General features: G+C 67.7%; 100 protein-coding genes and 1 pseudogene (1 of these 101 only partly in view). 48 read left to right on the forward strand and 53 right to left on the reverse strand.

Translation table 11 applies throughout. The annotated features are described in order from the left end of the window. Positions 1–253: 253 nt before the first annotated feature. Genes ACZ6YV_RS08490 through ACZ6YV_RS08500 form a run of 3 tightly spaced genes read right to left on the reverse strand, consistent with a single transcriptional unit; the run spans position 254 to position 2,735 of the window. The gene (locus ACZ6YV_RS08490) at positions 254–646 is read right to left on the reverse strand and encodes a (deoxy)nucleoside triphosphate pyrophosphohydrolase (protein WP_465509001.1); all 393 of its coding nucleotides are present in this window, start codon (positions 644–646) and stop codon (positions 254–256) included. Positions 647–681: 35 nt separating this feature from the next. Further along, positions 682–2,010, reverse strand: coding sequence for an ATP-binding protein (locus ACZ6YV_RS08495; protein ID WP_465509002.1), 1,329 nt, complete (start codon positions 2,008–2,010; stop codon positions 682–684). Beyond that, positions 2,007–2,735 (reverse strand): response regulator transcription factor, encoded by a 729-nt coding sequence (locus tag ACZ6YV_RS08500; protein WP_465509003.1) that lies wholly within the window; start codon positions 2,733–2,735, stop codon positions 2,007–2,009. The genes ACZ6YV_RS08495 and ACZ6YV_RS08500 overlap by 4 nt, the downstream gene beginning before the upstream one ends. 144 nt (positions 2,736–2,879) lie before the next feature. Here ACZ6YV_RS08500 and ACZ6YV_RS08505 point away from each other — a divergent pair, with 144 nt between their 5' ends. From ACZ6YV_RS08505 to ACZ6YV_RS08515, 3 genes are read left to right on the forward strand one after another with little or no spacing between them, the layout of a single operon-like run. Further along, a complete protein-coding gene (locus ACZ6YV_RS08505; protein ID WP_465509004.1) occupies positions 2,880–3,971 on the forward strand; it encodes a LolA family protein in 1,092 nt (363 codons plus the stop codon). Further along, on the forward strand, positions 3,968–4,963 hold the full coding sequence (locus ACZ6YV_RS08510; protein WP_465509005.1) for an ABC transporter ATP-binding protein: 996 nt from the start codon (positions 3,968–3,970) through the stop codon (positions 4,961–4,963). Before ACZ6YV_RS08505 ends, ACZ6YV_RS08510 begins: the two co-directional genes overlap by 4 nt. Further along, positions 4,960–5,838: an ABC transporter permease gene (locus tag ACZ6YV_RS08515; RefSeq protein ID WP_465509006.1), complete on the forward strand. Its 879-nt coding sequence runs from the start codon at positions 4,960–4,962 to the stop codon at positions 5,836–5,838. Before ACZ6YV_RS08510 ends, ACZ6YV_RS08515 begins: the two co-directional genes overlap by 4 nt. Positions 5,839–5,897: 59 nt before the next feature. On the opposite strand, the gene ACZ6YV_RS08520 is transcribed toward ACZ6YV_RS08515, so the two are convergent. The 4 genes from ACZ6YV_RS08520 to ACZ6YV_RS08535 form a co-directional block, all read right to left on the reverse strand. Continuing rightward, positions 5,898–7,001, reverse strand: a complete 1,104-nt coding sequence (locus ACZ6YV_RS08520; protein WP_465509007.1) for a serine hydrolase domain-containing protein — start codon at positions 6,999–7,001, stop codon at positions 5,898–5,900. A gap of 100 nt (positions 7,002–7,101) precedes the next feature. After that, complete coding sequence (locus ACZ6YV_RS08525) at positions 7,102–8,118, reverse strand: ABC transporter ATP-binding protein (protein ID WP_465509008.1); 1,017 nt, start codon at positions 8,116–8,118, stop codon at positions 7,102–7,104. Beyond that, positions 8,118–9,695, reverse strand: coding sequence for an ABC transporter permease (locus ACZ6YV_RS08530; RefSeq protein ID WP_465509296.1), 1,578 nt, complete (start codon positions 9,693–9,695; stop codon positions 8,118–8,120). Before ACZ6YV_RS08530 ends, ACZ6YV_RS08525 begins: the two co-directional genes overlap by 1 nt. Before the next feature lie 47 nt (positions 9,696–9,742). Further along, complete coding sequence (locus tag ACZ6YV_RS08535; protein WP_378239825.1) at positions 9,743–10,795, reverse strand: thiamine ABC transporter substrate-binding protein; 1,053 nt, start codon at positions 10,793–10,795, stop codon at positions 9,743–9,745. 75 nt (positions 10,796–10,870) lie between these two features. On the opposite strand from ACZ6YV_RS08535, the gene ACZ6YV_RS08540 reads away from it, so the two are divergent. After that, complete coding sequence (locus ACZ6YV_RS08540; RefSeq protein WP_465509009.1) at positions 10,871–11,161, forward strand: 4a-hydroxytetrahydrobiopterin dehydratase; 291 nt, start codon at positions 10,871–10,873, stop codon at positions 11,159–11,161. A 376-nt stretch (positions 11,162–11,537) separates the two neighbouring features. On the opposite strand, the gene ACZ6YV_RS08545 is transcribed toward ACZ6YV_RS08540, so the two are convergent. The 3 genes from ACZ6YV_RS08545 to ACZ6YV_RS08555 are packed head-to-tail and all read right to left on the reverse strand — an operon-like array spanning position 11,538 to position 12,474. Next, positions 11,538–11,876: a winged helix-turn-helix transcriptional regulator gene (locus ACZ6YV_RS08545; protein WP_465509010.1), complete on the reverse strand. Its 339-nt coding sequence runs from the start codon at positions 11,874–11,876 to the stop codon at positions 11,538–11,540. Positions 11,877–11,893: 17 nt separating this feature from the next. Beyond that, positions 11,894–12,274, reverse strand: a complete 381-nt coding sequence (locus tag ACZ6YV_RS08550; protein WP_465509011.1) for a type II toxin-antitoxin system death-on-curing family toxin — start codon at positions 12,272–12,274, stop codon at positions 11,894–11,896. After that, on the reverse strand, positions 12,271–12,474 hold the full coding sequence (locus ACZ6YV_RS08555) for a CopG family transcriptional regulator (protein ID WP_465509012.1): 204 nt from the start codon (positions 12,472–12,474) through the stop codon (positions 12,271–12,273). The genes ACZ6YV_RS08550 and ACZ6YV_RS08555 overlap by 4 nt, the downstream gene beginning before the upstream one ends. A 52-nt stretch (positions 12,475–12,526) precedes the next feature. On the opposite strand from ACZ6YV_RS08555, the gene ACZ6YV_RS08560 reads away from it, so the two are divergent. From ACZ6YV_RS08560 to ACZ6YV_RS08570, 3 genes are all read left to right on the forward strand, one after another. Next, entirely contained in the window at positions 12,527–12,991 is a 465-nt protein-coding gene (locus ACZ6YV_RS08560) for a DUF2716 domain-containing protein (protein WP_465509013.1), read from the forward strand. 86 nt (positions 12,992–13,077) lie between these two features. After that, positions 13,078–13,452 (forward strand): hypothetical protein, encoded by a 375-nt coding sequence (locus ACZ6YV_RS08565; protein ID WP_465509014.1) that lies wholly within the window; start codon positions 13,078–13,080, stop codon positions 13,450–13,452. A gap of 91 nt (positions 13,453–13,543) precedes the next feature. Next, positions 13,544–14,905 (forward strand): M20/M25/M40 family metallo-hydrolase, encoded by a 1,362-nt coding sequence (locus ACZ6YV_RS08570; RefSeq protein WP_465509015.1) that lies wholly within the window; start codon positions 13,544–13,546, stop codon positions 14,903–14,905. A gap of 1,047 nt (positions 14,906–15,952) precedes the next feature. On the opposite strand, the gene ACZ6YV_RS08575 is transcribed toward ACZ6YV_RS08570, so the two are convergent. From ACZ6YV_RS08575 to ychF, 10 genes are all read right to left on the reverse strand, one after another. Beyond that, complete coding sequence (locus tag ACZ6YV_RS08575; RefSeq protein WP_465509016.1) at positions 15,953–18,055, reverse strand: DEAD/DEAH box helicase; 2,103 nt, start codon at positions 18,053–18,055, stop codon at positions 15,953–15,955. Then, entirely contained in the window at positions 18,052–19,371 is a 1,320-nt protein-coding gene (gene brxD / locus ACZ6YV_RS08580) for a BREX system ATP-binding protein BrxD (RefSeq protein WP_465509017.1), read from the reverse strand. Before brxD ends, ACZ6YV_RS08575 begins: the two co-directional genes overlap by 4 nt. Beyond that, positions 19,368–22,034: a BREX-2 system phosphatase PglZ gene (gene pglZ, locus ACZ6YV_RS08585; RefSeq protein ID WP_465509018.1), complete on the reverse strand. Its 2,667-nt coding sequence runs from the start codon at positions 22,032–22,034 to the stop codon at positions 19,368–19,370. Before pglZ ends, brxD begins: the two co-directional genes overlap by 4 nt. Continuing rightward, a complete protein-coding gene (locus tag ACZ6YV_RS08590) occupies positions 22,031–25,771 on the reverse strand; it encodes a DUF6079 family protein (protein ID WP_465509019.1) in 3,741 nt (1,246 codons plus the stop codon). The genes pglZ and ACZ6YV_RS08590 overlap by 4 nt, the downstream gene beginning before the upstream one ends. Further along, on the reverse strand, positions 25,768–29,406 hold the full coding sequence (gene pglX, locus ACZ6YV_RS08595) for a BREX-2 system adenine-specific DNA-methyltransferase PglX (RefSeq protein WP_465509020.1): 3,639 nt from the start codon (positions 29,404–29,406) through the stop codon (positions 25,768–25,770). The genes ACZ6YV_RS08590 and pglX overlap by 4 nt, the downstream gene beginning before the upstream one ends. Before the next feature lie 106 nt (positions 29,407–29,512). Further along, positions 29,513–30,010, reverse strand: a complete 498-nt coding sequence (locus ACZ6YV_RS08600; protein ID WP_465509021.1) for a HEPN domain-containing protein — start codon at positions 30,008–30,010, stop codon at positions 29,513–29,515. Positions 30,011–30,012: 2 nt separating this feature from the next. Next, a complete protein-coding gene (locus ACZ6YV_RS08605; protein WP_465509022.1) occupies positions 30,013–31,128 on the reverse strand; it encodes a DUF262 domain-containing protein in 1,116 nt (371 codons plus the stop codon). A gap of 138 nt (positions 31,129–31,266) precedes the next feature. After that, positions 31,267–32,949 carry a DUF262 domain-containing protein gene (locus ACZ6YV_RS08610; RefSeq protein ID WP_465509023.1) on the reverse strand — a complete coding sequence of 561 codons (1,683 nt, stop codon included), beginning with the start codon at positions 32,947–32,949 and terminating at the stop codon, positions 31,267–31,269. A 45-nt stretch (positions 32,950–32,994) separates the two neighbouring features. After that, positions 32,995–37,377, reverse strand: coding sequence for a BREX system serine/threonine kinase PglW (pglW, locus tag ACZ6YV_RS08615; RefSeq protein ID WP_465509024.1), 4,383 nt, complete (start codon positions 37,375–37,377; stop codon positions 32,995–32,997). 364 nt (positions 37,378–37,741) lie between these two features. Next, complete coding sequence (gene ychF / locus ACZ6YV_RS08620; protein ID WP_378239815.1) at positions 37,742–38,824, reverse strand: redox-regulated ATPase YchF; 1,083 nt, start codon at positions 38,822–38,824, stop codon at positions 37,742–37,744. 105 nt (positions 38,825–38,929) lie between these two features. On the opposite strand from ychF, the gene ACZ6YV_RS08625 reads away from it, so the two are divergent. Further along, positions 38,930–40,396, forward strand: a complete 1,467-nt coding sequence (locus ACZ6YV_RS08625; protein ID WP_465509025.1) for a DNA-3-methyladenine glycosylase 2 family protein — start codon at positions 38,930–38,932, stop codon at positions 40,394–40,396. 10 nt (positions 40,397–40,406) lie between these two features. Further along, complete coding sequence (locus ACZ6YV_RS08630) at positions 40,407–40,907, forward strand: methylated-DNA--[protein]-cysteine S-methyltransferase (RefSeq protein ID WP_465509026.1); 501 nt, start codon at positions 40,407–40,409, stop codon at positions 40,905–40,907. Between the two features lie 52 nt (positions 40,908–40,959). Here ACZ6YV_RS08630 and ACZ6YV_RS08635 read toward each other — a convergent pair whose 3' ends face one another. After that, positions 40,960–43,911 (reverse strand): AAA family ATPase, encoded by a 2,952-nt coding sequence (locus ACZ6YV_RS08635; RefSeq protein WP_465509027.1) that lies wholly within the window; start codon positions 43,909–43,911, stop codon positions 40,960–40,962. After that, positions 43,908–45,059 (reverse strand): exonuclease SbcCD subunit D, encoded by a 1,152-nt coding sequence (locus ACZ6YV_RS08640; RefSeq protein ID WP_465509028.1) that lies wholly within the window; start codon positions 45,057–45,059, stop codon positions 43,908–43,910. The genes ACZ6YV_RS08635 and ACZ6YV_RS08640 overlap by 4 nt, the downstream gene beginning before the upstream one ends. A gap of 177 nt (positions 45,060–45,236) precedes the next feature. Here ACZ6YV_RS08640 and rmuC point away from each other — a divergent pair, with 177 nt between their 5' ends. Together rmuC and ACZ6YV_RS08650 are read left to right on the forward strand one after the other, a co-directional pair. After that, a complete protein-coding gene (gene rmuC, locus ACZ6YV_RS08645) occupies positions 45,237–46,151 on the forward strand; it encodes a DNA recombination protein RmuC (RefSeq protein ID WP_465509029.1) in 915 nt (304 codons plus the stop codon). A gap of 281 nt (positions 46,152–46,432) precedes the next feature. Next, complete coding sequence (locus ACZ6YV_RS08650; protein ID WP_465509030.1) at positions 46,433–47,323, forward strand: DUF6542 domain-containing protein; 891 nt, start codon at positions 46,433–46,435, stop codon at positions 47,321–47,323. Between the two features lie 90 nt (positions 47,324–47,413). On the opposite strand, the gene ACZ6YV_RS08655 is transcribed toward ACZ6YV_RS08650, so the two are convergent. Further along, the gene (locus tag ACZ6YV_RS08655) at positions 47,414–48,427 is read right to left on the reverse strand and encodes a 4-hydroxy-3-methylbut-2-enyl diphosphate reductase (RefSeq protein WP_378239808.1); all 1,014 of its coding nucleotides are present in this window, start codon (positions 48,425–48,427) and stop codon (positions 47,414–47,416) included. 152 nt (positions 48,428–48,579) lie between these two features. On the opposite strand from ACZ6YV_RS08655, the gene ACZ6YV_RS08660 reads away from it, so the two are divergent. From ACZ6YV_RS08660 to ACZ6YV_RS08685, 6 genes are all read left to right on the forward strand, one after another. Further along, a complete protein-coding gene (locus ACZ6YV_RS08660) occupies positions 48,580–49,260 on the forward strand; it encodes a lipid droplet-associated protein (protein WP_465509031.1) in 681 nt (226 codons plus the stop codon). After that, positions 49,257–50,522, forward strand: coding sequence for an exodeoxyribonuclease VII large subunit (gene xseA, locus ACZ6YV_RS08665; protein ID WP_465509032.1), 1,266 nt, complete (start codon positions 49,257–49,259; stop codon positions 50,520–50,522). Before ACZ6YV_RS08660 ends, xseA begins: the two co-directional genes overlap by 4 nt. Beyond that, a complete protein-coding gene (locus ACZ6YV_RS08670; protein ID WP_465509033.1) occupies positions 50,519–50,920 on the forward strand; it encodes a hypothetical protein in 402 nt (133 codons plus the stop codon). The genes xseA and ACZ6YV_RS08670 overlap by 4 nt, the downstream gene beginning before the upstream one ends. Further along, on the forward strand, positions 50,917–51,150 hold the full coding sequence (locus ACZ6YV_RS08675; RefSeq protein ID WP_465509034.1) for an exodeoxyribonuclease VII small subunit: 234 nt from the start codon (positions 50,917–50,919) through the stop codon (positions 51,148–51,150). The genes ACZ6YV_RS08670 and ACZ6YV_RS08675 overlap by 4 nt, the downstream gene beginning before the upstream one ends. 85 nt (positions 51,151–51,235) lie before the next feature. Continuing rightward, the gene (gene glpX / locus ACZ6YV_RS08680; RefSeq protein WP_378239803.1) at positions 51,236–52,306 is read left to right on the forward strand and encodes a class II fructose-bisphosphatase; all 1,071 of its coding nucleotides are present in this window, start codon (positions 51,236–51,238) and stop codon (positions 52,304–52,306) included. Positions 52,307–52,315: 9 nt separating this feature from the next. Continuing rightward, a complete protein-coding gene (locus ACZ6YV_RS08685; protein ID WP_465509035.1) occupies positions 52,316–53,089 on the forward strand; it encodes a S1 family peptidase in 774 nt (257 codons plus the stop codon). Positions 53,090–53,150: 61 nt separating this feature from the next. Here ACZ6YV_RS08685 and ACZ6YV_RS08690 read toward each other — a convergent pair whose 3' ends face one another. After that, positions 53,151–54,140: an NAD(P)/FAD-dependent oxidoreductase gene (locus tag ACZ6YV_RS08690; protein ID WP_465509036.1), complete on the reverse strand. Its 990-nt coding sequence runs from the start codon at positions 54,138–54,140 to the stop codon at positions 53,151–53,153. 113 nt (positions 54,141–54,253) lie between these two features. On the opposite strand from ACZ6YV_RS08690, the gene ACZ6YV_RS08695 reads away from it, so the two are divergent. Continuing rightward, on the forward strand, positions 54,254–55,651 hold the full coding sequence (locus ACZ6YV_RS08695; protein ID WP_465509037.1) for a class II fumarate hydratase: 1,398 nt from the start codon (positions 54,254–54,256) through the stop codon (positions 55,649–55,651). On the opposite strand, the gene ACZ6YV_RS08700 is transcribed toward ACZ6YV_RS08695, so the two are convergent. Beyond that, positions 55,648–56,229, reverse strand: coding sequence for a TetR/AcrR family transcriptional regulator (locus tag ACZ6YV_RS08700; protein WP_465509038.1), 582 nt, complete (start codon positions 56,227–56,229; stop codon positions 55,648–55,650). The genes ACZ6YV_RS08695 and ACZ6YV_RS08700 overlap by 4 nt on opposite strands. A gap of 44 nt (positions 56,230–56,273) precedes the next feature. Here ACZ6YV_RS08700 and ACZ6YV_RS08705 point away from each other — a divergent pair, with 44 nt between their 5' ends. Further along, complete coding sequence (locus tag ACZ6YV_RS08705) at positions 56,274–56,732, forward strand: SRPBCC family protein (RefSeq protein WP_465509039.1); 459 nt, start codon at positions 56,274–56,276, stop codon at positions 56,730–56,732. On the opposite strand, the pseudogene ACZ6YV_RS08710 reads toward ACZ6YV_RS08705, so the two are convergent. Beyond that, positions 56,730–57,626 (reverse strand): annotated as a pseudogene (locus tag ACZ6YV_RS08710) (DMT family transporter); the annotation flags it as partial. The gene ACZ6YV_RS08705 and the pseudogene ACZ6YV_RS08710 sit on opposite strands and share 3 nt — an antisense overlap. Before the next feature lie 169 nt (positions 57,627–57,795). Here ACZ6YV_RS08710 and ACZ6YV_RS08715 point away from each other — a divergent pair. Continuing rightward, positions 57,796–58,638 (forward strand): helix-turn-helix transcriptional regulator, encoded by an 843-nt coding sequence (locus ACZ6YV_RS08715; protein ID WP_378239796.1) that lies wholly within the window; start codon positions 57,796–57,798, stop codon positions 58,636–58,638. A gap of 46 nt (positions 58,639–58,684) precedes the next feature. Further along, complete coding sequence (locus tag ACZ6YV_RS08720; RefSeq protein WP_465509040.1) at positions 58,685–60,196, forward strand: ATP-dependent DNA ligase; 1,512 nt, start codon at positions 58,685–58,687, stop codon at positions 60,194–60,196. Positions 60,197–60,220: 24 nt separating this feature from the next. Here ACZ6YV_RS08720 and ACZ6YV_RS08725 read toward each other — a convergent pair whose 3' ends face one another. From ACZ6YV_RS08725 to ACZ6YV_RS08735, 3 genes are all read right to left on the reverse strand, one after another. Further along, positions 60,221–60,598 (reverse strand): hypothetical protein, encoded by a 378-nt coding sequence (locus ACZ6YV_RS08725; RefSeq protein WP_465509041.1) that lies wholly within the window; start codon positions 60,596–60,598, stop codon positions 60,221–60,223. After that, on the reverse strand, positions 60,595–61,029 hold the full coding sequence (locus tag ACZ6YV_RS08730) for a hypothetical protein (RefSeq protein WP_465509042.1): 435 nt from the start codon (positions 61,027–61,029) through the stop codon (positions 60,595–60,597). Before ACZ6YV_RS08730 ends, ACZ6YV_RS08725 begins: the two co-directional genes overlap by 4 nt. Before the next feature lie 87 nt (positions 61,030–61,116). Next, positions 61,117–61,932: an NBR1-Ig-like domain-containing protein gene (locus tag ACZ6YV_RS08735; protein ID WP_465509043.1), complete on the reverse strand. Its 816-nt coding sequence runs from the start codon at positions 61,930–61,932 to the stop codon at positions 61,117–61,119. Between the two features lie 117 nt (positions 61,933–62,049). Between ACZ6YV_RS08735 and ACZ6YV_RS08740 the strand changes: the two genes are divergently transcribed. Next, positions 62,050–62,766, forward strand: a complete 717-nt coding sequence (locus ACZ6YV_RS08740; protein WP_465509044.1) for a Pr6Pr family membrane protein — start codon at positions 62,050–62,052, stop codon at positions 62,764–62,766. On the opposite strand, the gene ACZ6YV_RS08745 is transcribed toward ACZ6YV_RS08740, so the two are convergent. Both ACZ6YV_RS08745 and ACZ6YV_RS08750 read right to left on the reverse strand, forming a co-directional pair. Beyond that, positions 62,710–63,939: an NADH:flavin oxidoreductase/NADH oxidase family protein gene (locus ACZ6YV_RS08745; protein WP_465509045.1), complete on the reverse strand. Its 1,230-nt coding sequence runs from the start codon at positions 63,937–63,939 to the stop codon at positions 62,710–62,712. The two genes, ACZ6YV_RS08740 and ACZ6YV_RS08745, sit on opposite strands and share 57 nt — an antisense overlap. A 73-nt stretch (positions 63,940–64,012) precedes the next feature. Next, the gene (locus ACZ6YV_RS08750) at positions 64,013–64,156 is read right to left on the reverse strand and encodes a hypothetical protein (protein WP_465509046.1); all 144 of its coding nucleotides are present in this window, start codon (positions 64,154–64,156) and stop codon (positions 64,013–64,015) included. An 11-nt stretch (positions 64,157–64,167) separates the two neighbouring features. Here ACZ6YV_RS08750 and ACZ6YV_RS08755 point away from each other — a divergent pair, with 11 nt between their 5' ends. Then, the gene (locus ACZ6YV_RS08755; RefSeq protein ID WP_465509047.1) at positions 64,168–64,467 is read left to right on the forward strand and encodes a winged helix-turn-helix transcriptional regulator; all 300 of its coding nucleotides are present in this window, start codon (positions 64,168–64,170) and stop codon (positions 64,465–64,467) included. Here ACZ6YV_RS08755 and ACZ6YV_RS08760 read toward each other — a convergent pair. Continuing rightward, positions 64,453–64,923 carry a DUF309 domain-containing protein gene (locus ACZ6YV_RS08760; protein ID WP_465509048.1) on the reverse strand — a complete coding sequence of 157 codons (471 nt, stop codon included), beginning with the start codon at positions 64,921–64,923 and terminating at the stop codon, positions 64,453–64,455. The two genes, ACZ6YV_RS08755 and ACZ6YV_RS08760, sit on opposite strands and share 15 nt — an antisense overlap. Before the next feature lie 35 nt (positions 64,924–64,958). Here ACZ6YV_RS08760 and guaB1 point away from each other — a divergent pair, with 35 nt between their 5' ends. Both guaB1 and ACZ6YV_RS08770 read left to right on the forward strand, forming a co-directional pair. Beyond that, entirely contained in the window at positions 64,959–66,398 is a 1,440-nt protein-coding gene (guaB1, locus tag ACZ6YV_RS08765; protein WP_465509049.1) for a GMP reductase, read from the forward strand. 32 nt (positions 66,399–66,430) lie between these two features. Continuing rightward, a complete protein-coding gene (locus ACZ6YV_RS08770; RefSeq protein ID WP_465509050.1) occupies positions 66,431–67,462 on the forward strand; it encodes a glycosyltransferase family 2 protein in 1,032 nt (343 codons plus the stop codon). 28 nt (positions 67,463–67,490) lie between these two features. Here ACZ6YV_RS08770 and ACZ6YV_RS08775 read toward each other — a convergent pair whose 3' ends face one another. Then, positions 67,491–68,777 (reverse strand): PhoH family protein, encoded by a 1,287-nt coding sequence (locus ACZ6YV_RS08775; protein ID WP_465509297.1) that lies wholly within the window; start codon positions 68,775–68,777, stop codon positions 67,491–67,493. A gap of 727 nt (positions 68,778–69,504) precedes the next feature. Between ACZ6YV_RS08775 and ACZ6YV_RS08780 the strand changes: the two genes are divergently transcribed. Beyond that, positions 69,505–69,750, forward strand: coding sequence for a hypothetical protein (locus tag ACZ6YV_RS08780; RefSeq protein WP_465509051.1), 246 nt, complete (start codon positions 69,505–69,507; stop codon positions 69,748–69,750). Between the two features lie 60 nt (positions 69,751–69,810). Here the strand turns inward: ACZ6YV_RS08780 and ACZ6YV_RS08785 are convergent, their stop codons facing one another. Beyond that, on the reverse strand, positions 69,811–70,587 hold the full coding sequence (locus ACZ6YV_RS08785) for an isoprenyl transferase (RefSeq protein WP_414939890.1): 777 nt from the start codon (positions 70,585–70,587) through the stop codon (positions 69,811–69,813). A 131-nt stretch (positions 70,588–70,718) separates the two neighbouring features. On the opposite strand from ACZ6YV_RS08785, the gene trhA reads away from it, so the two are divergent. Beyond that, on the forward strand, positions 70,719–71,360 hold the full coding sequence (trhA, locus tag ACZ6YV_RS08790) for a PAQR family membrane homeostasis protein TrhA (RefSeq protein ID WP_465509298.1): 642 nt from the start codon (positions 70,719–70,721) through the stop codon (positions 71,358–71,360). On the opposite strand, the gene ACZ6YV_RS08795 is transcribed toward trhA, so the two are convergent. After that, positions 71,357–71,602: a hypothetical protein gene (locus ACZ6YV_RS08795; RefSeq protein ID WP_465509052.1), complete on the reverse strand. Its 246-nt coding sequence runs from the start codon at positions 71,600–71,602 to the stop codon at positions 71,357–71,359. The two genes, trhA and ACZ6YV_RS08795, sit on opposite strands and share 4 nt — an antisense overlap. 324 nt (positions 71,603–71,926) lie before the next feature. Here ACZ6YV_RS08795 and ACZ6YV_RS08800 point away from each other — a divergent pair, with 324 nt between their 5' ends. Together ACZ6YV_RS08800 and ACZ6YV_RS08805 are read left to right on the forward strand one after the other, a co-directional pair. Next, positions 71,927–72,298 (forward strand): pyridoxamine 5'-phosphate oxidase family protein, encoded by a 372-nt coding sequence (locus ACZ6YV_RS08800; RefSeq protein ID WP_465509053.1) that lies wholly within the window; start codon positions 71,927–71,929, stop codon positions 72,296–72,298. Positions 72,299–72,336: 38 nt separating this feature from the next. Further along, the gene (locus ACZ6YV_RS08805; protein ID WP_465509054.1) at positions 72,337–73,083 is read left to right on the forward strand and encodes a potassium channel family protein; all 747 of its coding nucleotides are present in this window, start codon (positions 72,337–72,339) and stop codon (positions 73,081–73,083) included. On the opposite strand, the gene ACZ6YV_RS08810 is transcribed toward ACZ6YV_RS08805, so the two are convergent. The 3 genes from ACZ6YV_RS08810 to ACZ6YV_RS08820 form a co-directional block, all read right to left on the reverse strand. Beyond that, positions 73,040–74,926, reverse strand: coding sequence for an acyl-CoA dehydrogenase family protein (locus ACZ6YV_RS08810; RefSeq protein WP_465509055.1), 1,887 nt, complete (start codon positions 74,924–74,926; stop codon positions 73,040–73,042). The two genes, ACZ6YV_RS08805 and ACZ6YV_RS08810, sit on opposite strands and share 44 nt — an antisense overlap. 65 nt (positions 74,927–74,991) lie before the next feature. Then, a complete protein-coding gene (locus ACZ6YV_RS08815; protein ID WP_465509056.1) occupies positions 74,992–76,353 on the reverse strand; it encodes a glycoside hydrolase family 28 protein in 1,362 nt (453 codons plus the stop codon). A 69-nt stretch (positions 76,354–76,422) separates the two neighbouring features. Continuing rightward, positions 76,423–76,983 (reverse strand): hypothetical protein, encoded by a 561-nt coding sequence (locus tag ACZ6YV_RS08820; protein WP_465509299.1) that lies wholly within the window; start codon positions 76,981–76,983, stop codon positions 76,423–76,425. A 183-nt stretch (positions 76,984–77,166) separates the two neighbouring features. Between ACZ6YV_RS08820 and ACZ6YV_RS08825 the strand changes: the two genes are divergently transcribed. Next, positions 77,167–77,673: a hypothetical protein gene (locus tag ACZ6YV_RS08825; RefSeq protein WP_465509057.1), complete on the forward strand. Its 507-nt coding sequence runs from the start codon at positions 77,167–77,169 to the stop codon at positions 77,671–77,673. Here the strand turns inward: ACZ6YV_RS08825 and ACZ6YV_RS08830 are convergent. Beyond that, entirely contained in the window at positions 77,654–79,672 is a 2,019-nt protein-coding gene (locus tag ACZ6YV_RS08830; RefSeq protein WP_465509058.1) for a thioredoxin domain-containing protein, read from the reverse strand. The genes ACZ6YV_RS08825 and ACZ6YV_RS08830 overlap by 20 nt on opposite strands. Before the next feature lie 64 nt (positions 79,673–79,736). Here ACZ6YV_RS08830 and ACZ6YV_RS08835 point away from each other — a divergent pair, with 64 nt between their 5' ends. Together ACZ6YV_RS08835 and ACZ6YV_RS08840 are read left to right on the forward strand one after the other, a co-directional pair. Next, positions 79,737–81,104 carry a 3' terminal RNA ribose 2'-O-methyltransferase Hen1 gene (locus tag ACZ6YV_RS08835; protein WP_465509059.1) on the forward strand — a complete coding sequence of 456 codons (1,368 nt, stop codon included), beginning with the start codon at positions 79,737–79,739 and terminating at the stop codon, positions 81,102–81,104. Beyond that, on the forward strand, positions 81,101–83,593 hold the full coding sequence (locus tag ACZ6YV_RS08840; protein ID WP_465509060.1) for a polynucleotide kinase-phosphatase: 2,493 nt from the start codon (positions 81,101–81,103) through the stop codon (positions 83,591–83,593). Before ACZ6YV_RS08835 ends, ACZ6YV_RS08840 begins: the two co-directional genes overlap by 4 nt. A 100-nt stretch (positions 83,594–83,693) precedes the next feature. On the opposite strand, the gene ACZ6YV_RS08845 is transcribed toward ACZ6YV_RS08840, so the two are convergent. Next, positions 83,694–84,041, reverse strand: a complete 348-nt coding sequence (locus tag ACZ6YV_RS08845; RefSeq protein WP_465509300.1) for a hypothetical protein — start codon at positions 84,039–84,041, stop codon at positions 83,694–83,696. 38 nt (positions 84,042–84,079) lie between these two features. Then, positions 84,080–84,973 carry a mycothiol conjugate amidase Mca gene (mca, locus tag ACZ6YV_RS08850; RefSeq protein WP_465509061.1) on the reverse strand — a complete coding sequence of 298 codons (894 nt, stop codon included), beginning with the start codon at positions 84,971–84,973 and terminating at the stop codon, positions 84,080–84,082. Between the two features lie 145 nt (positions 84,974–85,118). Between mca and ACZ6YV_RS08855 the strand changes: the two genes are divergently transcribed. The 3 genes from ACZ6YV_RS08855 (at position 85,119) to ACZ6YV_RS08865 (ending at position 87,168) form a co-directional block, all read left to right on the forward strand. Next, positions 85,119–85,574: a DUF4307 domain-containing protein gene (locus ACZ6YV_RS08855; protein ID WP_465509062.1), complete on the forward strand. Its 456-nt coding sequence runs from the start codon at positions 85,119–85,121 to the stop codon at positions 85,572–85,574. Between the two features lie 199 nt (positions 85,575–85,773). Further along, the gene (gene greA, locus ACZ6YV_RS08860) at positions 85,774–86,274 is read left to right on the forward strand and encodes a transcription elongation factor GreA (protein ID WP_465509063.1); all 501 of its coding nucleotides are present in this window, start codon (positions 85,774–85,776) and stop codon (positions 86,272–86,274) included. 90 nt (positions 86,275–86,364) lie between these two features. Then, positions 86,365–87,168: an MBL fold metallo-hydrolase gene (locus tag ACZ6YV_RS08865; RefSeq protein ID WP_465509064.1), complete on the forward strand. Its 804-nt coding sequence runs from the start codon at positions 86,365–86,367 to the stop codon at positions 87,166–87,168. On the opposite strand, the gene ACZ6YV_RS08870 is transcribed toward ACZ6YV_RS08865, so the two are convergent. Then, positions 87,165–87,638 carry an Lrp/AsnC family transcriptional regulator gene (locus ACZ6YV_RS08870; protein ID WP_465509065.1) on the reverse strand — a complete coding sequence of 158 codons (474 nt, stop codon included), beginning with the start codon at positions 87,636–87,638 and terminating at the stop codon, positions 87,165–87,167. The two genes, ACZ6YV_RS08865 and ACZ6YV_RS08870, sit on opposite strands and share 4 nt — an antisense overlap. A 122-nt stretch (positions 87,639–87,760) precedes the next feature. Between ACZ6YV_RS08870 and hppD the strand changes: the two genes are divergently transcribed. The 8 genes from hppD (at position 87,761) to ACZ6YV_RS08910 (ending at position 96,346) form a co-directional block, all read left to right on the forward strand. Further along, a complete protein-coding gene (gene hppD, locus ACZ6YV_RS08875) occupies positions 87,761–88,960 on the forward strand; it encodes a 4-hydroxyphenylpyruvate dioxygenase (protein WP_465509066.1) in 1,200 nt (399 codons plus the stop codon). Between the two features lie 241 nt (positions 88,961–89,201). Further along, positions 89,202–89,750: a YbaB/EbfC family nucleoid-associated protein gene (locus tag ACZ6YV_RS08880; RefSeq protein ID WP_465509067.1), complete on the forward strand. Its 549-nt coding sequence runs from the start codon at positions 89,202–89,204 to the stop codon at positions 89,748–89,750. A gap of 33 nt (positions 89,751–89,783) precedes the next feature. Continuing rightward, on the forward strand, positions 89,784–90,098 hold the full coding sequence (locus tag ACZ6YV_RS08885; RefSeq protein ID WP_378239759.1) for a type VII secretion target: 315 nt from the start codon (positions 89,784–89,786) through the stop codon (positions 90,096–90,098). Further along, positions 90,098–94,123 (forward strand): hypothetical protein, encoded by a 4,026-nt coding sequence (locus ACZ6YV_RS08890; RefSeq protein ID WP_465509068.1) that lies wholly within the window; start codon positions 90,098–90,100, stop codon positions 94,121–94,123. The genes ACZ6YV_RS08885 and ACZ6YV_RS08890 overlap by 1 nt, the downstream gene beginning before the upstream one ends. Continuing rightward, on the forward strand, positions 94,120–94,560 hold the full coding sequence (locus tag ACZ6YV_RS08895; protein ID WP_465509069.1) for a hypothetical protein: 441 nt from the start codon (positions 94,120–94,122) through the stop codon (positions 94,558–94,560). The genes ACZ6YV_RS08890 and ACZ6YV_RS08895 overlap by 4 nt, the downstream gene beginning before the upstream one ends. A 64-nt stretch (positions 94,561–94,624) precedes the next feature. After that, entirely contained in the window at positions 94,625–95,077 is a 453-nt protein-coding gene (locus tag ACZ6YV_RS08900) for a hypothetical protein (protein WP_465509070.1), read from the forward strand. 8 nt (positions 95,078–95,085) lie between these two features. Continuing rightward, positions 95,086–95,937: a ferredoxin gene (locus tag ACZ6YV_RS08905; RefSeq protein WP_465509071.1), complete on the forward strand. Its 852-nt coding sequence runs from the start codon at positions 95,086–95,088 to the stop codon at positions 95,935–95,937. A gap of 130 nt (positions 95,938–96,067) precedes the next feature. Further along, positions 96,068–96,346 carry a hypothetical protein gene (locus ACZ6YV_RS08910; protein ID WP_378239753.1) on the forward strand — a complete coding sequence of 93 codons (279 nt, stop codon included), beginning with the start codon at positions 96,068–96,070 and terminating at the stop codon, positions 96,344–96,346. A 129-nt stretch (positions 96,347–96,475) separates the two neighbouring features. Here the strand turns inward: ACZ6YV_RS08910 and ACZ6YV_RS08915 are convergent, their stop codons facing one another. The 5 genes from ACZ6YV_RS08915 to ACZ6YV_RS08935 form a co-directional block, all read right to left on the reverse strand. Next, complete coding sequence (locus ACZ6YV_RS08915; protein ID WP_465509072.1) at positions 96,476–97,633, reverse strand: cystathionine gamma-synthase; 1,158 nt, start codon at positions 97,631–97,633, stop codon at positions 96,476–96,478. Positions 97,634–97,684: 51 nt separating this feature from the next. Then, entirely contained in the window at positions 97,685–98,302 is a 618-nt protein-coding gene (locus tag ACZ6YV_RS08920) for a hypothetical protein (RefSeq protein ID WP_465509073.1), read from the reverse strand. 41 nt (positions 98,303–98,343) lie between these two features. Then, positions 98,344–98,883 (reverse strand): hypothetical protein, encoded by a 540-nt coding sequence (locus tag ACZ6YV_RS08925; protein WP_465509074.1) that lies wholly within the window; start codon positions 98,881–98,883, stop codon positions 98,344–98,346. Positions 98,884–99,035: 152 nt separating this feature from the next. Further along, on the reverse strand, positions 99,036–100,445 hold the full coding sequence (locus ACZ6YV_RS08930; protein WP_465509075.1) for a hypothetical protein: 1,410 nt from the start codon (positions 100,443–100,445) through the stop codon (positions 99,036–99,038). Positions 100,446–100,678: 233 nt separating this feature from the next. Continuing rightward, positions 100,679–102,049: a cystathionine beta-synthase gene (locus tag ACZ6YV_RS08935; RefSeq protein WP_465509076.1), complete on the reverse strand. Its 1,371-nt coding sequence runs from the start codon at positions 102,047–102,049 to the stop codon at positions 100,679–100,681. A 181-nt stretch (positions 102,050–102,230) separates the two neighbouring features. Here ACZ6YV_RS08935 and ACZ6YV_RS08940 point away from each other — a divergent pair, with 181 nt between their 5' ends. Further along, complete coding sequence (locus ACZ6YV_RS08940) at positions 102,231–103,451, forward strand: acetyl-CoA C-acetyltransferase (protein ID WP_378239746.1); 1,221 nt, start codon at positions 102,231–102,233, stop codon at positions 103,449–103,451. Positions 103,452–103,545: 94 nt separating this feature from the next. Here ACZ6YV_RS08940 and ACZ6YV_RS08945 read toward each other — a convergent pair whose 3' ends face one another. From ACZ6YV_RS08945 to ACZ6YV_RS08965, 5 genes are all read right to left on the reverse strand, one after another. Then, positions 103,546–105,078, reverse strand: coding sequence for a DHA2 family efflux MFS transporter permease subunit (locus tag ACZ6YV_RS08945; RefSeq protein WP_465509077.1), 1,533 nt, complete (start codon positions 105,076–105,078; stop codon positions 103,546–103,548). Positions 105,079–105,303: 225 nt separating this feature from the next. Beyond that, positions 105,304–106,572: a YeeE/YedE family protein gene (locus ACZ6YV_RS08950; RefSeq protein ID WP_465509078.1), complete on the reverse strand. Its 1,269-nt coding sequence runs from the start codon at positions 106,570–106,572 to the stop codon at positions 105,304–105,306. Positions 106,573–106,801: 229 nt separating this feature from the next. Further along, on the reverse strand, positions 106,802–107,365 hold the full coding sequence (locus tag ACZ6YV_RS08955; RefSeq protein ID WP_465509079.1) for an LppU/SCO3897 family protein: 564 nt from the start codon (positions 107,363–107,365) through the stop codon (positions 106,802–106,804). A gap of 144 nt (positions 107,366–107,509) precedes the next feature. Next, positions 107,510–108,043, reverse strand: coding sequence for an LppU/SCO3897 family protein (locus ACZ6YV_RS08960; RefSeq protein ID WP_465509080.1), 534 nt, complete (start codon positions 108,041–108,043; stop codon positions 107,510–107,512). Positions 108,044–108,119: 76 nt separating this feature from the next. Continuing rightward, positions 108,120–108,959: a Bax inhibitor-1/YccA family protein gene (locus tag ACZ6YV_RS08965; RefSeq protein WP_465509081.1), complete on the reverse strand. Its 840-nt coding sequence runs from the start codon at positions 108,957–108,959 to the stop codon at positions 108,120–108,122. A gap of 313 nt (positions 108,960–109,272) precedes the next feature. Between ACZ6YV_RS08965 and ACZ6YV_RS08970 the strand changes: the two genes are divergently transcribed. The 4 genes from ACZ6YV_RS08970 (at position 109,273) to ACZ6YV_RS08985 (ending at position 114,771) form a co-directional block, all read left to right on the forward strand. After that, the gene (locus tag ACZ6YV_RS08970; protein ID WP_465509082.1) at positions 109,273–110,742 is read left to right on the forward strand and encodes a SpaA isopeptide-forming pilin-related protein; all 1,470 of its coding nucleotides are present in this window, start codon (positions 109,273–109,275) and stop codon (positions 110,740–110,742) included. Between the two features lie 13 nt (positions 110,743–110,755). Next, entirely contained in the window at positions 110,756–111,439 is a 684-nt protein-coding gene (locus ACZ6YV_RS08975) for a class F sortase (RefSeq protein WP_465509083.1), read from the forward strand. A 100-nt stretch (positions 111,440–111,539) separates the two neighbouring features. Beyond that, entirely contained in the window at positions 111,540–113,531 is a 1,992-nt protein-coding gene (locus tag ACZ6YV_RS08980; protein WP_465509084.1) for an SDR family oxidoreductase, read from the forward strand. A 118-nt stretch (positions 113,532–113,649) separates the two neighbouring features. Next, on the forward strand, positions 113,650–114,771 hold the full coding sequence (locus ACZ6YV_RS08985) for a cell division protein DivIVA (RefSeq protein ID WP_465509085.1): 1,122 nt from the start codon (positions 113,650–113,652) through the stop codon (positions 114,769–114,771). A gap of 84 nt (positions 114,772–114,855) precedes the next feature. Here the strand turns inward: ACZ6YV_RS08985 and ACZ6YV_RS08990 are convergent, their stop codons facing one another. Next, positions 114,856–115,343: the 3' end of an amidase gene (locus ACZ6YV_RS08990; RefSeq protein ID WP_465509086.1), read on the reverse strand. Its footprint extends 838 nt past the window's final position; only the last 488 of its 1,326 coding nucleotides appear in the window; its start codon lies beyond the right edge, outside the window; its stop codon occupies positions 114,856–114,858.

A 115,343-nucleotide genomic window follows, 5' to 3' on the forward strand; every position in this document is an offset into this window, starting at 1 on the left:
CCCCGTCCCCGCGGGGCCCGGCGGCTGGGCGGTGTTTGCCTGGGGGGCTTCACACAACCCATGTTTGCCCGGACCTATCTTCATAATCGGGCCCCCCCCCGACACCTGAAGTGGCGGTGAGGCGTCGGCCGGGGTGGGCTTTCGCAACACGCCCCGGAGCAGGTGCGAGGCAGGCGTCGGCCGGGGGCGCCCTTCGTGTGGCTGGAGCGTGCCGGTGGCGAGGTGTGCGATCGCCGACCCCTTCAATCGCCACTCACGACCGACTCGCGAGCAGGGTGTGCAGGGCGGGCAGGAGCACGCGGTCGGCGGGCAGCCAGTCGAGATCGTCGAGGTCGCCCGGGGAGATCCACCGGACGTCCTTGTGCTCCACCGCCCGCGGCTCGTCCCCCGCGCTGACCAGCGAAGCGGCGTAGATCCGCAGCACCTTCCCCTTCGGCAGCGGGACGTCTTCGCCGACCCGGCTCTCGACCGTCACGGCGACGTCCAGCTCCTCCAGGCATTCACGCGCCAAAGCGGCCTCGTCGCTTTCGCCGTCTTCGACCCGCCCGCCCGGCAGCTCCCATTGCCCGGCGTGGTCGGCGGGCCAAGCTCGCTGCTGCGCCAGCATCTGTCCGTTCCGCACGATGGCGGCACCCACGATCACCACGCGGACACCCTAGCCAGACCAATCAGCCACACCGATCAGCCAGGCCGGGCCGCCTGCCAGACGATCTGGAAGCGCGCTCCGCCATCGGGTGATTCGCCGACGCGGACCCTGCCCCCGCGCCGCCGGACGGCCTCCGCGACCATCGCCAAGCCCAGCCCGGTGCCACCGGAGGACCGCGCCCGCGAGTCGGAAACACGGTAGAAGCGGTCGAAGACCCGCTCCCGGTGCTCCGGTGCGATACCCGGCCCGTCGTCGTCGACCACCACCCGCACGGAGGACCGCGACGCGAGCACCGACACCACGATCTCGCCGCGCGCGTACCGGCAGGCGTTGCGCAGCAGATTGCTCAGCACCAGCTCGACCTCGGCGTGGGTCGCCAGCGCCCATGCCGTCCCGACGGTGCCGGTCACCCGGACATCCGGCGCGTCGGCGGGCATCCGCGCGACCGCGGCACGCACCTCGCTCACCAGCTCGACTGGTTCCGCCGGCGGGACCTCCCCTGCGTCCGACCTCGCCAGCGCGAGCAGCCCGTCGAGCAGCGCGGAAAGCCGTTCCGCCTCCTCCAGGATGTCGGAAAGCGTCTCCTGGGAGAGCTCGGGATCGGGGTTGGCGACGGCGACCTCGGCCTGGACGCGGATCGACGCGACCGGCGAGCGGAGCTCGTGCGCGGCGTCACCGGTGAACCGCCGGAGCCGACCGGCGCCCTCCTCCTGCCGCGCCAGCAGGGCGTTGAACTCCTCGGCCAGCGCGCGGAGTTCGTCGTGCGAATCCGGCAACGGCAGCCGCGCGCCCGGCGGGAGCGCCCGCACCGAACCGCGCATCCGCGCCACAGGCCGCAGTGCGAACCGCACCAGCAGCCACGTCGCGATCCCGGCGCCCACCGCGCCGACCGACGCGACCACGAACAGCCACAGCCCACCGGAGTGCACGGCGGTGGCGAAGCCGACCAGACCGGCTCCGGCGGCGACCAGCCGCTGCTGCCCGTCGGGGGCGGTGATCACGGTGCCGACCCAGCGCCAGCTGTGCTCACCACCGGTCGTGACCGGTTCACCCGCCTTCAGCGCGCGGACGTCCGCGGGGCCGAGGTTCGCGGCGGGCAGGCCGTCGACCGGGCCGCCGCCGGTGTCGAGGACGCGGACGGTGACCGCCGAGGCCGTCGGCGTCCGCCCGGCGGAGACGTCGGCCTTCGCGATCTCCAGCTGGGTGCCCAGTTCGTCGTCGACCGAGCCGATGAGCAGCGGCTGGAGGTTGTCCCCGGCGACCGCCGCGAGCCCGAGCAGGAAACCGAGCGTGACTGCGGCCGCAAGGAGGGTTATCCGGACCTGGAGCGATCGGCGGCGCCACCAAGACGGCGAGCCGATCACCCCTGTCCCGCCGGGGCGATCACTTCGTCGAGCTGGGCGTCCGAGGCCAGGTAGCCGTGCCCGCGCACGGTCCGGACCAGCGCGCCGGCCCCGACGGCGTCAAGTTTGCGGCGCACGTAGCCGACGTAGACCTCGACGACGTTGCGGGTCGCGGCCTGCTCGTCACCCCAGACAGCGCGCAACAGTTCGTCCTTGGTGACCACCGTCCCCGCGCGACCCGCCAGCACCTCCAGCAGCGCGAACTCGCGAGGACTGAACGACACGTCGATACCGTCGTAGCGGACCTGCCGCAGGCTCCGGTCGACTTCGAGCGCGCCGATCCGCAGCGGTCCGCGGATCGCGTCCGGCGACGTCCGCCGCAGCACCGCACGCACCTGCGCGACCAGGACGACGAACGAGAACGGCTTCACGAGGTAGCCGTCGGCGCCGAGGTCGAGGCCGTCCGCCTGGTCGACCTCGCCGTCCTTCGCGGAGATCATCAGCACCGGCGTGGTGACGCCGAGCGCCCGCAGCCGTTCGAGCACGCGGTAGCCGGAAAGACCCGGAAGCATGATGTCGAGCAGGACGACGTCGAAGGAGCCCGTCTGCGCGAGCCGCAGGCCGCTGGGCCCGTCGGCCGCCGCGACCACGTCCATGTCCTCGGCGCGCAGCCCCCGCTGCAACGCCTTGCGGACGCCGGGCTCGTCGTCGACCACCAGTACTCGAGGTTTCACGTCCTTCATCATTCACGCTTTCACCAGCTCACGCGCGAGCTCTCAGCGCCATCTCAGCTCGGGCGGCGGAGTCTGAGTGGTATCTCAGCGTTTCCGGGGAAGCGTTGTCGCCAAGACCCGAGCACACTGGGGTTCGGGGAAACAGGGAGAGACAGCATGGATCCGAAGAGGAAGGCCATCACCGCGGCGGTGGTGGGGACGGCGCTCGGTGTCGGCGGCCTCGCCGTCGTGGCGATGCCCGCCAGCGCGGGTGACGCCCCGGTGCTGCCGCAGATCAGCGCCGAAGAGCTGGTGCAGTCGACGCTCAACGCGAAGCCGTCGGCGTTCGACGGGAAGGTCAAGGTCAACAACGACCTCGGCCTGCCGCAGATCGGCAACACGCTGCCCGGCGCGTCGGCGCTCAGCATCGACTCGGCGCAGATCTCGACCGACGGTGCGGGCAAGAGCAAGGTGTCGCTCACCGAGGGCTCCAGCCAGCAGACCATCGTCCAGAACGGCCAGACCGTCTGGGAGTACAACTCCAAGGACAACTCCGCGACCAAGGTGACCATCCCGGACGGGCTGGCCAAGGAGCACCAGGGCAAGGTCGAGGGCAAGGCCGTCGACCCGGCCACGGTGGCCTCGGAACTGCTCGGCAAGGTGCGGGAGAGCAGCACGATCGCCGTCGACGGGACGTCCTCGGTGGCGAACCGTTCGGCCTACGAGCTGGTGCTGACCCCGAAGCCGACCGAGCGGACGCTCCTGCGCGAGATCCGGGTCGCGATCGACGAGCAGACCCGGATGCCGCTGCGGCTGACCGTGCTGGCCAACGGCACCGCTTCCCCGGCGCTGGAGGTCTCGTTCAGCGAGATCAACTTCGCGAACCAGCCCGCGTCGAACTTCGAGTTCACCCCGCCGAAGGGCGCGAAGGTGACCGAGAAGGCCGTCGAGGTCGACCCGAAGAGCCGTGAACTCGCCGAGCAGGCGAAGTCCGACATCAAGGTCGTCGGCGACGGCTGGGACACCGCGATCACCGGCAAGATCCCGGCCGACGCGCTGGCCAAGGCCGGTTCCGCCAAGGGCGAGGACGGCCGCCAGGTCGACCCGAAGGCGCTGCTTTCGCGGTTCGCCAAGCCGGTCAGCGGTGCCTGGGGCAGCGGCTGGCTGGTGACCACCAAGGTCGGCAGCGGCGTGCTGACCGACGACGGCCGCTACGCCGTCGGCGCGGTGCCGGAGCAGGTTCTCTTCGAGGCTTTGGCCGCGAAGTGACCACCACGTTCGAAGCCGGGACGGACGCCTCGCGAGAGGCGTCCGCTCCGGCGGTACCCATGGCGGCCCGCACCAGGGGCCTGCGCAAGGTCTACGGCCGCACGGTGGCCGTGGACCACGTCGACCTCGACGTTCCCGAAGGCGCCGTGCTGGGGATGCTCGGCCCCAACGGTTCGGGCAAGACGACGACCATCCGGATGCTGCTCGGCCTCGTGCGGCCCACCGAGGGCGAGGTCGAACTCTTCGGCAAGCGGATGCCCGACGAGGCGGCGCACGCGCTGCCCGACGTCGGAGCGCTGGTCGAAGGTCCGGGCTTCCACCCTTTTCTCTCCGGGCGGGAAAACCTGATGCGCGTGGCGGCGGCCGAACCGAGGCTGGCGTCGGCCGGGATCCCGGGCGCGGTCGACGCGGCGCTTGAGCGTGTCGGCCTGACCGACGCCTCCACCCGGCGCTACAAGGGGTACTCGCTGGGCATGAAGCAGCGGATGGGGCTGGCGAGCGCGCTGCTCGTGCCGCGGCGGATGGTCGTGCTCGACGAGCCGACGAACGGCCTCGATCCGGCCGGTACCAGGGAGATCCGCCGGATCATCGGTGAACTGCACGCCGACGGCGTCACCGTGCTGGTGTCGTCGCATCTGCTGGCCGAGGTCGAGGCGACCTGCACCCACGTCGCGGTGCTCCAGTCGGGGAACGTGATCGCCCAGGGCGAGCTCACGGAACTGCTGGAGTCGGGGAACGCGGCGCTGCTGGTGCGGACGCCCGATGCCGAACTCGCGGTGGAAACGTTGCGGGAGAACAGGATCGGCAGCAGGCTCACGCCGGACGGCGTCCGCGTGGACCTCACCGCGGCCGAAGCTCCCGACGTGCTGCGCCATCTGGTGACGGCCGGGGTGGCCGTACACGAGGCGGCGAGAGCCCGGACTGGCCTGGAAGACCTGTTCGCCCGGCTGACCCAGCCGGAGTCCACTGTAGACGGTGAGGGGGAGTCGTGACCCACGCTCTGGCCGCGGCACCCGCGGCACGGACCGGGCGGGACAGCGTCGGCCTGCTCCGGTTGTATCGCGCCGAACTGCGCTGGATCTTCCGGCGGCCTCGCACGCTGGCCGTGCTGGGGCTGCTCGCGCTGATCCCGATCGTGATCGGGGTCGCGCTGACGCTGGTCGACCCCGCGGAAGCGAACGGCGGTGGCGGCGGCGGGGACGGCGCGCTGCTCGCGTCCGCGATGAACAACGGCTTCATCCTGCCTGTCGCGGCCCTGACCATGACGCTGGCGCTGCTCCTGCCGCTCGCTTCGGCGATGGCCGGAGCGGACGCGATCGCCGGCGAGGCGGCGCACGGAACGCTGCGAGGCTGGCTGATCGCCCCTGTCGGCCGAGGCAGGCTGCTCGCGATCAAGGCGTTCGGCGTCGCGACGGTTTCGGTGCTCGCGGTACTGGCCATGACGTTCACCGGTTTCGTGACCGGGCTGATCATCAGCGGCACCGACTCGATGTTCACCCTCACCGGCTCGACGCTGAGCGTCTGGGACGCGCTGGGCAGGCTCCTGGTCGTGGCCCTGTGGATCACGCTGCAGTTGTGGGCGGTCGGCGCGGTCGCGCTCGCGATCTCGTCGTTCACCGAGCATCCGATGCTGGTGGTGGCCTCGGTGCTGGCCGGGACGATCGTGTTCACCATTCTCGGCTTCCTGGACGCGGTCTCGTGGCTGCATCCGTTCCTCCTCAACAAGGACTGGGCTCAGGCGCCGGCCTCGGTGCTGATGGATCCGCTGGACACGACGCTGCTCGGCGAGGGCGCGCTGCGCGCCGCCTGCTACATCGTCATCGGGCTCTCGATCGCCTACTCGCGCCTCACCACGCGCGACGGCTGACCCCGCGTTTCGTCCTCTGAATGCGGTACTTGCACACCGCAACAACCGCATTCAGAGGACTAATCGCGACAGAAGACCGCCGTCGCCATGGAAACCACCGCCTCGGTCGGCGGATCCTGCTCGTACGGGTTGAGGGATAGGGTCATCGACTTGCCCTTTCCGTCGGTGAAGGCAACGGTGATGTAGCCGATCAGCTGCCCCGTGTGCCCCCACACCGGCTTCGGGCCCTCCGCACAGGGGATCGCGAACTCCTGCAGTCCCAGGCCATAGCGGAACAACGGAACCGCCTCCCGCATCCGCCGCATCTCCGCGAGGCTGTTCCGGCTCGTCAGCCTTCCGTCGAGCAGGGCGGTGACGAACGTGGTCAGGTCTCGCGTGGTGGAGATCATCTCGCCGGCCGCCCAGTCCAGCGACGGGTCCATGTCGGTGGCGTCGACGATCCCTGTCGCGGGCAACGGTTCGTAGCCGCGGGAGTGCGGGGCGGGCAGCGAGGGGCGGTGACCCGGCACGCTGGTGTGCGCGAGGTTGAGCGGCCGCAGGATCCGTCGCTCCACCTCCTTGCCGTACGGGCGCCCGGCCAGCTTCTCGACCAACAGGCCGGCCACGATGTAGTTGGTGTTCGAGTAGTGCCAGGACTCGCCTGGGTTCTCGAAGTCAGGACCCTTCGCGAACGCCACCTTGAGCAGTTGCGAAGGCGTGTAGTCGTCGAAGCGAGCATCGGCTCGCCAACGATTGGTCGAGTAGCCCGGTTCACTCATGTAGTCGTGCAGGCCGCTGGTGTGCTGCAGCACGTGCCGGACGGTGATGCGCTCGCCGTCGGGCACGACACCAGGCAGGTGCCGCTCGATCGGATCGTCGAGTGTCAGCCGTCCCTCGTCGGCCAGCTGCAGGAGCACCGTGGCCGCGAAGGTCTTGGTGATGCTGCCGATCCGGAAGTGGCCGTCGGCGGCGGCCGCTTTCCCCGATGGCAGGTCCCGCACGCCCACCGCGTCCGACCACTGACCGGTGCCGGTCCGGACGTGGATCAGCCCTGCGGTGATGGCGCGGCTGTCGGCGAGGGCGGCCAGCCTGTCGTGCAGCTCGGCGGCCGGGATGTCCGGCGGGGGCGGTGCGGCGGCCGGACTGACGGCGAGGATGGCGGCCAAGATCGTCTTCAGGAGCATGTCGACGACGTTATGGGAGCCGAGACCGGCTGCCCCTGAGGTTGTCAGGCCAACCAACCTGCGGAAAACCACAGGGTTTCAGGCGGCTTACGAAACGCGGTCAGTCGCGAAGGAGGGCGACGCCGTCCGGGTCCAGAGCGAGCCGCACGGTGTCACCAGGGCGCAGATCGGCCGTGACCGGCGCGACGGCGTCCACAGTGGACAAGTCGCCGCCGGGCGCGACCACGAGCCGGACGTGCTCCCGCCGGTGCACCACCGCCGTCACCTCACCCTCGACGCCGTCCGCGGAAACCCGCAGACCGTGCGGCCGCAGCCCCAGCCGCACCGCTCCGTCCTCGACGTCGGGCAGCGCGACCTCGCCGAGCGGCGTCCGCACCACACCGCCGGACGCCTCACCGTCGACGAACGTGGTCACGCCGAGGAACCGCGCCACGTCCTCGTCCACCGGCTGCCGCCAGACGCGGCGCACCGCGCCCTCCTGCCGGATCTCGCCGTCGTCGAGGACGGCGACCCGGTCGGCGAGCGTGAACGCTTCCTCCTGATCGTGCGTGACCAGCAGCGCGGTGATCTTGCTGCGCCGCAACAGGGCCGCGAGGTCGATCGCCAGCTGCTCCCGCAGTCCGGCGTCCAAACCGGACAGTGGTTCGTCCAGCAGCAGCAACCGCGGTTCCGGCGCCAGCGCACGGGCCAGCGCCACCCGCTGCGCCTGCCCGCCGGACAGTTCGGTCACCCGCCGCCGCTCGTAACCGCTCAGCCCGACCAACTCCAGCAGCGCCCGGACCCGCTCCGCGTGCTCGGCGCGCGGGACGTCGTGCATCCGCAGGCCGAACGCGATGTTCGAGGCGACGTCCTTGTGCGGGAACAGCTGCCCGTCCTGGAACACCAGCCCGAATTCCCGCCGGTGCACCGGGACTCCGGAGAGGTCTTCACCGTCCCAACGCACGGTGCCCGACGTCAGCGGCTCCAGCCCGGTGATGGCCCGCAGCAGCGTCGACTTCCCCGAACCGGACGGGCCGAGCAGCGCCAGCACCTCACCGTCGGCGATGTCCAGCCGGGCGTCCTTCACGGCCGCGAAAGATCCATAGTGGACGGTCAGATCCCGTACCGACAGCGACACTAGAACTCCCCTACCGAATTCTGCCCGCGGACCGCGCCGAACCGGTCGATCAGCACCACCGCCACCACGGTCACGATCATGAGCAGCGCGCAGGCCGCGTAGGCCATCTGATTGTTCAGCTCCCCCGGCCGCGAGATCAGCGTCGCGACGGCGACCGGCAGCGTCGGCGCGTCCGGCCTGGCCAGGAAGCTCGTCGCGCCGAACTCGCCGAGCGCGACCACGTAACCGAAACCGGCGGCCGCGACCAGCGAACGCGCCGTCAGCGGGAGGTCGATCTCCCGCCACACCCGACCGGGGCTCGCACCGAGGGTCGACGCGGCCTGCCGCAGCCGGACGTCGACCGACCGCAGGACCGGCAGCACCATCCGCACGATCAGCGGGATGATCACCAGCGCCTGTGCGAGCGGCACCAGCAGCGGCGACGTCCGCAGGTCACCAGGCAGCGCGTCGAGCGTGACGAGATAGCCGAAACCGACGGTCACCGCGGACACCCCCAGCGGCAGCATCAGCGCGGCGTCCATCGTCTCGCCCATCCCCCGCGCCAGCCTGCCCGGCGTGCGGCGCAACGCGACCAGCACGACCGAGGCCAGCACCCCGATGATCATCGCGAGCATCGTGGCGTCGAACGCCGTCCGCAGCGACATCGACGCCGCGTCCCAGCCCGAAACCTGCAGCGCGCCACGGGATCCCTGACCGGCTAGCGCTTCGTACCCGGCGAGGCTCCAACCATCCGAAGTGGACACGGATTCGACGAGCAGCGCCACGATCGGCGTCATCAGGAGCGCGATCACCGCGAGCCCGGCGAAGACGGCCCACCACTCGCCACCCCGCGGCCGCCGCGCGGTCTCGCTCCCCGAACGCAGCCGGACCGCGTTCTCGCGGCGCCGCCTCGCCAGCGCGCCGACGACGAGCGCGGCGACGACGGCGGCGAACTGCACCAGGGACAGCGCGGCCGCTCCGGAGAGGTCGAGCAGTTCGACCGTGCGCAGGTAGATCTCGGTCTCCAGGGTGCGGTACTTCGCCCCGCCGAGAATGAGCACGACCCCGAAACTGGTGGCACAGAACAGGAACACCACCGCGGCCGAGGACGCGACGGCCGGCGCGAGCGCGGGCAGCGTCACCGAACGGAAGGCACGCCACGGTGACGCGCCGAGCGCCCGCGCCGCGTCCACGGTGCGCGGGTCCAGATGGCTCCACAGCCCGGAAACCGTGCGTGCGACGACGGCGATGTTGAAGAAGGCGTTGGCCAGCACCAAGGGCAGCAGTCCGCCGTCGGGCCAGAGCGCGCGGAACGCCAGGCCGACCACGACGGTCGGCAGCACGAACGGCACCAGCACGAGCGTCCGGACCAGCGAGACACCCGGCAGCTTCACTCGCGCGAGCAGGAACGCGACCGGCAGTCCCGCGAGCACCGCGACGATCGTCGAAACCCCGGCGCTCGCGACGGTGAATCCGGCGAGCTTCCAGGTCAGCGGGTCACCGATGGCGGTGCCGACGCCGCCGTCCCCGAAGCCACGGCCGACGATCGCCGCGACCGGCCAGGCGAAGAACACCACGAGGAAACCGAGCGGCAGCACGGCGAGTGCGGCCAGCCCGGCACCACGAAGGGTCAGACTGGGGGCAACTAGCCTTCTAACAGCGTGCGCCACTGGGCGATCCACTGCTCGCGCCCGGCCTGGATCTTGGCCGGTTCGAGCGTTTTCGGCTGCTGCGGCAGCGGCGCGGCCTGCGCCCAGCCCTGCGGGAGCTCGACGCCCTGACGGGCCGGGTACACGTACATGTTGCTCGCCACGGTCACCTGGAACTGCTGGGACAGCAGGAAGTCCACGACCTTGCGGGCCTTTTCGGTCTGTTTGCCGCCCGCGAGCACACCCGCGTACTCGACCTGGCGGTAGCAGGTGTCCAGCAGTGCCTTCGTCCGCGGCTTGCCGTCGTCACCGATCTCGGCGGCGGGCGAAGACGCGTAGGACACGGCGATCGGACGCGGGCCCTTGCCCGAGGAACCCGAGAATTCCTTGGTGTAGGCCTCTTCCCAGCCGCTGACCGTCTTGAGACCGTTGGCCTTCAGCTGCGTCCAGTACGCCTGCCAGCCCTGCTCGCCGAACTGGGCGACGGTGCCGAGCAGGAACGCCAGCCCCGGCGACGACGTCGCGGGGCTTTCGGCGACCATCAGGTCCTTGTACTTGGCGTCGGCCAGATCCGCGAACGACTTCGGCTCCGGGATTCCCTTTTCCGCGAAGTACCGGCTGTCGATGTTGACACAGACGTCGCCGAGGTCGACGGCGGAGAGCCGGTGCTCGGGGTCGACGGAGTAGCGCTGGGGCCCGCGATCGGCCTCCGGGCTGGTGTACTGCTCGAAAACGCCCTCGGTGAGCGCGCGGGAGGCGAACGTCGAGTCGACGCCGTACGCGACGTCCCCGATCGGGTTCGCCTTGGTCAGCACCAGCTTGTTGGTCAGCGCGCCCGCGTCACCCTGCTTGAGCACGGAGATCTTGATCCCGGACTGCCGCTCGAACGCGTCGAGGACCTCCTGGGGGGCGAGCCACGAGTCGTGTGTCACGAGAGTGACCGTCGCCGGCGCCTGCGGGTCGTTCCCCGTGTTCCCGGAGAGCGAGCAGCCCGCGACGAGGGCGGCCACCGTGCCAGCCGCAACGACCGTGCGGAGGGCGCGTTTCATCTAGCCTCCTGCGTTCTTCAAGGGGGGACCCGTGGCAAACGTGCAGCGTAGCCGACGGCGTACCACCATGGAGTCATGGCGGAAATCTTGAACGACAAGCAGGCCGACGAGGCCGTGACCAAGCTCTCCGGCTGGACGCGTGACGGCGTCACGATCGAGCGAACGGCGAAGCTCCCGAGCTTCCCGAAAGCCATCGAAGCGGTGGACAAGGTGGCCGAACTGGCGGAGGCGGCCGACCACCATCCCGACATCGACATCCGCTGGCGGACGGTGACGTTCCGGCTCAGCACGCACTCCGCCGGAGGGCTGACGGAGAAGGACTTTGCGCTTGCGTCGCAGATCGACGGGGTACTCGACGACATGTGACGTCCGCGACGACCGCGCCACGACACCGCTTCTCGGACGTCTACCCGGTACGACCGACGAGAAAAGGACGAGTGATGACGCAGGCGATCGTGGTGGGCTTCTCCGCATTCGGCGCGATGGTGGCAGCCGCTGCCGGAGTGCTCTGGTACACGGCGCGTGATCGACACCATCAGCACGATCAGTGATCTTCGCCACACCGGCGCCAAGACGGTAACGCGGACCCTGATCAACGCGCTGTTCCCGGCGAACCTATCGCTTCTCTCCCCCGGGGAACCGCCGTGAACAACGCCTCCATCACCGCCGCCCAGCGCGCCTGGGTGACCGCCTTCGCCGCCGCCGTCACGCTGCTGACGATCGTCATGCTCGGCCTTCTCGGCTAGGGCGTGTAGGCCTCGCGGGCGGCGACAAGCTCCGGAAGGTGCTTCGCCGCCCATTCGCGGCATGCCTCCATCGGCTCGAACAACGTGCGGCCGAGCGGGGTGAGCTCGTACTCGACCCGCGGCGGCGTCTCGTCGTACGCCGTCCGCGTGATCATGCCGTCGCGCTCCAGAGCCCTGAGGGTCTCCGTGAGGACCTTCGACGTGACGCCCCTCAGCGGCACCCTCAGTTCGGTGAACCGGCGCGGCCCCTCTTCCAGACACAGCACGACCAGGCCCGCCCACTTGTCGCCGATCCGGAACGGCGTCAGATTCGACGGGCACTCTGGCGCGAACATGTCGGGACTCAACGGCTTCACCCGTTCGAAGTTACCCTCGCCCACGCGGCCAGTTCGACCGCGGCTTCCGCGTACCTGCGCGAACCGACGGACATCGCGATCACCAGGTCGTACGCGTCGTCTTCCGGCGCGTCGAGGTCGTGACCGTTGAGCCCGTAGAAGACGAACGTCGCCATCCAGGCCAGGCGCTTGTTGCCGTCGATGAGCGCGTGGTTGCGCGCCAGCGACTCGAGCAGCACCGCCGCCTTCTCGTGCAGCGTCGGATAAGCGTCCCGGCCCATCAACGAAGCCTGCGGCCGGTGCGCGGCGGAGTCGAGCAGCCCGAGATCACGGATCTTGGGCACCCGGAGGTCTTCCGCGAGCGCCAGGAGGTCTTCGACGGTGAGATACTCGATCACTGGGCGAGGCGGTCGAGCAGTGCGGCGTAGCGCTCCCTGCCGTCCCTGGACAGCGCGCGGACACGGTCGTCACGGACGCGGCGCGCGGCGGCCTCGGTGATGGCGCGAACGGTGGCTTCGTGCTTGCTCACGCCATCGGCCTCCGCAAGCAGGGCAAGAGCGCGCTCCTGCTCGTCGTTCAACCTCAAGGTCATGGCCATGAGGGTTATGATACCACTCTGGTATCAGACTCACGGGGCGTATTTTCCCCGCGTGAGCATCGAGACTCTGGAGAAGGCCGAATACCGGGATGTCTGGAGCCGCTTCTACACGGAGTTCGCCTTCCGGCCGAGCACGAACCGATTCGAATGGCCGGGGATCGCCGAACCCGCGGGATCGGCGACCTGGAGCCTGACCGCCCTCGACGAAGATCCTGGATACCTGCTGCTGGACCGGATGGTTTCCGTGATCCAGCGGGGCCTGGCCTCGTGCGCCGACGAGTTGTACGCACTCGACTGGCAGCACGAGTCGTACCGGTTCTCGCCCACCGTGAAGGACTGGCCGCTCAGTCCGTTTCCGGACGGCGACTACTACCTGTACCTGACGCCCGACTTCCGGCTCGGCACGTTCGGGCATCCGTGGGAGTACACGATCTGCGTATTCGGCGACGCGCTGATGAAGGCGATTTCGGCGGAGCTCACCGAGGTCCTCGGCGAACCTGTACGCAGGTCCGCGTAGACCCGATTGCCGCTTCCGGGCCGACGCTCTTCCCGGCTTCGACGAGGACTCTTCAGTGGTCATCCGCCCCAGCGAGGAGTTCCGCCATGAACCGTTCCACCGCAGCCGTCGCCAACGCCTTCTTTCTTTTCGTCGGCGTCGCCGGCCTGATCATCCAGATCGTCTCGGGCGTGCCCGGTTTCCCGGACATCCCGCCCGGCCCGTTCATCCTCGGCATCACCGGGATCCTCGTGCTGACGCTGGCCGCCCGGTTCCGCCCGATCCTCTTCCTCGGCATCGTCGCGCCGGTGTTCATCTTCGTCGGAGCGCTGCTCGAAGGCTCCTTCTGGGGACGGCTCGCCGACGTCGGCGACTTCGGGCCGTTCATCGGGACCGTGCTGCTGATCGGCGGGTTGATCGGGGCCATCGCCTGCGGCGGCGTCGCCGTGTCCCAGGCCTACCGCCGGACGACCGTGGGCTGAAACGGAAAAAGGGGACGATCGGAGGTTGTTCCGGCGGCCTTGCGACTCTTAGCTACTCGAACGAGATTCTCCGAGAAGTGAGGGGTGTTCCATGGCAGGTCTGCGCAGACGTGAGGTGCTCGCGGGCGCGGTGGCACTGGCGGGCGCGGCGACGATCGGGCTGAACCCCGGCACCGCCGCCGCGGCCACGCAACAGCGTCCGGGCGCGCAGTTCCCGCCGTCGCTGGACTTCGGCGACTACCCGGTGATCGCACGGGTCCGGTCGCGGCGGGCGCTGGAGCACCTGCGGGTGCTCAGCGACAAGATCGGCCCCCGGATCGCCGGCACCGAAGGCGAACTGCGCGCCAAGGACTACATCGCGAAGGTGCTTCGCGACTTGCGCTACCAGGTCACGCTGCAGCCGTTCCCGATCGCCGACAAGTTCCTGGGCGGCCTGTCGGTCGGACGCGACAGCTGGCAGACCGGCTCGTCGCCGCAGGGCGCGCAGGACGTCACGCGCGAGGCCGTCGTCGTCGACGCCGGGGACGGGAACACGCTTCCGGACGACCTGACCGGCAAGATCGTGCTGATCGCGGCCGTGACGAACAAGGCCGACGCGTACCTGACGGCCGCGCAGCGCGGAGCGGTCGCCGTGCTGATCGGCCGGATCGGCGCCGACCCGGCGCGCAAACTGTCCGCCTTCTCCCCGACGCTCGCCACCCCGGTCACCGTCCCGGTGCTCGGCCTGGCCCAGGTCCAGGTGGAACGCCTGCGCGAACGGCTCGCCAAGGGCTCGGTCAAGGTGAAGGCGACGGCCACGCACCACAAGAACCTGACGTCGTACAACGTCCTCGCCGAGCGGCCGGCCACCTTCCCCGGCAAGGACGACGGCGTGGTCATGGTGACCGCGCACTACGACAGCGTCCCCGGCTCCCCCGGCGCCAACGACGACGGCAGCGGCACCGTGCTGTGCCTGGAGCTGGCGCGCGTCCTGCGGTACCTGCCGACGAACAAGACGCTGCGGTTCGCGCTGTGGGGCTCGGAGGAGTACGGGCTGATCGGTTCGCGGCACTACGTGTCGAACCTGACCGACCCGGAGGCGAAGCGGATCGCGGGCTGCTTCCAGAACGACATGGTCGCCACCAGCTGGGACCCGGCGGTCACCTACTGGCTGCTTTCGGTGGACGGCGCCGACAACGCCACGACCGCGGCCGTGAACGCCGCGGCCAAGCGACTCGGCTACGACCCGCGGGTCAAGGGTCCGGTCGCGCGTGGCTCGAGCGACCACGTGCCGTTCTTCGAGCGCGGCATCGCTTCGGGCAACTTCAGCTGGCGTGGCGAGAGCGGCCCGGCACTGCTGGAGCCGACTTATCACACGCCGGAAGACACCATCAAGGACAACGTTTCCCTTGAGCGGCTTCAGGTCTCGCTGGAGCTGATCGGTTCGGCGGCTTACAGCCTGCTGCGGAAGTAGCGGTGCTCGTGAGTGATTTGGGTCGTTCGAGAGACAGGTCGGTCTAACGACCCAAATCACTCACGACAGCCTTGGCGCAGGGCTGGCGCGGTGAGGTTTCACCCGCCTTGCCAGTTCGCCGGTGATCATCACCCAATATCAAATCCTGCCCACGCGACAGCAGGCTTTCGACACCCTGACGTGCCCGCGTCGCCGCCTTAGGATGCCTCGCCAAGGCGCCCAAAAGCCAGCCCAGACGATTGGACACTCACTCAGGCTAAATCATCGAGCGAGAAGGCTGTGCCATCGAGATGGCCACCGCCTACAGCCTGGGCCACACCCACCTACACCCGTAAAAACCCTAGCCAACTCCGACGAAGCACAAGGCATCGACGGGAACATGGTCACGCAAGGGCACCGCAGCCATTGCCGACACTTTACCGATCCAACAAACCTGCTCCGGACACAAGAATCGCGTTCGCCGCCAACATCTGGGGCGCTTGGACTTATCGGAGCGCCCAGCAACCACGACCACCGCGGAGCCACTCCTTCTCGCCGCACAAACATGGTCTGTTCACTGGCTCACTGATCACCTGCAATCCGGCGCGTTGAGCAATCGACGTACTCCGCCGGAGACGTTGGCGACAACAGGTCAGTATACCTGTGTCTAAACTAATTTTGGCACGTGGCGCAAAACTTTCGATCTGAATGAATTTATTCGAGCAGAGCCTCTGGCTCACCAACATGCCTCTACCAGTCACAGCCAGGCCGGGACCTCGTTTCTTTGGACACCGCCGGAATAGGCAGAACTCTCTTGGCCAAGACGGGCGCACATCAGGAATCAAATTCACGTTTTCGGAAGCGCGTTTCCGAATAGCCCGTTCACCGCCATTGGCAATCTAGTGATGAATACCTTCAGCAAACCGTCGTGAGCAATCTCGCGAGCGATGGCACTCATCGTCAAAATCCAACAGCTCAATAGCGACTGTTCAGGTAGTCACAGAAGTCAGCCGGTGGGACTATACGTGATCGACACCTGTTTCACCCCTTTAGGCGCAAGCGGCACCCTTACAGATCACTGGCGATGACAAAACGTCGAGGTTCATCAAGGGTTTGTCGCGCATGGCTTGGATCAGAAAGCCGTTCAGCCACGGTCTCCATTGCCAGGTCTACCGGCAGCGCCGCCGCGAACTTGAGACCATTCATGGCACGCTTGTCGACCTGCGGATGACGTAGCACTTGAAGAGACGCCAGCGTCGCACTTATGTCGTCAGACGAAGGATCCGAACAGAACCGCAAGTACCGATCACCGATGCGTTGTCGCGGATCCATTACAGTCGGCAGCGAAGCATGCAATGTCCGATTCGCAGCCGTACCTGCCCAAGTCCACCAACGCAGGTCTTGGCCTTTCCGGCGAAGAATCAACGCATCTTTCGCAACATCATTAAAATGGCGTTCCCGTAGTTCCCTGACGACAGCCTCGGCGCGCCGAGTGAATGTTACCCCGACTGGATCAGTGCCCAGCAGCACTGCTCGCTGAGCACGGACCAGATCGAAGGAAAGTCCGCCTCCCCCCTCACCCCATTTCGCGTGTCCCGGCAGATCACTCGGTTCGACAAAGCACCGTCGTCGCTTCCAATCGATGTAGCCAACTTTCCATGCTCGTCCCCCCAACAGCAGGATACGTGGTCCGTCATGCTCATCCGCGAGAAGTACATCGTCACCGACCGCGCCAATTTCCTCGCGGCCGGCCAGCACGGTAAACTGTGGAGGAGCACTGAATACGGCCAGCAGATCGGAGAAGTACCGGTGGCCAAACTTTTTCTCCGCCTGTGGTCCGATGAACGCCATCGCACCATCTCTTTCCAAGTAGCCTTCTATTAGAAGATTCTTCATGATCGCGTCTGCATGCTCGTCGAACAGCGGAAGCTGACCCCACCATTCGCGCCAGGTGTGTGTACCGATCGTTTTCTCCTGCAGCGCCAGGGCAAGGATCTGTTGCGCAGCGATGTGCCGGGGATGCGGTGGTACGGCGATGGGCTCGACCCATCCCGCAGCCCATCGCTCCAGCAGCCCCGCCGCTGCCAGCACCGCATCAGGCTCGAGGCAGAGAAAGAGGCAGTTCCTGGTCGAGCCTGCTCTGCGTCCAGTTCGGCCGAGTCGTTGGAGGAACGACGCGACCGTCCTCGGCGCGTCGATCTGGATGACCCGGTCCAGGTCTCCGACATCGATACCCAGTTCGAGGGTGGAAGTCGCGACGATCACACAGTCCCGCGCTTCTGCGAACGCCAGCTCGGACCGGCCTCGCTCAGCGGCAGAGAGCGATGAGTGTGAGAGAAAGGTCGTCACCTGCGCCGCTCGCAACGACGCACCAAGTTCTTCCGCACGTCGTCTGCTGTCGACGAAGACCAGTCGTTTCTCACCACGATGCAGGGTGGCGATGACCTTCGCGGCGTTGTTGATCGTGCCAACATGATCGACGGTCAGGTCTGCACCCGTGCCAACAGAAGTTACTCTTGGCGCGATGACCTGGCTCTTCCGGTCCGTACCTGATCCTTGAAGCCAAACCAGAAGTTCAGCGGGATTGCCGACCGTTGCGGACAGCCCGATGCGTTGCAGTGGCCTTTCGGCCAGCTTGGAGAGGCGCTCCAGAACAGCCAGCAAATGCCAGCCACGATCATCCCCTGCGAAGGCGTGGACTTCGTCGACGACGACGGCTCGAAGTTGAGCGAAGAACTCGTGCGGATCAACCTTGGTGGACACGAGCATCGCTTCAAGCGATTCGGGCGTAGTCAGCAGGATGTCGGGTCGCTCCCGCTGAATACGTTTGCGGTCACCCGTCTTCACGTCACCGTGCCACACATCGGCCGATCTCCCCAACCAGTGTGCGTAGCCGGCCAAGCGCGGCTGGAGGTTGTTCAAAAGCGCACGCAGAGGACAGATATACAGCACCGAAAGCTCACGCCATTGCCCCTCTTCCATCGCGCTGAGCAGAGGGAAAACCGCCGCTTCTGTCTTTCCTCCTGCTGTCGGGGCGAGCAATATCACGTCCTGGCCGTCCAATATGGGGGCGACCGCGTCGGTTTGCAGCGGGCGTAGCGATGGCCACCCGAGAGAGTTGACAACGTGATACACCAGCGCTGGATGCAGCCGATCCAGGGCGGCATTCACGGCAGGTCCAGGTCTATGTCGTCCGCGCTCGCCGCGGCGTTGCGTTCGACTTCGGTCAGTTCGGAGTTCTTGACGGTGACCGGATAGTGGACACGGGGGTCGAAGTCGGCGTACTCGTCCACCCGGTCCAGGACATCCTGGACCAGCTTGCGCAGGAAGACACGGGGAGCAACACCGACCTGTCCCCCAAGTCCACCGGTCACGGCCGAGGCCAACTCGGTAATATAGGCGTCATCAACCTTCGTCGAGATCCGGTCTGGTTGCTTGGCGGAGCCCACGTAAAGGTCTCTGACAGTACGTCCCAGTTCTCCCAATCGTTCCAGGTCGAAACCGCTGAGCCTGAGCTGGACCGCACGCGGACTATCAAACCTCGCGTCGGTCGTGAAGTCGGTGGCCAGGCGTTGAGCCAGAGGCGGCAGACGTTGTACACCTTGCTGGCCGTCGTAGAAGGCGGGCGTTCCGGTGATGACCAAGAACAGGCCGGGAAAACGACCGGAGTCGATCTCGTCGAGCAGCTGACGCAGCGCGTTCAGGCCTTTTTCCCGGACGTCTCCGCGTACACGCTGCAGGGTCTCGATTTCGTCCAGGACAACAAGTAACCCAGGGTGCCCACAGTCTCGCAGCACCGTCAGCAAGCCTTGCAAGAATCCCAACGCGGCGAAATGATCAAGATCGCCGCGCACACCGGCCACCCGGCGCGCTGTGGCTGAGACCGACTTCTGTCCACCCAGCCACGCGATCAGCGCTTCGGCCGTCGCAGTGTCTCCCTCGCGCTGAGCCTGCCGGTAGCCGCGCAAAGCGGCGGCGAACGCCGGTGTCGTGCGTGCGACATCGGAAAGCCGCTGCTCCATCAGCGCGTCGACAGCAATCGCCAGGCGTTCGTCGTCATCCGCGATCTCGCCAGCGTCCAGAACCTCTTCTTCGAGCGTATAGAACCATGAGTCGACAATCGGCCGTAACGCGCTCGGCTGGTGGGTCGAAGTGGCGAGCCGCTCGATGAGCCGCCGATACACCGTTTCCAGCTTGTGTAGCGGCGTCTCGGTCTCGGAGATCTGGATTTCCGCCGTGGCCAGCCCCGCGCGCTTGGCCCGCTCGGCAAGCCACCGCGCGAAGAACGTCTTGCCCGAGCCATACTCCCCGCGGATGGCGTGAAAAGCCGCGCCACCGGTCGCTATCGCCGCCAAGTCGTCATCGAGCGTCCCACTGAACCGGTCGAGCCCCACCGCGAACAGGTCGAGCCCGGACCTCGGCACGGTGCCGCGGCGCAGGGCGTCAAGGACTTCCCGTCGTCGTGCGACACTGATCGCCGGGGTCATGGACTCTCCACACCGAACTGCTCACGCAATAGTGGCAGGTTCAATTTGACACTGCGGCCTGAATCGATCGCCTCGAAGACCTGATATCCCTCGACGTTGAGCAACCGCTGCAACGTCGTCACAAAACCGTCGATATTGCGTGCCGCTCTGCCCGCCTTCGCCACAATCGCCGCGGTGGACAAGGTTCCACCGGCCGTGTCCAGCGCGTCGATAACCATCGCGACTGCCGCGGTATCCGCCCGCCGGACGAATCTCTTCTGTGCGCTGAAGACGTCAGTGCCGATAATCCGCTGCCCGAGACTGGCCGGTGTGGGTTGCTCGGTTTGCTCGAGTTGCTCTGCCATGTCGAACAAGCTCGGCGTCTGTTCTTTGGTGACTTTGGCAGGCTTGGCGGATTGCTTGACCAGCTCAGTCTGCACCGAAAGTGCGGGCGACCACCAGTCCGGGCGCACCACCTCAGGAGACAGGAGTCGCCACCCGGGAGGCAAGGCCTCCGCAGAGGGTAGAAGCACCAGCACGGGCACGGTCATTTCGGCCAATGCGGCGCCGCCGTGGTAGCCCGCTCGTTTATGGGTGTACCGGATGTCCTCTCGCCACGGTACGACCACGCGGCCATCGCCCGCACAGACCCTTGGCCCGGCCAGTTCGACCTCACCAGGACCCGGGGTACCTGTATGCCATCGTGCACCGAAATCTTCTCCTGCTGGAGCTGGTGTTTCTGTGGCCCCTCGCTCCAGTACATGTCCGTGGTCCGCAGCCAGCACTACTGGACGTCCGTAGCTCTGGGCTTGGGCCAGTAGTTCCGGCAGGTACCTGATACCGGACAACTGCCATTGCGGATCGGAGCTCTCCCTGCCGTGATCCAGCGCGTCATCGACGGTATTCAGCACGACAGCGACCACTTCGGTACCTGATAATGCGCCGAGAAGCTCCGGGTTGAGCCGGTGACCTGCGACGCCCCCCAACTCCGCCATATGGAAAAGTCGCCCGGTTTTGCGACGGCTCGCCCAAAAAGTCGCGAACCCTGCCTTCTCCACTGCCTGACCGCCGCTTGTCATCACTCCACTGAGTAACGAAGCACGACTGATCTGGGTGATCGATGGGATCGCCGACACCGCGGTGGTTCGTTGTTCCCACGGCGAGGCTTCGATCCAGCCCTGCCGCTCGGCCAGCTCCTCGCCCAGTTCTATGGCCACCGCGCTGCTCATCCCGTCCACCACGACGACCAGCGGAGCACGCTTGCCGGCCAGTGGTGCGACGACCGTGGCAAGCACGTCTTCGACCAGTAGGCATCCTTGGCTCGAGATCGAGGACGCGATGGGCACCCAAGCTGCCAGCTTTGTCGCGAACCGCTCGTCCAGCCGTGACCGCCTGGCGGCAGCGGCCTGCCACACCGTTTGATAAGCACGTTCGACATGCGGATCGTGGTCGCTGTCGCCAGACCACAGCACGGAGAGGGCTCGGTCTACCCAGCCCCATTCGGCCAGCTGTTGATGTACCGCTGAGGCAACCGAGTCGACAGCGGGTTCAGGTGAGCCACTCCACCTGGCCAGCCGCACGGCCATCACAGCAGCGCGTTCCTGGTCGCCGAACATGGTCGACAGCCGGTGTTCGGTCAGTTTCGTCAGGGCCGCTTCCGCCGCTTTCGCATCAGGGAGCGCTTCGGCAACCGCTCGGATCCTGGAGCGGAACGCGGAGGGCAGCAGTACGTTGCTTGCCAGCGCCGGACGGAGGCCGGCGCGCTCGGCGAGCTCATCAGCGCGTCGGAGCACGGCGAGCACCTCACTCGCCCGGTCACGGCCGTTCGCCGGAGCGACACTCCAGCGAGTCAGGGCACCTTCCACAGCCCTTGCGAAGGCCCGGATATCGTCACCTCTGATGCCAGGGAACAGCCCGCCCACCGCCACCGCGACATCGGGAAGAGCCTCCGGATCGTTCAGCGCGGACCCTAGCACTCCCAGAGCGGTGGCGTCCGTCCCCTTCCCGAGGGCGACGAGCGCGAGCAACGGCACAGCGGCAGGTCCTACGGTCTCACCGAGCCACTGGGTGAACCCCTCGCTCTCTGCTTCGGACAGCTCAGTGAAACGAGCGGGCCCCGGGGTACTCCGGGACCAATCGAGTAGTCCGTCGGCGTCGAGGGATGTCGTATCCATGTTGAGTCGTTGACTCGCCAGCGCACGCATCGCCGACTCGTATGTCAGCACCGTCCCGGTGCGCGGCCAGCCGGCCGCCGGCTCAGCGTCGATCAGGGCGTCTGCCAGCCAGCGGGTCTGCCAGACGCGCGGATCCAGGCGTTTGGCGCCGAACCTGAGCTTGAGGATTTCGGTCGGATCGACCGGGAGGCTTCCCAGTTTGATCGCGTGACTTCGAAGCTCCCAGTCGAGTTCATCGTCAGCGACTCGGGTGATCACGACGAGGATGGCATCTCTTTTGGCGTTGTCCTGATGATCCAGCCAGGCGGCGACCACGCCCAGCACGGAGTCTTCGTTGACCACTCTGACCTGCCGCCGGTCCAGGGTGAATTCGACCGCGGCACCCGGCTGGTAGCTGCCGTGGACAAGTACGAGGCGACGTCCGTTCGCGTTGGGGAGATGCTCCTGCAGCAGCGACTCCAGGATCCGCTGATTGACCGTCGGAGCCACGGACGATGGAGTTGCGGTCATCGTGGCGATCCGTCCGTGGTGGCTCGCCACTCGATCTCGATGATCGCCTCCGGGTGTTCGTCCGAGTAGGCGCGAATCTCGCTCTGGACGTCCTTGAGTACACCAGCCAGCACGACCGGGCCCGCCCCCGCGGGTACTCGAAGTGGGGGACGAACAGGCGGATCCGGTTCGGGTTCTGGATCCGGTGGGAGAGGAGGCTTGGGTCCGGGTGCGGGATCCGGGCCAGGACCGTTATCGGCGGCATCGATGATAATGCCGACCGCCTCGCCACGGGCTTTTTCCAGGACCGGGGCGAGTTGCCTGGACAGCTCGATGGACGTCGCCGTCTCGGATATTCTGGCGAGGAGTCGTTCGGATCGCTCCCCGATGCTGTCGGTCCGGCCAAGGAATTGACGGACCTTTTCCAGTGGCTCCCATTCCGTGTTGTCCAGTGCTTCCAGCACCTGTGGCGCCGAGGATATGGTCCGAGATAGTGCGTTATCGCTTTCGGGATCAGGAGCCAAGGCGAGTTTGCGCACCAGCGCTGTCGGATCGTTCACCCCGACAAGTCCGGCGATCAGCTCACCCGCGGCGCGGGTGGACCGAACCCTCGGTGCCGTCGCGGGCTCGTCGATACCGAGTTCGCGCGCGTGCTTGGCGAGGGATCTGTGCACACCGAACACAGCCTGTTCGTAAAAGGAGACCTGCTCGGCTACCGAGGCCGCGAGCTTGGCGACGTTCCGGGCGAACCGCACGGGAGGGACGGCTATGCCGAAGATTGCGGCCGCTCGGGCGCGGCCCTGCTGAAACTCGTCTTCCGAAGGCAGCTCTTGCGCTCGCAACGACCAGTTGGCGCCGATCTGCTCCAGACCAGGCGGCTCGGCCTGCACGATGCCCTGGTATACCCAGGCGCGGTCGGCTAGGAGCGCATAGCTGGCGATGATCAGATTTCCGACGTTCTTGTCCAAGCCGGTGCAGCCGAAGTCCTCGATCCAGCGACGGATGTCCTCGACAGCATAGTCCCCGGTGATGCCTGCTTTCGCAGCTTCTTTGTCGATCCTGCGGCGCCACTCGGTGATGACGTTCAGAGGTCCATCATGGACTTCGGCCAGTTCGAGCGGGTGCACGATCTTCTTGACCGGTGCGAGCTGGCTCTTGTCCAGTACGACTCGGCCACCGTCTTCCATGGCCTTTCCCAACCAGGTCAAGGCGTTGCGCAGCTCGCCGACTGTGACGGCCTTGCGGTCGTTCTTGGGATCGAAGTTCGGGTGTTTGGGGTAGAGCGTGGCGAACAGGTCGTCCGAAAGCGCAAGCACGTTGTACTCGAACCCTGCGCCGCCTTGCAGTCGTACCTCGTGCCCGGGGTAGAGAGTGAAGACGTGACCGTCTTCACCTGCTGGGTGCCCTACGTTGGCCTCGTCGAGACGAGAGATACCGTAAAGCTGGTTCAGCACGTTACCGAGCTGCGACCGGAGATTGTCGCGTTGAGCCTCCATCTGATGCCGAACCCGGATCCGGTCATCGGTGGAGAGGTTCGCCGCGTAGTCATCGAGTCGGTTGCGTTCGAGCAGATAGCTGATGCGCAGTAGCCGACCGAGCTGCCCGGAACGCTGCTCAGACCAGAAGTGGGGCAGCCAGATGATCGTCGCACCCTGGACGCGCTCGGCTTGCAGGTCACGTACTCGGCCGAGGTCTTGGGTGGGGCTGTGGTTCGGCTCGTCGAACGGGTAGTCGAGGACGAATCGGATCCGGCCCTCGACGGTGGGCAGGAACTGCTCTTTGGGCAGAGTTTGCCGGTCACGTACGTTCTCGAAAACGAACTCGGCAATCCTCCTGCTGCCACGCCAGATGATCTCGCGTTCGCAGACGAATGCTCCCGAATCCTTGATTCCTAAGGCCGCCCAGAGCTGATCTCGCACCCAGATGCGGCGAGCCCCTGCGGTGTCAATCTCACTGACAGCGTCGAGAAACGGCTCGACGTCCAGATCCGACAGGTGCAGTGCGAAGACCGGATCTTCGTCTCCTTCGGATCGAAGTTCACCGAATTCGGCCTGGATCTCACGAAGCCGAGTAATCACCACCGCACCAGCTTCGACTGTGCGCGACCGGATCGATCCATGGTTCAGCGCGGCCAGCCGAGCACCGGTGAGCCTGGCAAGCGCAGGCACCTCAGGGGCAAGCGACGCCAGCAGCAATGTTTTGATAAGCCGATCGTCCGCGCGATAGCGAGGGTCATCGGCCGACCCGTACTTTTGTTCCAGGTAGACCCGCACCTTGTTGTGGAACCGTTGCCCCGCCTCGGCTTCCTTACGGAGACGATCGGTGAACGCCGCGGTACTGCTCTGCGCGAGCACATCCCATAGGTCACCGAGCGGGAGCAGCTCACCGAGTTTCATGTCGGCACGCCGTTGGTGCAGCATGTCCTCGATGAGCTTGAGCCCGGTGCGCTCGCGTTGTAGTGCGCCGGACAGCGCCACCAACACGTTGAGCAGGGCCGGTGAAAGCGGGTAGACGTCGTGGAAGTCTTCCCAGGTCGCACGGGTAGCGCCAGTCGAGTCCAGAAGCACGTCGCGGACACCGGGTTTGGCCGACTTGAGATCGGCGAACGCCGCGTCCAGCTGTGCCCGGGCTTGCGTTGAACGGGGTTTGAGCACCCGCTCCTTGATGATCGCCGGAAGGTTGCGGTCTTCCAAGTTGATGGTGTCGAACCGCCAGGCGAGGTATTGCACCTGCTGTTCGAGGTTCTTCACGTCTGCGCCCATCACGTCGGCGCCGATCAGCTGGGTCAGATCACGCTGCCGTGAAACGAACGAGATGATCGGCACCGGGCGATCGGCGTCACCCGACTCGATCAGCTTGACCAACTTACCGATCTGTTCGTTGACGAAGTCGCGCCGGGACATGTTCGCCTGCAACCAGAGAATCAGCTCATCGAGGAACAGGATGACGCCGTCATAGCCGAGTTCTTTGGCGTGGCGGCTGATCACCGATAGCCCGTTCTCCAGCGGCACGAAGGCGTCCTTGTCACCACGTGCGCCCTGGGCGTACGACTTCATCGGGCCCGACATCAGCGCTGAGACCAGTGCGTCGTGATGCGGGTCTCCGGCGGATGCGGCGAAGGCGGTGTCCAGTGCGCTGGACGACCATTCGACGGGGCCGCTATCCACGTCGTCAAGGTCGGGAAGATCGTCGACGCCCTCTGCCGCCGAACCGAGCCACTCCGCGAACTTGGCATCGTCGGCGAGGAATTCCCGCTGCCGTTGGGCATCGCGGAGCAACATCGCGGACCGGTATACCGGCGGGGTCCGAGCCTGGGGCCGCAGCTTACGGACCGTGTGCACATATCCACCCAGCAGTGCCGAGTCGAGGTCGGTTTCACCGACGAGGTGGTAAGGAACCATGAGGAACTTGCGCTCGCGCAACCACTCGTCGTGCTTGGCGACAACAGACTGTAACTGCTGTTTTTCCCGCGCGGCCGAGTGGTTGTTGAGGACGGCGTGCAAGACACTGAGGAAGTGACTCTTACCGGAGCCGAATGATCCGTGCAGGTACGCCGCGTGCGAGTTGCCGTCCCGGACGGCTGCGCGCACGAGAGTGAGGGCATCGCCGAACGCGGTCTTCAGCTGGTCGGTGATCACATAGTCGTCGACCATCTTGGCGGTCTCGGTAAAGCCGTCGGTGAGGTCGACCTTGAAGTTGCCGGAATGTACCGACTCCGGGATGTTCAGTACGTCCCGGAGATAGATCTCGCCGTTCACGCGTCCGCGCTCCCCTTCGTCTTCCGTCCTCGTGTGGCCGCCTGCGGGCGCCATGCTTTGAGCGTCTCGATGGTCAGCTGGTGCCGGGCACGCTGATCGTCGAGGAAGGCCTGGTACTCCTCGGCGGGGTTGCCTTGCCACTCCTCGTCGTACTCACCATGCCACTGCCTGACCCAGGGCAGCACTTCGGCCAGGCCTGCGACCAGCGGAACGATCCGGCCGATCTCCCACCCTGCCTGACTGGTGCGGTCGTTGACCAGGTTCACCAATGCTTGAGCCTGGTCCTTGTGATCCCATCCGGCCCAGCCGAGCAGCAGCGTCTGATCAGCGTCCGGGCTCGCGCCCGGGTAGGAGATGAAGCGTTCCTTCGGTACGTCGAGCTTGCCGCGGTGCGACCAGAAGGCGTTCCGCCGGAAGTCCGCAGAGGTGTACTTCGGTGGCACGTCGATGTCGAGTCGTTCCCCTGCGAGGTCCTCCTCGCGTTGCTTCGCCCAGACGTTTTCCCACTGAGCACGTTTTCGCAGGCCGGAGTCCTTGTAGCGGAGTGCGGCCAGATACGGGACATGCTCGTCGGCAATGAGCTGTTCGAGGATCTGGACCAAGGCCATATCCCGCTTGCCGAGGTGATCACCCGCGTACAAGGCCGCGACCGAGGTGAAATCCTGATCAGCGAGCAAGAGGTCGGCAAGCTGACTGACCGTCAGTGTCCGTGGTTCGCTCAGGCCCTCACGCACGGTAAACCAGAGGCGCTTGTCCTCGCAGCGATCGAGCAGCCAGGTCTTGAGCGCCTCGCGTTCCTTCTTCTCCCACGGCTCCGTCGACCAGCGCCGCTTGCACTCCGGTCGCTCGATAAGCGCTATGTCCCGACGTTTTTGGATCGTGTCGATCCGGTTCTGGACGACCTTCTTGTAGGTCTCGGGCCAGTGGGCTGGGATCTCGGTGATGGGGGTTGAGCCATGGCGTTCGAACCAGACAGTCTCGGTTTTGCCAGTTGCCACCTCCCGAGCGAGAATGATCTCGAAGGCCCGCTCCCCCAGGTTCAACACCGGCAAATCTTCGGACTTGGCGCGCAGGCTGGCGGCTTCTCCGTCACTGAGAAGATCGTAAAGTTGGTAGGTCTCCCAGTCCAGTTCTTCCTGTAGCGCGATCATCCCACCACGAATATGCTCATGTTCCACAAAAGCCGCATCCAGCCACTCGCGAGTCGGCGTACCTTCCGTTGCTATCGAGGACGGTTCCTGACGGGCCAGTTCTTGCGCCAAATTGTCGAGCGCGCGTCCAGTCTTCAACGGAAGCTCGGCAGGCAACGGAAACTCCTGCAGCTTGGTTCCGGTGAATTCATAGAACCTTTCCCACTCGTCGTGCATGAAGCCACCCGTACCGGATTGACTACCTTTATCATGACTCACCTGCTTGAGCCAGAAGCAAGCCGTCGACGAGTTTAATATGCCTAACAGCGCCAAATGGTCATCTTCACTTGCGCCTTCCGGCAATTGCACCACAGGAGCAGCCCTGTTCGCCACTGCCCCTGCACGTTCTATTGTAAAATGGTTATGCGTCGCAACAAAAGCAAACAAAATTATCGGCCCAGGTCGAAATCTTTTTGAGTAGAACTCCCGCATCTCCCACCAGGCGGAATTCTCAAGTTCTCGAAAAGGTATACCGAACCGTCGCCGATCTTCAAGGTTAGTCTTCCAGTCCCACATCCATTGTTGCACCTTGACTGGAATTGAATTTTTCGGTGTCGAGTATGGGTAGATAGTGAAACTAGATGCGTTGCGAAAATCTCTAACGTCTTCTCCGGTAATATACTCTCGGAAGGGTGCTTCCATCTTTGACAGCACACGCTCAGGGAGAACGAAGACCTCGTCCAGTCCGGTAATTGCCCGAAATCCACTATCTGCTCGCACCGAAAGGCGGGTCCGATTCTTCTCCAAGGTCTCCTGCAAATCGAACGCCCCTCCACCGCTAAGGGACCACGGGTGATTACCGAAAGAACCTCGCGCAACATCGGCCACCGAAATCCAATCGGACTCGCTGTCCGCCTTGTTAATTTGAGCGACAATAGCCGCCCACACCAATCCTTTAGCAGCATCCGTAGGCTGACTTGGCTCACCGCGAACACTAAGCGCAGCGCGCACGGTGTCCTCGGCGCGCCCGTAACGGTTCTGACCGATCAGAATCACGGTCGGGGTGCCATGTCCGGGAATGTAGGCACCGGAAGTGTCGATCACGTACGAGAGGTCAACTGTGGGGAAGAACTCTTCAATGAGTTTCTTGCCGAACTCTCGCTTCATGAATGAGTTCGAGGTGATCTGCCCAACGAAACCAGCGTCTCGGGCGGCACCTGATCGGCGGATCGCCAGCTGAAACATCCGCTGCGCGAAGGGAACGGAGAGAGCATAGGTCCCGGCGCATGCACTGTATCGATCCCGGTAGTTCTGGTTTTCCTGCTTGTCTTTCACGGTGATGTAAGGCGGATTACCGACGACGACGTGGTAGCTGGACCGCCCCAGTAGGTCGATGGACTCGACAAACTCGTTGACGTTTTCGGTTTGGTAAGTGTGCTGCGGCCGTCGAGTCCCGACGTCGAACAGCTTCTCCTGCTTGCCGATCACACCACGACCGTGCAGGAGTGAATCGCCAACGGCGACGTTGATGGGGAAGTTCGGTGCGGTGCGGAGCTGCTGTGCGCCGCCGGCGTGCATGGCTGCGACCAGCAGACGGAAGCGAGCAATCGAGGCCGCGAAGGGGTTCTTGTCGCAACCGTGTACCGCGTCCAGTGACCGGCGGATGAGTTCCCAGATGTCCACGCCGGGAGCCGCGGTCTGCCAGTGGGCGAGCAGGCGATGGAAGATGCCCAGCAAAAAGTGACCTGAGCCACAGGCGGGATCGATGGTTCGCAGGCCATGGAGGGTTCGCTCGACACCGCCGCCTTCACGGTGGATCTCCACCACCGGCTCCAGGCCGAACTCCTCGATGGCGGGCTCCAGGGTCAGCGTGAGGATGAAATCCTCGACGAACTCTGGTGTCTGCAGGAGCGCGTAGGTCTTTTTCGCGTGTTCCGAAAGATCTTGGTAGAGGTCACCCAGGAAGCGGGTCTTCCGGTCTCCGTCGGTGAAGTCGTGGATGATCCGACCGTCCGGGCTACGCCGGCGCCAGAAGGCGAGCAGAGTGCTGGCCGCACCGAATGACGGTGTGAGCCTCCAAAGCGGGTTGCTGCGCCGGTCGAATAGTTCAGTCACAGTGGGGTGAGATTCCGCCAAGTGGGTGAACGAGGCTTCGAGCCAGTCGCGGTCGTTGAACTGAGGGTGGTCACGGAAGTACGCTTCGTGTCGGGCCTCGGCGATCGCCAGCCGCTCGCCCGGCCCAGCCAGGAAAGGCTCGGCGATCAGGCCGTTGTCCTCGCAGAACCGAACGAAGACGCATCCCAAGATCCAGGCCACCGCGGTCTGGGTGACTCGCTCGTCGCGCCAGGTCTCGTACGTGGACGCGAGGCGCGACGCCTCTTTGGCTTCGTCATACTCAGCACGCAAGCCATCCGCGAATCCTGTCTCCTCGCTGCGCTCTCGGAGATCGCCCTCCAGGATCACAAGCTGTTTACGCAGGTCAGCAAGCAGCGCCTGGGCATCCACGCCACCTGCCACACTTACCAAGTCACTCCCGTGTTCCACTCGTCCAGCTTAGTCGTCGTGGTCTGTAGCACGACGTTCCCCGGTCTCGCGTGGTGTTGACGCGTCGTCACAGCTTGAAACGGTCGATGAACCAGTTCGCGACCTGCTGCGTCGCGTCGACGAGGTCGAGGGCTTTGCGCGCCCCGAGGTTTTCGCTCATGCCGTGCGCGATCGCGTTTCTTCGAGCTACCAGGAAGGCGATTTCACGCTTGAGTAGCTCGTCGTCCTGATTGAAGAAATCTGAGAGCTCGGCTCCCCAGGCGGCGTCAAACCGATCAACCAATTCGACGAGCTTACTCGGCGTTGGATTACTGCCACCACGACCGAGCCAACTGGTAGCAAACTTCGCCGTTCGCGGGTCAGACTTGCCACGCATATGGGCCTTACAACACTCGTGGACAACCTGCTCCAAATAGCCGCAAGTACGGACAACAAAGTAACGGACGAGTGATCGTTCAACCTCATCAGACTGATCTCGGGAAGGTTCAGCTATCAGGAGCTTGGTAGCTTTCAGTGATACCTGCAAGGCGGTTATCGTTCGCGGAGGCCATGGTTCATTGGTCATTATCAAGCTTCCGAGAAGTGGTCTGTTGCGATTTTCAGCCGCATTTTGACGTGACTCTCCGAAGAAACGTCCTGAGTGGTGGATATTCGCATATCAGGATCATCGCGCAACTTTTCCACGACACCGCGAACGGACTCTGCCGAGATGCTGGGATCCCGGTTGATTCGACGAAGAACACCCACGAAGATCGCTTCGGCCCACGCCACGTTCATCTGTTTGGAGTATGGCCGTAGCGCAGCTCGACCAACCGCATCTGCCAATAATTCGGCAACAACAGTGAACTGCGTTGCAACTTTCTTACTGTCGAATCCCTGAAAGCTTCGATGTTCGGCTACAAATTTATTGAGATATTTCTTCAGCGGTTGCCGATAGGGCTCCACCGAAAGGTAGAGCGACAGGATTCTCAAGATCAACTCATGATCGCGAACTCGGGGCGATTTGCGCCCATACAGCAGCCGCCACGGTGCCATCTGGTTCAATCGATTGACAAAGTCGACGAACTCGCCGGAGTACAACGCCATCCGGATTTCATGCGGGGTAAGTTGAGTACCACCAGCGTTAAGCCGTTCGAATATCTGGTAGATCGCTTCCAGCGATTTCTCACTGCCGTCGGTTGTGACGATCGTCGCCTGAATGAAGGTGTCATCGACCAGCCTGCGCTGTTCCTCGTCGAGGGCGTTGTAAGTCAGGTCGACATACGGCTTCGAAACATTCTTCAGAGCGAACGAGCTACCCGCATGGATACCCCGGTAAAAGTACTGCAGCGTACGCAGGCGTTGCTGGCCGTCGAGGACCAGGTAGCGCTTATCCGGCTGCCGGATAAGAAAAATTCCGGGGATAGGATATCCTAACAGCAAAGACTCGATGAAACGGTCCATCTGGGGCCGATTCCAGACAAAAGAGCGTTGGAAGCCCGCAGACTCGACTCGCGCATCCTCCTGGCCGAACTGAGGAATGAGAATACTGTCCTTGTTAAGCCGCTGCACCAGCCCGGCCACGTCGAAATCCTGCCCGGAATAGCTTACCGTCAGCGGCTGCGCGTCGGCCCGGAGCAGGTCCGCACGTTCCTCGTCGGTGAGGTCCACGGCTTCGCTGACCTCTGTACCGGACTCATCCATCGTTGGCACGCTTGCGTGCCTCCTCTCCCTCGGCTACGCAGCCGTAATCGTACCCAGTCGATCTTGCGCTACATAGGTCGCCTGGCATCACTCGTATGGCCCAATTCCCCGGCTGGCCGGTGACGGCAGAACTACCGGTTAATTGAGCCTCCACAGGGCGCTCAACGAGGATAGAAGTTGCTCCTGGCGTTCTTCCAGGATGGCCGGCGTCCAGTCCGGTTCGTCGAGAACCTGCATCGTGAGAAGGAACGGCGAAGCCGCCGACTTGCTGAAGTACTTCGTCTTCTTGACGTCGAAATCGTAGTTACTGGCCTGCGCGTTCTTCCTTCGCGGTAGCAGAACAAGATTGGCTAGCCGGTGCACCCAGTATGCACGTTCCTGAACGGTGAAGGCGGATTCCCAAGAGCTGTCCACGGCAGGTTTCTGCGGCAGCACATGCTCCACCGTGATCAGCGGATGGTCATAGATGGCGCCGCCCGCGGACAGCGCGGAATCGAGCCGGAGAAGTACGTAGAGGCGCACGCGGGTGACGGTGTAGATCTCCTTGTTCAGCCTCGCAAAAGTCTCCGCTCGCTCGAATTCGTCGAGCTGAAGCGGTGATGTGCCACAGAAGAGATCGAGATCCTTTGCGATGTGGTCGAGGACCCGGCCGTAGCGCTCGACGCGGCGAGTGATGTCCACACGTCGGATGAGCATGCTGGCCGCCAGTCGTTCGAGATCGGCGAGGAACCGACAGAGGGTCTGCGAGTCAGCGGTCGGCTTGCTCAGATAGCTGATCGCGGGAGGTACCCAGTCGGTGTTGTCCAGCAGCTTGAGCCAACCCAGCAGTCGGTTGACCTCGCCGACTCCGGTTTCCGCCTTGTAATCTCTGCGGGTGACGATCTCGAACGCGTCTGACAGGGGAACAAGGATGTCGTCGATGAACTTCCTGCCGTCAGGAACTTTGGACAGAACGGCGGATCTGAATTCCTTGAGGATCGACTCTCTCGCCTTGGTCTTCGCGTACACCATGCGGATATGGGAGAAGAGATCGGCGAAGTCGGTCCGTCCCAAGTCCTCTTCTTCAGACTCCCACTTGGTGTTGTAGGCGTCCTGATCCGCGTCCGGGATTGCGCCGATGATCTCGGCCTTCAAAATGTCCGTGTGGGTGAGATTGAGCCCGCGCTCGTTCAGGACAGTGAAGATGCGGTAGGCCGATTCGAAGTCTTCGGTCGAGACCACGACGAGGTAGGTGTGCTGGTCTATGAAGGTGACCAGTTGCTCACACTCGTTGCTGCTCAGTTCGGCCAAACGCTCGAGGAGGAGTAGTGCGTTCTGCACGATGTTGCGCTGGCTGTCGGAATGAGAAAAGGTGGTCAGCGAGGCCAGCGTGGAGATGCCGTCGCGCTCTTGGATGTGCTTCTCGAAAAAGCCTTGATCGAGATCTCGCAGCCGGAGGCGGGGCTGATCGACGGTCCGTTTGATCGGATCGCCTTTTTGGAACAGGCGCGCGTCGAGCGAGTTCGCGAACGGTTCGGAGACGTTTTCCCGGAGCACGCTCAGCAAGATGGCCAGGGTGGTCAGCCGCTGCTGTCCGTCCACGACCTCGGCCAGCGCTGCGTCCTCCGCTTTCACCAAGACGATACTTCCGAGGAAGTACGGATCAGCCTCGTTGATCGACGCCTTGGCCGAGGATGCCGCGAGAAGATCGTCGAACATCTCGCCGGTCTGTTCTGTCGTCCAGGCGTACGGACGTTGATAACGCGGGATGGTGAAGTGGTAGTCGTCCGTGAAGATGTCACCGACAGGATGTTCCGCCGCTTGGATCTTTGTCCTGGCCATACGATCATTCTCGCGATCTGCCCTCAAGCTGTTACAGAACGGCGATCAAGCCACGTCTGACTGACGAAGACCGTCCAGAAACTCCGGCCGCAGTACCACCCGTTCGTGATCGCCGAGGATCTCGACCAACCTGCCGGACAGTCGTGGTGCGTCACGGGGCGCGTCGGACGGGCAGAGTAGCCACAGTCCGTGCGGCTGCTCCGCCGGACGGCGAGCCGCCTTCTGCAAGTCCGTCAGCAGCTTGTGGCCACCGGCGTCGAAGTACCGGCCGAGGAGACCAGCGTTATGGAGGAACAGAATGCCGCGCGGACCGGCTTCAGCCGCACTCTTCTGGAGCTCAACACGTACTCGCTGCCACACAACGGAAACATAGGAGGCGAGCCCGCGCGGCACCAAGCCGTGGCTGTCCAACCGCGCGTCCGCGGCCAGCACTTTGGTCCAATCCTGGTTCTTCTCACCAGCCAGCTTTCTGAACTCCGCGAGGAACAGTCTTCCGATGTCCCGACGTACCGCACCGAACTCGTTCGCCATCGCTACGGCCACTCCCGGCGCCAGCTTCGCCCGCACGGTCAACGCCAGGAACGCCCCGCGCTCAGCTGCTTCGTGCAGGTGAGCGGAGAGCCGCTCGTTCGGATCGCGGCCGGTCGCCACCGCGATGGCGTCCACCGATGAAAGCTGATTGGACGACTGTGAAGAAGTGCCCAGTTGGCGCCAGGATTGATTCGGTGGCAGAAAACGTGCCGTCGTCGGGTCGTACTCAAGCTGACTGCCCGCCTGCCGCAAGGCATCCTGTACCTGCAAGTAGGTGGGATTGCCCAGTTCGATGTCCGGGAAACGCGTGCGCACCCTGCCAAGCAGGCCTTCCAGCGAGATCCCAGCCGCACGCAAGCCGGCCGCGGCCTGGGTGATCCGCAACGCGCGAACGAAATCGAGGTTACGAGGGTAAAGCTCGAGCCGTCGCGAGGCGGCCGCGGTCTGGCTCATCGCGGCGGCCAATGCCACCAGGCGCGTGTCTGCGAGCGGACGCAGCCCTTCGGGCGGAGATATCGCACGTAGTGTGCGTAGCACGGTCGCTGAGCTGGGCAACGGGTCTATCCCAGCCAACTCTTCAGCCGCGTTGCCCAGTGCGACGGCGTAGTCGGCCAATTCGTTCGGCGTGGGATCGTCCGAACCATTCAGGGACTCGCAGGCGATCAACACCGTACTTCTACGCAGCACAGCTAGGCGGGGTTCCTCGGACTCGTCGTCGGTGGCTGGCGCAAGCTCGGCTTCCACGGCCGCGCGTACCACTGCAAGAGCGTCTTCGAGGGTTCGTTGAGAATCTTCGCTCACCGCACCGTGGCGTGCTCGCAACTCCGCAGCGAGCTCGCGCGCAGTGGCGACTCGGCCCAATTCATCCGTGATCCCGGCCAGCTCCCGACGGATCGGTATCAGCCAGTCCGTCGCGCGCCAAGCCTTGATCGCTTCGGCGTAGGCCCGCGACACACTTGGCTGAGTCATGCCAAGATGCGTAGCCACCACCTTCTGGGTCGGCCACTCGTCAGGCAGAGGGTCCACGCCCTCCGGCGCCGGCAAACCCAGCACCAACCGCACGACTTCATGCTTTCGGGAGTTCTTCCGTCCCCGTTTAGGGGTCAGCTGGCCAGCTAGTTCGTCGACCCCGAGGTACGCCGTGTCCAAGGGTGACTCAAGCGGAGCCGGCGGCTCGGTGGGCTCGGTCGTCGCGACCGCTCGGAGCAGCCGGGCTGTCCACTGCTTGTGCCGCTTGTTCAGCTCACGCCGGATTCGCGACCCCGCTCCCCTCGCCCGCACGATCTTGTACAGCGGAACCTTCAACAGTTCCCCGACGGTCGCGGCATCGTGTTCAGTAGCCACCGAGACGGCCTTGGGAGACAAGCCAGCCGCTTGCAAGGGTGTCTCCAGGGTTGCGGTTTCCGCAGCGTCGTCGCGCGCTTGTTCGACGTCCGCAGGGCTGGCGACGTCGATAGTTGCTGTCGCGGGGGTCGTCGCCGGCGCTGTGGCCTCAGCTGCGGTGAACACGGCTCGCCAAGCGTCTTCGAGCTGACGCAATGTGTCGAATCTACGTCCTGCTTCCCGATGCAGTGCGCGTCGGAAGAACGACGTGAGTCCGTCGCTCAGTGCCGGCTCGAACATTTCCGCAGCGAAGACCGGCGTCTCTTCCTGGCCCATTTCCGGTGCGGTGAGATCATCACCCCAGCGTGGGCGTTCCCCGGTCGCCATCTCGTACAGGGTGACTGCGGCGGCATACCACTCAGCGTGTGCGTCGAATTCGGGGCGCCGTGCGGTGCCGATGAACGGGTCTAGATAGCCGCGCGTGCCAGCTGTGGTCTTGGTGAGCTGCACCGCGCTCAGCGAGAAGTCGAACAGTTTAAGTTGCTTGGAGCGGTCTGCCCGCAGGTAGATACCGAGGTTGTCCGGCTTCAGGTCGCGATGCCAAATTCCCGCCGACGCGAGCTGGTCCAACGCCGAGAACAGGTCGGCACCGAAGCGCTCGAGTTCGTGGTAACTGAGCCGACCCTCTTCCCGTAGGCGCTTGCCGAGCGAAATCTCGCCCGCATACTCGAGGTCAAGCACCGTGCGTCCCGCGATTTCGAACGGTTCACCACGCAGCTTCACGATGTAGCCACCGCCGACCTTGCGCAGCGCTTCGGCTTCCTCGTGCAGGTGTTGGGCTTTCGCCTGGTCCAGACCGACCTTGAACACGCGTTCTTCGACGCTGACATCACCGTTGTCATCTTCGATCAGCCGCTCGACCAGCAGCGCACGGGCGGTTGCGCCCGTGCCGAGCACTTTGCGCACTGACCAAACCGCGTTCAGCGATTGGCCCGCGGTCGCGGTTAGCGGATCGATCTCCGTCGTGGTCGGAGTCGGGCGTTCCGGGACGGATTCTTCTTCAGCGTCGTCGAGTTCCTGAAGAAAGGCGTCCGCCGAATCGAGGCGATGTGCGATGTCACTTCGAGTGGCATGGTGGATCAAGGCATCGAGTTCGTCGGGCAGACCGTCGTCCACGGCGACGAGATGAAGACCCCCGTCGCTCGCCAGCCTGGCTTTGAGATCCGAGCGCTGGGCAGCCGGTGCCTGACCGGTGAGGATCAGATACGCGACCGCACCGATTCCGAACACGTCGAGGTCCACAGGATCCGGATAAGCCTGGTCGCTTTCCGGGGCCAGATAGCATTGGGCTGTGTCTTCGATGAATGCGCCGTCCAGCGAGGAGTCGCCGATCGAGCGCAGGCTGCTCGTCTCGAAATCACGCGCGGCGGTCTGCCAATCAGTGAGCCGAAGGACCGGGGACGAACCGTCTTTCCTGCAACTCACATACACCGATCGTGGAGACAAGGCCCGGTGGTACAGCGACCGCTGATGTGCGTACCTGACCGCTTCGGCCAGTTGGCGGACAAGGTCAAGCCGCGTTTCCGGCTGGATTGCCTTACCGAACGTCGTCAGGTAGTCGGCAAGCCGCAGGTCTGACTCGGCGTGCCGGAACAGGATCGCCGGCCGTCCCTGGTGTTCCTTGAACTGCACCGCCTGAACGATGCCGCGATGACTGATGCCCTGCAGTACCTGATACTCACGGAGCGCCGCTCGATGGGCCTTCTGTGCGTCCGTCGCGCTCGAACCTTCGCTGACCAGGTAAATCCGGAGACGTCCCTGTTCCGATACCTGCCTGTCATCCCGGACTGCCAGGCGGTCTTCCCAGAACGACCCGGTGTCCAGGGGCCGGGAAGCGAGTTTCCAATCGTCCGCGTAGCGAAGATGCGCTGAACCTGCCCGGATGCCGATTTTGGTCAGCAGCCGATTCAGGTCACGGGCGAACTCCGGAGTGATCCGGTTCGCCTCACGATGCGGCGGGCGTGCCAGGAGATCGTCCCAGAGCGCTGGTAGACCGTTGGAAACGTCTCTCGCGTACACACCCGGCCGCTGGAACTCGTCCAGTTGGCTTTCGAGGCCGGGATCAGTAAGGAACACCGCGGGCTCGATCCACGGGATCCGGTGCTTGATGCCAAGGGCCTGGGCCGCTCGCTGAAGCTGGCCCTTTAGTTCCTTGGACTTCAGATCCGTCAGGTGTAGCGGGTTGGGCAAGGTGCGGATCTTGCCTGTGCCCTGGTCGTGGACACGCCAACTGGCACCGGTGTTCGTCACTCGTCCGGGATGAGCTTTCAACTCTAGCAAGTACAGGCCGCCAGGAACAGCGATGAGCAGGTCGCATTCGTTGATCCGGCCGGAAGCAGCGGTGAAAGAGAAGGTCGCCCAAGCACGGTACGGCTCGGTGTCGGGCATGAGCTTCCTGATGAAGTCCAGCCCATCCTGTTCCCAGTGGAATTCGGATTTCTTGGGCTGGAACCAGCGCTGGACTTCCTGTCGGGGGCCGCCCGTGATGTTTTTCGGGCTATCCGCATTCACCACGGTCGAAGCTCCCGGTGCTCGTGGGGCAAGTAACCAGTCGATGCTACCCGTATACCACGTCGGAACTTGCCCGGGCGTCTTGCCCTCCCTGCGTCATTTGCCCGAGCTGCAAGCATGATAGCCGCCAAATGCCAGGTGCCGTTACCACCCCGCAGCGGTCCTAAGTGCTGGGCCTGCGAAGTTGTTCCACCAACGCGCCCCAGCGTGCTGGTGCGTCTGGCTAACACCGGAACTCCATCCCCGTCAAGCCGCAGTTCGCGGGTTCGATGCTCGCCGGAACCGACCTGAAGTCGGCCCCGCTCAGCAGTCGCACTACGCGCAGGAAGCTTTGTGGGCTTTCGACAGGGGTCAGCTTCTTGCCTGGTCAGACATTGAAGCGGAACTCCACCACGTCGCCGTCCGACATGATGTAGTCCTTGCCCTCCATGCGCACCTTGCCCGCGGCACGGGCGGTGGCCATGGAACCGTTCTCGATCAGGTCGGCGTACGAGACGACCTCGGCCTTGATGAAGCCACGCTCGAAGTCGGTGTGGATGACGCCGGCGGCCTGCGGGGCGGTCGCGCCCTGCGGGATCGTCCAGGCGCGCGACTCCTTGGGGCCCGCGGTCAGGTAGGTCTGCAGGCCGAGGGTGTGGAAACCGGCGCGCGCCAGCGAGTACAGGCCCGGCTCCTGCTGGCCGACGGACTCCAGCAGCTCGCGCACGGACTCCTCGTCGTCCAGTTCGAGCAGCTCGAACTCGACCTTCGCGTCGAGGAACACCGCGTCCGCGGGGGCGACCATCTTGGCCAGCTCTTCGCGACGGGACTCGTCGGTAAGGATGCCTTCGTCGGCGTTGAAGACGTAAAGGAACGGCTTCGTGGTGAGCAGGCTCAGCTCGCGCAGCACCTCGAAGTCGACCTCCTTCTGCGCCTGGAACAGGGTCCGGCCCGAGTCGAGGATCTCCTTGGCCTTGAGCGCGTTGTCGAGGGCGGGCTTGGCTTCCTTCTTCGTCCGCGCCTCCTTCTCGAGCCGGTGCAGCGCCTTGTCGAGCGTCTGCAGGTCGGCGAGGATCAGCTCGGTGTTGATCGTCTCGATGTCGCTCGCCGGGTCGATCCGGTCGTCGACGTGGATCACGTCCGGGTCGTCGAAGACCCGGACGACCTGGCAGATCGCGTTCGCCTCGCGGATGTTCGCGAGGAACTTGTTGCCGAGCCCGGCGCCCTCGGACGCGCCCTTCACGATGCCCGCGATGTCCACGAAGGACACGACGGCGGGCACGGTGCGCTCGGAGCTGAACACCTTGGCGAGTTCGTCCAGCCGCGGGTCCGGCAGCGGGACGACGCCGACGTTGGGCTCGATCGTGGCGAACGGGTAGTTCGCGGCGAGCACGTCGTTGCGGGTCAGCGCGTTGAACAGGGTGGACTTGCCGACGTTGGGCAGGCCGACGATGCCGAGGGTGAGACTCACGGGCCAGAAGTCTACGTGCCGCCCATCACCCCATCCGCCGAGGCCTTGATCGCCGTGTCGGATTTCCGCCAGCCGGGCTCTCGACCTGGTGGCACGATCGACGTCATGACCGAACAGACCTTGGCCGAACGGGCCGTGTGGCGCGACACCGAACGGTGTTACCGCGCCGTCGCCGCCCGCGACTCCCGGTTCGACGGGCAGTTCATCATGGCCGTCGCCACCACCGGGATCTACTGCCGCCCGTCCTGCCCCGCGTCGACGCCGAAGCAGCAGAACGTCCGCTTCTACCCGACGTCGGCCGCGGCGCAGTCCAACGGCTTCCGCGCCTGCCGCCGCTGCCTCCCCGACGCCGTCCCCGGCTCGCCCGACTGGGACATCCGGGCCGACCTCGCCGCACGGGCGATGCGGCTCATCTCGGACGGGACCGTCGAACGCGACGGCGTCCCGGGGCTCGCGCGGCGGCTCGGCTATTCCGAACGCCAGCTCGGGCGCGTCCTCACCGCGGAACTCGGCGCCGGGCCCCTGGCGCTGGCCAGGGCGCACCGGGCGCACGCCGCACGGCTGCTGATCGAGATGTCCGGGCTCCCGCTGACCGACGTCGCGTTCGCGGCGGGTTTCTCCAGTGTCCGGCAGTTCAACGAGACGATCCGCGAAGTGTTCGCGACGACGCCTTCGCAGCTTCGCGCGGCGAGCCTGCGTCGCGGACGACGCAGTGTCGATCAAAGAAATGCCTTGGAGACGCCGACCGGGACCCGGCTGAGCCTGCGGCTGCCCTTCCGCAAACCATTCGACGCGGCCGGGGTGCTGAACTTCCTGGCCGACCGGGCCATCCCGGGCGTCGAGCACGTGACGCGCGACGATTCCGGGGTGACCGGCTACGGACGCACGCTGCGGCTCGCGCACGGCTCGGGCGTGGTGTGGCTGACCATGAAGGACGACCATGTCCGCAGCGACCTGCGGCTCACCGACCTGCGCGACCTGAGCAGCGCGGTGGCGCGGGTACGGCGGCTGCTCGACCTCGACGCCGACCCCGAGGCGGTCACGCGGGTCCTCGGGGCCGACCCGGCGCTCGCGCCGCTGGTCGAGGCGATCCCGGGCATCCGGGTGCCCGGCGCCGTCGACGGGGACGAACTCGTGCTGCGCGCGATGTTGTCCCCCGCCGAGGCGGCGTCGCTCGCCGACACCCTCGGCGAGCGCATGCCCAGCTGCGACGAGTCACTGGAAGGGCTGACCACGCTGTTCCCGACGGCGGCCCAGGTCGCCGAGCACGGCCCGGAACGGGTGGCCGCGGTGGCCCGCGCGCTGGCGGACGGGGTTTCGGTCCACGTCGGCCGCGATCCCGAGGAATTGCGGGCCGAGCTGCTGGAGCTCCCGGGGATCGGGCCCCGGACCGCGGACTACGTCCTGATGCGCGTCTTGGGCGCGCCGGACGTCCTGCTGACCGGTGATCCCGCGCTGCGCCGGGGAGCGGCCACGCTGGGCATCACCGACGACGAAACGACGCTGGCCGAACGCGGACGGGCCTGGCAGCCCTGGTCCTCGTACGCCGGCATGTACCTGTGGCGCGCCTGAAAGGAAGACAATGAGCATCGCGTATTGGTCCACAATGGACACGAAGATCGGCCCGTTCACCGCCGTGGTGGCGGGTGACGGGGCCGTACTCGCCTCGGGTTGGACAGGAGACGTCGGCGAACTGACGCCGCTGATCTCGCCGTCGCTCGCCCCCGGCGAGGTGCAGCAGCGACGGGACCTGGGGCCGGTGAGCACCGCGATCCGCCGGTACCACGGCGGCGACCTGGACGCTGTCGCCGACATCGAGGTGCGGCAGCGGTCCGGCGCTTTCCGGGAGCACGCTTGGGAAATGCTGCGGAAGGTGCCCGCGGGTGAGCCGGTGAGCTACGCGGAATACGCGGCGCTGGCGGGGAACCCGTCGGCGGTGCGGGCGGCCGCGTCGGCGTGTGCGAAGAACGCGGCGGCGTTGTTCGTGCCGTGCCACCGGGTGGTGCGGACCGGCGGTGCGGTGGGGAACTTCCGGTGGGGTGTCCCGGCGAAGCAGTGGCTGCTGAGCCACGAAGCCGCCTGATCCCGCATCTTCCGCGTGCTGCGAACGGTCCGCTCGCAGCACGCGGAAGAGGTCAGGCGGCGTGGATTTCGACTGAAGAGCCCGTACGCGCCTTTCGGATCCGCAGCCGGGTCGGGATCCGCTGCCGCAGTTCCTCCACGTGCGAAACCAGCCCGACCACCCGTCCCCCGGCGCGAAGCTCGTCGAGGATGTTCATGACGATATCGAGCGTCTCGGCGTCCAGCGTGCCGAAGCCTTCGTCGATGAACAGCGTGTCCAGTAGCGCTCCACCGGTCTCGGCGGCGACGACGTCGGCGAGCCCAAGCGCCAGTGAGAGCGACGCGAGGAAGGACTCACCGCCCGAAAGCGTCTTCGCGGGCCGGATGGTGCCGGAGTAGTCGTCGAGCACGTCGAGCCCGAGCCCGCCGCGGGTGCCCCGGGCACCGGCCGCGTCGGAGTGCACGAACGAGTAGCGGCCCTGGCTCATCGTCCGCAGGCGGGCGGTCGCCGCGACCGCGACCTCCTCCAGCCGCGCGGCGAGGACGTACGAGCGCAGCGACATCTTCCGCGCGTTCTGCCCGCGTCCGTTGACCACCTCGGCCAGCGCCTTCAGCTCCAGGTACCGCTCTTCGACCGGCGCCAGTTCCGCCATCAAGGACGTCATCCGCTCGGCCAGTTTCGCCAGGTCCGCGTGCCGCGAAGCAGCCGCCCGCAGCGCCACGAGCGACTGTTCGGCCTCGCCACGGGTGTCTCGCGCCGCTTCTTCGGAGGCCGCGACGTCGATCTCGTCCTCCGGCGAGATGCCGAAGAGTTCCGGCTCGGCGAGAGCCCGCTTCTCGGCCTTCTCCATCGCCTTCGCGTCGGCGAGGCTGGTCTCCAGTTTCGTGATCTGCTCGTCCGGCCTCGACGCGGCCCGCATCTCGTCGAGATCAGCGAAACCCTTGGCCCGCAACGCTTCTTCGACCAGTTTCGCTTGCTCGTCGCGACGCTCGCGAGCACCCACGACACCGAGCCGTGCTTCGGCGAGCGCGTCGAGGCGGGTCGCGAAGCTGAGCAGGTGCCGCCGCCGGGCGGCGACGTCGGCGAACTCACCGCGCGCGGTTTCCAGCCGCCGTTCTCGTTCGGCCAGCCGTTCCGTGAGGCTTCGGACCTCGGTCCCGGCCTCGGCCGCCCGCTGTCCGGTCACGCGACGACGTTCGGTCAGCTGCTCGGTCTTCCGTTCCAGGTCGAGGAGCCGCCGGTCCAGGACGGACTTGCGACGAGCCGTTTCCGACAGCGACGCGACCAGATCCCGCGCCTCGCCGAGTTCGGCCCGCAGCGCCTCGGCGGTGCGCTCGCCCAACCGCTCGATCAGCGCCTTCAGCCGTCCTTCGGCTTCCAACAGCGAGGCCTGCGCCTTCTCACGTCGCTTTTCGGCCTGTTGCTCCGCGACTTCGGCGCGGCGTTCGTCCTCGGGATCGACGAGACCGCCGGTATGCGTGGCGGGCGCCGGATGCTCGGTCGCCCCGCACACCGGGCAGTCCTCGCCCGCGGCCAGTCCGGCGGCGAGTTCGGCCGCCATCCCGTCGAGGCGGCGCTCACGCAAGTCGAGGCGATGCTGCCGCGCTTGCTGATGGCCGTCGACGTCGTCGCGGACCAGCCCACGCGCCTGCTCGACGGCCACCTCCGCCCGAGGTACCTCGTCGGCGTCCCGGACCAGCGAGGTCAAATCGTCGAAACGGGTGCGGGCACCGTCGAGTTTCGCTTCGGCTTCGGCGGCCGCGAGCGCCTCGGCGCGCACCGCGGCGATCTTCTCCGGCGCGGATTCGAGTTCGGCGGCGAATTCCTCAGCCTGCTTCGCCGCCTCCTTCGCGGCGGTGCTCAGCTGATCGCGGCGGATCAGTTCTCGTTGCTGCTGCTCACCTTCCGCCACGAGTTCGGCCAGCGCGCCCGCTTCCTCGCGCAGCGCGCCGGCGCGAGCGCGAAGCTCGGCGGCGGACCTGTCCGCGGCGTCAGGCACTTCCCGGGTCCGGAGCGCTTCCGCGGACTCCGCGGCGGCGAGCTGGTTCGAGCGGCGTTCGAGCAGATCCGCCTCCGCGACGACACCCGCCGCGCGATGGGCCGCTTCGACCTCTTCCGCCCACTCCGCGCGCTGATCCGCCTGCTCGGCGATCGCCGAAAGCCGCGTGTACGCGGTGCGCACCCGGCGGATCCGCTCGGCGGTGGACCGGTTCTCCTGCCAGGCGGCCTCGGCCGTCTTGGCCGCCGCGCGAGCCTTCGTGTCCCGTTCCTGTGCCTGTTCGACGCGCAGCGCCGACTCGGTGAGCACCGCCTCGACCCACTCGGCCTGTCCCTCTTCGGGTGCTTCCTGCTGGGCGACCTGCGCGAACCGCGCGACCCACTCCCGCAGCGACTGCTGCCGTTCCTGCAACTCGCGGCCGCGCTCGGCGCGCAGATCCGCGAACCACTTCTCGACGTCGGAGAACCGCTCCGTGCCGAACAGCCGCTCCAGCAGTTCCTCGCGCTCGGCCGTGTTCGCCCGCAGGAACCGCGCGAACTCGCCCTGCGGCAGCAGGACCACCTGGAAGAACTGCTCGTGCGTCATGCCGATGAGCCGCTCGATCGTGCGCGCGACCTCGTCGATCCGCGTGATGCCTTCGGCGACGTGCCCGGCGGGCACCGTGCCGACCCAGCTCAGCACCGCCTTCGCCTGCTGGAGGGTCATTCCCTCGCCCCGGCGCTTGGGCCGCTGGTACTCGGGGTTGCGCGCGATCCGCATCCGCTGGCCCTGCACGGTCAGTTCCAGGACGACCTCGGTGACCTGGTCGGGTTCGGCGAGATCGCAGCGCAGCCGCTTCACCTCGCCGCGAGCGCCGGGGACCGTGCCGAACAACGCGAACGCGATGGCGTCGAGCAGCGTCGTCTTCCCCGCGCCGGTGTCGCCGTGCAGCAGGAACAGGCCGTCGGCGCCGAGCACGTCGAAATCCACCACCTCGCGGCCCGCGTACGGCCCGAAAGCGGCGACCTCCAACCGGTGCAACCTCATACTTCGCGCTCCCTGCCCGCGGCGCCCAGTGCCGCCAGCACCAGCCGCTCCTCGCTCCCCGACGGCGAGGAGCCGCGGCAGTCCTCGAGGAAACTGCGGGTGATCTCGACGTCGGATCGTCCTCGGACGGCTTCGGCGTACTTCAGCGCGGCACCGTCGTGCCCGCCTTCCGGCTGCCAGTCCATGTGCACGGCGTACGGGAACCGCTCGCGCAGTTTGCGCATGGCGTCGATCGGGCGGACCCGGTCGGTGACGGTGAAGGAGAGGAAATGTTCGGTGAGGCCGTCGTGTTCCGGATCCGACAGGAGCTCGTCCAGCTCTCCGCGGAGCATCGCGAGGTGCCGCGGAACCGGCAGTTCGTGACGCCGGACCTCGGCCAGCCCGTCGGCGTCGAGGTCCACCAGCCAGACCGATTTCCGTTGGCGTGTCTCGGAAAACGAGTACGCCAGCGGGCTGCCCGAATAGCGCAGGTGCTCGGCGAGGGTCTGCGGGCCGTGCAGGTGGCCGAGCGCGACGTAGTCGACGCCGTCGAACACCGAACCCGGCACCTGCTCGACGCCGCCGACAGCGATGGTCCGTTCGGATTCGGTCGGCTCGCCGCCGGTGACGAAGGCGTGCGCGAGCACCACCGACCGCGTTCCGGACGGCCGGGCGGCGAGATCCGTTCGGATCCGCCGCATCGCCTCGGTGAGGACGCCGGTGTGGCCGCGGGCCTCGGGGACGCCGAGGGCGTGGCGCGCGGGCTCCGGTTCGAGGTACGGGATGCCGTAGAGGGCGACGTCACCGTGTTCGTCGGGCAGCAGCACCGGTTCGGCGAGACCGGCGATCGTGGCGCGCAGGTACAGCCCGCCCGCCGCGGCGAATTCGGCGAACGCGCCCAGCCGCGGGGCGGAGTCGTGGTTGCCCGGCGTCATCACCAGCTTCGCGCCTGCCTGGCGAAGCCTGCCCAGTGCGGTGGTGGCCACGCGGACTGCCTCGGCCGAGGGCACCGCGCGGTCGTAGATGTCCCCGGACACCAGCACGACGTCGACCGACTCGGCGACCACGAGGTCGGCGAGATGGCCGAGCACGGCTTCCTGTTCGGCTAGCAGATCGGCGCCGTGGAAGGTGCGGCCGATATGCCAGTCGGACGTGTGCAGGAGCTTCACGCAGCCCAAAATAGGGCCGCGCACCGGCCTGGAACGGGAGGCGCGCCCTTGGCGCCCCTGCGCTTTCCGACACGCCGGGGACGGCGCAGGTCAGATACGGAGCGCGATCGAGCCGTCCGGTTTTTGTCGGTGGGTTCCGCCATGATGTCCCCGACTCGGATCCGAGGGGAGGTACCGGTGGCGACGGTGATCACCACCGCGGCCGTCGTGCTCGCGTTGTTGCTGCTCGTCGCGGTCGCGCTGCTGTGGCGGCTGTACAACGACGGCATGCGGCGAGCGGACGCGGCGGCGAAACTGGTCGACGCCGAGCGGTCGAAGGCGGATCAGCAGCAACTCGCGCTACGCCGGTACGAGGTCGCCTTCGCCTCGATCAGCGGCCGGGGCGAGCTCGGCGAGCAAGTCCTCCTGGAGACCGCACGCGCGCTCGGGCTCCGCGAGGAGCTGCACTTCACGCTGCAGACGGACCTGGCGGGCGGCGGCGCGGCGAAACCGGACATGGTGCTGCGGGTCGGCGGCGGGCGGACAGTGCCTGTCGACGCCAAGGCGAGCATGGCCTGCTGGGCCGAGGCCGTCGAAACGAACGACCCCGAAGAACGGCTGGACGCGCTGCGCGTCCACGTCCGGCAGATCCGGTCGAGGGCGGCCGAACTGGCGGGCAAGGGCTACCAGCGCTGGGCCGACGCGATCTACGGGACGATCATGTTCGTCCCGTCCGACGCGGCCGTGGTGGCCGCGCTGGACACCGACCCGGAACTGCTGCGCTGGATGCTGGACAGGCGGGTCTTCCTCTGCGGGCCGACCGGATTCGCCGTGCTGGCGTCCGCCGCGCTGTTCGCCGCGACCGAGCGGGCCCTGGTCGAGGACGTCGAGCAGGTCCGGGCGGGTGCCGCGGCCGCGCACCGGGCCGCGGGCAACGCGGTCGACGCGCTGAACCTGTCGAGCACCCATCTGCAGCGCTTCATCTCGGCCCGCCGCCGGGAGCTGGACGCGCTCGAAAGCTTCCGGAGCACGGTCTCACCGCTGACGGACGCGGCGGGCAGTCCCGCGCCGGTGCCACTGATCAGGAAGGCGGACGAACTTCCCGCCTCGTGAGGCGGGAAGCACGCATTCGGACGTCGGTTTGTGAGTGATCTCGTGAGTGATAACGACGGTTAGAACAGTCCTAACCGCTCACGAGGGAAGTTCCCTACCTGCGATTTCCGGAATCGGAGGCTCCGTTTCGGCCTCGTTGACAACCTTGTCGCACCCCTACGCGTAGTACCTCTGGAAAGCACTCGGGCAGTCCGTCCGGGTGGTCCGGAATGACCACTACCAGGCGATAGACATACCGCCTGTTGGCGGTATGTCCGCAGCTTGGATATACGGTGGGGCCTGTGACCGCGATTCGCGATCGCCAGAGCGATCCTGATGCCGACGACGTTCCCGTAGCCTGGGACGAGCGTCCGCTCGTCGGCGCCAGGCGCGGGCTGCCCTGGTGGGCCGCCGTCCTGGTGGGCTTCGGGCTCGCCATCCTTGGCGCCTTCATCGACATGATGACGCAGAAGGACCTGGGCCTGCTGTTCAAGATCTTCTACGCGCTCGGCGCGGTGGTCGCCGTGGTGGCCGTCCAGCGCCGCGGGCTGTTCGGCCCGATGGTGCAGCCGCCCCTGGTCCTCGCCGTGACCGTCCCGGGGGTCATTCTGCTGACCTCGGACAACAGCAAGGGCTCGGATCTGCTCGAAAGAGCCTTCGACATCGGTACACCGCTGATCAACGGGTTCCCGACGATGGCCATCACCACCGGCGTCACCTTGGCGATCGGCTTCTTCCGGATCTACCGCGAACGCGATCCCGACGCCCCGGTGAAGGTCAAGCCGGGTGCCAAGCCGGAACGTCGCGACGACGCCAAGCCCGCGGCCCGTCCCGCGGCCGCCGCGCCGGCCCGTGGCCGTCCGGCGTCCCGGACCGGCCAGACCCCGCCCCCGCCGTCACGCCGCGGTGCCCCGAGAGACGGCGCTCCGCGAGACGGTGCGCCGCCCCGCCGCCGCCCGCCCGCCGAAGACGAGCGGCGTCCCCGCCGCGACGCCGAGCCAGGTGCCCGCAAACCGCCGCCCCCGGGACGCCAGCCCCGCCGGCCGCGGCCGGAAGAGGGTGGCGAACCCCGCCGCCGTGACCCGCGCGGCGAAAGTGCTCCCGGTGCCCCGCGCCGCCGTCCGCCGCGTGCGGACGACCCGCGCCGCGGTGGGCAGCCGCCCCGCCGCCGCCCGTGGGACGACGAGCGATAGCAAGGGACCTTTGCTCTCGCCTGAGCCTCTGAACAGCGAAAAGGGCCGCCCGAGGAACTCCTCGGGCGGCCCTTTTCGTCTTCGGAAGCCTCAGGCCCTGCCGACCTTCTTCAGCTCGTGCGGCAGCGCGAAAGCGATCTTCTCGTTCGCCGTGGTGACCTCGTCGACGTTGCCCCAGCCGCGCTCGGCCAGCCACGCCAGCAGGTCCATGACCAGCACCTCCGGCACCGAAGCGCCGCTCGTGACGCCGACGGTCTCGACACCTTCGAGCCACGCTTCGTCGACCTCGTGCGCGAAGTCGACAAGGTGCGACGCGCGCGCCCCCGCCTTCAGCGCGACCTCGACCAGCCGCTTCGAGTTGGACGAGTTCGTCGAGCCGACCACCAGGACCAGGTCGCATTCGGCGGCCATGGCCTTGACCGCGACCTGACGGTTGGTGGTGGCGTAGCAGATGTCGTCGCTGGGCGGGTCGGCCAAGCCGGGGAACTTGTCCCGCAGCTGATCGACCCGCTCCATGGTCTCGTCCACCGAAAGGGTGGTCTGCGAAAGCCAGATGACCTTCGACGGGTCGCGGATCTCGACCTTGTCGACGTCCTCGGCGGTGTCGACGAGCTGCACCTTGTCGGGAGCCTCGCCGGCGGTGCCTTCGACCTCTTCGTGGCCTTCGTGGCCGATCAGCAGGATGTCGTAGTCGTCCTTCGCGAACCGGTTGACTTCCTTGTGCACCTTCGTCACGAGCGGGCAGGTCGCGTCGATGGTCCGCAGATTGCGCTCGGCCGCCTCGGCGTGCACCGCGGGCGAGACGCCGTGCGCGGAGAACACCACCAATTCGCCTTCCGGCACCTCGGAGGTCTCGTCGACGAAGATCACCCCGCGGTCGCGCAGGGTCTCCACGACGTGCCGGTTGTGCACGATCTCCTTGCGCACGTACACCGGTGCGCCGTAAAGCTCGAGTGCCTTTTCCACGGCGATGACCGCGCGGTCGACACCCGCGCAATAACCACGAGGCTTGGCGAGCAGGACACGTTTGCCACCTGCCGGCACACCGGACTCGGTGATCGTCGGACTGCCGGCGGGCGTGATTCCGGGACTCGCAGAACTCATGACCTCCAGGGTACGGGCTGCCCCGGGGGCTCCTCGCACTCACGTTCAGGTGACCAGGAAACCCCTCGAAAGTATGTGCGTGGAGTCACGTCCTGTGAACCTACGTCCCCGTTCGGTTGGGCAGGATGGACCAAATACGGCAGGCTAGAGGTATGAAGCCTCTCCCGCTCCCCCTCCGGGTCGCCGCGGGCCTCGCCGTCACCACCGCCGAGCGGGTTCGCGAACTTCCCAAGCAGCTCACCGGGCTCCCCGTCACGGTGGTCAGCCAGGTGCTCCAGTTCTCCATGCGCGTCCAGCAGCACGTCACCGAACTGGCGATCAAGGGTGACGACGCGCTGTCCGGCCTTCGCCCGGTCGAGGACACCCCCAGCTGGGCCACCTTCGACGAAGATCTCCCGCCGGACCTCGGCGAACGCCGGTACGAACGCGACTCGTGCGTGATCCCGCTACGGGAAGACGCCGAAGTCCCGGAGCCACGTGCCGAGGTGAACGGTCACCTCGGTGTTCTCGATGAACTCGAAGGGCTCACCGAAGACCCGTGGGCCGAGGAGGAGCGCGCGCTCGCCGAGGACCACGCCGACGGCGAGTTCGACAGCGTGAGCGCACCCGTGACCTCGGGCCCCGCCGGGCTGGACGACTACGACACGCTCACCCTGCCGCAACTGCGCGCCCGTCTGCGCCGGTTCGATCTCGCGCAACTGGAAGAACTGCTGACCTATGAACGGGCGAACGCCGACAGGGCGTCGTTCGTCGGCATGCTCGCGCGCCGCATCGGGAACGTGAAGAAGGCCGAGAGCGACGGCGACGACACCGGCAGCGCGGAAGGCCAGTGACCGCCGAGCCCACTTCGGCCGCGGCGGGCCCGTCCACCACCGCCGAGAACCCGTGGCCGGTCCGCACGGTCGCCCGCAAGGTCGGCGAGTGGATCAACCGGCTCGGCGTGGTCTGGGTGGAGGGTCAGGTCACGCAGATCTCGGCCCGGCCGGGCACCAACACCGCCTTCCTGACCCTGCGTGACCCGTCGGCGGACGTCTCGATGTCGGTGACCTGCCCGATGGGCCTGCTGCGCGCGATCGACCCGCCGCTGCGCGAGGGCGCGAGCGTCGTGGTGCACGCCAAACCGACGTTCTTCATGAACCGCGGGTCGTTCAGCCTGCGCGCCAACGAGATCCGCGCGGTCGGCATCGGCGAGCTGCTCGCGAGGATCGAGCGGCTGCGACGGCTGCTGGCCGCCGAAGGCCTGTTCGCACCCGAGCGCAAACGCAAGATCCCGTTCCTGCCCAAGGGAATCGGGCTGATCACCGGCCGCGCGTCCGCCGCCGAACGCGACGTCCTGGTGAACGCGCAGGCTCGCTGGCCGCATGTCGCGTTCAAGGTGATCAACACCGCCGTGCAGGGTTCGCTCGCCGTCCCGCAGATCCTCCAGGCACTGTCCAAACTGGACCGCGACCCGGACGTCGACGTCATCGTGATCGCGCGCGGCGGCGGCAGCGTGGAAGATCTCCTGCCGTTCTCCGACGAGGCATTGTGCCGCGCGGTCTCCGCTGCGGGGACCCCGGTGGTCAGCGCCATCGGGCACGAGCCCGACACCCCGCTGCTCGACCACGTCGCCGATCTCCGCTGTTCGACGCCGACCGACGCCAGCAAGCGGATCGTGCCCGACGTGCGCGAGGAGACCCAGCGCGTCCGCCAGATGCGCGACCGTGGCCGCCGCGCCCTGCACGGCTGGGTCGACACCCAGGTCAGGCTGCTGAACCAGACGCGCAGCCGTCCCGTGCTCGCCGACCCGCTCGGCCCGATCCAGCGGCGCTCCGACGACGTTGAGATCCATCGCGAACGTGGTCGCCGCGCGATGCTCACCCTGCTCGCCAAGGACCAGGCCGAGATAGCCAGCGCCCGCGCGCGGCTGACCGCGCTCGGCCCGGCGGCGACCCTCGAACGCGGCTACGCGGTGGTGCAGTACACCGACGCCGAAGGCAACCTCCAAGTACTCCGGTCCGTCTCCGAGGTCGTGGACGGCGCGAAACTGCGCGTCCGCGTGGTCGACGGCGCGCTCGGCGCCGTCGTCTCGGGGGAGCCGGAGGAGGGCCGTTGACGGCGAGTTTCCTGCCTATGACCGTCGACGCCGCGATGCGCGCGGACGCCCCGGAGGTGCTGCGCAACGCGCTGCTGACCGACCGCGCCGCCGGGGAATGCTGGACCGTCCTGCTCGCGGGCTGCGAGTTCGCGACCAAACGCGGCCTCGACGCCCAGTTGCGCAAGCTGTCGGAGGCCACCGCGGAACACGTCGGCACCCGATGGTGGTTCGCGGACGGCGCCGTGCACCGGAAACGGGTGGCGAGAGCACAGGAGAACCTCGTCGCGGCGATCGCGGAGGGTGACGGCCAGGAGTTCGCTCTCGCCTTCGTGGGTTACGACAACGCCATGGCCGGCGCGGTAGTGTGCGCGGGTATCGGCAAGCACCGACGTCCGGTAGAAGGAAGCACAGCGTGAGCAAACCCGGTGGCGACACCGCCGAACTCGGCTACGAGCAGGCCCGCGACAGGCTGGTGGAGGTCGTCCGCGAACTCGAAGCGGGCGGGCTGTCCCTGGAACAGTCGCTGGCCCTGTGGGAGAAGGGCGAGCAGCTGGCGAAGGTCTGCGAGCACCACCTCGATGGCGCGCGCGAGCGGATCGAGGCCGCGCTTTCGTCGGTCGAAGAAGAGACCGGCAACGGTCAGTGACGTTCACCATGCTCCTGAGCCACCGAACCACCGTGGGTATCTGAGAGACTGGGACCCCGCCGAGTTCCCTGATCCGGGAGGCAGCATGCCCACCCCCACCTCGTCCGCCAGCTCTTCCCGCCGCCGTGAAGCGCCCGATCGCAACCTCGCGATGGAATTGGTCCGCGTGACCGAAGCCGCCGCGATGGCCGCGGGCCGCTGGGTGGGGCGCGGGGACAAGATCGGCGGGGACGGTGCCGCCGTGGACGCGATGCGTCAGCTGGTCTCGACGGTGTCGATGCGCGGCGTCGTCGTCATCGGCGAAGGCGAGAAGGACGAAGCCCCGATGCTGTTCAACGGGGAAGAGGTCGGCAACGGCGACGGGCCGGACTGCGACGTCGCGGTCGACCCGGTCGACGGGACGACCCTGATGGCCAAGGGCATGCCGAACGCGCTGGCCGTGCTCGCGGTCGCCGAACGCGGCGCGATGTTCGACCCGTCCGCGGTCTTCTACATGGAGAAGCTCGCCGTCGGCCCGGACGCCGCGGGCAAGGTCGACTTGGCCGCCCCGGTCGCGGAGAACATCCGCCGGGTCGCGAAGGCCAAGAACTCCAGCGTCTCCGACGTCACCGTGTGCATCCTGGACAGGCCGCGCCACGAACAGCTGATCAAGGAGGTCCGCGAGGCGGGCGCCCGGATCCGCTTCATCTCCGACGGCGACGTCGCCGGCGCGATCGCCGCGGCCCGGCCGAGCACCGGCGTCGACATGCTGCTCGGTATCGGCGGCACCCCCGAAGGCATCATCGCGGCCTGCGCGATGAAGTGCCTCGGCGGCGAACTGCAGGGCCGTCTGTGGCCGAAGGACGACGCGGAGCGCGAGAAGGCGCTGGCCGCGGGCCACGACCTCGATCGCGTGCTCGGCAACGACGACCTCGTCCGCGGCGACAACGTGTTCTTCTGCGCCACCGGTGTCACCGACGGCGACCTGCTGCGCGGCGTGCACTACCGCGCGGGCGGCGCGACCACCCAGTCGATCGTGATGCGCTCGAAGTCCGGCACGGTCCGGATGATCGACGGCTACCACCGGCTGACCAAGCTCCGCTCGTACTCGTCCGTCAACTTCGACGGCCACCTCGACGACTCACTGGAAGTCGACGTGGTTCCCCCGCTCCCCTAAGGAGAATCCGTGCTCAAGCGCGTGCTCGTGGTCCTGCTCGCGGCGATGGTCTTCACGCCGGTCGGGCAGGCCACGGGCGCGGGCGACCTCGTCGGCGGCAGAGAGGCCGACGAGCCGTATCCGTTCGTCACGTCGCTGCATTCGGCCTCCGGCAAGGCTTTCTGCGCCGGCGCGCTGATCGCTCCGGACTGGCTCGTGACGGCGGGACACTGCGTCGAGGGCAAGAACCCGGCGAACCTGAGCGCGCGGATCGGCAGCAACGACAACACCCAGGGCGGCGAGATCGCGAAACTCGCCGAGGTCGTGGTGAACCCGTCGTACAACCCCGAACCCGAGCACGCGGGCGGCGATCTCGCCCTGGTGCGGCTGGCCGCGCCGGTGAAGGCGGCGCCGATCGCACTCGGCGCCGTCGTGGCTCCGGGGACGCCGACGCGGCTGCTCGGCTGGGGCCAGACGTGCCCGACTTCCGGCTGTGGCAAGGGCCCGGCGAAGCTGCAGCAACTGGACACGAAGATCGTCGAAGGCGTGCGCTGCACCGCGAAGTTCGACGGTGCCGTCGAGTTGTGCACCGACAACCCCGACGGGAAATCGGGCTCGTGCTACGGCGATTCCGGCGGACCGGAGATCGCCAAGGTGGACGAGAAGTGGGTGCTGCTGGGCACGATCAGCCGCCCGGGCAACGCGGACCCGGTGTGCGCGACTTCGCCGTCTATCGCCACTTCGGTGGTGGCTTACGCGCAGTGGATCACGGAGAAGACCACGCCGCCCGCTCCACCTGCCTGACGTGCGATGAAAGGCCCGTTTCTTGCAAAATTTGCAAGAAACGGGCCTTTCATGTCACGCGCTACTCCGCGTTGCTGGAGTGCCCCGGGAACAGATGCGCGTCCGGGTTCAACGCGACCGTGATGTTGTTGACCGCCGTCGCCGCTTCCCCGAAGCCGGTCGCGATCAGCTTCACCTTCCCCGGATACGCCGCGACGTCGCCCGCCGCGTAGACCCGCTCGCGGGGTGTCGCCATCGTCGAGTCGACGGCGATCGCGCGGTGATCGATCTGCAGCCCCCAGCTTTCGATCGGCCCGAGGTCCGCGGTGAACCCGAGCGCGGCGACCACCGTGTCGGCGCGCAGCAGTTCGGGTTCGGCCCCCTTGGCCTGGATCTCGACCTCCGCCAGCGCGCCGTCGCGGTCGAGGAACCGGGTGACCTCGGCGTCGATGACGATCCGCACGCCGAGTTCGCGCGCCTGCCGCACGATCGACTCGGCCGCACGGAACTTCGCGCGCCGGTGCACGAGGGTGACGCTCGCGGCGACCGGATGCAGGGCGAGCACCCAGTCGAAGGCCGAGTCCCCACCGCCGACGACGACCACGTGCTGCCCGGCGTGCGCCTGCAACGCGGGCACGAAGTGGACCATGCCCCGGCCGAGCCAGCCGTCACCGGCGGGCAGCGGCCGCGGGGTGAACTCGCCGATCCCGGCGGTGATCAGCACCGCGCCGGCGCGCAGGACCTGGCCGCCGTCGAGCGTGATGGTGATGCCGTCCTCGACACTTTCGAGTTTCTCGGCCTTGCGCCCGAGCAGATACGCGGGTTTCCACGGCGCCGCCTGGTCGAGCAGGCCCTGCACCAGATCCCGGCCGCGGACCTCGGCGAACCCGCCGACGTCGTAGATCATCTTTTCGGGGTACATCGCGGTGACCTGTCCGCCTGCCTCCGGCAGTGAATCCACGACGGCCATCGAAAGACCGCGGAATCCCGCGTAGTAAGCGGCGAAAAGACCCGTCGGACCGGCCCCGATGATGACGAGGTCGTACGACGTTTCCCCAGCGGACTCGCTCATTCTGCACTCTCCCGGGAGGTGGTGGGGGGCGTGATCGAGAACACATTCGATCCTAGCCCTCGCGTGCCGAAAGACACGGAGCGCGCCGGGAGGCACTGCGCGAGACTTGGGGTATGGCTGAACAGGAATACCGGATCGAACACGACACCATGGGTGAGGTTCGCGTCCCCGTCGACGCCCTCTACCGCGCGCAGACGCAGCGCGCCGTCGAGAACTTCCCGATCTCCGGCCGGGGCCTGGAACGCGCCCAGATCCGCGCGCTCGGCCTGCTGAAGGCCGCCGCCGCGCGGGTCAACGCGAAGCTCGGCGTACTGGACGCCGACGTCGCCGAGGCCATCGCGAAGGCCGCCGACGAGGTCGCCGAGGGCAAGCACGACGCGCACTTCCCGATCGACGTGTTCCAGACCGGTTCCGGGACCTCGTCGAACATGAACGCCAACGAGGTCATCGCGACGCTCGCGTCGAGGGCGCTGGGCCGCGACGTGCATCCGAACGACCACGTCAACGCTTCGCAGTCCTCGAACGACACCTTCCCGACGACGATCCACGTCGCCGCGACGGAAGCCGTGCTGTCCGACGTGATCCCGGCGCTGGAGTACCTGGCCGCCGCGATCGAAACGCGGGCGACCGAATGGGCGGACATCGTGAAGTCCGGCCGCACGCACCTGATGGACGCCGTCCCGATCACCTTCGGCCAGGAGGCGGGCGCGTGGGCGTCGCAGGTCCGGTTCGGGGTCGAGCGGCTGAAGTCGGGCCTGCCGCGGCTCGGCGAACTGCCGATCGGCGGGACCGCGGTCGGCTCCGGGCTGAACGCTCCCGAGGGCTTCGGCTCGGCCGTTTCGCAGGAACTGGCTTCGGTGACCGGCCTTCCGCTGACCGAGGCGCGCGACCACTTCGAGGCGCAGGCGACGCAGGACAGCGTCGTCGAGGCGTCCGGGCATCTGCGCACTGTCGCGGTGTCGCTGAACAAGATCGCGAACGACCTGCGCTGGCTGGGTTCCGGCCCGCGCACCGGGCTCGCCGAACTGGCGCTGCCGGATCTGCAGCCGGGTTCGTCGATCATGCCGGGCAAGGTGAACCCGGTGATCCCGGAGGCGACGCTGCAGGTGGTCGCCCAGGTGATCGGGAACGACGCGGCGGTCGCCTTCGCGGGCGCGGCTGGCAACTTCCAGCTCAACGTGAACCTGCCGGTGATCGCGCGCAACGTGCTCGAATCGGCGCGGCTGCTCGCGGCTGTCTCGCGTTTGCTGGCGGACAAGGTGTTCGCGGGCGTGACGGTGAACGCCGCTCGTGCGCGCGAGTACGCCGAGGGTTCGCCGTCGATCGTGACGCCGCTGAACTCCTACATCGGCTACGAAGAGGCCGCCGCGATCGCGAAGCTGGCGCTCAAGGAGCTGAAGACGATCCGCGAAGTCGTGATCGAACGCGGTCACGTCGCGAACGGCAAGCTCACCGAGGCCCAGCTGGACGAAGCCCTCGACGTGCTCCGCATGGCGCGCGGAGGCCGCTAAGCACCGAGAGCGACCACAGCCGCATGGAGCGGTGAGGCGAGCGAAGCCGCGAGCCCACCCGAAGGCGGTGTCTCGGTGAACAGGTGCAGCCATGTCAGCACCGGGCCGAGCAGGATCGCGTGCACCAGAGCCGGATCGGGCCGTCGTGAGAGTTCCCCTCTCGCGACGGCCCGATCCAGCATCAGGACCAGATATCCGCGTTCACGGCCGAGGAAAACGTCACCGAACCGCGCTTCCAGTACCGGATCCGCGCGGACGTCGGCGAGCAACGACGGCAGCGCCTGCCGCAGCTCCACACTGTCCAAAGAGAACTGGATCACGTCGAGGACCGCCGCCACGTCGCCCCGCAGCGAACCGGTGTCCTCCGGTGGTTCGAGCTCGACGGGATGGATCACCGCGGCGAACACGAGTTCCGCCTTCGATCGCCATCGCCGGTACACCGCGGCCTTGCCGACGCCCGCCCGCGCCGCGACCGCGTCGATCGTGCAGCGCTGGTAACCGGTTTCGGTCAGCAACGCCCGCACGGCCTCGCGGACCGCGTCGTCGATTCCTTCTTCCCTCGGCCTGCCTCTCACCATGCGCCCCAGTTTACGAGACTGGCAGTTCCGTATATCGTCCGGGTATGACCTGGACCAGAACCTCCCGCGAAATCCTGCCCTGTCCGCCGTCCGCGCTCTGGCCGTCACTGGCCGGCTTCACGCGGTGGCCGTCCTGGGATCCAGACCTCGCCGAGGTTGAACTGCACGGTCCCGCCGAGGTGGGCTCGACCGGTTTCGTCGTCCCGTCGGGAGCCGTGCGCGGCCGCGTGCACTCACGGATCGCCGAGCCGTTCACGATCACTTCCCTTACCCAGGACCGCGAAGTCGCCATCCGCCAGCCGGTCCCCTTCGGTGCCATGGACATCGTGTTCAAACTGGCCGCGGTCGACGACGGGACGGAGTTCGTCCAGGAGATCACGATCGGAGGACCGCTGCGCGCGGTCATGGTCGCGATCATCGGTGGCGACGTCGTGAAGCACTTCGACGTCAAATGCGCTCGCCTCACCGAACTCGCGGCGGCGCAGGCCGATCACGACGCCTGAAGACACCAGTGCGACCCCGATCAGCTGGGAGAAGCGGAAATCCTGCATTCCCAGCAGCAGTGACACGGCGAGCCCGGAAACCGGCATCAGCCCGACCAGAACCCCGGCCCGGTCCGCGCCCAGCGCCGAAACCGCCGAGTACCAAAGAAGAAACGCGATCGCCGTGACGACGACCGTCAGGTAGCCGAGCGCGATCAGTTCACGCCCGTCCGGCCACGTCCAAGCGCCGGACGGGTCGGCGATCGTGCCGACCACCGCGCCACCGACGCCTGCGGCACAACAACTCCAGGTCGCGGTCGCCAACGGCCCGAGGCGTTCGAGCACGCCGACGGCGAGCAGCGTGAACAGCGCTTCGCACACCATCGCCAGCGTCGCGAGCACCAGCCCCTGCCAGCGCGCCGCGCCGCCGCCGGACAGCACGGCGATCCCGAGCCCGGCGAGCACCGCCCCGGTCACCGGCGCCCACGACGGCCGTTTTCCCTTGCCCAGCGGGCCGGCGAGCGCGAGCACGAGCGGCGTGCCGCCGAGGAACGCGGCGACCAGGCCGGGTTCGGCGTAGCGCTGCGCGAACAGCAGGCACGCCTGGAACCCGATCATCCCGGTCGCCGCGAGGGCGATCAGCGACGGCACGTCGCGCGGGCCCGGCAGCGGCAACGGTCGCCCGCGCAGCCGCGCCCACGCCAGCAGGAGCAATCCCGCCAGCGCGTAGCGCAGCGCCTGTCCGGTGATGACCGGGTAGCCGTCGAGCATTCCCGTCACCGGCACGGACGCGCCGACGATCAGCACCCCCAGTACGCCGATCGTCACGCTTCTTCGTTCGCTGTCCATGCCTCCACGATGTCGGCGATTTGGCCCAAAGCACAGGGCCAGAACCTGCCTTCCGGACAGGACCATAAGAAGCGACCGGAAGCTCCGGGTCGGGGTGGCACCCTGGTCTCCTGCAAGTACGTGAAGGACTCCTTCATTGCGCTAGGCGCAATGAAGGAGTCCTTCACGTACCTACGACCAGCCTGGGTCTGCCAGGGCCAGGCACGCGTCCCCGAGGTCCGGGATACTTGTCGACATGACCGAGACGGCCGAACTGGGCGACTTCCTCAAGGCACGCAGGGCCGCGCTGGATCCGGCGGACCTCGGCCTGCCGACGGGGTTCAACCAGCGACGGGTCGCCGGGCTGCGACGCGAAGAGCTCGCGCAGCTGGCTGGGATCAGCGTCGACTACTACACGCGGCTGGAGCAGGGCCGGGCGCGCAACGTGTCCGATTCCGTGCTCGATTCGCTGAGCCGGGCACTACGGCTGCACCGCGACGAGGAGACCTACCTGCGCAATCTGGCCGCCCCGAAGCGCAGACGCGTCGCGCGGCCGCGGGCGCAGCGGATCCGGCCGGAACTGCAGCTGATGCTGAACGCGATCCAGTCCCCGGCGTTCGTCTTCGGCCGCTATCTCGACGTGCTGGCCTGGAACCCGCTCGGCAGCGCGCTGGCCTTCGACTTCGCCGGGCGCCCGCCGGGCGAGCGCAACATCCCGAAGATGTTCTTCCTCGACGAGCGCGCCCGCGAGTTGCACCCGGAGTGGGAAACCGTGGCGAAAGAGGTCGTCGCGAACCTGCGGTCCGAGAGCGGGAAGTATCCGGACGACCCGTATCTCGCCCAGCTCGTCGGCGAACTCTCCCTCGGCAGCGAGGACTTCCGGAAGCTGTGGGCGAAGCACACCGTGCGCGAGAAGGCGCACTCGTGGAAGGCGATGATCAACCCGATCGTGGGTGAACTCCGGCTGCGCTACGAGACGCTGCGGCTGCCCGCCGATCCGGACCTGGCCCTGGTGATCTACACCGCCGAGCCCGGCTCCGACAGTGAGCGGGCGCTCGGCCTGCTCGCCAGCTGGGTCGCCGATCCCGCGCACGCCTGAACCCGCTCGGCGGGAAACTGTCGGTACCCGGGTTCATGATGGACCCATGTTGTTCACCGCGGTGGTGACCGCGTCGGCCGAACTGGCCGCCACGAGGTCCAGGAAGGCGAAGATCGCCACCCTGGCCGCGCTGCTGCATGCCGCCGGTGAGCAGGAGCTTCCGGCGGTGATCGCGTTCCTCACCGGGCAGCCCACGCAGGGCCGCATCGGCACCGGCTGGCGGACGCTGGCCGAGCTGGACACGGCTCCGGCCGCCGAGCCGTCGTTGACCGTGGCCGAGGTCGACAAGGCACTCGGCACGGTGGGGGCGGCGTCCGGTTCAGGGTCGGTGAAGTTGCGCGCGGAGACGTTGCGGGCGTTGTTCACCGAGATGACGAAGGACGAGCAGCAGTTCCTGTTCCGGCTGCTCACGGGCGAGCTGAGACAGGGCGCGCTCGAAGGGATCATGGTGGACGCCATCGCGGCGGCGTCCGAGATCCCGGCCGAGGAGGTCCGGCGGGCGTTCATGCTGTCCGGGCAGCTGCCGGTGACGGGCCTGGCGGCGATGACAGGCGGTCGGGAGCGGCTGGCGGAGTTCAAGCTGGCCCTGGGCAGGCCGATCCGGCCGATGCTGGCGTCCCCGGCGGAGTCGCTGGAGGAGGCTGTCGCCGAACATGCCGAGGCGCTGGTCGAGTACAAGATGGACGGTGCGCGGATCCAGGTCCACCGCGAAGGCGACGAGGTGCACGTCTACACGCGGACCCTGCGGGAGATCACCGGCAGCGTCGGCGAACTGGTGGATCTCGTGCGCTCGCTGCCTTGCACGTCGGTGGTGCTCGACGGCGAGACCTTGGCGCTGACGGACGACGGCAGGCCGAGGCCGTTCCAGGAGACGATGAGCCGGTTCGGCAGCACCCGCGAGGAGCAGGTCAAGGCGTTGCTGCTGCGGCCGTACTTCTTCGACTGCCTGCACCTCGACGGCGCCGACCTGCTGGACGCGCCGCTGTCCGAGCGGAACGCCGCGCTGCACAAGGTCGCGGGCGAGCACGTGATCCCCGGCGAGATCGCGCCCGCCTCCGCCTCCGAGGTACTGGAGGCGGCGATGGCCGCCGGGCACGAAGGCGTGATGGTCAAGGACCTCGCGTCGCCGTACGCGGCGGGCCGCCGCGGGCGCGCGTGGCTCAAGGTGAAACCGGTGCACACGATCGACCTGATCGTGCTCGCCGCGGAATGGGGTCACGGCAGGCGCACAGGCACGCTGTCGAACCTGCATCTCGGCGCGCGCGATCCCGACGGCGGGCCGCCGATCATGGTCGGCAAGACGTTCAAGGGCATGACGGACGATTTGCTGTCCTGGCAGACGAAGACGTTCCAGGAGATCGAGACGCACCGCACGGACTGGGCGGTGCACGTGCGGCCGGAGATCGTCGTCGAAATCGAACTCGACGGGGCCCAGGTGAGCACGCGGTATCCGGGCGGGCTGGCCCTGCGCTTCGCGCGGGTCGTGCGCTATCGGCCGGACAAGGAGGCCGCCGATGCCGACACCATCGACACCGTGCGCGGCCTCCTCAAGCCCTAGCCCGCATTCAGAGGACGGAACGCATCAGTAGCAGCGGTCCGAAGAGATCTTGTACGTGTAGTTGTTCGACAGGTTGGAGGTCACCTCGAACCGGATCTTGTGAAAGACCGGCGGCTCCCCGAGCACGCCGTGTTTCACGGTGCGCTCCTTGCCCGGCGCGATGGCCCCGCTCCAGAGACCGCTGTCGAAGGTGTCGTCGATGATCTGGACGAGCATTCCCCGGTAGTCGTGGTTGTGCACGGTGATGTCGATGCTCTGCCCCGCGCTCACCTCGACGACCTTGGTCGCCCCGCCCATCAGCTGTCCGCCTTCACAGACCTTCGACGCCGCCGAAGCGGACGGTGCCATCAGCAGGGTGCCGGCCAGCGCGACCGGGACGACGGCGAGCAGTTTCTTGTTCATCGGTTCCCCACAACGGTCTTGACGACATTGGACTGGACGGCCAGGTCGAGGCCGATTTTCATGCTTCCCCCGCAATACGCCTTCTCGCCGTTCTCGAAATGCACCGTCAGATCCCCGGCGCATTCGAAGACCTTGACGTTCCAGGTGCGGGTGCCCGGCTTCAGGCAGATCGCGTCCTTCCCTGCCCGGCGCATCCAGCCGTGATAGCCGGATTCGCAGGTAATGATCGGATCACTGCCCGAAGCGGGCGCCGGAGCCGCCTGTGCGGCGGTGACCGGCAGCAGTGCCACGGTGAGCGCGGCCCCGGCCAGTGCGGCGACCTTGACGTACGGACGCATGGATTCCCTTTCCGCAAATAATGTGAGAGTGTTTCGGAAAATCCCCATCCGGAATTCCCGGACGCCGATGACGTTAAAGGCGCCCGCGGCCACTCGGAAAGCGATTCACGGCCGCGAAATGGCCATGGCCGAGAGAACAATGTCCACGCAGGTCAGCGCTTTGGCCACCGGCCCGGAAGGTCAAAGAACGCGGACCGAGAAGAACACGGCACGCGTGTTCGGCAGCAGGATGTGGCCCTGCTCGTCGGCCATCTTCCAGTACACCTGGCAATGCCCGGGCCGGTCGGGCGCGCGGACCTCGACGGAGACGCGCACGTGTTCGCCGGGCGCGGTCTGCGGGACGGGCACGCGTTCGGGCGTGCCGCATTCGCCGGGATCGCCGAACGAACCGGCGCGGACCAGATAGCGGCCAACCCATCCGACCGATCCCGCGTTCCGGAACTCCCACGTCTTCACGAAGGTCGATCCGGCCGCGACCTCGCTGCCGTCGGGCACTGTCACGTCGGAGACGAACTCCGACGCGTCACCGGCCGGAGCGGCGGGGTCGGTACCGAACGGGGCGGCGAAGACGAACACCAGCGCCGCGACCAGCACGAGCGCCACGGCTCCCGCGAGGACGAACGCCGTCCGGCGCGTGCGTTCCGGAGCCGGTTCGGGCGCCACACCGGCGGCCGGCGTGTCCCGCGCGCGTTCCCATTCACCTCGCCACTCGTGGCGGACCTCGTCCTCGTCGCCGCCGAGCACCCCGGCGGCCAGCACACGAACGAACTCCCAGGACGTCTCCCAGCTGGGCAGACGCTCTCCACGAGCGGCGGCCGAAAGCGCCGACTTGGAAGCGAGCGCGCCGTATTCGTCGCGCATCCGATCGTAAGATGGGTCACCGGCGGCGCGTTTCAGCTCCCAAAGCCGTCGCGCGAACTCGGCGACGGGCCCGCTGTCCTCCGCCGGCCCCCGCGCGACCCGCCCGCGGCGTCCGGGCCTCCGCTCGACGTCCATCGGTTCCCACGATATGACCCGGTGGCCGGGAAGTCCCGGCGGCGTCCCGCCCCCGATCGAGTGGCGAGGCCCGGTGGTGACGGGACGTCCCGGTGTGATCACCCATAAAGTAAGCGGATGCAGGCTTCCAAGATCGCGCGCGCCTGGTTCGGCGCGACCGCGCTGGTGGTGATCGCCGGCCTCGCCGCCCAGATCCCGGTCTCGGCGGGCACCGAGGGCGGCACCTTCCAGACCCCGGCCGGACGGGTGGCCAACCTGCTGGCCTTCTTCACCATCGACTCGAACATCCTGGTCGGCATCGGCAGCCTGGCACTCGCGCTCGGTGTCGCGGGCCGCTCGACGCTGTTCGGCGTGCTGCGGCTCACCGGCCTCGCCGGGATCACCGTGACGGGCGTCGTCTTCCAGGTCGCGCTCGCCGACCTCTACGAACTGCACGGCTGGGCCGTGTTCGCCGACACGATGCTGCACAAGGTGTCGCCCCTGATGTGCGTCGCGGGCTGGCTGCTGTTCGGGCCGCGCGGGCAGCTGTCGTGGCGGGTCCTGTCCTGGTCGCTGCTGTACCCGCTGGGCTGGCTCGCGGTCACTCTCGTGCGCGGCGCGATCATCGGGTTCTACCCGTACCCGTTCGTCGATCCGGGCATCAACGGCTACGGCGGCGTCGCGTTCAACTGCGTGCTGATCGGCGTGCTGTTCATCGGCCTAGCGGCGGCCGCGGTCGGCTTCGACCGCACCTTCAGCCGTCGGGATGAGCTTGACGACTACCTGGCTCCGGACCCGCTAGCCCCGGACCCGGCGGAAGGCGTTGAGCGGATCCGCGACACCGGCGCGTACTAGCGCCCGCACCGCGCCGAGCCGCCGGTCCACCGGTTTCCCGGCGGCCACGCGGTGCATCTGCTGGGTGTGCCACTGGATCTCGAGCAGGCTGTCGGCCAGCCGGATGCCGGTCTTCGGGGCCGTGCGCTGGGCGCGGACGTCCTCGCCGCCCAGCAGGCGGCCGGGCAGCGCCGGATCGACGACCAACGGCCTGCCGAGACCGATGACGTCCAGCGCGCCGGAGCGCAGCGCGTCCGCCATCCCCTCCGGGCTGGTGAAACCACCGGTGACCATCAGCGCGACATCGGTGACCTGACGCGCCTTCGCGGCGTAGTCGAGGAAGTAGGCCTCGCGGCTCACGGTGCTGGCCTTGCCGGAGCCCATCATGGCGGCCTTCTCGTAGGTGCCGCCGGAGACTTCCAGCAGGTCGATGCCCGCTTCGCCCAGTTCGCGGACGACTTCGAGCGATTCCTCCTCGCTGAAGCCGCCGCGCTGGAAGTCCGCGCTGTTGAGCTTGACCGCGATCGGCACGGCGTCGCCGACCTCGGCGCGCACGCGGGCGACGACTTCGAGCAGGAAGCGGCGCCGCCTCAGCGCGTCCCCGCCCCAGCCGTCGGTGCGCTGGTTGGTCAGCGGCGAAAGGAACTGCGAGACGAGGTAGCCGTGCGCGCCGTGGATCTGGACACCGGCGAATCCGGCGTCGACGACGGTCCGCGCGGCCACGCCGAACCGGTCGATGATCGCTTCGATCTCGTCGCCGGTCAGCGCCCGGGGCGTCGCGAACACCGAACGGATGCCCCGGTCGCCGAACGGCACCGCCGAAGGCGCGACAGGCTGACGGGACAGGAAGCGCGGGCTCTGACGGCCGGGGTGGTTGAGCTGGACCCACAACCGGGTCTCGGTCCCGTCCGCCGCCCGCGCCCACTGCTTGAACTCGGTCGAGTCCGGTTCGCGGGGCACAGCGACGTTGCGCGGTTCGCCGAGCGCGGTCGGGTCGACCATGACGTTGCCGGTGATCAGCGTGCCGGCGCCGCCCTGGGACCAGGTCCGGAACAGCCGCGTCAGCTCGGGCGTCGGCCGGTTGCGGCGGTCGCCGAGCTGCTCGCTCAGCGCGGCCTTGGCCAGCCGGTTCGGCAGGATCGCGCCACACCGCAGTTTCAGCGGTTCCGCCAGCAATTCCTTGGGCTCGCTCATCCGCGCTTCTCCCACCGTTACCTACTGATCAGTATCTCTACTCGAAGTAACATACTCGCGGTATGTCGAGTACTCAAGGTGTGGCGATGCCGAAGGGGTTGTCGATCACGTAGCGCCAGAGCCCGTCCTCGCCGCGCCTCGCGACGTCGGTGGCCGTCGCCGCGAGATGGTCCTCGATTACCCAGTCGACGATCAGCAAGGCCAGGTCACCGGCCACGCGCACCTGCCGTGGCGGGCCCCGTCGAGGTCACGCTCGCCGCGATCTCGGGCCGCTGGACGACGCTGGTGCTCCGGGAGCTGATGGGCGGAGCGCGGTCCTTCAGCGAACTTCGCGCGGCGTTGCCCGGCCTGTCCGCGAAGGTGCTGACCGAACGCCTCGGCGACCTGACAGCGCGACGCCTCGCCATCCGAGAGGAACTGCCCGGCTTCCCCAGCCGGACCAGCTATCGGCTCGCCGAGACAGGACTCTCGCTGCGACCGCTGCTGATCGAGCTGTACCGGTCGGGCTCGGCGCTACCGGCCCAGTAGGCGAGGTGCGACCGGGTCCACCCGCGCGCGCACCTTCACCTCTTCGGCCATCTTCCGCGCCCACGCCTGCAGCCCCGGGATGTCGATCCCGTGCGGCCTGGCCTCGCGGAACGGCTCGATGTTGTCCGCGCCGCGCTCCAGCAGCGACGCGGCGCCGTTCCCGTTCCCCCTGGCCGCGTGCGTCAGACCCACGGCGAGCTGCGCGAGGCCGCGCCACAGCTCCCGCTCCGCCCCGTCTGTCGCCTTCCAGGCGTCCTCGAACACCTCGTGCGCGTGGAACGGGCGTCCCGCGTCGAGCAGGCGCTGGGCCTCGGCGATGCTGTCCTCGGGGCGGCGTTCGATGCCCTCAGGCTGCCTTTCGACCCCGTCGGCGCCGTACGGGAGCGGCCTGCCGAGACCGTCTCGCGGGCGCGCGTTGCGGGCCCGTCCGGCTTCGTCACGATCCCGGTCGGTCATGCCGACAGTGTCCCACGCGGGTATCCTGGGGACTCGTGCGCTTTCTCGACGGGCACCGGCCCGCTCACGACCTGACCTACGACGACGTGTTCCTCTTGCCGAACCGTTCGGACGTGGAGTCCCGCTTCGATGTTGATCTGTCCACTGTGGACGGCACCGGCGCCACGATCCCGATCGTGGTGGCCAACATGACCGCCGTCGCCGGCCGCCGGATGGCCGAAACGGTCGCCCGGCGCGGCGGGCTCGTCGTCCTGCCTCAGGACGTCGACGTGGCCGCGGTCGCCGAAATCGTCACCTGGGTCAAAAGCCGTCACACCGTGTGGGACACCCCGCTGGTGCTGACCGGCGGGGACGCGGTGGCCGACGCGTTGAACCTGGTCGGCAAACGCGCCCACGGCGCCGTCGTCGTGGTGGACGAGGACGGCAAGCCCGTCGGCATCGTCGACGAAGCGGCTTGCGCCGGCGTCGATCGCTTCGCACGGCTCGGCGACGTCGCGGAACCCTCGCTCGTCACGGTCCCGCTGGACACCCCGCCGCGTGAGGTGTTCGAGCGCCTGCACACCCACGGCGGCGGGCTCGCGCTCGGCATCGACGAGAACGGCAGGCTCGCGGGCGTCCTGACCGAGATCGCGGCGCTGCGCGCGGAGATCTACGCCCCGGCCGTCGACGGCGGCGGGAACCTGCGAGTCGCCGCCGCGATCGGCGTGAACGGCGACGTCGCGGCGAAGGCCGAGGCCGTCTTGGCGGCGGGCGTCGACGTGCTGGTCGTCGACACCGCGCACGGCCACCAGGAGAAGATGATCTCCGCACTCAAGGCCGTCCGGTCGGTGCACCCGCGGGTCCCGGTGGTCGCCGGGAACGTGGTCACCGCGGAGGGCACGCGCGACCTGATCCACGCGGGCGCGGACGTCGTCAAGGTCGGCGTCGGCCCCGGCGCCATGTGCACCACGCGGATGATGACCGGCGTCGGCCGCCCGCAGTTCTCCGCCGTCGCCGAATGCGCCGCCGCGGCCCGTGAGCTGGGCAAGCACGTCTGGGCGGACGGCGGCGTGCGGCATCCGCGCGACGTCGCGCTCGCACTGGCCGCGGGCGCGTCCGCGGCGATGGTCGGCTCGTGGTTCGCCGGCACCCACGAATCCCCCGGCGACCTGCGCTACGACGAGCAGGGCAGGCCGTACAAGGAGTCGTTCGGCATGGCGTCGAAGCGCGCCGTCGGCGCCCGCACACGCACGGACAACGTCTTCGAACGCGCCAAGAAAGGCCTGTTCGAGGAGGGCATTTCGGCGTCGCGGATGGCGCTGGACCCGGCCCGCCCCGGAGTCGAAGACCTGCTCGACTCCATCGGCTCCGGTGTCCGGTCGGCCTGCACGTACGCGGGCGCGCGGACGCTGGAGGAGTTCCACGAGCGCGCGCTGCTCGGCATCCAGTCCGCCGCGGGCTTCGCGGAAGGGCGTCCGCTGCCGTCGGGCTGGTGATCCTGAACCCCCGAAGCACTAGGGTGCACCGGGTGAAGCGCCTCAGACGAACCGTGGCGGCGGCAGTGGACCGCCGCCACGAGGACAGTGACGAGCTCGCCGAACTGCGTTCTGTGGTCGCGGCCCAGGCCGCGGAGCTGGAGCGGTTGCGCGCGGTTCTGGAACACCACAACGCCTGGCTCGAGGACCACGGCCGCGCGTTGCGGGACGGCGACGCGCGCATCACCACCGTCGAAGCCAAGCAGGAGGCCCTCGGCTCGCGACAGGAAGCCCTCGACGGCTGGCTCGAAAGCCACGACACCGCCTTCGAGGGCCTTCATCTCCGGGCGGGGCGACTCGAAGCCGCGCGCGCCGTCCAGACGTTCGCCCAGTGGCTCGAACCGCTGGAACTCGCGGCCACCCCGAAGATCTCGGTCGTCCTGCCGACGCACGACCGCGCCACTCTGTTGCCGCGTGCGATCGAATCGGTCCGGGCACAGCGGTATCAGAACTGGGAACTGGTGATCGTCGACGACGCCAGTTCGGACTCCACGCCCAAGGTGCTCGCGGCCCTCGACGACCCGCGTATCCGCACGATCCGCGTGGCACACAACAGGGTCAGCGCCGCACGCAACGCGGCCCTCGCCGAAGCGACCGGCGACGTCGTCGCCTACCTCGACGACGACAACACCATGCATCCCTTGTGGCTCAAGGCTTTGGCCTGGGCTTTCGGCGAGCACCCGGAGATCACCACAGCGTACGGCGGGTACGTCATCGACGACGTCGAAGGGCTGCCGCGGCTGCTGCTCAAGCCGTACAGCCGCGAAGCCCTGCTCGCGGAGAACCTCGCCGACACCGGCGCCGTCGCCCATCGCGCAGGGCTCCCCGAAGCCCGCTTCGACGAGTCACTGGTCGAAATGGACGACTGGGATCTCCTGCTGTGCCTCACCGCCGACCAAGACCCGTACGTCGTCCCGGCGATCTCCTGTTTCTATTCCACGGCGGCGCCGAACCGCCTTTCCCACGGGCCCACCCACGACGCCGATCTCGCCACGGTGCGAAGGAAGCACGGGGAGTCCCCTTAGGACTGTCCCAAGAGGACTCCCCGATCGGCTATCCGTGGTCCTCCAGCATCTCGGTGACGAGCGCCGCGATCGGCGAGCGCTCGGACCGGGTCAGAGTGACATGCGCGAACAGCGGATGCCCCTTGAGCTTCTCGATCACCGCGGACACACCGTCGTGCCGCCCGACCCGCAGGTTGTCGCGCTGCGCGACGTCATGCGTGAGCACGACCCGCGAGGCCGTACCGAGCCGCGAAAGCACGGTCAGGAGCACATTGCGCTCCAAGGACTGCGCCTCGTCGACGATGACGAACGTGTCGTGCAGCGACCGGCCGCGGATGTGGGTCAGCGGGAGCACCTCGAGCATGCCGCGGTCGAAGACCTCGTCGAGGACCTCCTGACTGACCAGCCCGCCGAGGGTGTCGAACACCGCCTGAGCCCACGGCTGCATCTTCTCGCTCTCGGAACCGGGCAGGTAGCCCAGTTCCTGGCCACCGACCGCGTACACCGGCCGGAACACCACGACCTTGCGATGCTGGCGGCGTTCCATCACCGATTCCAGCCCCGCGCAGAGCGCGAGCGCCGACTTACCGGTCCCGGCGCGGCCGCCCAGCGAGACGATGCCGACGTCGGAGTCCAGCAGGAGATCCAGCGCCACCCGCTGCTCGGCCGACCGGCCGTGCAGCCCGAAAGCCTCCTTGTCACCGCGCACGAGCCGGATCCGCTTGTCCGCGGTGACCCTGCCCAACGCGCTGGAGCTGCCCGCGAGCAGCCTCAGCCCGGTGTGACAGGGCAGTTCACCGACCTCGGGCATCCCGAACTCCGCCGGATCCACGGAAGACCCGCTGAACAGCGCGTCGACCAGGGCCTGCGGGACGTCCACATCCGCCATCCCCGTCCAGCCCGAGGGTGTCACCTCCTGCGCGCGGTACTCGTCGGCTTCGAGACCGACGGCGCCCGCCTTGACGCGCAGGGGGATGTCCTTCGTCACCAGTGTGACCGAAGCGCGTTCCGCCGCCAGATTGAGCGCACAGGCGAGGATGCGGTGGTCGTTGGAGTCGGTGCGGAAACCGACCGGGAGCACCGTGGGATCGGAGTGGTTCAACTCCACCTGCAGGGTGCCGCCGTGCTCACCGATCGGGATCGGCGCGTCGAGCCTGCCGTGCTGACGACGCAGGTCGTCGAGCATGCGAAGCGCTTCGCGCGCGAACCACCCCAGTTCGGGGTGGTGACGTTTCGCCTCCAGTTCACTGATGACGACCAGCGGGAGCACGACCGCGTGTTCGGCGAAACGAGACACCGACCAGGGGTCAGAGAGCAGGACCGACGTGTCGAGCACGTAAGTGGACCGCTGGGATTCGGGCGAGATCGAGGCTTTCTCCGGGCCAGGGGCACCGGTCGAAGAACGGCCAGAGGCCTTGCGGGGTGAACGCTGCGCAGTCACGACGGCATCTCCCTCGTGGGCGTGGCACCACGCCCGCACTCGCTGGGCCGGGCACTTCCCTGACTGACCGCTCCTTCTGACGCTTACCGCGTCAGCCGGCACGACCGCGAGGGCCGGGTGCCGGCCCCCTCGTGCATCCACTGGGCGGCTGTGCCGCCCTGTCGACAACCGCCACGACCAGGGCCTCCCGTGAGAGTCCGCATGGGACGCGAACCCTCACTTTCGGAAGGTACCTGCGTCCGGCCGATCGCGCAGGCAGCCACCACGGTGATTCGCCAAACCGTCATCTCACTGTCGGTCGCGTGACATCAACACCTGGTCACCATCACCGTGCGTAGTGATGATCTCCATTCAGGGACGCTCGTCGATGTGACCCGGATGGATTAACGCCACAGAGGGCGTTCACCTGATGGGAGCGAAGGTTCTACCACGCTTGGTAGCGGGCCGCATTTTGTGCCCGAGACAGAGAACCGGACCGAGTGAAACGGGCCTTTTTCGGCTCACACAATGGGCTTACGAGACGGTCACAGAGCCTGAATAGCGAGTAATTTTCTCACTGCGGGACACCCCCACCGGATTCGGTGCCCCCGACCCCCTGAATATCTCTACTTAGGAGTGCGAAGTGCTGAAGAAGGCTGGTTTCGTTTCCGCCGTCGCCGCGGGCATCATGATGGTCGGCGGGACCGCGTTCGCCGCCACCGGCGACACCACCGGCACCCCGGACCCGACGTTCGGCGACGCCTACAACACGTTCATCGAGGGCGGTGGCGCGCTGGGTTACGGTGCTGCCTCGCTGGTCGCCGGCGCCTACGCGGGCGTGGCCACCACCCCGGCCCTCATCCTCCACTCGCTGGAGCACAACCACTGATCTTCAGTGACGACGTCGAAGGCCCCGGAGTGCACGCCGGGGCCTTCGTCATGTCACCGGTCAGGAACCGAAGCGTCGGTGCCGCCACGCGTAATCACGCATGGCGCGGAGAAAATCGACCCGGCGGAATGCGGGCCAATAAGCTTCGGTGAACCAGAATTCCGAATGCGCCGATTGCCAGAGCAGAAATCCGGAAAGCCGCTGCTCACCCGAGGTGCGGATAATCAGATCCGGATCCGGCTGGCCCGAGGTGTACATGTGTTCGGAGATGTGGTCGACGTCCAGGATCTTCGCGAGCTCGCGGATCGAGGTGCCCTCGTCGGCGTGCTGGAGCAGGAGTTTGCGGACCGCGTCGGCGATCTCCTGACGCCCTCCGTAACCGACCGCGATGTTGACCTCCATCCCGGAGCGCCCCTCAGTGCGCTCCGCGGCCGCGCTGAGGGCCTTCGCGACCTCCGGCGGCAGCAGGTCAAGGGCTCCCACGATGCGGAGCCGCCAAGGCGTGTGCGGCGCGGCGAGCTCGTCGGTCACGTCGGTGATGATCTTCAGCAGCGGGCTCAGTTCCTCGACCGCGCGGCCGAGGTTGTCGGTCGACAGCAGCCACATGGTGACGACCTCGACGTCGGCCTCGTTGCACCAGCTCAGGAAATCCGCGATCTTCTTGGCGCCGGCACGGTGGCCGTCGGCGACGTCGGTGAAGCCCGCTTCACGCGCCCAACGGCGGTTCCCGTCCAGCATGATGGCGATATGGCGTGGATGGCGCCCCTTGGCCTGCTGGATCAGGCGCCTGCCGTAGGCGCTGTACACGACGTCTGACAAGAAGGACCGAAGACTCACGCCAGAGGACACTAGTCACCCTGGAAGCCCCAGTGGGACGCGCCACGGACACTGGTAAAAAACCTACGGTGCCGTAACCTGGGAGAGTGAGCGTAGAGACCGAACCCCAGCCGTCCGGCCCCACGCCCTTGGTGGACACACGTCCTCGCCTGCGGGGTCACCTTCACTTCTGGTCCTTCTTCGGCGCTGTCGCCGGAGCCGCGGCCCTGATCAGCCTGGCGGCGTCCACCGTGTCGCCTATAGCCGCTTTGTCCACTTCGGTCTACGGCCTGACCGTGCTCGGCGTCTTCGGCGTCAGCGCGCTCTACCACCGTCGCTTGTGGAGCCCGCGAGCATACGAATGGATGAAGCGCGCCGACCATTCGATGATCTTCCTGTTCATCGCCGGCACTTACACGCCATTCACCCTTCTGGCGATGTCCAAGCCGAACGGGTACATCGTGCTGGCGATCGTGTGGGGCGGCGCGATCGGCGGCGTCACTCTGAAGATGCTGTGGCCGAACGCGCCGCGCTGGCTGGGCGTGCCGATCTACATCGCACTCGGCTGGGTCGCCGTCTTCGTCCTGCCCGAACTGGGCGCGCACGCCGGCATCGCGGCCCTCGTCCTGCTCTGCGTCGGCGGGCTGTTCTACACGCTGGGCGCGGTGTTCTACGCGGTGAAGTGGCCGAACCACTTCCCGGAGACATTCGGGTACCACGAGTACTTCCACGCCTGCACGGTGCTGGCCGCGGTTTCGCACTACATTGCCATCTGGCTGGCGATGTACGCCTAGCTCGCGTTGGTCGTGCTGGCGAGCCACTCGCGCAGTTGCTCGTCATCGCTCTTGTCGATCAGTTGAACCAAGCCATGGTTGTCACGATGGTTCGAAGCGCCTCGCAACCGCAGGTGCCAGTCTTCGGCGTACGCCCGCAGGGCGTCGACCATCTCGTCCATCGCTTCGTTGAACGATGCACCATCCGCGGCCACCGGCACACCTGAGATGAACGTGGACCAGCCGTTCCGTTCAGCAACCACTCGAACAAGCAAAGCGACCTCCCGACCCAGTCCACCAGTTGCCCGGCGGAAACTCGATCACCAGGCGAGCCACTATTCGGCTCGGTCAGCACACCCTTTCCCACTTGAGGTAGTGAGGGTGGGACAAAGGTGTCGTGCTCGCGGACGGGTTGGTGAACCATGCCCCGAATGTGGCGTTGGGGACGTTGAGCGTCCCCAATGCCACATTCGGGGCATCTCCGCCCGCACATGACCACCGTGACCTGGACGGACACACGCGTGTTCCCTCTGGCACAAGAAAGTGCCTTCTTCCGCGCCCCCGCCACCAGAGCCATGATCGCCACCATGGCCAAGAACCCACCGCCCCGCCCCCTCGACGACGCGGCCCTCAGCGCCTTCATCGCCGAGCACACCTTCGGCGCCCTCGCGACCCTCAAGCGCGACGGCCGCCCGCACCTCTCCACGGTCGTCTACGCCTGGGATCCCGAGACCCGCGAGATCCGGATCAGCACGACCGAAGACCGCCTCAAGGTCAAACAGCTCCGCAACAACCCCACCGCTTCGCTCTACGTCTCCAGCGCCGATCACTGGAAATTCGCGGTCGTGGAAGGAAAAGCGGAACTCTCCGAAGTCACGCGAACACCCGATGACGGCGACAGGCTCTACATCACCCTCAGGGCCGGGAAACTCTATGGAACAGCCCTCGACATCGCTTAACGTACGCACCTGGAAAAGGCCAGGTGAGGAGTCGCCCGATGTGGGAAAAGCGGATGGAATGGCCGCTCAACGCCGCCGCCGTACTGTTCCTGGCCGCGTATGCCTGGCCGATCCTCCAGCCCTCGCTCGGGCACACCGGCCGGGTCTGGTGCGAGGTCGTCACCTGGCTCTCCTGGGCGGTCTTCGCCCTGGACTACGGCGTCCGCCTCAAGCACGCGGAGGACAAACGGGCGTTCCTGAAGAGCAACGTCTTCGACCTGCTGATCATCGTGCTCCCACTGATCCGGCAGCTGCGGCTGCTCCGGCTGGTCACGGTGCTCAACGTCCTCAACCGCAACGCCGGCCTGTCGCTGCGCGGCCGCGTCGTGGTCTACACGGTGGGCGCGACGGCGCTCATCGTGTTCTGTTCGGCGCTCGCCGTGCTCGACGCCGAACGGGCCACGCCGGACGCGCCGATCACCGATTTCCCGGACGCGGTGTGGTGGTCCATCACGACGATCACCACGGTCGGCTACGGCGACCGCTATCCCGTCAGCGGCGCCGGCCGCGTCGTCGCGGTCGGGCTGATGGTGGCCGGGATCGCCCTGCTCGGTGTGGTCACCGCGACGCTGGCGTCGTGGCTGATCCGCCGGGTGACCGAGGCCGACGAGAGCGCGCAGGCCGTCACCCGCGAGCATCTCGACGAGCTGACCCGCGAAGTCAAGGCGTTGCGGGCCGAGCTCGCCGAGCAGCGTGCCGGACTCAGTCCTGAAGCATCGGAGCCGCTAGGTACTGCTCGGGGATAGCGAAGGCGTCCACGAGCGTCCGCGCGTGCGGGCGCAGGTCGGCGCACAACGCGTTCACCGCGGCGGTGACGGCCTTCGAGCGCCCGGAGGTCAGGCGCCCGTGTTCGAGGAACCAGCCGCGGTCCGCCTCGATGTTCGCGAGCGCGTAGAGGTCGCAGACCCGCTCCAGCAGCTCCCGTGCGTCCGCGTCGGCGCAGCGCTCGATGGCGTTGATGAACGCTTCGAGCACCACCCTGTCGACGTGGGCACGTCCGGCGCGCAGCACGTGGTCCTGCGCGTCGTTGAAGACGCCGAAGGGGTCCGAAGCGGCTTTACGCAGACGCTGCGCGACGCCGCCGAGTACGTGCTCTTCGCGGTCTTCGAACAGCTTCAAGTGCCATTCGCGCGAGTACAGGACGTCGCTGTCGTCGGCGTCGGTGAGCCGCTCGACGACCTTGCGCGCGGACGTCCGTTCGATCACGGCCTCGACGAACTGCTCCGCCACGAACCGCGCGGTCGCGAGCGGGCTCAAGTCTTCGAAGTGGTCCTTGTAGCTGGTCAGCAGGCCTTTCGCGACCAGTTGCAGCAGTACGGTGTTGTCGCCCTCGAAGGTGGTGAAGACGTCCGTGTCGGCCTTCAGCCCGGCGAGCAGGTTCTCCGACAGGTAACCGGAACCGCCGCACGCTTCGCGGGCGGTCTGGATGGTCGCCGTCGCGTGCCAGGTCGAGACGGCTTTGATCCCGGCCGCACGCGATTCCAGCTCCCGCTGCTCTTCCTCCGGCGCGTCCTCGGCGATGTCGTTCAGTGTCGCGACGAGCGCTTCCTGCGCGAAGTGCAGCGCGTACGACGTCGCCAGCGCGGGCAGCAGTTTCCGCTGGTGGGCGCGGTAGTCGAGGATCACGACCTCGTCGCCGTCGGGCCGCGCGAACTGCCGCCGCTGCTCGCCGTACCGGACGGCCAGGGCCAGCGCGCGTTTCGTGGCGCTGCCGGCGCTGCCCGCGACGCTGACCCGGCCGCGGATGAGCGTGCCGAGCATCGTGAAGAACCGGCGGCCGTCGCTTTCGATCGGGCTCGTGTACGTGCCGTCCTCGGCGACGTCACCGAACCGATTGAGCAGCGCTTCGCGCGGAACCCGCACCTGGGTGAACGTGAGCCGCCCGTTGTCGACGCCGTTGAGGCCCGCCTTGCGGCCGCAGTCCTCGATCTCGACGCCGCGCACGTTCTCGCCGCGGATCGGCACCAGGAACGCGTGCACGCCGCGCGATTCGCCACCGGTGATCAGCTGCGCGAACACGACCGCGAGTTCACCGTCGCGGGCGGCGTTGCCGATGTACTCCTTCGTCGCGCCCCGGTCCGGCGTATGCACGACGAACTCGCGCGTGGCCGGGTCGTAGGTCGCGGTGGTGCGCAGGTGCTGGACGTCCGAGCCATGGCCGTGCTCGGTCATCGCGAAGCAGCCGAGGACGTCGAGATCCTTGATCCTGCGCAGGTAGCGCTCGTGATGGCGTTCGGTGCCGAGCAGCTGCACCGCGCCGCCGAACAGCCCCCATTGGACACCGGCCTTGACCATCAGCGAGAGGTCGCCGAAGCCCAGCATCTCGAACGACATCACCGAACCGCCGACGTCGCCGCCACCGCCGTGCGCCGGGTCGAAGCCGAGCCCCGGGCGGTCGGTTTCGGCAAGCTTGCGCAGCCACTCGAGCACCTGGGCCCGGTGTGCTTCGACGTCCAGGTCGACGGGGTCCTTGAAGTCCTCCGCCGCCATCTGCGCGCGCACCGCTCGGCGTAGCTCGGCCCACCGTCCATCGAGGACGGTGGTCAGCGCGTCCGGGTCGATCTTCGCGGGAAGTCCTGGTGTGTCCACGATTCCTCCGATGCGGTGCGGTCTGCGTTCAGCCTGCCGCACCGCTTCGGAGGGCGCAGCACGAATCAGACCGGTTTCCCGTTGATCGTCGTGTTCTCGAACCGCAGGTCATCGACGTGTTCCAGGGTGTTCTCCGTGCTCGCGACGCCGCCGAAGCGGCAATCGCGCACCCGCAGGCCCCGAACGTGTGAGTTGGGCAACCCGCGGACGTCGAACGCCGCCCGCCCGCATTTCGTGCTCGCCGAGTCGCTGATGGTGAACGGCCCGAACCGGGGGACGTACGAGCCGGTTTGGCCGTTGTAATCCGGCAGGACATACACGAACGAGCGGGCGAAGGTGCCCGAGACACTGTCGAGGTTGATGTTCTCGGTGAACCCGCCGCGCAAGGTGTTCGATTTGACGTACAGCGCGTACTTCGTCTCTCCAGTGACGGTGAGCTTGTACGCGTAGACATCGCTGATGCCGCCGGTCTGCTCGCTGCCGCAGGTGATCGCGCCCCAGTTGCCGTCCATCACACAGTTCGCGACGACGATGTTCCGGCACGGCACGCCGATCCGGCGGCCGTCGGCGTCCCGGCCCGATTTGAGCGCGATGTTGTCGTCGTGCGCGCCGAGATGGGAATTCACGATCACGACGTGGTCGCAGGACTCGGGGTCGCAGGCGTCGGTGTTGGAGTGGGCGGTGCTCGCGTCCGTGCGGACGCCGTCGATCGTGACGTTCCGGCACAGCGTGGGGTGCAGTTGCCAGAACACCGGGTTCTTCAGCGTCACGCCCTGGATGAGCACGGTGTCGCACGAGTACGGCTCGACGAACGTCGACCGCATGGCGTGCCCGGAGCCGGGAACGATCCGCTTCTCCGGCGGGATTCCCTCGGCCACCAGCGATTCCAGGTACTCGCGGTCCTTGCCCTTGTTCCAGGAAGCCGTATCGGCCGCGTCGAGCGTGCCCGGCCCGGTCACCGCGATGTTGGATTCCTTGTACGCGTAGATCATCGGCGACCGGTTGACGCATTCGATGCCCTCGTAGCGGGTGAGCACGTTCGGGAACTTCGAGGCGTCGGAACCGAATTTGAGTACCGCGCCCGCGGCGAGATGCAGGTCCACGTCGCTTTTGAGGTACACCGCACCGGTGACGAAGGTGCCCTTCGGCACGACGACGTGCCCGCCGCCCCGCGCGTTGGCCGTCTCGATCGCCTTCTTGATCGCGGCGGTGTTGTCGGTCTTCCCGTCGCCCTTGGCACCGAAATCGAGGACGGAGAACGTCCGGTCCGGGAAGACCGGACGTTTCGTCCGCGCGACGATGTCGTTGGCTTCGGGCCAGGGAAGTTTCAGGGCCGGGGCCGCCGAGGCGGTGGACGCGAGCAAGGGGCTCGCGGCCACCACGAGACCGCCCTTGATCAGCCAACGCCGGGAGAATCTGCCGTCCATGACGCCTTCTTTCGCAAGAGGACTTCGGTGAAGACGGCGGAATCCCGACTCTAGGGGCGGACCCCGGTCTCAGGAAAGGTCCGGTCCCTGTGAGCGGAGATCGTCGACCTTGGTCATCGCCTCCCGGAGCTCGGCGAGCCAGCTGTCCGCGTGCTCCCCGACCAGCCGGACCGCCCAGGCCAGCGCTTCCGACCGCGAACGGGCGACGCCGGCGTCGACGAGGGTGTCGAGGACCAGGCGCTCGGGCTGCCGCAGCCTGGTCATGACCGGCGCCGAATGCGTGGTGAACAGGTGCCTCGTGCCGCCGAGGCTCGCGCCCCAAGCGACCTTGCGCTGATACCGGTGCTCGGCCTGGCGCGCGATCTCGATCCGCTCGTCGCGGGTCTCCTCGCGGAACCGGCTGATCCGGCCGTCCTCGGCCGCCGCACGGGCCGCGTCGTCGGCGTATTCGCCGCTGAGCGGCTGGAGCTCACCGACGATGACGATCTCTTCGCGATCCACCGTGACCACGGGGTCCCCGGTGAACCAGCCCTCCGGGAGCCGCCCGCCGAACCACGCCGCCGCGTCGTCCGCCGAAGGGATATCCGCCTGCTGCCAGCCGCCCCGGCCCTTCCAGCCACCGCGTCCCATATGTCTCGCCGTCCTGAAGTAGGTGTGCATGCTCGCCTCCGCGATTACATGATTACAACGCTACCGACGCTACGCTCGCAGCGGCCGACAGTCAGCCGTGTTCTCCCCCGGCGAAACCCGAGGCAACCTGATGACCTGCGCGAACGTGTCTCCTTCGGCAGCACCTGGGGAAAGGGGCACAACATGCTGAAGAAGGCCATGATCGGCGCTCTCATGTTCGGAGCGGCTCAACTGGCGGTGATCGCGCCCGCCTCGGCGGCCACCGATCCGTCGTGGGGCCTCGCGCCGAGCGAGGTCGAACCCGGCGGGCAGATCTACGCCGAGACCAGGGCCGCCGCGGGCGGCTGCACCCCGAAGGGCCCGGTGACCTCGCCGGGTCTGGCCGAGCCGGTCACATGGACCATCGGCGGGAACTTCGGGAAGTACGGCGGCTACGGGCGCGCGGTGAAGACGCCGGGCAAGTACGTCGCGACCCTCACCTGCACCGACGGACGCAAGTCGACCCGGCCGTTCACGGTGATCGGTGTCCCGCCGACCACCACCACGAAACCGGGCAAGCCGACCACCTCGACGAAGCCGCCGAAGTCCACGACGGCCAAGCCGAAGCCGAAGCCACAGGTCGCGGTGAAGCCGGTCGGAGCACCGCAGACCGGCGGCGGCGCCTTCGGCCCTATGGCGTGGGACTGGTGAGCTGAACGCGCAGGTCTTCCGGGGAGGTGACCGGCCGCTCGCACACGTACCCACGGCACACGTACGCGGCAGCGCCGCCCTCGACCAGCGGGCGGTCGGCGAGCAGCGGCACGCCCTCGGCTTCCGGAGTCCCGCTCACGACAACCGCACCGTCCGGCAGCGACGCGACGGCCGCGGCCAGCAGGTCCGCGCGCGAGGCGGCGTCCGGTCCGACGACGGCCACCTGGACCGGGCCCGCGGCTGCGGCTTCGGCGACCGTGAGCCAGTGCCCGGCGAAGCGCGGCGCGTGGGCGGCGAGCCGTCCCGCGCGCGCCAGCGCCTGCTCGGCCGCCTCGCGGTAGCGGCCCACCTGATCGTGCCCGGCCAGCACGGACGCGGTCAGCAACGCGTTCGCCAGCGCCGAAGCCCCCGACGGGCTCGCGTTGTCGGTCGGGTCGGAAGGCCGCTGCACCAGGACTTCCGCGTCGTCGGCCGTGTCGTAATAGGCACCCGGCGAGTCCGGGATGCCGAAGTGGGCCAACGCGAGGTCCAGCAGGGTGATCGCGTCGGCGAGCCACCGCGGCTCCCCGGTCACCTGGTGGAGTTCGAGGAGCCCTTCGGCGAGGCATGAGTAGTCCTCCAGCACCCCGGCCGTCGTGCCGACGACGCCGTCGCGCGAGGTCCGGCGCAGCCGTCCGTCCACGAAATGGGTTTCCATCAGGAAAGCCGCGGCACGAGCGGCCGCATCGATCCACTGTGGACGATTCAGCCGCGAGCCCGCCTTGGCGAGCGCACCGATCGCGAGCCCGTTCCACGCGGCGATGACCTTGTCGTCACGGGCGGGCTGGGGGCGTCCGTCACGTGTGGCCAGCAGGGCACGGCGGACCCGCTCGTAACGCGTTTCGTCCTCTGGGTGCGGCTCACGCAGCCGCAGAGTCGACGCGCCGTGCTCGAAGTTGCCCCGTTCGGTCACCTGGAACAGCTCGGCCGCCCAAGCGCCGTCCTCCTCGCCGAGCACTTCGGCGAGTTGCGCGGGAGTCCAGACATAGGTGAGACCCTCGACGCCGTCAGTGTCCGCGTCGAGCGAAGCGGCGAAGCCACCTTCGGCAGTCCCGAGATCGCGAAGGAGGAATTCCGCGGTCTCCTCGACCGTGCGCCGCGCGTAGTCGAAGCCGGTCACGCCGTGGAACTGGGCGTAGAAACGCAGGAGCAGACCGTTGTCGTACAACATCTTCTCGAAGTGCGGCACTTCCCACCGCGCGTCGACCGAGTAGCGCGCGAAACCACCGGCGAGCTGGTCGTTGAGCCCGCCGAGCGCCATCGCTTCGGCGGTGTGCCCGACCGAGGAAAGCTCCGATCCGGTGCGCTCGTGGTGACGGAGCAGGAAGTTCAACGCCATCGTCGGCGGGAACTTCGGCGCTCCCCCGAATCCGCCGCTCTCGGCGTCGTACTCCTTGCCCAGCGAAGCGACCGCGGCTTCCAGCGCCACACCGTCCACAACGGACTCGGGCAGTGGCCCGCTCTTCTCCGTGAGATGCGCGATGATCTGCTGAGCGCCTGAACGCAGCTCGTCCGGACGCTCACCCCAGGCCTCGGCGACCGCGACGAGCAACTGCGAGAACGACGGCATCCCCGGCCGCGGCGACGGCGGGTAGTAAGTGCCGCAATGGAACGGCTCGCCCTCCGGCGTGAGGAAACACGTCATCGGCCAGCCGCCCTGACCGGTCATCGCCTGCGTGGCCGCCATGTACACCGAATCGATGTCCGGGCGCTCCTCGCGGTCCACCTTGATGTTGACGAAGTTCGCGTTCATCAGCGTCGCGGTGGCTTCGTCCTCGAAGGACTCGTGCGCCATGACGTGGCACCAGTGGCAGGCCGCGTAGCCGACCGAGAGCAGGATCGGCACGTTCCGCCGCTTCGCCTCGGCCAGCGCCTCCTCGCCCCAGGGCCACCAGTCCACCGGGTTCTCGGCGTGCTGCAGCAGGTACGGACTGGTCGCGGCCTTCAGGCGGTTCGACATGCCACCAGGGTCGCACGCGGAAAAGCGGGCGCGCGGAACGCACCGTCTGCGCGACACTGAGCCGGTGTTGCTGACCATGACGACCACCCGGACACCCGCCACCGACCTGGGCTTTCTCCTGCACAAACATCCGGAGAAGGCGCAGTCGTTCACGCTGTCGGCCGGGACGGCGCACGTCTTCTACCCCGAGGCGGCCGACGAACGCTGCACCGTCGCGCTGCTGGTCGAGATCGACCCTGTCGACCTCGTGCGCGGCGGCGGGACGTCGTTGACCCAGTACGTCAACGACCGGCCGTACGCCGGGGGTTCGTATCTGGCGGTGGCGCTGCGGGCGGCCTTCACCACGGCGCTGGCAGGCCGATGCGCGAACCGGCCGGAGCTGGTCGACGAGCGGTTCCCGCTGGAGATCCATGTCCCGTCGTTGACCGCGCGCGGCGGCGCCGAGGTCGTCCACAAGCTGTTCGAACCCCTGGGCTGGCAGGTCGAAGCGAAGACGATCCCGCTCGACCCCGAATTCCCGCAGTGGGGCGATTCCCGTTACGTCGATCTCCGGCTGACCGGGACCCAGCGCGTCGTCGACGCGTTGCGGCACCTCTACGTCCTGCTGCCCGCTCTCGACGGCGACAAGCACTACTGGATCGGCCAGGACGAAGCTGACAAGTTGCTGCGGGTCGGTGAGGGCTGGCTCGCCGAGCATCCGGAGCGGGACCTGATCACCAACCGGTACCTCGAACGGCGTCGCCCGATCGTGTCGTACGCGCTCGCGCAGCTGGCCGAAGCGGACGACGTCCCGGCCGAGAGCGAAGCCCGCGTCACCGAACTGCCGGACCGACCCGAACCGCTGGCCGTGCAACGCCAAGGGAGCGTGCTCGCGGCGCTCCGGGCGGCGGGCGCGAGGCGCGTGCTCGATCTCGGCTGCGGTGCCGGCGCGCTGCTGCGCGTGCTCCAGAAGGAGCCGTCGTTCACGGAAATCGTCGGTGTCGACGTGTCCGCGAGCGCGCTCGACATCGCCGACAAGCGCCTCAAGGACAAATCGCGGATCACCCTGCGGCAGTCCGCGCTGACCTACGCGGATCCGTCGCTGGCCGGGTACGACGCGGCCGTGCTGATGGAGGTGATCGAGCACGTCGACGAGGAGCGCCTGCCCGCGCTGGAGCACGCCGTGTTCGGTGTCGCCGCGCCGCGGACCGTGCTCGTCACGACGCCGAACGCCGAATACAACCGGCACTTCGAATTCCTCGAAGAGGGCCGGTTCCGGCACGCCGACCACCGTTTCGAATGGACACGCGAACAGTTCCGTTCGTGGGCCGAGGGCGTCGCGTCCCGTCGCGGCTACGACGTCCGTCACCTGCCAGTGGGACAGGAGTCCCAGGAATCAGGACCGCCGACCCAAATGGCGGTCTTCACGTCTCGAAAGGAGGCCGTGGCATGAAACTGACCATTCCCGATATGTCCCTCGTCGTGCTCGTCGGGGCCTCCGGCTCCGGCAAGTCGACCTTCGCGCGGACGCATTTCGCGCCGACGCAGGTCCTGTCCAGCGACTACTTCCGCGGCCTGGTCGCCGACGACGAGAACGACCAGAGCGCCTCGGCCGCCGCTTTCGACGTGCTCCACTACGTCGCGGCGAAGCGGCTCGAAGCGGGCCGGATCACGGTGATCGACGCGACGAACGTCCAACGCGCTTCCCGCGCGAGCCTGCTGAAGCTCGCGAAGGAGTACGACGTCCTGCCGACGGCGATCGTGCTGGACCTGCCGGTGAAGGTCTGCCACGAGCGCAACGAGTCCCGGCCGGACCGTGACTTCGGCGAGCACGTCGTCCGCCGTCAGCGCGGCGAACTGCACCGCTCGCTGAAGTCGTTGGAGCGCGAAGGTTTCCGCCGCGTACATGTGTTGCGAAGCGAAGCCGAGGTCGCCGAAGCGGAGATCGTCGTCGAGCCGCTGCGCAACGATCTCCGCGAGCTGACCGGACCGTTCGACGTCATCGGCGACGTCCATGGCTGCCGCGAAGAGCTGGAGGAACTGCTCACCGAACTGGGGTACGCCGACGGTGTGCATCCCGAGGGGCGCACCGCGGTGTTCGTCGGCGACCTCGTCGACCGCGGCCCCGACACGCCGGGCGTGCTGCGCCGCGTGATGGGGATGGCCGAGGCGGGCAGCGCGCTGGTCGTCTGCGGGAACCACGAACAGAAGCTGGTCCGCGCGCTGAACGGGCGCAACGTCAAGCTGACGCACGGCCTCGCGGAGTCGCTGGAGCAGCTTTCGGCACAGGACGAGGACTTCCGCGCGAAGGCGCACGCCTTCTGCGAAGGACTCATCGCGCACTACGTTCTCGACGACGGCAAGCTCGTCGTCGCGCACGCCGGACTGCCCGAGAAGTTCCACGGGCGCGCGTCCGGCCGGGTGCGGAGCACCGCTCTCTACGGTGACACCACCGGCGAGACCGACGAGTACGGCCTGCCGGTGCGGCTGCCTTGGGCGCGCGACTACCGCGGTACCGCGATGGTCCTCTATGGACACACGCCGACGCTGGAACCGGAGTGGATCAACGGGACCATGTGTCTCGACACGGGCTGTGTCTTCGGCGGTAAGCTGACCGCTTTGCGTTACCCGGAGCGAGAAGTCGTTTCGGTGAAGGCGAAGAAGGTCTGGTACGAACCGGCGCGCCCACTCGAACCGGCGCGGCCGTTGGGCGGACGCGAGCCCGCGGTGCTGGAGCTGGGCGACGTCACCGGGAAGCGGATCGTCGAGACCCACCACCACGGCCGGGTCGGCGTGTCCGCCGAGCAGTCGGCGGCCGCGCTCGAGGTGATGAGCCGCTTCGCCGTCGATCCGCGCTGGCTGCCGTACCTGCCGCCGACCATGGCGCCGTGTTCGACATCCGCCTTGGACGACTACCTCGAACACCCCGAGGAGGCGTTCGCAGAGTTCCGCGCGGCGGGGGTCGATCACGTGGTGTGCGAAGAGAAGCACATGGGTTCGCGTGCCGTCGTGCTCGTGTGCCGTGACGACGACGTGGCACCCGCGCGGTTCGGGATCCAGGGGTCCGGCGCGGTGTACACCCGCACCGGGCGGCCGTTCTTCACTCCGGAACAGAACGCCCAACTGCTCGCCGGCGTGCGGGAAGCCGCGTCAGGGCTGTTCGAGGAACTGGACACGGGCTGGCTGCTGCTCGACGCGGAGTTGCTGCCGTGGAGCGCGAAAGCGGGGTCGCTGATCTCCGGCCAGTACGCGGCCGTGGGCGCGGCGGCTCAGGCGGTACTGCCCGCCGCCGTCGCTTCACTGGACGCGGCGGCCGCTCGCGGGATCGACGTGTCGGAACTCGTGACGCGGACACGCATCCGTGAGTCCACTGTGGACGCGTACCGGCAGGCGTACCGGCGCTACTGCTGGCCGACCGACGGACTCGACGGCGTCCGGCTGGCGCCGTTCCAGATCCTGGCGTCGGAGGGACGCGCGTACCACGACCGCCCGCACGAGTGGCATCTCTCGCTGCTGGACCGGCTCACCGGCGACCTGTTCACCCGCACGCGGACCCTGTCGGTCGACACCACCGACCCGGCGTCGGTGGCACGCGGCGTCGAATGGTGGCTGGACCTGACCGGCGCGGGCGGCGAGGGCATGGTCGTCAAACCGGCGGCGAACCTGACGCGCGGCACGCGCGGGCTGACGCAGCCGGGAGTGAAGGTGCGCGGGCGGGAGTACCTGCGGATCATCTACGGGCCGGACTACACGCTGCCGGAGAACCTCACGCGGCTGCGCAAGCGCGGGCTGCACCGGAAGCGGGCGCTGGCGTTGCGCGAGTACGCGCTGGGGCTGGAGGCACTGGAGCGGCTGGCGCGCGGGGAACCGCTGTGGCGGGTGCACGAGTGCGTGTTCGCGGTGCTGGCGCTGGAGTCGGATCCGGTCGACCCGCGCCTCTGATGAGCCGAGGAAACTCGACCTTCACACCTTCCCCAAGTACGTGAAGGCCCCCTTCATTGCGCCTAGCGCAATGAAGGGGGCCTTCACGTACTTACGAGCGTCAGTCGGACTTGGCGGCCGGCTTCTCCGTCTTCACGGCCGGCTTCTCCGCGTCAGCCCCCGAAGCACCATCAGCGGGAGCGTCCCCCGCAGAGGCGGCCTTCTCCTCCGAAGAAGCGGCGGCAGGCTCGTCGAAACTCTCCGGCAGCCGCTTCAGGTGCTTGGTCATCGAACGCACCAGCAGCGCGACGGCGACCAAGAACAGGATCAGGATCAGGAAACCCACCGGCGACGACTTGCCGAAGTCCTCGCCTTGGCCGCCGTTGTCGCCGTTGCCCGGCTGCTGCGCCAGGAACTGCGACGCCGCCGTCACCGGGACGACGGCGAACGCCGGCACCACGACCGTGATCATCGCGCCTCCGCGGGAAAAATTACGTCGGCGTGCATTTAGCCCTCCTTCAAACCGGCGAACAGATCGTCCTCCGGCAGGGTGCTGTCCACCAGTGAGCGGACCAGCTCGTACTCCTCGGTCGGCCAGACCTCGCGCTGCAGATCGCGCGGGACGGCGAACCAGCGGCTGTCCGGGTCGATCTGGGTGGCGTGCGCCTTGAGGGCCTCGTCACGCTGTTCGAAGTAGTCGCCGCACTCGACGCGGGTGGTCACCCGGTCCATGACGTCGGCCTTCTCCGGGTCCCACGACTTGAGCCACTCCTCGTACGGCGACTCCAGGCCGCGCGCGAGCAGGCCCTCGTGGAACACGGTCATCCTGGCGCGCGAGAACCCGTGCACGTAGTACAGCTTCATCGGCTGCCACGGCTCGCCCGCCTCCGGGTAGCGCTCCGCCTCGCCCGCGGCGTCGAAGGCCGCGACAGAGATCTCGTGCGTGCGGATGTGGTCGGGGTGCGGGTACCCGCCGTTCTCGTCGTAGGTGACGATCACGTGCGGGCGGAACTCGCGGATGACCTTCACCAGGGCACCGGTGGACTCTTCGAGCGGGATGACCGCGAACGAGCCCTCCGGGACCGGGGGCAGCGGGTCGCCCTCGGGCAGCCCCGAATCGATGAACCCGAGCCAGGCGTGGCTCACGCCGAGGATCTTGGCCGCGCGGGCCATCTCCTCCCGGCGGATCTCGGTCATGTTGCTCAGTACTTCGGGACGGTCCATGGCCGGGTTCAGCACGCTGCCCGCTTCGCCGCCGGTACAGGTCACGACCATGACGTCGTGCCCTTCGGCGGCGTACTTGGCCATGGTGGCGGCGCCCTTGCTCGACTCGTCGTCGGGGTGCGCGTGCACCGCCATCAGGCGGAGGCGTGACTTCGGCGGTTCCTTGGCTAGCACCATGCTCCGAACGTCCCCTTCTCGTTCTCTATTCCCCTGCGACCCTGCCTGACGGCCCGCCCGGCCGGGCGCGGATACTCGAGGGGAACCACTCGCATACGACCCCATTGTCCCTGCGAGCACGACGACACCAACCGGGAGGCCCGGGTTGAGCACGGGACAGGATGCTCCCACCGCGGAAAGCACCCGGACGGACCCGCCCGAGGGCCGGTACGGCAAGACCCGCGCCGCGAAGCCGGCCCGCTGGCGACGCCTGGTGTTCGGAGTGATCGCGCTGCTGGTCAGCGGCGGCATCGCGTACGCCATGTTCCTGAACTTCGGCAGCGCGCCCATCGACGGCGAACGCGTCTCGTTCGCCGAGAAGCCGGGCGACGCGATGGAGATCACCATCAACGTGACCAGGAACGACGTGAACCGTCCCGGCGTGTGCGTCGTCCGGGTCCGTGACAAGGCAGGGGCGGAGAGCGGCCGCAAAGAGGTCCTGATTCAGCCTGGTTCGAAGAACAGCAGGGTGACTACCACCATCAAGAGCATCGGAAAGCCGGTCACGGCTGATATCTTCGGATGCTCATACGACGTACCACGGTACCTGTCAAGGCCATAGCGGCCAACGGGGTGAAACAGGCGCCCAACGCCGAGGCGCGACCGAATTCCTCCGGCGGCGATACCTCGCGCCGTGTTACTCTGATCTACCGGCACGGCCCAAGACGGGCCGTGTTTTTCCTTTATCTCAGCCAGGCCGACGCGCCATGCCGGCCTGGTGGCCGGCTTGTACACCCAAGCCTGGCAGGCCCTACTAGGAGATGGTGACCGTGAGCGACACAAAGGTGACCTGGCTGACCCAGGATGCCTACGACAGGCTCAAGCAGGAACTCGACCACTACATCGAGCTCCGCCCGGTCATCGCCGCGAAGATCAACGATAGCCGGGAAGAGGGCGACCTCAAGGAGAACGGCGGCTACCACGCCGCCCGCGAAGAGCAGGGCCAGCACGAAGCCCGCATCCGCCACCTCCAAGAGCTCCTCCGTTCGGCCAAGGTGGGCGAGCCGCCCGCCAACGACGGCAGCGCGGGACCGGGCAAGGTCCTCACCGTGCGTTACGACGGTGACGACGAGAACGAGAACTTCCTCTTGGCGACCCGCGAAGAGGGCACCGAGGGCGGCCTGGACGTCTACTCGCCGGAGTCCCCGCTCGGCAAGGCGCTGCTCGGCGCCAAAGAGGGCGAAACCCGTGAGTACGAGCTGCCCAACGGCAGCATCCAGAAGGTGACGCTCGTCAAGGCCGTGCCGTACACCGACAAGTGAGCCTCCGCGCGCCCGGCCCGATAGCCCGATATGGCCGGGCGCGCATATGAGCCGTTAGCGTGACCCTCCGGAGAAATCTGGAGGGAAACGATGAGCGAACTACCGATCTGCGTCGCCTGCGGCATGCAGTACGCGGAATCCCGGTCCGACTGCCCGGTCTGCGAGGACGAACGTCAGTACGTCCCGCGAGCCGGACAGCAGTGGACCGATCTGAACACCATTCGGGCGAGCGGGACGTACGCGGCGCGCATCGAGGAGCAGGGGCCCGGCCTCGTCGGCGTCGGGTCCACCCCCAACTTCGCCATCGGCGAGCGGGCACTGCTGGTCAAGGCCGAATCCGGCAACTTCCTGTGGGACTGCGCGGGCTTCATCGACGACGACCTGGTCGCCCAAGTCCGCGAGCTCGGCGGGATCACCGGCATCGCGATCAGCCACCCGCACTACTACACCACCATGGTCGAATGGGCCCACGCCTTCGACGCGCCCATCTACCTGCACGAAGGCGACCAGCAGTGGATCGGCAGGCCGGACCCGGCGATCAAGCTGTGGAGCGGCGCGACCCTCGACGTCGCCCCCGACCTGCGGCTGATCAACCTCGGCGTGCATTTCACCGGCGGGACGGTGCTGCACTGGCCGGGCGGTGAAAACGGCCGCGGCGCGGTGCTCTCGGGCGACATCCTGCAGGTCGTCCCGGACAGGCGCTTCGTCGGCATGATGTACAGCTACCCGAACCTGATCCCGGAGCGCCCGGAGATCGTCCGCCGCGCGGCCGAGATGCTCGAACCGTACGAGTTCGAGGCGATCTACGGCGCCTGGTGGGACGCGATCATCCGCACCGACGGGCACGAGGCCGTCCAGCGGTCGGCGAAGCGGTATCTGGCCCAGGTCAGCTAGCTTCGCGCCAGCCGTTCCAGCAGCGGCCGTACGCGCGGCGGAACCGGCGTCGACAACGCGATCGACGTCGACGTCCGCCGCACGTACGGCGCGCCGACCACCTCGTCGACCACCCGCTGCAGGTCGTCGTTGTTGCGCGCCACCATGCGCACGAAGAGGTCGCCCTGACCTGTCGTCGCGTAGACCTCGCACACCTCGTCGATCGCGGACAGCGCCTCCGCGACCTCGGCCCGGCGGCCCTGCGCGATCTCCAGGACCGCGAACGCGGTCAGGCCGTATCCCATCGCCGCGAGGTCGAGTTCGGGCGGGAAACCGCCGAGGATCCCGCGTTCGGTCAGCCGGTCCAGCCGGGCCTGCACGGTGCCCCGCGCGACCTCGAGACGGCGAGCGCATTCGAGCACGCCGAGCCGGGGTGAGTCGGTGAGCAACAGCAGCAGCCGCGCGTCCAGCTCGTCGAGTACTTCCGACATCGTGCCTACCTCCTGCGCAGGTTGTCCACTATGACTGCGCCACCTGCCGCTGGACTGGGCATAGTGCGCAGCGAAATCTTTGACCATTGCACATTTTGTCACGCCCTCGGATGCTTCAGGGCATGACGCACACAGTGGAACCCCAGGGTGCTCTTGACGACGTGAGCTACGACCAGCTGCGTCAGCTCGTCGGCCTCGTCGACCACGACTCTTCGACCGACCCCTTCCCGGTGAAGTCGATGGACGCGGTGGTGTTCATCGCGGGCAACGCCACGCAGACCGCGTGGTTCTACCAGGTCGCGTTCGGCATGCAGCTCGTCGCGTACTCCGGCCCCGAAACCGGGAACTTCGAGCGCAAGTCCTTCGTGCTGAAGTCCGGCTCGGCGCGCTTCGTGATCACCGGCGGCGTCAAGCCCGACTCCTCGCTGCTCGACCACCACCGCCGCCACGGCGACGGCGTCATCGACCTCGCGCTCGAGGTCGCCGACGTCGACCGGTGCATCGACCACGCCCGCTCGCAGGGCGCCACCGTCCTCGAGGAGCCGCACGACGTCTCCGACGAGCACGGCACCGTGCGCGTCGCGGCGATCGCGACCTACGGCGAGACCCGCCACACGCTGGTCGACCGGTCGAAGTACAAGGGCGTCTACCTGCCCGGCTACGAGCCGCGCGAGAGCAAGATCGTCCGTCCCGAGGGCGCGCCGAAGCGGCTGTTCCAGGCCGTCGACCACTGCGTAGGCAACGTCGAACTCGGCAAGATGGACTACTGGGTCGACTGGTACCACCGCGTCATGGGCTTCGTGAACATGGCGGAGTTCGTCGGCGACGACATCGCGACCGAGTACTCGGCACTGATGAGCAAGGTGGTCTCCAACGGCAACCACCGCGTCAAGTTCCCGCTCAACGAGCCGGCGATCGCGAAGAAGAAGTCGCAGATCGACGAGTACCTCGAGTTCTACGGCGGCGCGGGCTGCCAGCACATCGCGCTGGCCACCAACGACATCGTCGCGACGGTGAAGGCGATGCGCGCGGCGGGCGTCGAGTTCCTCGACACCCCGGACTCCTACTACGACGACCCGGCGCTGCGCGCGCGGATCGGCGAGGTCCGGGTGCCGATCGAGAAGCTCAAGGAGCACCGCATCCTGGTCGACCGCGACGAGGACGGCTACCTGCTGCAGATCTTCACCAAGCCGATCGGCGACCGCCCGACGGTGTTCTACGAGCTCATCGAGCGGCACGGTTCGCTCGGCTTCGGCAAGGGCAACTTCAAGGCCCTGTTCCAGGCCATCGAGCGTGAGCAGGAGCGTCGCGGCAATCTCTGACCGCGAGGCGTTCGTCAGCGCGGCGCCGCGCTGACCTCTGACCCCGGCAGTTCGCAGGGCGTGAAAGGGCTCTTCATCGCACTTCGTGCGGTGAGGGGCCCTTTCGCTGCGTGATGGGGCCGACTTTGTCGGTCCGGGGTGGTACACCGGACGGGAACTAAACTTCGAACACACCGGAACCGGAGGCACCTCCGGACCGTCAGTGTGAAGACGTCAGCATGCAGCTTGTGGAAGGGTCCCGATGCCGGACAACGTCGACGCCAGCGAACGCATGGTGGACAACTGGACGAAGCAGATCCAGGAGACCGCCGCGCGCTATCAGGCGATGGCCGCCCGCATGCAGGGGCAGACCGTGACAGAGCGGTCGAAGGACAACACCATCGAAGTGACGGTCGATTCGAAGGGCCTGCTCAAGAACCTGGTCATCTCCGAGGCCGTGAGCGGCAAGCGGATGGCCGAGGTCTCGGCGCAGGTCATGCGGCTTGTGCAGCTCGCGCAGTCACGGATCCCCGAGCTGCTGCAGCAGGCGATGGCCGAGACCGTCGGCACGACCGACGAGACGGCGAACCGGGTGATCACGGAAGCGCAGAGCACCTTCCCGGAGGCGCCTCCCGAGGAGGACCTCGCCCCGCCGGAGCCCGAGCGGCACCACCGCTTCGGCCCGGACGACGAAGAGCCTCCGCAGGCCACTCCGCCCCAGACCACTCCTCCACAGCCGAAGCCGATCCCGCGCCGCCGCCGCACGCAGGACGACGATGACGACGACTTCGGCGGCAACATTCTTTCCTAGAACGTTCATCCGGCCTGGTAGAGGGGAGAAACCATGGCAGGCAAGGGTTACGAGCTCGGTGCCGACCTCGACGCGCACTCCAAGCAGATCGACGGCATCGCCGACGGGCTGCGCGGTGCGGTCGACGCCGCGCAGCAGGTGAGCATGCCGACCGACGCGTACGGCATCATCTGCCAGCCGTTCCGGATGATGCTCGACCCGGTCGAGGAGTTCGGCATCAACGCGCTGAACAAGGCCGTCGAAGCCGCGACGGCGGTGGCGAACAACGTGCGTTCGGCGTCCAACGCCTACCGGACGCAGGACGAGAACTTCGCCGCCGAGTTCAAGAAGGCGCAGGTGCCTGACTGATGCCCGAGGGAAACCCGCTCGTCGCGAAAGCGCCGACGGATGGCGACGGCCCGGGACCGCTGACGGCCGGGAACAGCGATTACGGCTACGGGGCGGGCATCGGCGTCGCCGAGTCGGCCATGGACGCCTTCAACGGCATCTCGAACGGCGACTGGATCGGCGGCGGACTCGGCGTACTGAGCCTCGCGGGTGAGATCGCCAGCGCCGCGATCGACCCGTTCGGCTACCTGATGTCGTCGGTGGCGTCGTTCCTGATGGAACACATGCAGCCGCTGAAGGACATGCTGGACGCCGTCGCGGGCGACCCGCCGGTCATCCAGTCGTACTCCGAGACCTGGGGCAACGTCGCCAAGAAACTGGAAGACACCCAGGTCGAGTTCTCGAACGCGGTCAAGAACGGCACCACCGGCTGGTCCGGTGACGCGGCCGACCAGTACCGCAAGCAGGCCGCGGAGCAGGCGGAAGCGATCAGCGGGGCGGCCACGGTCGCCGGCGCGATCAGCACCGTGGTGATGATCTTCGGCGAGATCGTCTCGTTCGTCCGCGAATTCATCCGCCAGCTGATCGCGGACGCGGTCGGCAAGCTCATCTCCTGGGTCATGGAGACGGTGTTCTCCCTCGGCTTCGGCACGCCCGTGGTGGTCGCGCAGGCCGTCACCGCGATCGCCGAGTGGGCCGCGAGGATCGCCGACAAGCTCAAGGAACTCTGCGACGCGATGCGGCGTGTCTCGCCGCTGCTGGGCAAGCTGGCCGACGTCTTCGAGAAGATCATCAAGATCTTCGGCAAGATCGCGGGCAAGGTCACCGGCCTGGACGTGATCAACACCAGGAACATCAAGCCGGGCGGTTTCGTCCAGCGCGGCGGCCGCGGTGGGTCCGGCGGGCCCGACGGTGGCGGAACCGGATCCGGTTCCGGGGACGGCCCGGACGGTGACGGCTCCGGCAGCGGATCCGGCGACGGTTCGAACGGTTCGGGCGACGGATCCAACGGCTCGAACGGCTCCGACGGCGAGTCGGGTGGCTCCGGCCGTTCCGGTGACAGCTCCGGCGACTCCGGCTCGAACGGCCCCGACGGTGACTCCGGGGGATCGCGCCAAGGCGATTCCGGCGGTGACTCCCCGTCGAGCGCCACCCGCGGCGGCGACGGCGGCTCACCGTCCACAAGAGACAGTGGCGGCTCGCCTTCTCGTTCGGACGGCGGATCTCCCGGTCGTGCGGGCGACGGCGACGGACCGTCCACTTCGGACGGAAACCTCGGCAACGCGCCGGACGGCGGTGGCGGGTCCCCCAGCGCCGCCCGCTCCGACACGTCGGCCCCGCACACCCGGTCCGACGGTGGTTCTCCCGGCGATTCCGGCACCCCGAACCGCACGCCCGATGGCGGCTCGTCGAGCCCGAACCGCGCGGACACCGGCGGTTCGCCCAGCCATACGCCCGACGGGGGCTCTCCCGCTCCAGCGCCGCACACGCGGGCCGACAGCGGCGGCTCCCCAAGCCACGCACCGGATGGCGGTTCCCCGGCACCCCACACCCGTACGGACAGCGGCGGTTCGCCGAGCCACGCACCCGACGCCGGTTCCCCAGCACCCCACACGCGAGCCGACACCGGCGGCACCCCGAGCCACACACCCGACAGCGGCTCTCCCGCCCCGCACACGCGAACGGATTCCGGCGGTTCGCCCAACCACACTGGCGACGGCGGCGGCACGCCCCGGACGCACGGCGGCGACGGCGGCGGTTCGTCCACGCCGCGGTCCGACCCGTCGCCCGGCCACCACACCGGCAACGACGGCGGCAATCCCACCCGGCCGACCGACAGTGGCACGACGACCAGCGGTACCGCGCCCACGGCACCTCGTGTCGACGCGGGCCCGTCACACGTTCCGGCGCAGCGCGGCGGTACCGGTGGCGACGGCTCGCCCGGTGTCCCGCCGCAGGGTCAGCCCGTCGCAGGCGGCATGCCGCCGCAAGGCGCTCCGGGTGGCACGCCCGGCGGTAACCCGGGTTCGCCCGGCGGCAGGCCGCAGGGCGGCGGCTGGACGGGCACGCCCGGTTCGCCGCGCACCCCGGACACACACGGTCCGCGCGCTCCCGACACTCACACCGGCCCCAGCCGCGGTCCGGGCCAGACCGGCCCCGGCGGCAGGCCGAACCAGCCGCATCAGCCGCAGCCCGCCGCTCGCGGCAACGACTTCGGCCCCGGCGCCCAGCCGCACACCGGCACGCCGGGCACGCACGGCCCCGGTAACCGGCCCGGCAACACCGGTCCAGGCAACACCGGACCGGGCGGTCGCGGCCCCGGTGGCCACTCCGGGCCGCCGCATTCGCCGGACGGGCACGGCCCCGGCGGGCACGGTCCGCGTCAGGACCCGAACGGTCACCCCGACGGTTCACCGCACGAACGCGGCCCCGACGGTGAGCCGGATCGTCCGCTGACGCCGGACGAGGTCAACCAGCGGCACTCCGAGGGCACCCCGGCGGGCAGCTCGTACCACCGCGGCGACTCGGACATGGGCGACCTGCCGCACCGGGTCCAGCCGGATCCGGACGGCCGCTACACGGTCGATGTGCACGTCACCCCGGACGGGCACGCCCGCATCGGCAACCGCACCTACACCCCGGAGGAGTTCGCGGACATCCTGCGCCGCAACGGGGACTACGACGGCCGCCCGATCCGGCTGATCGGCTGCGACGCGGGCTCGAACGACTTCGCACGCCGTCTGTCACGGGAACTCGACACCGAGGTCATGGCGCCGAGCAAGCCGGCGTGGACCGACTCGAACGGGCGCGTCTTCTCGTCCGACTACGAGGTCGGTCCCGACGGCCGCACCCGGCCCCGGATCCCGCCGAACGGCGAATGGGACGTCCACAGCCCCGACGGCACCGCCCGCCGGGCGAGCGACGACGGCTTCACCCCGGACACGTCGCACACGGACAAGCAGGACGTGGACGCCGACAGCGCCCAGAGCCGCGGCGACGGCGACGACGCCGGTCATCCGCCGTACGACGACGTTCCCAAGCCCCGGACGATCCGCCCGGACTCGCCGGAGTTCAACGAGCGGTTCGCCGACTGGAACCGCCGGGACGACTCGGAGTTCACCGGGCAGCGGAATCGGCCGGACGGGCACGATCCGATCGACTCGCCTCGCGTCATCGACGATGTGGAACCGCGCGTCAAGAACACCAAGCTGGACTCCGAAGGGGTCCCGCAGGCCATTCGCGGGGAAAGGCCTCTGGCGCCCGACGCCGAGTACAGGGTGGAGTACAAGAACGGCGCCAGCAGCCGGTTCTTCACCGACGCCGACGGCAGGGTGACGCATATCGAAGCGACCGCCGGCACCAAGGAGCCGTTCCACAACCCCGATCTGCGTTACCCGTTGCAGCCCAACACGCAATACCGGATCCCCAACTTCAACGATCCGGAAAAGGCTTGGACCTTCGAGGTCGGTGCCAACGGGAAACCGACGGCCATGACCGGCGACCCGGCCTTCCGGGGACAGAACGAAGACTTCCGAGACCAGGCCTCGCAGGACCGGTCCAACGCCGAAGGCAAGAAGGCCTTCAGGAGCCACCCCGACTACGGAGCCGAACACAAACCGGTCCGTTGGGCGGGCGGTCACCTCGCGGCGAACGAGATGGGCGGCCCCGGCGAGTACATCAACATGCATCCCCAGATGGCAGGCTCCAACAGCGGTAACTACAAGGACGGCTGGATCTACGACGCCTCCTGGCGGGCTCAGGAGGTCGAGCTCGGCAAGTTCGCCGGCGGGCCTGGCCAGGAGATCGAGAACTACCAGGTCCGGATGGAAGGCGACAGCAACGGCGTTCCGGAGAACGTGACGATGCGCTGGCAGGAAGTCGTGTACAAGGTCGACGGGAGCGGCGACATCGTCCCCGGGCCCGACGGCAAACCGATCGAGGTGTCCCGGGTGACCAGGCAACGGGACTTCCCGAATGATCCTTCCCAGGTGAACTACGGTCCGCGGACACGGTACGCGGGGAACAACAGGACGACGACCACATGACGGACGAACTCACCGCCGACATCACGTCGGCCTTGGCGAAGGCCGCTCCGGGCGGCTGGTCGCGGATCAGCCTCACGGTGTCCGCGACCGTGCTGGCCTACGACTACGCCACCGAGATCCGTCTGGCCGACGGTGGAAGCGGGGATATCGACCTGCCCGCCGAAGTGCGAGGCGGCTTCCGCGAACTGCGGACCCGGATGTACGAACCCGATCGTGGAACGTGGTTTTCGGCGACGCTGACCCTGCACGCCGGGTCGGCTCCGGAGTTCTCGTACAACTTCGACGAGGACCCGAAATGGTGGCCTCCCCTGCATCCGACGACCTTCGCCCGCGACCTGGAAGCTTTCCCCCGCAGCGAAAAGCACATCCCGCCCTGGCTACGGGACCTGCTCGGCGAAGGCGTACAGCTGGAGCACGAGCGGGAAGCACCGGCCTGAACCGGCACCCGTGCCATGATGGGTCATCGCTACATCGGCGGTGACCACGAGGAGGATTTACCGGATGGCTCAATGGCCTCAGCTCGACCCCATCGCGCAGAACGAGCTCCTGGGCGAGATCACCTTGTCGGTGGTCGGTGCCTTGCCGCCGGGCTGGCGTGAGGTGGTGCTGGACTATCGGGTGGTCGGCAAGAACATCGACGTCGCGGTCGGCGTGCTCGACCCGAACGGCACCTACCAGGTGTGGGAACCGTCCGTCGAGACGTGGCGCATGTTCCAGCGGCTGCGCGGCGGCATGTACCAAGAAGGCGAAGGCACCTGGTTCTCGACCAGGCTCGTCATCGAACCCCCGTCACGGTTCCGTGTGCAGTACAACTGGCAGAACGAACCCGACTTCCAGCCGTACCCCGCACCGGACGAATTCGCCCTGGAACAGGAACGCTTCCCCCGCGGCGAGGCGCACATGCCTGAGTGGTTCAAGCGTGGATTGGCCGCCTCCGGCGCCAAGACCGACTGAGGAAGACGATGACCCAGCCACCGGTGCCGTTGAACCAGCAGCAGCAACAGCAGCTCGTCTGGCAGATCGGCCATGCCCTCGCGACGCCGCTGCCGCCCGGCTGGCAGCAGATGCGCGTCGAGTACCGGGCGGCCGGCAGGCATGTCGAGATCGATCTGCTCGTCACCGGTCAGGACGGTCTGCCGCGCCCGGTCCAGCCGAGCCCGGAAGCGGTGCAGCTGCTCGGGAACCTGCGTGCGGGGATGTACCAGCCCGGCCGGGGTACCTGGCTGAGCGCGATCCTGGTCTACGGCTCGACGGCGGTACTCAGCACCGATTTCCTCGCCGACGTCGAGCCGCCGTGGCGGCAGGCGCCGCCGCCGATCGGGTTCCAGGACGAACTCCGGTTCTTCCCGCGGGCCGAGCAGAACATCCCGCCCTGGCTGCGGCAGCGGGCAGGCATGGACCCCGCTCCGGTGGCCACGCCTCCCGCCGAAGCGGCCGAAGACCTGCGCTCACCACGCGTCTACGACGCTCTCGACGAGTCGGGCCGTCCGGTGGTGAACCGCGAGCCGCTGTCTCCCGCCGAGCGGGACCGCGTGCTGGAGTACCTCGACGGCGCGCCGGTCGTGCTGGCGTCGCGGAGCTACGACGCCGACGCGTTCGAGCCCGACAGGGAACCGTTGGTGCCGTTGAACTTCCGCACGGACGGCCGCTGGTACTGGCCGGGCGCGGTCGCCTACTACCTGCGCGAGCACGACGTGGCGCCCGATCCCGATCTGCTCACCCACATCCGGGCGTCGCGGTTCACCCTGCCCGAGATCGGCGAGCCCGAACGCGAACTCGCGGTCGCCGCCATCACCGGCCAACAGTCCACTTAGGACCAGCGATTCGACGGGTGTTCCAGGACCGCTGGGCGTCCGGATCATGCCACCTGGCGGATACGTCGCCTGGCAAGGTCACGGTCCGGGTACTCTTGACGATGGCGGCGAAGGCAACCAGGGAGCACATATGACACGGGGGAACATCGGCAGGGTCCGGGCGACCCGCTCCGCCGGGATGCTCCCGGTCGTGCTGGCCCTCACCTCGGCCGCCCTGCTGACCGGCGCCGCCGTCTACACGGTCGACCGCGCGGGCTGCGTGGACCCGGGCCAGTACATCCGGCACGACAACCACATCGAACTCGTCGGCGGCTGCGTCGACGGCTCCGAACTGCCTGCCGCCCCTCAGGGCACTTCGCACGAAGCAGACGCGAAGAGCGGCCTCACACCCAGCAACTTCCGCCCGTAACCGGGCACCCTCCCCGCACGTCGCGCTGACCAGCGCAAAGAGAGCAAGGGACCTTTGCTGTCATTTAGTTAGCATGGGTACGCTAACGATAGCAAAGGTCCCTTGCTCCCGCCCTGGGCTCGGCGGCGGTCAGCCCAGGGCCTTGGCCAGATCGTTGACCAGGTCGCTGCCGTCCTCGATACCGACGGACAGGCGCAGCAGGTTGTCCGGCACCTCCAGGGTCGACCCGGCGGTGCTCGCGTGGGTCATCCGGCCCGGGTGCTCGATGAGCGATTCGATCCCGCCCAGCGACTCGGCGAGGATGAACAGCTTCGTCTTCGACGCGACCTCGAGCGCGGCCTGCTCGCCGTCGACGTGGGTGAACGAGATCATCCCGCCGAAGCGCCGCATCTGTTTCGAAGCGACCTCGTGGCCGGGGTGCTCCGGCAGGCCCGGGTAGTAGACGCGATCGACCTTCGGGTGCTTCAGCAGCATCCGGGCGATCAGTTCGGCGTTGTCGCTGTGCCGCTCCATCCGCAGCGCGAGCGTCTTGATCCCGCGCAGGGTCAGCCACGCGTCGAACGGGCCGGGCACCGCGCCTGCCGCGTTGCGCAGGTAGAACAGCTGCTCGCGCAGTTCGTCCTCGTTCGTCAGGATCGCGCCGCCGACGACGTCGGAGTGCCCGCCGAGGTACTTGGTCGTCGAGTGCAGGACGACGTCGGCACCCAGCGAAAGCGGGTTCTGCAGGTACGGGGTGGCGAAGGTGTTGTCGACGACCAGGCGGGCACCGGCACCGTGCGCGACCTCGGCCAGCGCGGCGATATCGGCGATCCCCAGCATCGGGTTCGTCGGCGACTCGCACCAGATCAGCTTCGTCTCCGGCCGGATCGCCGCGCGGACCTCGGCGATGTTCCCCAGGTCGGCGACCGTGTGCTCGACGCCCCACAGGCTGAGCACCTTGTCGATCAGCCGGAACGTGCCGCCGTACGCGTCGTTGCCGAGCACCAGGTGGTCACCGGGCCGCAGGGTCGCCCGCAGCAGGACGTCGCTGGCCGCCATCCCCGACGCGTAGGCGAGGCCGTGCCGGGCGCCTTCGAGTGCCGCGAGCGCGACCTCCAGCGCGGTGCGCGTGGGGTTGGCGGTGCGGGAGTACTCGTAGTCGCCTTCGCGCGTTCCGCCGACGCCGTCCTGCGCGTAAGTCGAGGTCTGATAGATCGGCACGATGACCGCGCCGGTCCGGGGATCAGGGGTCTGCCCGGCGTGGATCGCGCGCGTTTCGAAGCCCAGCAGAGAGTAGTCATCGGCCATACCCCCAAGGGTACGACCACTACCTCGAGATCCCATCGTCTGGGATCGAACTCACCACTGTCCGGGTGGTGGGCCCTGCTGCGGACCGGGGACGGGCGGAGGTCCGGCCGGTGGATACCCGGGCTGCGGGGGCGGATATCCGAAGTTCTGCGGCGGCATGGCCGTCGCGGGCGGCTTCTTGGCCGCGATCCAGCGCGCCGTCGGCGGGATCAGCGCCAGCACGAAGGTCGCGATCGCCGGGATCAAGACCACGATGAGGAGCCAGCCGAAGCCGAAACGCAGGGTCACCCCGCTGTAGGAGAAGAGGAAGAACGAGCCTGTCGCCCGGAACACGAAGACCAGGGCCACGCATCCGAGCGTGACCCCGGCGCCGATCACGGTGAGTACCCGCCCGGCGCCCTTGCGCAGGAGCAGCAGGATCCCGCCGCTCAACAGCAGGGCCGCGGTGAGGAGGTCTAGCGCGGCGCCGACGACGAGGAACGAGATGACGTAGTGCGAGAGCTCGATGACGTGGAAGGCGACCCCGGCGAGGAACCAGAGCCCGCCGAGAATCGCGAAGATCCCGGCCATGATCCCGGTGGCACCGCTCGGCTGCCGCACCGCTCCCGGCGGCGGGTAGGCACCGGCTTGCGGATATCCGCCCTGCGGCGGGTACTGCTGAAAAGTCACTTCTCCCCCTGTCGAAATTCTTGCCTGATCCTGTCTGCCCGCTACCAGCCGGGAAGCTGGCTCTGCGGCCGGTAAGGCTGGGCCGGTGCGGGCCGCCAGCGCAGGTACTTCAGTGTCGGCGGGATGATCGCGAAGATCAGCGTGAACGGGACGACCGCGAACATCACCACCCGGACGATGGCCACGAAAGTCTCGAACTCGAACTGCATGCGGAAGTACAGACCGTAGGAACCGTTGAACGCCAACGGTTCCATCAGGACAGCGGCGATCACCATCAGCGAGCCGAGCACCAGCAGTACCGCGCCGGCGACGGAGCGGAAGAACGCCGACAGCGCGCCGATCAACAGCAACAGCGCGGCCAGCAGGTACAGCCCCAGCGCGGTGAGCACGAGACCGGGCAGATCGCCGATGCTGAACCCGGACGGCAGTTCGAGGAAGAAGTAGACCGGGATGAACCCGGCGGCACCCGCGGCGATCAGTCCGGACAAGGCCGCGATGATCGCCGTCGCGCCGGTCGGCCGGACCTGCGGGGCGTGATATCCGAATCCGGACTGTGCGGGATAGCCGTACGGACCGGTCACGTCGCCCCCATCGGCAGGTGTGGGTTAACGGCGCTCACCCTAGCCCCGCGGCCTTGGCCGCGGCAGGCGAATCGGAAGACCTCGGCGAAAACAGAACGCCCCCGGCCGACGGGCCGGGGGCGTTCTGCGCGAAACCGTTCAGTGGTGTCGAGTCACCACTGCTGCGGCGGCTGACCGGGCTGCTGCCCCGGCTGACCGAAACCGCCACTGGGCGGGCCGGGCTGACCGGGCTGCTGCCCGAAACCACCGTACTGCTGCGGCGGCTGACCGAAGCCGCCCTGCGGGGGCTGACCCGGCTGGGCGAAACCACCGCTGGGCGGGCCGGGCTGACCGGGCTGCTGCCCGAAACCGCCGGGCTGACCCTGCTGCGGGAAACCACCCGAGGGCGGGCCGGGCTGACCGGGCTGGCCGTAGGCACCCGGCTGCGGCTGACCGTACGGACCGGGCTGCCCCGGCTGGCCGAAACCACCCTGCGGCGGGCCGCCGAAACCACCGGGCTGGCCGCCCTGCGGGGCACCGAGCACCGAACCGCCGCCACCGAGGCCGACGAACTGCGCGGTCGCCGGGATCAGGCCCAGCACACCGACGATCAGGATCACGATGCCGAGGAGCAGGTGCAGCAGGCCACCGCCGATACCGGCGCCTTCCCTGGCGGCAGCCGGCAGCTTGTCCAGGAAGTCCGACGACGGGGTCGAACCGCTGAGCAGGAGCACACCGAACAGCACCAGCAGCGCGCCACCGGCCGCGACGACGATCGGCGCGATCTTCTTCACCGTGCCCGGGAGCTTGCCCGCGAGAGCGAGACCGACACCACCGGCGATCGAAACGAGCGATCCGACCAGAAGCATGATCACGTAGAACCAGGTGGCGCCCGGACCGGCCACACCTGCCTCGTCGAGGAACTTGTCGATCTGCTCCTGGTTCGGAGCACTGTCGAAGATCTTCGAGTAGTCGCTGGCGTCACCGAAGTAGACGAACGACACGATCAAGGCGATCAGGCCGAGCAGCGCCACGACGCCGCCGGCGATGAACCCGAACATCGGGTTCCCACCGCCACCACCGGTGGGAGCGGGGCTGTAGCCCTGCGGCGGTCCGCCGAAGCCGGGCTGCTGGCCGAAACCGCCCTGGGGCGGTCCGCCGAAGCCCTGCTGCGGCTGGCCGAAACCAGGCTGCTGCTGACCCTGCGACGGGTCGAACCCGCCCTGCGGGGGCCCGCCGAAGCCCTGCGGCTGGCCGTAACCGCCGCCCTGCGCGCCGTAGGCACCGGCGGCCGGGTTGTCGGCCGCGCTCGGCGGCGGGGCGTACGGGATGGCGGGCGGCTGCGAACCCGGCGGCACGAGCTGGGTGGACTCGCCGGGGGGCGTATCCCCGCCAGGGCTCACCGGCTGCACGACCTGGGTCGCGTTCGCGTCACCGGCACCCGGCTGGACCGGCTGCACGACCTGCGTGGGCTCCGGCGTGTCGCCGAACCCGCCACCCTGGGGCTGCTCATAGGAGGGCTGCTGCCCGTACTGCGGTTGCCCGTAGTCGGGCTGGGCCGGCGGCTGGCCGGGCTGCACCACCTGGGTCGGTTCCGGGGAACCGAACGGGTTGTCTTGCTGCGGCTGAGGGCCACTCGGGGGTCCCTGCGGTGGCTGGGCGCCACCCCAAGGCTGATTCGGTGGCTGCGGAGCACTCATTTGGGTCTTGAACCCCCTTGACGAGGACATAAAAGTTCAACTCACCCAATACGCTATCGGATAGCCGGGTGGGCCGCTCGTAACGCCCCGGCCCGGCCATCCGATGAAATGCCTCTTTACCGTCCCGCGAGAAACGCGAGCAGGTCGTGCCGGGTGACGACGCCCGCCGGCTTGCCGTCGACCAGCACCAGCGCACCGTCGGCACCCGAGAGCGCGTCCATCGCCGAACCCACCTGTTCGCCGGCGCCGATGGTCGGCAGCGGCGGCGACATGTGCTGTTCGAGCCGGTCGGCCAGCTGTGCCTTGCCGGTGAAGAGCGCTTCGAGCAGATCGCGTTCGTTGACCGCGCCGACGACCTCCGCCGCCATGACCGGCGGCTCCGCGCTGACCACGGGCATCTGGCTGACACCGAACTCGGAGAGGATCGCCACAGCTTCGGCGACGGTCTCGTTCGGGTGACTGTGCACCAGGCTGGGCAGCGAGCCGCTCTTCTTCATCAGGACGTCGCGGACGGTCGCGCCGCTGGAGTCCGGCGGCAGGAAGCCGTAGGAGGACATCCAGCTGTCGTTGAACACCTTGGTGAGGTAGCCGCGGCCACCGTCGGGCAGGAGTACGACGACGACGTCGTCCGGGCCGAGGTCCTCGGCGAGCTTGAGCGCTGCGGCAACGGCCATCCCGCACGAGCCGCCGACGAGCAGCCCTTCTTCGAGTGCGAGGCGGCGGGTGATGTCGAAGGAATGCGCGTCCGACACCGCAATGATCCGGTCGGCGACGTTCCGGTCGTAGGTCTCCGGCCAGAAGTCCTCACCGACGCCCTCGACCAGGTACGGCCGTCCGGATCCGCCGGAGTACACCGAGCCCTCGGGGTCCGCGCCGATGACCTGGACGCGGCCGTCGCTGACCTCCTTGAGGTACTTGCCGGTGCCCGAGATGGTGCCGCCCGTGCCGACGCCCGCGACGAAATGCGTGATCTTGCCCTCGGTCTGGCGCCAGAGTTCGGGGCCGGTCGAGTGGTAGTGGCTGGCGGGGTTCTCCGGGTTGGCGTACTGGTTCGGCTTCCAGGCGCCCTCGATCTCGCGCACGAGGCGATCGGAGACGTTGTAGTAGGAGTCCGGGTGCTCCGGCGCCACCGCGGTCGGGCAGACCACGACGCGGGCGCCGTAGGCCTTGAGCACGTTGCGCTTGTCCTCGCTGACCTTGTCCGGGCAGACGAACACGCACTTGTATCCCCTGCGCTGCGCCACCATGGCCAGCCCGACGCCGGTGTTGCCGGACGTCGGCTCGACGATGGTGCCGCCGGGCTTCAGTTCGCCGGAGCGCTCCGCGGCTTCGATCATCCGCAGCGCGATGCGGTCCTTGACGCTGCCACCGGGGTTGACGTATTCGACCTTGGCCAGGATGAGCGGCTGCAGCCCCTCGGCCAGTGCGTTCAGCTTGACCAGAGGGGTGTTGCCCACGAGGTCCACGATGTGCTCGACGTATTCCACGCTGACAGCCTAAACGCCGCAGGTCGGGATGTGTCCACTCAACTCCGGCGGCGGCTCCGCGCCATCGAGTGGTGTGGTGTGGATCGCGTTCGCCTTTGACCCGCACCGCGCTCCGGTGGAGGATGCGAGGTGAGCAACCGCTTAGCGCGTGTCTGGATCGAAAACAAGGGAGTGTCGTTCCATGCCCGAAGCCGTCATCGTCTCCACCGCCCGATCCCCGATCGGCCGCGCCGGCAAGGGATCGCTGGTGAGCATCCGCCCGGACGACCTCACCGCGCAGATGGTCCGCGCCGCACTCGACAAGGTCCCCGAGCTCGACCCGACGCAGATCGAAGACCTCATGCTGGGCTGTGGTCTCCCCGGTGGCGAGCAGGGCTTCAACATGGGCCGCGCGGTCGCCGTCGAACTCGGCTACGACCACCTGCCCGGCTGCACGATCACGCGGTACTGCTCCTCCAGCCTCCAGACCACCCGCATGGCGCTGCACGCGATCAAGGCGGGCGAAGGCGACGTGTTCATCTCCGCCGGTGTCGAGACCGTTTCGCGCTTCGCCAACGGCAGCTCGGACTCCTGGCCGAACACGCACAACCCGCTGTTCGCCGACGCCGAGGCCCGCACCGCGCAGGTGGCGGCCGAGGGCGCCGACAGCTGGAGCGACCCGCGCGAGAACGGTGTCCTCCCGGACGTCTACATCGCGATGGGTCAGACCGCCGAAAACCTCGCGCGGCTGAAGAACGTGTCGCGTGAAGAGATGGACGAGTTCGGCGTCCGGTCGCAGAACCTCGCCGAGAAGGCCATCGCGGACGGCTTCTGGGCCAACGACATCACCCCGGTGACCCTGCCGGACGGCACCGTGGTCTCGAAGGACGACGGCCCGCGCGCCGGTGTCACCCTCGAAGGCGTCTCCGGCCTGAAGCCGGTCTTCCGCCCCGACGGCCGGATCACCGCGGGCAACTGCTGCGCGCTCAACGACGGCGCGGCGGCCGTGATCATCATGTCCGACACCAAGGCGAAGGAACTCGGCCTCACGCCGCTGGCCCGCGTCGTCTCGACCGGTGTTTCGGGACTGTCGCCGGAGATCATGGGCTACGGCCCGGTCGAGGCTTCGAAGCAGGCGCTCGCTCGCGCCGGGATGTCGATCGGCGACATCGACCTCGTCGAGATCAACGAGGCGTTCGCCGCGCAGGTCATCCCGTCCTACAAGGACCTCGGGATCGACCTCGACAAGCTGAACGTCAACGGCGGCGCGATCGCCGTCGGCCACCCGTTCGGCATGACCGGCGCGCGGATCACCTCGACGCTGATCAACTCGCTGCGGCACCACGACAAGCAGTTCGGCCTCGAGACGATGTGCGTCGGCGGCGGCCAGGGCATGGCGATGGTGCTGGAGCGCCTCTCCTGACCCCCTGACCTGCGAAAAAGAGCAAGGGACCTTTGCTCACGTTAGTTAGCGTGCTAACGAACGTGAGCAAAGGTCCCTTGCTCCCTTCCGGGCCCTAGTGGGTCATGATCGGCGGGGCCGCGGAGACCTCGCCGTCAGCACCCTCCGGCAAGGCCGGCTTGGACTTCGGCAGGAACGCAGCCGGGATCAAGCACAGCGCGAGCAGGATCATCGACCACAGGAACGTCGTCGAGAACGCGTCCGCCGTCAGCCCCGAAGCCGCTTCGCGCGTCGCCGGGTTGAACACCGCGGCGGTCGCGGCCAGCTGTCCCTGCGCGGTCGGCACACCGAACTTCCCGGCCAGCAGCGCCGCCAGGATGATCGAAAGCACCGCCGCGCCGATCGCGCCCGCGGTCTGCTGCAGGATGTTCGTCGCCGTCGACGCCTTCGCCATGTCCTGCGGCTTGAGCGTCTGCAACGCGGCCGACGTGATCGGCATCATCGTCGCGCCCATGCCGAGCCCCATCACGAACAGCGCCGAAAGCAGCAGCCAGTACGGCGTCGTCGCGGAGAGCTGGGTGAAGGCGATCAGCCCGGCGAGCATCAGCACGAGACCGGGCAGCACGATCTTCCGCGCGCCGATCTTGTCCGCGAACCTGCCCGCGATCGGCATGGTCAGCATCGCGCCGAACCCCTGCGGGGCGAGCAGCAGACCGGCGTTCATCGCCGATTCACCGCGCGCCAGCACGAAGTACGTCGGCAGGAGCAGCATCGCGCCGAAGAACGCGACGCAGAAGAACGTCATCGTCACCATCGCGACGGAGAACGACCGGTTCTTGAACAGCTTCAGGTCCAGCAGCGGGTTCGTGACCCGGTTCGCCCGGAACACGAACGCCACCAGCAAGCCGATCCCGGCCAGCGCGGGCAGCCAGACGTCCACCGCGCCGACCCCGCCCGCCGACGGGATGTTCGAAACACCGAAGATCAGCGCCGCCAGACCGGGCGAGACCATCAGCATGCCGATGAAGTCGAACCGCTCGCTGGGCTCCGGGCGGTCCTTCGGCAGCACGCGCCAGGCCAGCACCATGGTGATCAGGCCGATCGGCACGTTGATGTAGAAGATCCAGCGCCAGCTCACCGCGTCGACCAGCCAGCCGCCGAGGATCGGGCCACCGATCGGGCCGAGCAGCATCGGCACGCCGAGCACGCCCATCACGCGCCCGATCCGGTGCGGCCCGGCGGCCCTGGTCAGGATCGTCATGCCGGCGGGCATCAGCATGCCGCCGCCGAAGCCCTGCAGGATCCGGAAGACGATCAGCGATTCGACGTCCCAGGCCATGCCGGCGAGCATCGATCCGATCAGGAACAGCCCGATCGCGGTCAGGTAGAGCCGCTTGGTGCCGAACCGGTCCGAAGCCCAGCCGGTGATCGGGATGACCGTGGCCAGCGCCAGCATGTAGCCGGTCGCGATCCACTGGATGGTGTCGAACGAGGTCTGGAACTCGATGGTCAGTTTCTGGAGCGCGACGTTGACGACGGTCGTGTCGAGGATCGCCATGATCGCACCGAGGATCACGACGCCGGCGACCTTGAGCACGCCCGCGTCGAGTTTGTCGCCGCCCGGAGCGGCCGGGCTTTGCGTTGACATGAAGAATCCGTCCCCTGATGTTCGGTGGACGCGACAACCCCCGTGGTCGCGGCTACGGAATCGACGCCCGGCGTGGTGCCGAGCCTTCCCCAACCAAGCTTGTGCATTAATGCGCAAGCTTGGATATGTAGCCGAGGGTAGCCGAACACAGGTTTTACATGCCAACTCTTTCCCCGTATGCGGGCCGAAAGGGCAAGTCCGCATACGGGATATCACGAAGAGTGATCAGCAGACGCTGTCCGTCGGGGCCGGGTTGCCGAGCCCGAACAGCGGACGCAGCTTGAGCCCGATCCAGGTCCCGCCGAGCGCGAAGACGCCCCAGAGCCAGCCGTGCAGGCTCCCGACCGAGATCCCGCCGAGGTAGGCGCCGATGTTGCAGCCGCCCGCCATCCGCGCGCCGACGCCCATCAGGATCCCGCCGAGCACCGCGGCGACGGCGGTCCGCCACGGGATCGAACTGTGGATCTTCCACGCGCCCGCCGCCGCGGCCGCGACCCCCGCGCCGATCATGATGCCGATGTCGGTGAGGCTGTTCTTGTCCTTCCAGATCGGCCCGGCCAGCGAAGCCGCGTTCGCCTTGAGCCGCCAGAATTCCCAGGTTTCGGGGTGCAGGCCGAACACCTGCAGGATCTTGGCTCCCCACAGGCTGAACGCGCTCGTGACACCCCAGATCCCGCCGGACACCAGGAAGACCGCACCGGCGAGCACTCCGAGGACGACGGCGCCGACGAGGATCGGCCAGGAACCGCGGTAGATCCGGGCGAGGCCGCGCGCGGTCGGGACGACGTCGACAGGCGGCGGGTTGCGGCGCTTCTGCACGAACCGGGTGCCCAGCACGATCGCGGCGAGGACGGCGACGGTGATCGCCCACGAACCGAACCAGCCGACGTGGTCGGCGAGCAGGATGCCCTTGAACTCGGGCCAGCCCGAAAGCAGCGGATACGCCCACGTGTAGAGGACGGAACCGGTGATGAACCCGCCGAGGGTCAGCACGATCGTCGACTGCCCGGAACCGACCGCGAACAGCGTTCCCGAAGCGCACGCGCCACCCAGCTGCATGCCGATGGCGAAGATCGTCGCGCCGACGAACAGCGCGAGCCCCAGCCCGCCCGTGGTCGGATTCGGTTTGCTGCCGAAGAGGCCGGATCCGGTGCCGACGATCAGCGCGATCAACGTCGCGGCCGTGCCGAGCAGCAGCGTGTGCGCCCGCAGGCCCTGGCCGTTGCCGACCGCGATCAGCTGACGCCAGGCCGAGGTGAAACCGAACCGGGAGTGGAAGAGCGCGAGGCCGAGAAGCAGGCCGAGGACGAGCAGGACCCCGAACTTCGCCCCGTGCGCCGCCCAGACGTACCAGGTCAGGCCGACCGCGAGGGCACCCGCGACCGCCAGCGGCACGATCTTGACCGGCTCTTCCGGTTGCGGGACCGGGGCGGCGCAGGAGGTCGGGAAGTCGAGGAGTTTCTTCTCACCGGCTTGGGTTTCTGTCGTCGCCACCAGGACTCCAGGTCGATCGGCGGGTTGGGGACGAGCAACGTTAGGACCGGTGACCGTCCGGTCGCAGCCCGTCCCACACTGTGCGACGAACGGCGGCTCACACACGGCCGGATGGCGGCGGCGATACCAAAGGTCCCTTGCTCCCCCGACACGCGTGAAGGCCCCCTTCCCTCGGCTGGTCATTCAAAACCGTGGCCGAGGGAAGGGGGCCTTCACGTGCTTGGGACTTTTACTTCGTTTCCTTGATGCAGAGCGTCGTCGGAGGCGTCGAGTACGTCGCCACTAGCGTGGCTTCGGTGCCCTCGCAGGTCGCCTGGTCCGAGACAGCGGCGACCTTCACCATTTCCGCGTCCTTGGCGGGGTCGGTGCAGGACACCTTCTGGTAGCCGGCGGTCTTGGAGATGTAGCCCTTGAGGCAGTCGCCCTGCTTGACGTTGACGACCAGGCACAGCTTGTACGACATCCGACCGGACATCGAGATGGTGTCATAGTCGCCCTCGGGGCAGGACTCGTCACCGGCCACGCGGGCGCCGATCTTGACGTTCGCCTCCTGCGCGCCGCAGTCGGCCTTCTTCGGCTCGTCGGCCGTCCGGGAGAACTCAGTCACGCTCAAGCACTCGCCGGCCTGCGCGCTACCCGTCCCGGTGAAGTGGTTGAAGAGGAACAGGCCGCCGCCGATCACGACGACGAGCACCGGAATGGCGAAGCGAAGCCAACCGAGCTTGGAGCGCTTGGGCGCCATCGGCTGGCCGCCGGGCGGCGGACCGAAAGCATCGGGCTGTCCAACCGGCATTTGGCCCCCAGGGGCCGGCTGGGAAGTGGTCACCGAGAAACCTCACAGGTGTGAAGAGGAATGAGAACCCCGGTATCAAACACCGAACGTGATCAAGCACATAAACCGGGCCCCCGAACGGGTGAAAACCCCTGGTCGAGATCGCTATTTGAGGCTCTTCACGCAGACCGTCGACGGCGGCGTCGAGTAGCTCTTGAGATCAGTCGCTTCGGTGTCGTCACAGCTCGCGACGCCGTTGACCACCTTCAGGACCTCCGCGTCCTTCGTGAGGTCCGAGCAGGCGACCTTCTGATAGGCCACGCTGTCGGCCAGGAAGTTCTCGAGGCAGTCGCCCTGCTTCGCGTTGATCATCATGCAGAGCTTGTACGAGGCGAACGTCTTGTCGACGACGAGCTGGTCGTACTCGCCCGCCGGACACGCGCCGCCGGCGTCGGTCTTCGCCCCGGCCTTCGCGTTGGCCTCGATCGAGCCGCAGTCCGCCTTGGCGGGATCCGCGTCGACGTCGCCGAACGTGGTGATCGCGTAGCAGTCGCCCACCTGGACGTCGTCCGTGTTCGAGAGGTACCCGACGATCCACGACGACGCGCTGAGCACCACGATCGCGACCGGCACCAGGATGCTCACCCAGAACCACTTGGAACGCCTCGGCCTGGCGGATTCGCCACTGTGCTCGGTCATGGGGCCAGAGTATTCACGGGAACGAAAAGGGGCGCCCCGATCGCTCGGAGCGCCCCCTTCCGTGAAGAAACCCGCGTCAGTCGCTTTGGAAGTACGACAGCAGGCGCAGGATCTCGAGGTACAGCCAGACCAGCGTGGTCATCAGGCCGAAGGCGACGTACCAGGACCACTTCGACGGCGTGCCTTCGCGGATCATCCGGTCGGCTTGGTCGAAGTCGAGCAGGAAGCTGAACGCCGCGACACCGATCACCACGAGGCTGAAGATGATCGCGATCGGCCCACCGTCACGCAGCGGGTTGAAATTGAAGAAAAGGCTGGTGACGAGGTTGACGAGCATCATGATCGCGACGCCGACCAGGGCGCCGATGATCCACTTCGTCAGCTTCGGGGTGACCTTGACGGCACCCGTCTTGTAGACGACCAGCATCGCGATGAAGACACCGGCGGTACCGACGATGGCCTGCAGCGCGATACCGGGGTACAGCGCTTCGAACAGACCGCTGATCGCACCGAGGAAGACACCCTCGACGGCCGAGTACGCCAGCGTGAGCGGGCCACTCGGCATCTTCTTGAAGATGATCACCAGCGAAATCACGAGGCCGACGATCATCGAGCCGACGAGCGCGCCGATCACGGCACCGGGGATGCCCATGATCTTGCCGGACGCCGACATCGGGATCTGGCTGATGGCCCAGATCGCGGTGAGCACGCCGGTCACCAGCGCGGTGCCGAGACTCAGCGCCGTCTTGATGACGACGTCGTCGACGGTCATCGGCCGGTCGTCAGCACCGGCGGAGGTCTGCGGAGGGCCGTAGCCGGGCACGCCGCCCTGGGGTTGGTTAAAGCCTACGTTGGGTCCGTACTCCGCCGCGCCACGCGGCAGGTTCCGGAACGCCGGGTTGCTACTGGATCGCACCTGATCCTCCTGGATCTACTGGCACCTGCATCGGGTACAACGACCGCGAGGGCCGCCCGGTTCCCGTCGAAGTAAAGACGACTTTACTCACATTCGGCGCGAGGCCCATCCCCCACACCGTATGCGGCGGAGATCACGACCGTTCACCGATACCCCACCTGATGACCTCTTGCCAAAACCGCTGCTCACAGGACACCCTGCACGTTGCGTGTTCGGATAATCACCGAAGGCGTGTCGGGGAACCTATCGATCGTGTGACCTGCGTCGACGTAAATGCGCCGGGGCAGAACGCGGCCAAAGGAGTCAACACACCATGGGGTGGACCACACGCCCGAGCGTGCGTTCGCGCGCCTTGACCAGCCTGATCGCGACGTGCCTGCTCGGCGCTCTGTCCGCCACCGTCGCGGCGACACCGGCCTCGGCCGAGATGAAGGAAGGCGTCGGCTACAAAGTCACGCCAGGCCAGACGGTCGACAACAAACCGAGAGAACGCGACTGGCTCGGTTCGTACGTCGTCAACGGCAAGCACGTGTTCTGTGTCTCCTTCCAGTTGAAGGCGCCGGACACGGACGAGAAGTACAAGCCCGGCGACGAACTCCTCGACAAGTGGGGCGCGAAGCTCCCCGAGGACACCGCGGCCAACATCTCCTACCTGCTGCTGCGCTACGGCGGCACCCAGGACAACGCCGAAGCGGCGGCGCTCGCGCATCTGCTGCACTCGTGGACGTCGAAGCCACGTTCCGACGCCGACCTCAAGCCGAACCTCCCCCCGGAGAAGATCGGCTACGACGTCCAAAGTCACCTCGACAAGCTGAAGGCGCAGCACACCGACGCCGCGGCGGCCGTCGAGAAGCTGACCAAGGACGCCGAAGCCAACCGCGGCCCGTGGACCACCGCGATCGCACCGCCGAAGGAAGACCAACACATCGGTACCGCGGGCGAGTGGACGATCAGCGTCAAGAACTCCAAGGGCAAGGGCATCTCCGGGGTGCCGGTGCAGCTCACGCCGTCGAACGCGACCGTCGACAGCGGCGAGACCACCAAACCCGCGTCGACCTCGAAGGCCAAGGCCGAGAAGGCCACCACGGTGAAGACGGGCGAGGACGGCACCGTCACGGTCAAGGTCACGCCGACCGGTGACCAGCCGAAGCTGGCCAGCTCGCTGTCGGCCCCCGCCGACCGGCCGTACGTGCAGTTCCCGGTCGACACCGGGGTGCAGAAGGTCGTCTCGACCGGCGGCGAGAAGGAACTCAAGGCCCAGGGTGTCGCCGTCGTCTCGAAGCCGGGCAAGGTCCAGGTGACCAAGGTCGACGCGAAGACCGGCAAGGGCATCGCGGGCGCCGCGCTGCGGATCACCGCCAAGGACAAGTCCGCCGCCGCCCTCGGCCAGGACGGCAAGCCGCTCAACGGCGCCGACGGCAAGCCCGCCATCGTCACCACCGAGGGCGAGAACGGCACGGTCACGGTGGAGAACCTGCGGACCCCGCAGGAGATCTGCGTGGTCGAGGTCAACGCGCCGCCGGGCTACACCAACGCGTTCGATCCGAAGAATCCGCCGTCCGCCTGCGGTGAGGTCAAGCCGGGTGAGACGCTGGCGCTCAAGGTCGCCAACACGCCCAACGAGGTACCGCGCACCATTCCCGCCGGCGGCCGGCCGGTGGCGATGATGCAGGGCACCGTCGAGAACACGGCGTCGACCGCCGGGATCCTCGGCGTCGGCGCGCTCGCGCTGCTCGGTTCGGTGATGGTGGGTGTGGCCGCGCGGCGGTCTTCGCGACGCTAAAGAGGGTTCAGGAATGTCAGTACGACGCGGGTTCGCGCTGGGAGCCGTCACGGTCCTGTGCGCGGACCTCGTCGCGGCCTTGATCGTCTGGCCGCCGACGACCGTGGTGGCGGGGACGGCTCAGCCTGTCTCCGTCTCCGTCGCGGGCGGTGCCCCGGCCGCGCCCGCGCAACAGGAGGTCCCGCCTCCGCCGGACATCGTCCCCACGACGCCGACGGCCGCTCCGCCGCCGCCGAAGGAACCCGAGGCCCCGAAGCCGCAGGGCCCGGGGACGATCCAACTTCCCGCGGGCGGTGCGGCGAAACTCGTGCGCAAGGAACTCGGGCCGGGCGCGGAGCTGCCGGTGCCGGAAAACCTCGGCGAGGTGACCTGGTGGGGCGCCGAGCTGAGTTCGGAGACCGGGGCGAGCGTCTTCGCCGGGCACGTGAACTGGAGGGGCGCGACAGGTCCGTTCGCGGAACTGTGGACCGAGCGGATCGGCGGCGCCGTCACCGTGGTCGACAAGGCCGGAAAATCCTGGCAGTACAAGGTTTCCCAGCTGATCACGCTGAAGAAGAACGAACTGCCGCAGCGGGCGGACGAGCTGTTCGGCCAGTCCGGTCCACATCGGATAGTCCTCGTCACCTGCGGCGGCCGCTGGGTCGGCGGGGAGACCGGCTACGCCGAGAACCGGGTCGTCATCGCCGACCCCGCCTAGTTACCCGTGAGTAACTTCACGGGACGCGACGGTGGTACTCACCGTGATGATGCAGCAGAATGCCTGTGGACGCGGGCGAGCACGGTGAAGGGTGAAGCAGATGGCGACATTTCTGGTGACCGGGGCGACCGGACTGATCGGGCGCCAATTCACCCGGCTGCTGCTCGCCAGGGACGACGTCGACAAGGTCGCGCTCGTCGTCCGTGCGTCCTCACAGGACAAACTCACGAAACTCGTGAACGGCTGGCCGCATCCGGAACGCGTCACCCTCGTCACCGGTGACCTCGGTGAGCCGCTGCTCGGCGTCGGCCAAGAAGACCGCGAGAAGCTTCGCGGGGTCGATCACGTCGTGCACCTCGCCGCCCTTTACGACCTCACCGCCGACGACGAAGCCAGCGTCAAGGCCAACGTCGAAGGCACCGCGCAGGTGATCGCGCTCGCCGCCGATCTGAACGCGGGCTGCCTGCACCACGTGTCCTCCGTCGCCGTCGCCGGTGACCACGAAGGCATGTTCACCGAGGAGATGTTCGACGTCGGGCAGCGGCTCGTCACGCCGTACCACCGCACGAAGTTCGAGGCGGAGCGTCTCGTGCGCGAGCAGCAGGAAGTGCCGTGGCGGGTGTACCGGCCCGCGGTCGTCGTCGGGAACTCCGAGACCGGCGAGATGGACAAGATCGACGGCCCGTACTACCTGTTCCCCGCGATCAGCAGGCTGGCCGGGCTGCCCGACGTGCCGATCGTCGGCCCCGACCTCGGCGACACCAACGTCGTCCCGGTCGATTACGTCGCGAAGTCGCTGAACGCCCTGATCACCACGAAGGGCCTCGACGGGCGCGCGTTCCACCTGGTCAACCCGGAGCCCCAGCCGGTTGTCTCGGTTTACAACGCCTTCGCGAAGGCGGCGGGCGCGCCGACTATCTCGGTGCAGCTCAACGAACGCGTGTCCAAGGGCATCGTCAACCTGGTGAAGCTGAGCGAGCACATCCCCGGCTTCACGATCGCGCGCGACGCTGTGATGGAGCGACTCGGCATCCCGCCGGTGCTGCTGGAGACCATGGCGTTCCCGTCGGTGTTCTCGTCGGCGTCGACGCGCAAGGCCCTCATCGGCTCGGGCGTCGAGGCGCCCCGGATCGAGGACTACGCGCCCACCCTGTGGCGCTACTGGCGTGAGCACCTGGACCCGTTCCGCGCCCGCAAGCACGGCCCGCGCGGCGAGCTGGACGGCCGTCGCGTGATCATCACCGGCGCGTCCTCGGGCATCGGCCGGGCGACCGCGATCAAGGTCGCGGCCGCGGGCGGGGTACCGCTGCTCGTGGCTCGGCGGCAGCACGAGCTCGAAGAAGTGCGGGACGAGATCATCGCCGCGGGCGGCACGGCGTCGGTGTACCCGGCCGACCTGACCGACGAGGAATCGGTGCACAAGGCCGTCGACGCGATGCTCGCCGAGCACGGCCGGATCGACATGCTCGTGAACAACGCCGGCCGTTCGATCCGGCGCTCGATCAAACTGTCGTACGACCGGTTCCACGACTACGAACGCGCGATGGCGATCAACTACTTCGGCGCGGTGCGGCTGATCCTCGCGGTCCTCCCGCATATGTCCGAGCGGAAATTCGGGCATATCGTCAACGTCTCGTCGATCGGCGTGCAAGGAATCGCACCGCGCTTTTCGGCTTACGCGGCGTCGAAAGCGGCTTTGGACTATTTCTCCCGGATCGCCGCGACCGAAACCCACGGTGACGGAATCACCTTCACGACCATCCACATGCCCCTCGTGCGCACGCCGATGATCCGGCCGACGAAGATCTACGACGCGTTCCCGACGAAATCCCCGGATCAGGCCGCGGACATGGTGTTGAAGGCGTTGAGGGAACGTCCGAAGCACATCGGCACGCCTGCCGGACAGGCGATCGGACTCGCGTACACGCTCACGCCGGGTCTCACAGATGCTGTGGCCTACCAAGGATTCCGGGTGTTCCCGGACTCCGCGGCCGCGGGTGGCGGCGGTGGGCTCAAGATCGGGAAGGGCGAGCAGCATCTGTCCCGCGCGGCGATGGCCCTCGCCCGGCTCAGCCGCGGCTTCCATTGGTGACACTGCGCACACGGGTGGCGGCCGTTCAGGTGAGGGATCGCAGCTGAGAGCCGACACACGTCGGTGAATCACGAAGCCTGGCCACGACGACGCCGGGTACGCAGGTACCGTCGTGACCATGGTTCCCGAGCGAGACAATGGCCTGTTGCCCCTGCGGCGCGAGTACACCCAGGCCTGGCATGGCTTCGACCGGAACGAAGTGCGCCAGTATCTGGATCATCTCGAAGCCCAGCTGCATCGCGTGATCACCGACCGCGACGCCGCGATCGCGCAGGCGACGTCGGCCACGCGCGAACTCGAGACCGTGCGCCACGAGGTGGCGAAGCTGAACGCCAGGATCGAGGAGCTGAAGAAGCCGCCGGAGCGGCTCGAAGACCTCGACGAGCGGATGCAGCGCACCGTCACGCTCGCGCAAGCGCGGGCGGAGGAGGTCACGAAGCGCGCCGAGGTCGCGGCCGAGAAGCATTGGGCGTCCTCGAGCGAAGCCTCGAAGAAGCTCCGTGAGCGCTACACGCGGCTCGTCGCCGAGCTGGACAAGCAGGCGGACGCGCTGCACTCCGAGCACGAATCCGCGCTCGCCGAAACGCGGGCCGAGGTCCAGCGACTGACCGTCGAGGCCGCCCAGCGCCGGGAACTGCTGGACAACGAGGCCGAGCGGAAGCGCCGGAAGATCGAACGCGAATTCGATCAGACGATTTCGGCTCAGCGCGCCTCGCACGAGAAGCACATCGCCGACCAGCAGACGGCCAGCAAGAACCAGGCCGAACGCCGGATCGCGGAAGCCACCGCGGAAGCCAAGCGCCGTGTCGACGACGCGACGAACGAGGCCAAGCGTCGGCTCGACGAGGCCACGACGACAGCGGCCCAGCGCACGACAGCCGCCCAGCGGAAGGTCGAGCGGCTGGCGGAGATCCGCGAGCAGGCCCGCAAGAGCCTGCTGCAGGCCGACGAGGTCCTGAAGGGCAGCGAGGCGATGCTCGCGGCTCTGCCCGAGGAGTCGGTGATCCCGCACGCTTCGAAGCTCGTCGGCGGCGACAGCAAGGCCGAGGAGACGAAGCCCGCGAGCAAGCCCGCCGAGCCGCCCGCGGCCAAGGCCGCTGCTCCCGCCCCGGCCAAACCCGCTCCCGCCAAGCCCGCTCCTTCGGCGCCTGCCGCCGCTGCGCCGAAGAACGGACAGAGCGACCAGAGCGGCCCCAAGGCGAACGGGCAGAAGCCGTCACCGGCCAAAACCGGCTCCTGACCAGCGAGAAGTAGCAAGGGACCTTTGCTGTCACTCTCTTTTGGAGAGCGATAGCAAAGGTCCCTTGCTCTCTTTCGGGCGTCGTCAGGAGGCGGTGGTGCGAGGCCAGGGATTGGCTGCTTCGAGCTGGGCGGCCAGGCCCAGGAGGAGCGCTTCCCCACCGGGCGCGGCGACAAGCTGAACGCAGGCCGGGATGCCCGAAGGATGCACGCCGACCGGCACCGACATCGCCGGATAGCCCGCGAGATTCCACAGGCCCGCGAAACCCGCCACCCGCACCGACGGCAGCACGTTGGAGATCCACCGGCTTTCGTGCCACCTGCGCGCCTTGAGCGGGAGGGTCGCGAGCACAGGCGTGACCAGGACATCGTGGTCGGCGAAGAACTCTTCGGCACGCTCCAGCCATCGCTCCCGGGTACTCTCCCGGACCCGCTTGGCCATCAGACGCCCGAGCCGGACGTGCGCGCGTGTGCGGGGCTGAAGTGCGGCGAGATCGAACTCGGCCGCTTGTTCGGCCGGACCCGCGACCCAGCGCGCGAGAAGGCCACCGACCGCACCGGCGCTGTAGCGGG

The sequence above is a fragment of the Amycolatopsis sp. NPDC102522 genome, from assembly GCF_055584485.1.

Excerpts from the sequence above, each read along its gene's own strand:
- ACZ6YV_RS08500 (WP_465509003.1), bottom strand. The coding sequence starts at position 2,735 with ATGATGAAGGACGTGAAACCTCGAGTACTGGTGGTCGACGACGAGCCC.
- ACZ6YV_RS08505 (WP_465509004.1), top strand. The coding sequence starts at position 2,880 with ATGGATCCGAAGAGGAAGGCCATCACCGCGGCGGTGGTGGGGACGGCG.
- ACZ6YV_RS08520 (WP_465509007.1), bottom strand. The coding sequence starts at position 7,001 with ATGCTCCTGAAGACGATCTTGGCCGCCATCCTCGCCGTCAGTCCGGCC.
- ACZ6YV_RS08535 (WP_378239825.1), bottom strand. The coding sequence starts at position 10,795 with ATGAAACGCGCCCTCCGCACGGTCGTTGCGGCTGGCACGGTGGCCGCC.
- ACZ6YV_RS08540 (WP_465509009.1), top strand. The coding sequence starts at position 10,871 with ATGGCGGAAATCTTGAACGACAAGCAGGCCGACGAGGCCGTGACCAAG.
- ACZ6YV_RS08545 (WP_465509010.1), bottom strand. The coding sequence starts at position 11,876 with ATGTTCGCGCCAGAGTGCCCGTCGAATCTGACGCCGTTCCGGATCGGC.
- ACZ6YV_RS08555 (WP_465509012.1), bottom strand. The coding sequence starts at position 12,474 with ATGGCCATGACCTTGAGGTTGAACGACGAGCAGGAGCGCGCTCTTGCC.
- ACZ6YV_RS08565 (WP_465509014.1), top strand. The coding sequence starts at position 13,078 with ATGAACCGTTCCACCGCAGCCGTCGCCAACGCCTTCTTTCTTTTCGTC.
- ACZ6YV_RS08570 (WP_465509015.1), top strand. The coding sequence starts at position 13,544 with ATGGCAGGTCTGCGCAGACGTGAGGTGCTCGCGGGCGCGGTGGCACTG.
- brxD (WP_465509017.1), bottom strand. The coding sequence starts at position 19,371 with ATGACCCCGGCGATCAGTGTCGCACGACGACGGGAAGTCCTTGACGCC.
- pglZ (WP_465509018.1), bottom strand. The coding sequence starts at position 22,034 with ATGACCGCAACTCCATCGTCCGTGGCTCCGACGGTCAATCAGCGGATC.
- ACZ6YV_RS08600 (WP_465509021.1), bottom strand. The coding sequence starts at position 30,010 with ATGACCAATGAACCATGGCCTCCGCGAACGATAACCGCCTTGCAGGTA.
- ACZ6YV_RS08605 (WP_465509022.1), bottom strand. The coding sequence starts at position 31,128 with ATGGATGAGTCCGGTACAGAGGTCAGCGAAGCCGTGGACCTCACCGAC.
- ACZ6YV_RS08610 (WP_465509023.1), bottom strand. The coding sequence starts at position 32,949 with ATGGCCAGGACAAAGATCCAAGCGGCGGAACATCCTGTCGGTGACATC.
- ACZ6YV_RS08625 (WP_465509025.1), top strand. The coding sequence starts at position 38,930 with ATGACCGAACAGACCTTGGCCGAACGGGCCGTGTGGCGCGACACCGAA.
- ACZ6YV_RS08630 (WP_465509026.1), top strand. The coding sequence starts at position 40,407 with ATGAGCATCGCGTATTGGTCCACAATGGACACGAAGATCGGCCCGTTC.
- ACZ6YV_RS08635 (WP_465509027.1), bottom strand. The coding sequence starts at position 43,911 with ATGAGGTTGCACCGGTTGGAGGTCGCCGCTTTCGGGCCGTACGCGGGC.
- ACZ6YV_RS08655 (WP_378239808.1), bottom strand. The coding sequence starts at position 48,427 with ATGAGTTCTGCGAGTCCCGGAATCACGCCCGCCGGCAGTCCGACGATC.
- ACZ6YV_RS08660 (WP_465509031.1), top strand. The coding sequence starts at position 48,580 with ATGAAGCCTCTCCCGCTCCCCCTCCGGGTCGCCGCGGGCCTCGCCGTC.
- glpX (WP_378239803.1), top strand. The coding sequence starts at position 51,236 with ATGCCCACCCCCACCTCGTCCGCCAGCTCTTCCCGCCGCCGTGAAGCG.
- ACZ6YV_RS08690 (WP_465509036.1), bottom strand. The coding sequence starts at position 54,140 with ATGAGCGAGTCCGCTGGGGAAACGTCGTACGACCTCGTCATCATCGGG.
- ACZ6YV_RS08695 (WP_465509037.1), top strand. The coding sequence starts at position 54,254 with ATGGCTGAACAGGAATACCGGATCGAACACGACACCATGGGTGAGGTT.
- ACZ6YV_RS08700 (WP_465509038.1), bottom strand. The coding sequence starts at position 56,229 with ATGGTGAGAGGCAGGCCGAGGGAAGAAGGAATCGACGACGCGGTCCGC.
- ACZ6YV_RS08705 (WP_465509039.1), top strand. The coding sequence starts at position 56,274 with ATGACCTGGACCAGAACCTCCCGCGAAATCCTGCCCTGTCCGCCGTCC.
- ACZ6YV_RS08715 (WP_378239796.1), top strand. The coding sequence starts at position 57,796 with ATGACCGAGACGGCCGAACTGGGCGACTTCCTCAAGGCACGCAGGGCC.
- ACZ6YV_RS08720 (WP_465509040.1), top strand. The coding sequence starts at position 58,685 with ATGTTGTTCACCGCGGTGGTGACCGCGTCGGCCGAACTGGCCGCCACG.
- ACZ6YV_RS08725 (WP_465509041.1), bottom strand. The coding sequence starts at position 60,598 with ATGAACAAGAAACTGCTCGCCGTCGTCCCGGTCGCGCTGGCCGGCACC.
- ACZ6YV_RS08735 (WP_465509043.1), bottom strand. The coding sequence starts at position 61,932 with ATGGACGTCGAGCGGAGGCCCGGACGCCGCGGGCGGGTCGCGCGGGGG.
- ACZ6YV_RS08740 (WP_465509044.1), top strand. The coding sequence starts at position 62,050 with ATGCAGGCTTCCAAGATCGCGCGCGCCTGGTTCGGCGCGACCGCGCTG.
- ACZ6YV_RS08745 (WP_465509045.1), bottom strand. The coding sequence starts at position 63,939 with ATGAGCGAGCCCAAGGAATTGCTGGCGGAACCGCTGAAACTGCGGTGT.
- ACZ6YV_RS08760 (WP_465509048.1), bottom strand. The coding sequence starts at position 64,923 with ATGACCGACCGGGATCGTGACGAAGCCGGACGGGCCCGCAACGCGCGC.
- ACZ6YV_RS08800 (WP_465509053.1), top strand. The coding sequence starts at position 71,927 with ATGGCCAAGAACCCACCGCCCCGCCCCCTCGACGACGCGGCCCTCAGC.
- ACZ6YV_RS08805 (WP_465509054.1), top strand. The coding sequence starts at position 72,337 with ATGTGGGAAAAGCGGATGGAATGGCCGCTCAACGCCGCCGCCGTACTG.
- ACZ6YV_RS08815 (WP_465509056.1), bottom strand. The coding sequence starts at position 76,353 with ATGGACGGCAGATTCTCCCGGCGTTGGCTGATCAAGGGCGGTCTCGTG.
- ACZ6YV_RS08820 (WP_465509299.1), bottom strand. The coding sequence starts at position 76,983 with ATGGGACGCGGTGGCTGGAAGGGCCGGGGCGGCTGGCAGCAGGCGGAT.
- ACZ6YV_RS08825 (WP_465509057.1), top strand. The coding sequence starts at position 77,167 with ATGCTGAAGAAGGCCATGATCGGCGCTCTCATGTTCGGAGCGGCTCAA.
- ACZ6YV_RS08830 (WP_465509058.1), bottom strand. The coding sequence starts at position 79,672 with ATGTCGAACCGCCTGAAGGCCGCGACCAGTCCGTACCTGCTGCAGCAC.
- ACZ6YV_RS08840 (WP_465509060.1), top strand. The coding sequence starts at position 81,101 with ATGAAACTGACCATTCCCGATATGTCCCTCGTCGTGCTCGTCGGGGCC.
- mca (WP_465509061.1), bottom strand. The coding sequence starts at position 84,973 with ATGGTGCTAGCCAAGGAACCGCCGAAGTCACGCCTCCGCCTGATGGCG.
- greA (WP_465509063.1), top strand. The coding sequence starts at position 85,774 with ATGGTGACCGTGAGCGACACAAAGGTGACCTGGCTGACCCAGGATGCC.
- ACZ6YV_RS08865 (WP_465509064.1), top strand. The coding sequence starts at position 86,365 with ATGAGCGAACTACCGATCTGCGTCGCCTGCGGCATGCAGTACGCGGAA.
- ACZ6YV_RS08870 (WP_465509065.1), bottom strand. The coding sequence starts at position 87,638 with ATGTCGGAAGTACTCGACGAGCTGGACGCGCGGCTGCTGCTGTTGCTC.
- hppD (WP_465509066.1), top strand. The coding sequence starts at position 87,761 with ATGACGCACACAGTGGAACCCCAGGGTGCTCTTGACGACGTGAGCTAC.
- ACZ6YV_RS08880 (WP_465509067.1), top strand. The coding sequence starts at position 89,202 with ATGCCGGACAACGTCGACGCCAGCGAACGCATGGTGGACAACTGGACG.
- ACZ6YV_RS08885 (WP_378239759.1), top strand. The coding sequence starts at position 89,784 with ATGGCAGGCAAGGGTTACGAGCTCGGTGCCGACCTCGACGCGCACTCC.
- ACZ6YV_RS08890 (WP_465509068.1), top strand. The coding sequence starts at position 90,098 with ATGCCCGAGGGAAACCCGCTCGTCGCGAAAGCGCCGACGGATGGCGAC.
- ACZ6YV_RS08895 (WP_465509069.1), top strand. The coding sequence starts at position 94,120 with ATGACGGACGAACTCACCGCCGACATCACGTCGGCCTTGGCGAAGGCC.
- ACZ6YV_RS08900 (WP_465509070.1), top strand. The coding sequence starts at position 94,625 with ATGGCTCAATGGCCTCAGCTCGACCCCATCGCGCAGAACGAGCTCCTG.
- ACZ6YV_RS08905 (WP_465509071.1), top strand. The coding sequence starts at position 95,086 with ATGACCCAGCCACCGGTGCCGTTGAACCAGCAGCAGCAACAGCAGCTC.
- ACZ6YV_RS08910 (WP_378239753.1), top strand. The coding sequence starts at position 96,068 with ATGACACGGGGGAACATCGGCAGGGTCCGGGCGACCCGCTCCGCCGGG.
- ACZ6YV_RS08915 (WP_465509072.1), bottom strand. The coding sequence starts at position 97,633 with ATGGCCGATGACTACTCTCTGCTGGGCTTCGAAACGCGCGCGATCCAC.
- ACZ6YV_RS08940 (WP_378239746.1), top strand. The coding sequence starts at position 102,231 with ATGCCCGAAGCCGTCATCGTCTCCACCGCCCGATCCCCGATCGGCCGC.
- ACZ6YV_RS08945 (WP_465509077.1), bottom strand. The coding sequence starts at position 105,078 with ATGTCAACGCAAAGCCCGGCCGCTCCGGGCGGCGACAAACTCGACGCG.
- ACZ6YV_RS08955 (WP_465509079.1), bottom strand. The coding sequence starts at position 107,365 with ATGCCGGTTGGACAGCCCGATGCTTTCGGTCCGCCGCCCGGCGGCCAG.
- ACZ6YV_RS08960 (WP_465509080.1), bottom strand. The coding sequence starts at position 108,043 with ATGACCGAGCACAGTGGCGAATCCGCCAGGCCGAGGCGTTCCAAGTGG.
- ACZ6YV_RS08970 (WP_465509082.1), top strand. The coding sequence starts at position 109,273 with ATGGGGTGGACCACACGCCCGAGCGTGCGTTCGCGCGCCTTGACCAGC.
- ACZ6YV_RS08975 (WP_465509083.1), top strand. The coding sequence starts at position 110,756 with ATGTCAGTACGACGCGGGTTCGCGCTGGGAGCCGTCACGGTCCTGTGC.
- ACZ6YV_RS08980 (WP_465509084.1), top strand. The coding sequence starts at position 111,540 with ATGGCGACATTTCTGGTGACCGGGGCGACCGGACTGATCGGGCGCCAA.
- ACZ6YV_RS08985 (WP_465509085.1), top strand. The coding sequence starts at position 113,650 with ATGGTTCCCGAGCGAGACAATGGCCTGTTGCCCCTGCGGCGCGAGTAC.